Source organism: Caldithrix sp. (assembly GCF_056497305.1).
Map to the genome: position 1 here is coordinate 1 of NZ_JBSMDE010000215.1, position 85,843 is coordinate 85,843.

An 85,843-nucleotide genomic window follows, 5' to 3' on the forward strand; every position below is an offset into this window, starting at 1 on the left:
TGTTCTTAAGCCGGCCCAGGGCAACAATCAGCATGAACGTTCATCTTTCAAGGCCTGGACAAAGCGCTCGGTTAAAACCCAGGGACGCGTTATCGCCGTACCGACCACCACAGCAAATGCGCCTAAATCCAGACATTGCCTGGCCTGTTGTGGTTGCCAGATTCGGCCTTCGGCCAGTACAGGAAGGTGAAGCCCCACCTCTTTTACCAATTGTACAATAAGGTCAAAATCGGGCTGGTCAGGATGCATTCGGTCTCTGGTGTAAGCGGTGTAGCCACTCAAAGTGGTACTGATCAGGTCAAAGCCCATGCGGGCAGCCTGCACCCCTTCTTGTACGGTGGACACATCGGCTACAACCAGACACGACGACCGGTTCCGGATAAAGGCCAGCAATTCTGTGAGCGGCACCTGGCCCGGGCGTTTTCTGAAAGTGGCATCCAGGGCAATGATGGGCACGCCGGTTTTGATCAAAGCCTGCACTTCCTTTAACGTGGGCGTAATAAAAACTTCGCTACTGCGGTACGTTTTTTTGTAAATCCCAATCAGCGGCACTTTTAAATGTTTAAGTAAATAACGGAGGTTACGAGGACCATTGGCGCGAATGGCCACGGCTCCGCCGTAAAGGGCTGAGCGGGCCATGGCCAGAAGCAGTGTGGGCCTGGCAAAAGGTTCCGGCGGCTCTGACTGGCAGGAGACAATTAAACCGCCGGCCATTGACTGCAATAACTCATTTTTCTTTGGTTGGATCTTTGGCATTACAACACCACTTTCACGTCAACTTCCGCTCTGCTTTCAATTAAGCGTCGGATTTTTTCCTGTTGCAGATCGATGACATTTTCGGTAACCGCCTGCCCGTTTACAGTCAATTGTTGAACGCCCCGGCCTCTACCCGAGACGTTTTGCACGGAGATGCGGTAAGTTTTCCCCCGAAAATGGCGCTGCACCGTAAATTTGCTCCAGTCGGCCGGCACACAGGGATCGATCATCAATCCCTTGTAGGTTGGTCGTACGCCCAGAATATAGTCCAGTACTGTACGGAACATCCAGGTAGCCGAACCGGTTAGCCAGGAATGGCTGGCCTGTCCATAAGTTGGATGATCCGGGCTGGTCACATATTCGGCATAAACGTAAGGTTCCACCTCATAGCGATCCACATCGATGACCGGATTCCCGGGCAGAGATTTCTTGTAAATTTCAAAGGCTCGCCGTGCGTGGCCCAGTAAACATTCGGCCAGCATGGCCCAACTTACAGGATGGTTAAAAACCGCCCCATTTTCCTTTTTGCCAGGTACGCAGCGCGTGGCCAGCCCAATGTGAGGATCAATTTTTGTGTAAGGAGGATGCAATATTTTGGGCCCCTTGGGTGTTTCCAGAAATTGCTCCACGGCTTTCAGGCATTGTTCAGCCCGCTTCTCGTCAGCCACGCCACTGATGACGGCCCATGATTGGCTATTCAAAAAGATCTTCCCTTCTTCGTTGGAAGAAGAGCCAATGACTGCGCCCTGATCATTGGTTCCCCGAATGTACCATGCGCCATCCCAGGCATAGCGATTGATGCTCTCTTTGATTTTATCGTAGGCCTGTTGCAACCGCTCTTTTTGCTCTGCAAGATTCAGATGGACACACAATGCTACCGTTTCTTTCAAAATAAATGCCAGAAACATGGCCCCCCAAATACTCTCGCCCCGTCCTTCCCGGCCCAGATAATCGAGCGTATCATTCCAGTCGCCTGGCCCAAATTTGGGCAAATAACGCTCGGTTAACTGACTTAAGGAAAAGTCAATAGCCCGCAACAGATGTTGCAGAACAGCCCCCTGCCCCTGATCATAAAAGGGGATTGTCTCGTTCAAAAAATCGAAATCGCCGGTCTCTTTCAGATAGACCATGATGGCCCAGGGCAGCCACAATGGCGTATCGGAGTGGCCGGTTTTTTCACCGCTTCTGCTGAGCGGAAAGTACAGATGGAAAACACTCCCATCGGCAAATTGGTATTGACACATCTCTCTGATGCGTTCCTTCACCCAATCTGGCCGGGGAATAACCGGGCCCATGATATCCTGGCATGAATCACGGAATCCACGTCCGAAAAGCAACCCGCCATGGTAGTAGGAAGCGTCGCGTGAAAAGCGAAAGGTGACCGAAGTTTGATATTGATTCCAGACATTGACCATGGTATTCAAATCATCATCCGGGGTTTGCACCTGCACGTGGGAGAGATAATCCCGCCAGTAACCTTTCAGTGTTTCAAATTGAGAGGCGATGAATTGCAAATTGCGATAACGCTTGACGACCCGGGCGGCCGCCGGCCTGAAGTTTTTGCGCTCTACCACGCCCAACAGGACGGCAAATTCTGCGCTCTGGCCGCCTTGCAGCGCTAATTCCAGCTGCAGCGCAGCCACAGCGTCTCCAGATGTAATTTCACTATTGAAACAGGTTCCCTGCTCTACCGCCAGTGGATTGGCTTCACTCCTCCAGCGGCCGATGAACTGATTTTTACTACCATCCCAGCCCACAACCGGTAAAGTTGACGCAAAAAACACGTAGCGATCCCAGGCCTCATTCGTCTGTTTGACCGATGCCCCCTGATAGCGTACCCAGTAACGCTTGGAGGCCAGCAATATTTGTTGTTCACGATCAAAGATAACTTCATTGAAATGCTGATCATTGGGTTGATTAATCAGATCGACCAGGGCATGGCCCAGGCAGAGCTCAACAAAAGGGAATATTTTTAACCTTACAGGGGTCGATCTGGTATTAACCAGACGCACGCGCCATATTTCAAGATCATCATCCAGTGGTACAAAATAATCGATTTCGTGCTCCAGATCGCGGTAACGTGTTTTAAAGGAAGTGTAATAAAGACCATGCCGGCATTCATAATAATCAAGCGGCGTTTCTGTGGGTTGCCAGGTGGGCGACCAAAAGTGGCCATCAACTTCGTCTCTCAGGTATAGGTAACGTCCCGGACGATCCACTGGCAGGCTATTGTAACGCCAGCGCGTAATCCGGCTATCCTTTGGCGATTGGTAAAAGCTGTAGCCGCCAGCCGTATTGGAGATGAGCCCATTGTAGCGGCCATTGGAAAGATAGTTTACCCAGGGTTGCGGGGTATCCGGTCGCGTAATAATAAACTCCATTTTATCCGGCGAAAAGTGCCCGTACTTTTTCACTGCCTTTCCTTTCTAATTGCTCCGCTCTTTTGTCAGTTCTTTTACGCCCCAGTTTAAAACATTTTCTACCGCTAAGGCCTCTTTACCTCCCACATAAATTCGGGCCAGAGGTTCGGTTTGCGAAACGCGCATTAAAATCCAGCTTTCATCCGAAAGGTACAATTTTAATCCATCTTTCAGGCTAAAATCATCCACCTGAACTGCGCCAATCCTGGTCGGTGGATTGTCACGCAATCGCTGTAAATTTCTGTTTAAAAGATCGGTATCGTTACGGAAAACATCTTTACGCCGATAATAGAACGGGCCATATTCCCGGCGTAAATCGTTTACCAATTCAGAAATGGGCACCTGGTAACTGCCCAGCATTTCCAGAACCAGCAGGATGGTTAAAAGGCCGTCCCGTTCGGGCAAATGGAAGCCAAAGCCAAACCCGCCGCTCTCTTCGCCGCCTATCAAAACATCCTGCTGCAACATCTGTTCAGTCACATTTTTAAATCCGACTGGCACTTCGGTTACCTGCCGGCCCATTGGTCTGGCCAATCGGTCTATGGTATGGTGCATGGACGTTGTCCGAACAAAATGACCGGACCATTTTCTTTCCTGAACCAGATAACGCGCCAGTAAAGGCAGCAAATCATGTAGCTGAACAAAGTGGCCCTGTTCATCGAGTACCGCACAGCGATCGGCGTCGCCGTCTGTAGCCAGACCGATTCGCCCCATTCCTTCCTGTAATGCATCGTGTAATTCCAGCAGGTTTTCCGGCACAGGTTCCGGCCGCTTGCGATTAAATAAAGGATTTTCTGTGTGATGCAAATAGCTGGCCGGCAGATCGAGCCATTCAAAAAAATGCTGCAAAAAACCAATGCCTGCCCCGTGCATGGCATCGTACACCACCGCACCTGAAAATCTTTTTAACCGCTCCACAGAAAGGAGCTTTTTGATCTGTTGAAAATAGTCAGCCGTTAAATCGATTTTTTCCAGATTGCGTCCTATGGCCGATTCCTGTAAAACAGCGGGTTTCGGTTCAATTTCTTCCTGGATACGCTGTGTAAAATCATCCAGCACCGGCCCCCCATAATGCGCTTTGAATTTAATGCCATTGTAAAAATAGGGATTGTGGCTGGCCGTAACCATTACGCCGGCATTTAACTTCAACTGTTTTACAGAAAAGGAAAGAAGCGGCGTTGGTGTAAATTGATTGCTCAACAGAACCGGAATATTGTGACTGGCAACGACTCTGGCAAACTGTTCGGCAAAGCGTTCGGACAAAAAACGCGTGTCGTAAGAGACGACCACCCCACTTATCGGCCGGTCGTTCTCCAGGCAATAGCGACTAAAAGCGCTGGCCACCCGGGCCACATTCTCAAAGGTAAAATCATGCGCAATTTGCGCTCTCCAGCCATCGGTCCCAAAGCGAATCACAAAAAAACCTTTTGTTACACTTGCGTTGTTTTTTAAAGATTAAAAATATGCCGGTGCGAAAAATCACACCGGCATAAGAGAGCCAATGAATGTCGCAGGATGGCGCTATTTCATTAAGACCATCTTCTTGGTTGCTACAAACTTACCAGCCTTAACTCTGTAGAAATAGATTCCGGAGGCCAGTCCCGTGCCGTCAAATTCGAATTTGTGAATGCCAGCCGGCAAATCGCCATCAAACAGAGTACGCACTTTCTGTCCCAGAGTGTTAAAGACTTCTATTTCCACTTTTTCAGCTTTAGGCAGAGCTACATTGATCTTGGTAGTCGGGTTAAACGGGTTGGGATAGTTCTGGCTCAGTTCATAGTGGATGGGTAGCTTGTTGGCATTGTCTGCGATGGCCGTCAGCGTATCGGTTAATATCACATTGTCGATTTGCCAGTTGTCACCGCCGGCATCGGGATTGGAAGGATCGCCAAAATTTTTGACCATAAAAGCGATGTAAACATAATCGCCTTCAAAAGCACTCAGATCAATGGATTTCATCATCCAGGAATCATAAAATTCACTTTCCGGATAACTTTCAACCAGCACAAAGTCTTCCGGATTATTTTGCGATTTGGTCGAAACCAGCACATTGAGCTGAGAACCATAGTCATTATCTGCCGTGTTCCAGTCATCTTTGGCCATAAAGGTAAAATATTTTTTGTCCGTATTCAGACTGATGGCCGGAGTAACCAACCAGCAACGCGATTTGGTGTTGTAATTTGGCATGTAAACATCCTTTTCACCTTCGAAAGGATTGTAAGTGCTCACACGCCAGGCCGGAGTCGGATCGCCTGCTTCAACGCTATCGGCAAAGGTCAGCCAGCCTTCCGGAACCGCGTTCTCCGGAGTGGTTTCAAAGCCTTCATTCAGTTCAACAATCATCTTCACGTCACGAATAGCATCCGGCACCACCACATCAAAGCTGTAGGCCGAAATACCATTGTTGGTGACCAGTTCAATAAGCATATTGTCAACGCTGTTGTACACAGAAAGACCGGTGCCATTGGTATTGGCATGGGCCAGATACATTTCCGTGGGCGCTTCCAGCAGGTTAAAGTCAGAACACAAATTGTCGCCAGGTTCGCCTAACAATTCAACAACATAAGTACCGGTGTTAATGGCATCTGTAATGCTGATGAATCTCCGGACTTTATCGCCAGGTACTTTCACCTCAAAGTAGTTAATGCTGGTTCCGGTGGGCACTACATCCGTGTCAAAGGTGTAAAGCACGGTACCATCGCGTTTGATGTAGCGTGGCGGTGTTGTGCCATTGATGAACAGGTAGTTGCCATCCATGTCCACAGGAGCAATACCAAAACGACCTGCGCCAGGTTCTGGCAACGGAATGTCATCACCCCGTGTCCAGGTTTCGCCGTCGGTGGTCACAAAGGTATGGATCTTTTCATTATTAGAACCGGACCAGTAAACCGTTAAGTGGCTGCCTGTGCCCGAAACGGCTACTACATCGCCAACTCGCCCGCCAAGATCATCAAACGTTCCGTCAAAGATCATATGCGGTGTATCTTTTTCGTTCTTGTAGTAGTACAACCGCGCAACTTGACCACCCCAGGCCGCCAGGTTGCTAACAATGATCTGTCCGTCTTTTGTACAGGCAATGGTGTTGATGGGATAGGTGCCTCCTCCGATTCCACTGGTATTGAGTTGTCCGATAGTGTCACCGGTGGCTGCATCCAAAACATAAATAAAGGTACCTCCGACACGGCTGGCCACGTACAGATGATCATTCAACCGGTTGTAAGCCATGCCACGCACCATGTGTTCAGCAGCTCCCTCCTGATAAAACCAGGAAGCATTGGCAGAATCGGCATGAATTCTCCAGGCCAATGGGAACAGTTGATATCCGCTACCTTTGACCTCTACCATGTACACACCGATATTCAGATGGATTTTAACCATGTCCATGACTTCTTCTTCCATAGTCGGCTTGAAGATTACCGGAATTTCGATGGAATCGCCGGCGCCAACGGTTGTATCGCCATGTAGAGTAGAAACAAAATAGGAGCTGCCAAAGGTTAAGGAATCGAGTGTGAAATCGGAATCGCTGATATTTTTAAGCCACAAGGACAGGGTTTTTTGTCCATTGATGGCAACACTGCCAAAATCCAGCATATCTGTGGATAGGGCCACAACCAGGTCTTCAAAATCACTGCGCAAGCGTCCGCGTAATTCATAGCCGTCATCGGGTGGCGTATTTTTGGTGTATTGATCAACAATGCCCACCATATTCATTAAAGATTGCGGAGGCATCCAGCCGTCCAGGTCGGAATCGCGGTCGATAAACACTTTAACGGTGTCTGTCCCATCGGTAACGTACACAGACCCATTACTGCCTTCTTCCGGCCATTGACTGGCATCCACCAGCCATACACTATCGACGCGCACCAGTTGGCTTTCCAGCGCTTCACCTACGTCAGCCAATTTGATTTTTAGTGGTTCCACCGTATTCCCGCTACTCATGACCCAGATATTTTCCGGTTCGAGCTCGGTCAGACCGCGGTACTGGGTCAGGCTGCCTTTAACCACCACTTCATCGCCAATGTTTAGATTCCATTGCGTAGAACCCGAATACAGATTGATGCCTGCGCTGGTATCCTGAACAAAGTATTGGGATCCAGAACTACTGTAATTAATGGAATTAACAAGCCCCTGAATCTCAAATGTTTCGCCAAGACGATCCGGCACAAAATCGCCGTCGCTATCCACTTTAACCTCGGCAATTGGGGTATTGGGCAAACCTGGCGTTAATTGAGAAACCATCTTATGCATGCCCGTAAAATGGACGACATAGGCCACTTCATTGTCATAATCCACGGCCACGCCACGCGGTCGTTCAACGGTAATCCGTTGTTTGATGTCGCCATTCAAATCGGCAATAATTAACTCATTGGCGCTCGTGTTGGAAATCCACATACGATCCGCGGCATCGATTTCGCAAGCCGAGGGATTACTCAAGCCGCTCATGAAATCGGCCCCCTGTTCATAATGGCAGGAATCTGAACCGATGATCGAACCTTCCCACATGGCAATCTTATCGCTCGATTCGTCGGCTAAAAAGACTTTGCTGCCGTCTTTGGTAACACTGATACCCCGATTAATGTGCCAGCCGGTTACGCCAAAAGGCGAACCTTTCAGCTCATTGCCATTCAGATCAAATACTGAAAACATGGCTTCTACTTTGTGAGCAATAAAGACATGCCCGCTCTGATCGATATCCAGATCACCCGGTGCAAACGATAAGGCCCAGCCGTTTAAAGGCGTACCGTCAGCCTTAAAGCGTAAGACCTTCTTATTATCATAACTGATTACATAGATTATGCTGTCGTAATAGGCCACACCGCCAGGATGGGCGATCGTGACTTCCGCTCCGGTTTCATCGAGCCCTTTGGAGATGGGGCTAAAGTCAGCCATGGTACTGTCTGGATTAAAGACCACCACCTGCGCCGATCCGGGAGAACCATAATCGGTTACCCACAATTTCCCTTCGTGATCCAGAGCCGCAAACTGGCCAGATTCGTTTTTGGGTCCAAAATGAAAACGCACTTTCCAGTAATCGATGGGAGTAACCGGTGGAATGGTTAACGAAACGATGTCGTTTTCATCCCGTGGCAATATTTTGTAATTACCGTAACTATAGGTAACCACACCTGTTACGTCGTATTTTACGCCGGAATCCGGTGAGAATTTGTAAATGGCATCGTCAACGCGCGCCGGACCGCTACCGTCATCAATCTCCCATTCGCCATATCCTAAATCGGGATTTGTACAGGTCGCATTTTTCACCTGAATCAACACGCCTTCGTACATTTCCTGAGGCGCCTCTCCAGATGCCACGACCAGAGGATTCATGGTATTCCCGGAACTGACTACGGTAAAAGAATCTACATTTTTCAATTCGGTTAAATCATAGTATTCGGCTACTTCCGCCTGCAGTTGTACTTCGTCCCCAATTGCCGGCGAATGATTTTTATCGTACACATAAATCCCACTCCAGGCGGCCTGGGCATCCTGCAGGTAGTAACCGCTGCTGGTCGTGGCCGTAATAATACCGCTGGTTTTAACCACCTGTCCTACGTAAGGAGAAGGGCCGGGTTGTTCGTCGGCTGTGCGTTGAATGTCGGCAATGGTAACTTCAGGAATGTAAAGCAGACGGGTTACCATTTTCACCGCAGAAGTAAAATGAATCACATAAGCCAGATTGCTGTCAAAATCGAATGCTGCGCCGCGCGGACTATTCAAATCAGATACCGTTTCCAGAACATTGCCGTTCGCATCCGCAATGATTATTTCATTATTTCCGGTATTGGAAATCCACATGTTGCCATCCGGATCGATCTCACAGGCAGATGGATTGTTCAGGCCTGTCATAAAATCGGTTTGCTGTTCAAAATAACAGGAATCAGAACCAACAAAATTACCGTTCCAGTAAGCAATCACATCCGAACTTTCATCGGCCAGAAACACTTTTGTTCCGTCGTTTGTCACACTCAAACCGCGGTTAATGTGCCAACCGGCCGCGCCAAAAGGAGAACCTTTGAGTTCGTTTCCGTTAATATCGAATACCGAAAACATGGCTTCTACCTTGTGAGCAATAAAGACATGCCCGTTGGCGTCAATATCCAGATCCCCCGGGCTAAAGTTGAGTTTCCAGCCATTCAGCGCTGTCCCGTCACTCAAAAAGCGCATTACCAGCTTGTTAGTATAGCTGATAATATAAACCGTGTCGCCAAATACGGCCACACCACCGGGATTCTGGATATCTGTCACAACTCCGTTTTCATCCAATCCCTGGGTTATTGGGCTAAAATCTGCTTCGGTCGTATCGGCATTGAACACACGTACGCCGGCAGTGCCGGGAGTGCCGTAATCGGTCACCCACAGTTTGCCCTGACCATCGACAGCGGCAAATTGCCCGGATTCACCGCTGGGGCCAAAGGCGACATCAACCCTCCACTGTGCAAAAGAAAAACTAGTAAATACAAGGAGAGCTGAAATAAAGGTAAAAAAAGTCTTCATAAAGACCTCCTCCAATTTGGTTGGTATGTCTTTTTTAAAACTTTGAAGCGGGTTTAATTTACAACAGAAATTTATTTATCTCAACTAAAATTTAAAAAGGAATGTTCGAAGAGTTTTAATGGTTAACTAATTTAAAATATTGAAATTAAATAAATAATAATGAATGTTAGTAATTTAAGTGTACTAACTTAAATCAAAAAACACCTGCTTTTTTCGGTTAATACACAGTCGCAAACAGTATTCTACCCAAAAGAATGAAAAGCTATGAGTCCACTCTAAAAAGGTATTATTATAGAATTTTATTTAAATTTGCCTATTGTTTTTATTTAAATTACATCAAATATCTTCGTGTTAATCCGTGAAATTCGTGGTTTTTATACTGAACTCAAGCTATGATTGCACAAAATAGTTTTTTTGAATTATAAATCACGAATTACAAAATATTTAATGAAGGAACAAATTGAGCCAAAGCGGTGAGGGCTCATGCCGGGTGGCATTCTACTAACGCTTTTGCGAGATGAAAAATCCCTTACATTTTCCTCCTGCATCGTTTTTGCGTAAATGAAGATCAATGATTGAAAGCCGGTGCCGGACATATTTTTTTTAACCGGCCCCTGCTTATTCCTGTCTAATAGGGCTTTTAAACCATTAAACGATGGAACAAATTTTCGCACGCTAAAGCATTGGATATTTAGAAAGAAAACGTTTAATTTGTTGTTTTTGTGCCCACCACAGCAGTGGAGGTATAGCCATTGCCTTCTGGCGGCGAATCAACAACGATACTGATGTAAACCTGGGGGTCTTCCAGACTATCACCAGGAGCCCAGGTAAAACTAAACTCTGTGGTTCCCGGGCCGGAACTTTGCGTATCTTTCATTTCGATATTTACATCGCCGTACAAATTACCAGCCGTGGCCTCCACGCTGATCGAAGTTCCGCTAACCAGGGGAAATCCCCAGATATCATGGACTTTGTAGCTGAACTGTTTGGGTTCATTTAAATCGCTGTAAGTAAACGTCGTTGGTTCAACCTCGATGGGAGCCACAACGTCGGTTAGTAGAACTCTGGTACTGGTCTGAATAGTTTTTGTACCCAGGGTATCTGTATAGGTGTAGGCGGTTACGGTTGCAAACGGATTAACCAGGGGCTCAGGTGGGATCGGTGCCGAGCTGATCAAACGAACGGTAGCCAGGCCTAATTCATTGGTAACGGCCGATCCTTCAACAATGCAATAATCACTTTTAAAATAGACAACAGTGCCGGGCGCCACCGGGTTGCTGTACTTATCCCCCACATAAGCGGTAATTTGATCCACAATCCCAAAATGTACTCTACCTGCAATATTTGCTTTACCGGCAACAACACTAAAATGGTTCTCATCCGGTAAACCGCCATGGATGGCTACACGAATGGGCTGTGAACGGATGGTTTGTCCTTCCACCGAAGCCTCGGCCACAATTTGCACCGCGCCAGAAATGGTACCGCTGTTGAGCACGGTGTAAACATATCCATCGCGCGTGGTCATAGTATCCGGGTAGATATATTCACCTCCACCGGGCGCATTTAGGATATAGAATTTCACTTTCACCTTGTGCGCGGCATCCACCTTAATGCCATTGGCATCAGTCACCACAAAATTGAGCACGGCCGATTCTACCAGGCCAGCTCCTTTAATATAGATATGGTCTGTGCTTTGATTTAAAATCGTTATATGGCGGGCTGGGCCACTATTTCGTAGCGTATCGGTTGGATTAATCAAGGTATCGGACTGAATTTGCTCCAGAGTCACATCGGGTACCTGCAGGGTTTGTTTTAGTTTGGCCTTAATCGTAAATGTTTCCATGGCATATCCGACCTTGCTGAACTGGAGCTCCACTTCAAATGTTTCTTCTTCGCCCGGCGGCTCCAGTTCCAGAGTGTAAGCCCCGGCTTCATTTGTTTTGGCCTGAACAAAAAAATCTTTAGCCACCACCAGTACATCTTCTAATGGATGGGCTATTTTATTTTTATCCAGGTAATAAACATTGCCGTTTAAAGTGGCCACATTGTCCTGTGTTGAAGTTGTGCAGGCCATCAAACCCAATAAGCTAATCAAAAATAAAATAATGTATCGCACATGACCTCCTTTAACTTGCATAATCCACTTTGAGCATGTCTGGTGGAATTAAATTTCTTTGTCGTAATTCTTCAAGACTCTTTTGAAAGGTCTGCATACCAAACTCTGCTCCCATTTGAATAGCAGACTCAATTTGATGTGTTTTCCCCTCGCGAATTAAGTTGCGAATAGCAGGAGTGGCAATTAAAATTTCCAACAATGCAATCCGATCTGCTCTGTGTGCTTGTTTTACTAGTCTTTGTGAAATAATAGCAACCAGAGCGGCCGCCAGAATAACACGAATATGCTGCTGTTGTTCAGAGGGGAAAACATTGATCACACGATCCACAGTTTCTGCCGCAGAGTTTGTGTGCAGAGTAGAAAAAACCAGGTGCCCGGTTTCAGCCGCATGCAGCGCATTGGTGATCGTATCTAAATCGCGCATTTCGCCTACCAGGATGACATCCGGGTCTTCACGCAAGGCAGCTCGCAGCCCCTGGGCAAAACTTTGCGTGTGAACACCCACTTCCCGCTGATGGATCAAAGACAATTTAGGTTGATGAAAATATTCAATAGGATCTTCCAGAGTGATAATATGATCTTTTCGTATGCGATTAATTTCATCAATCATAGCTGCCAGGGTGGTCGATTTTCCGGAACCAGTTGGCCCGGTCACCAATACCAGGCCTTTCCGGTGCTTTACAACCTCTTTTAACACAGGGGGCAATAGCAATTCATCCAGCGTTCGGATGCGCTCCGGTATCACCCTAAAGGAGGCGCTGATTCCCTTGGCATGCTTGAATACATTAACACGAAATCGACTTACCCCTTCGATGGCTATGGAAAAATCAATTTCCTTATTGTTTTCAAAATCTTTCTTTTGCTCGGGTCTAAAATAGGGAAAGAGAAAATTTCTCAAGGCTTCCTTTTTGATGGGTGGAGCATCAATGCGTTTTAACTCGCCTACCAGTCGTACAATGGGTTGCATTCCGCTACTGAAATGAATATCCGATGCGTTCTGTTTAACCGCGAAACGTAATATTTTTTCGAAATCCAAAGACATGATACCCTCTATTTTGTTTCCAGTACTTTACTGGTAATAAAAATTAGCAAATCGCTTTTTTCTCTTTTTATGGTTGTATGTTTAAATAGGTAACCTAAAATAGGGATATTACCTAACAACCAGATGCCTTCCTTTTGCTCTGATTTTGTTTCTTTCACCAATCCGCCAATGGCCACGGTTTCTCCATCATTAATGACCACCGATGTTTCAACTTCTCTCACGGAAACGATAGGCTGTGGTGCTTGGGACGGTCCAACATAGCCAATAATTTCCTGCATCACAGGATGAAGTTTTAAATTGATTTTATTATTTTCACCAACAACCGGAATAACCTCAAGTCGCATACTGACATCTTTTTCTTTAAAAGAGTAGAGATCGCCAGCCACACTGCGCTGGATTTGGGGAATGGGTACTGTGGTTCCGATGCGGATAACCGCCTTTTGATTATTTAAAGTGGTTACTTTAGGATTAGAAATTAATTTAGAACGATTATCACCAGCCAATAAATCCAGGGTTGCCTGAAGCTTATCCAACGTGAGAACTCCTAGATGCACTTGAGGTGGGGTTTCCGGGAATTCGTACCAGCCGGAAAGGATAGTCTGTTCTCCAGATTGTCCCTGCTGCCCTTGTTGGGAAATAGGGGCCGTCGTTTCCGCGCCCATAACCGAAGCTTTGATGGAAGTGGGCCATTTAAAGCCTAACTGTTTATTGGTCCCCAATAATGTTTCAATCAGACGCACTTCAATTTGCACCTGTTTGACCGGACTATCCAATTCTTTAATAATCTGATCGATGATCGCCAGATTTTCTTCTAAATCTGACACAATCAGTACATTTGAGCGATCCGGTTCGTTATCAGATATCTTTTCGGCAATCAGAGTTTCAATTTTACCTTTGGCCGATAAAAATTTAGTCAGGGTCGATTTAATTTTAAGTCCATCCGTGTATTGCAAATGGTAAATCTTAGTCTGTAGTTCCCCATAAAAATCTTTTGCCAAGGGTTTAATGATCATTACATTGTTTTTAATGAAATAATGATAGCCGTTGGGTTTGAGCATAAATTCCAGGGCATCTTTTAGCGAAACATTGGTTAAACGGACATTGACGATCTCTTTTCCATCTCCGGTAAAGACATAATTAAAGTTGTTCTGTTTGGCAAAAAGTCTCAGGGCATCACTCAACCTGACTCCCAGAAAAGTGGGCGAAACCCTTTGCTCCAGCAACTGCTCAATATCTTTTGCAAAAACACTGGAAAAGAGAAAAAGTATGATCAACAATGCGCTTAACCGTTTTAACGAAACTATCTTCATCTAAAACTCCCCTCACATATTCGTCATTTTTAAGACTTTTCGTTTTTTGCCATTCCACAGTATTACACGTTTTTCCGATATTTCAATCACTTTATATCCTTCGATGACATCCCCGATTTTAAGAATTCGATCATTGATAAGAGCCACAGAGCCTTCCGGCCGAAAGCTGATGGCTTTCAATTTAAAAATCGGTTCTTTTTTTCGTTTTCTTGAACGTTTTTTTATTACTTTTTGGGGTTCAACAAAGAAAGGATCATCCCCCCAATGAGTGGTTAAATTCATTTGCAGGACATCAACCGTAGAATCTGAAGCCGCTTTTTGAGCGGCGCTATCCGCTTCGGCTACATTGCTCTGTTCTCCGGAATAAAAACCGATATATGTGTCTTTATGAGTCATGAAGTCAAAAATAGCATACGCCAGAACTATGCCCAATACGATAAACAAGATTTGCTGACTTTTTGTGAGTTTAACCTTTTTCATCTCACTCGTTCCATGTATAAAGTTTAGACTCAATGACGGCCTGAATGTCATAGCCATTTTTATCTAATTTTTCCAGAATGATAGACTCAGGAATTAAATAAAAAGGTAAATAGCTCCATTCTTCAATAAACTTGCCAATGGCAAGATAACGCCCTACTAACGTTATGCTCAATGGCAGAGGGATAATTTGTTCATTCTTTTGTTCAAAATAATCTCTAAAACCAGGCGAAAAATCCATCAACTTCAGATTATATTTTTTAGCTAAATCCTGCAAAGATTTTGTCACCTTACCGAGTTCGTGCTTACGAACAAATTTTGATCGTTCTGCCTCCAGGCGATCCTGTTCAATCTGATAACGTTTACGGATGTTAATTAGATTTATTTTAGCATTTTGGGCCATGTGGACTTTGTTGCCATATTCCACCACTGCGGTTTCAAGCCTGGCTAACGTATCTAATTGTGGAACATAAATAAAATAGTACCAGATAAAAATCAAAACCACACCGGCAAATATTTTCAGGAAAAACCTCTTTTTAGACATACATAAACCCCATCAAAAAGTTAGAGTAAGCGCAAAGCGAATTTTCTTTTGTTCAACATCTTTTTCTTTCTGGTCCAATCTGATATCTTTAAAGAGTTTTAAATTAGTTAAACTATTAATAAAATCAATCAGAGCCACATCGCCATTCACCATGTCGCCGGTAATTTCGCCCGAAATATTGACTACAAATTTGGGAACCGAGGCCGCGCTGTCTTCATTTACCAGGTTTCCTTCATTTCGCACTTTATTAAAAACCAGAGTATTCAAACGGATAGCTTTTGGCGTTAAATTGCTAAACAATCGCATAATTTCTAACACCGGCGGTTTTCTAGCAATTTTACCCTGTAAATTCTGATTTTCTTTTTGTACATCTCCAATTAATTTGAGCAATTTTTTGTAAGACTCTTCAAAAGGATTCAGGACCTGATATTCTTTTTGTAGTTTGCTTAATTCCATTTGTTTTTGCTTGATTAACGAATATTGAACAAAGGTCAGATAGCCGGAAGTTAAAAAAATTAAAACAAACAGGAAATTTATCCACTTATTGATTTTTGATAAATTAATTTTCTCCTGAAAACTCTTGGGTAGGAGATTGATCTCATCCTTCTCAGCCAGAGCAGAACCTAAAGCTGCTGTAAATTCCCCATAGCGCAAAAGCGCATCACCCGATTCGTCTGAAAGCTTGGGCACAAGAACAAATATGGGAAGGGATAATCTTGATTTTAAATAAGGTATTAAACTTTCCTTTAATATCCCATACCCTGTTAAGAGGACGCGGTCGATGTAATTTTGCCTTTTACTACCTTGAATAAAGGCAATGGAGCGCAAAATCTCTGAAAAAAAGGTATGTAACACTGGATCTTGCTTTACTTTCAAATCCTTCAGCTTTTCTATTAACCGTTTCCGTAAAATACTCTCCTGAGGCGTTGAGACATTTTTCTGCCCCATTAATTTTTCTTCAACTTCTGGAGTAATTTCTCCATCGGTCTTGATGGTTACCTCAAGGTTACGAGAGCCCAGGCCTAAATTTCTAAGATAGATTAACTGACCTGCTTTTAAATAGCATATTTGCGTAAAATCGTAAGAAATATTAATTAGTAAATCCGATTTGGGCTCTTCAACCATGTATTTGTAAGCCAGAACCAGACTCATTGGTCTTGGGAGTAAATAGGAAACCGGTAACTTTAAATGCTGAAAAATATAGACGTAACGATTGATTGTTTCAGCTGGAGCAAAAACAATTTGTAATCTCTGTTTTTTAACACCCTGCTCTTCAAATTCATCGACTACCGAATAACTCCAATGGAAATTTTTGTTTTCGTAATGTTTCAACTCCTCCTTGTACTTGTACAGAATAGCCTGCTCCAGCTCCTGTTTTTTTTTCATTACAGGAAAGACATCATTTTTAAAAAGTAAGTCCGTACTAAAAAAGGTTACGCGAACTTCGGTTCCGGGTTTATAAAATCTTCTTTTAATATTTTCCAGGGTTATCTGCAAAGCTCTGAACCGTTGAGTGATTTCTGGCGGGAATTTCTGAATGCCCCATTCTTCTACGTTAATGTCCTGGCCATATTTTTTTATTATAAGATATCTTATCTTGTCCATATCTATATCCAGGGAAAGAAGACGATGGGCATTTAATCGCTTGAATAAAGGGAGGGGATAGTAAAAAGGAGTCGAAAAACTTTTCACTTTTTGGGAATCCTGGGGAAAGGTGCCTATCTCATTTCTGGTCGTTACCTGATCAACAGAGCTCCCGGGAATCTTTGGCGCAGCAGTGTTCGGTTCTGCGTCTTTTTTGTTGTGTTTCATAGACCACTCCCCTACATATTCAGTAAATTTGTAACTGCCCAGCTTGGTAAATTAAAGGTCCGCCATTTACAGAATATTTTAAGAAGTTAACGATTTTAGGACGGTGATAATACACTCTAAACCTAAAAGGCCAGAATGGTTTTGTCGTCCCAATGACATCTCCATCGGTCATAATTCCGCCGTAAAGAGCACGCCATAAAAATTGCCATTCACATAGAAAGCGACTGTTCGGATTAAATTGGTACATAACTCCACTTGTTACACCAAATATTAACCAGCTCGATTTGATTCGAATATTGCCGCCAACAGCAAAGTTACCCACATTAATCCAATTAAAGGCTCCAAATGTTAAATTTCGCCCCACATAAGCCACGTCTTTCATAAAACTAAATATATGGCTAATGTATAAGTCTTTGGGATAATATTGATTTGGTTTAGCCCTCTGTATTAACTCCTCCTGGTCAAATAAAGGGAAATATTTTGCATGTTCTTTGTATCTATTGAATGGAACAACACGAACATACTTAATATCTCCGGTAGCATAAACGGCATATTGAGAAACGTCAATGTATTTAACGCTTTTTTCGAGTACCTTTGCATAATTAGCACTATAACCAATTGCTCTGATCTTAATTTTATTGGGATAGATAATTTTTAGTTTTATAACACAATGGGTCCCATTTCCTGTTTTTATATCCTCTTGATAATTATTCAAAGGGAATAGATAGGTGCTTTTTACGGCATGCTCATTAATTGCACGCATGGCATATTCAATGCCCGATTCCGCAGCGTATTGGGCTCGTTTTTGATTAATTTCCACGATTTGCATCCGAGCCTCAGCAGCCAGCAAAATAAGCAGGCTGGTGACAATTAACCCAACAAAAATCAGAAAAATGAGCAGCCCGATTAAAATGACGCCTTCCTGTTTTCTTTTAATATGGTTCAGTTTTATTTTCATAGTAGACCAAACCAATTTAATTTTGTTTAACCGTGTTTGTGTTTCTTCCCGTGATGCTCTTTACTCTTTTCATCTTCATCTTTTTCGTCATCATCATCTTTTTCTTTATCTTTTTCCTTATCTTTCTTTTCTTTATTTACTATGCTATCATTCCATCTATTGCGCAAAAAAAATGTATCTTCCACCTCTCTTTTTTTGCCATTCACCTCAAAAACCAAACGAACCTTTATGTAAGCTACATCTTTTTTATTTTTAGTGGATTGCGATTGGGCATCTAAAAATGTAAAAGGTGGCTCTTTCAATCCTGAGGCCAGTTGTTCCCATTTTTGTGAATTTTGCTTTCTGCGCAGGGTCCCATCGTTGTACATATATAAAATCTTATTCCCCTGGATATCTCGAAAAAAAATTTTCCGCCCACCTTTCGCAAATTTTGAAATGTTCAGAATATTGTCAGGATCGATCTGAGAAAAATCTTCGCGCATAATTCGTAATGCATTGCGTAATTCCCACCTTTTGGAAAGCTCGGCAGATAATGTTCTAAATGTACCTGCATTTAATAGGATGACCCCATAGGCAATAGAAGAAATAGTACCAATAATGATCAGTACAACAATCATTTCAATTAATGAAAATCCTTTTTCGTTATGAAGCGTCCTATTTGCAGACATTTTCAGAACTTTCATTTTCTTCTTCCCGAAGTGTACTGATTTAGTAAAAATAATCAATATTGAGAAAAGGATTATTTTTCTTCATAATACTTTGTTAAACGAACAGAAAGTTCAATCGGTTGTTTTAAATTTGGATGAGAAACAGTAACGATTATTTCCCAGCAATCAATTTGCCCTTTACCCCACTTGCTTAGTTTTTGAACTGTCACTTTCCTCACATAGCCGTCTTCCAGAGACTCAGTTTTGGCAAAATCATCAATCGATTTATACCAGTCCCAATTGAGCGATTTAAAGCCAATAATCTCCTCAATTTTGCTTTCGGCCAGATATTGCGCCTTTTGTGAATGAATAAACTGTGTTGCTTTAACGGTCGCCATCCCGGCCAGGCTAAATATAGCGGGAAATATCACCCCGATTAACACCAGGGCTACGATCAATTCAATTAATGTTAATCCGGACTCATTACGGTATATTTTCCTCGTCCAATACATGCTATTCATCCCACCATTAAAAAAAACCGGAGGACTATATGGAAAAGCCCTCCGGTATTTAATGATGTGAGCCTATTTAATCACAAGCGCACCGCTCGAGCTCACGGCCACACTAAAATTGCTGCCATCATGTTTTTTAGGCACATTGCCATCCGTAAAGAAAGAACCGGGATTGGCCTTGTAATCGGTAACCGCTTTTTTCAGAGTATAGGTTGGATCGGCCATAACTTTATTTGCAAAATACATCATAATGGCCGCCTCGATGGCTTTGGCATTGGCTTGATCGCGTGTAACATTGGCATTTTTGGTCAAATCCATATACCGCGGAACGGCAATGGCTGCCAGAACACCTAAAATTACAATGACGACAACCAATTCGATTAAGGTGAAACCTTTTTGATTTCTTAAGGCACGCATTTTTGTACCTCCTTTGTTAATGGGACATTTAGTTAATTGGTCCAATAATTTTTATCAGTTACATAATATTCATCATTTCCCACATGGGTAAGAATAGGGCTAGCGCTAATAATAAGACCATACCACCCAACACCACCGTTATAATGGGCTCGATAAGAGAACTCATGTTTTCCACCATCTCGCTTACTTCCTCCTCGTAAAAATTGGAAACGCTTAGCAGCATATCGTCTAATGAGCCCGATTTTTCCCCAATGGAAACCATGTCAATCAACAGTTCGGGAAAATGTCCGGCCTTACGCATCCCATCTGCCAGACTCTCTCCCTTGATAATACTATCGTATAGCCTTTCGATTACTTTAGCGTAAAACTTATTTCCTATCGATTGTTGGATGATTTCCAGAGTTTCGGTAATATTTACTCCGGTTCGATTCATGGTATAGAACAAACGCGCAAACCGCGCAATAATAACCTTCTGCAAAAAATCGCCCATTATGGGAATTTTTAATAATTTTTCATCCAGCCAATAACGGCCTTTTGGTTTACGAAAGAAATAAATGGCCAACCCCACGGAAATAACCAAAAATATGAATGTAAAAAGGCCATATCTGGTCAATAAATCATACACGCCTAATAATATTCTCGTGGGCAATGGTAAAGTATGCCCGGTCCCTTCAAACATAGGAATAAAATTGGGAATTACAGTGGTCACAAAGACAAAGAACGCTCCAATCAGGCCGATCACCACAAACATGGGATAGCGGAAGGCTTTTTTGACATCGGAACGCATCTTCAGGTCTTTTTCCATATATTGATACATGTATTGCAAAGCATCTTCCAGGGTCCCGCTAATCTCCCCAACACGAATGGAATTAATGTATATTCCAGAAAAGATTTTCGGAAATTGACTTAATGCATCTGAAAATTTACTTCCCTGTTCAATATCTCTTTTGATGGTATCAATTATTTGCTTAAAATTTTCATCTTTTGTCTGGTCCTTAACCGTTTGAAGGGCCAACAATATGGGGATCCCAGCCCGAAGCATGGTACTTAATTGTTTGGTAAACAACAACACTGCATCGTCTTTTACAGATAGCTTTATCTTTTTTTTGCCTTCTTTCGATTCTACTTTAGCGATGGAAACGGGCACCATGCTTAATTCGTTTAGCTGACGCACCACCTCTTCTTCATTAGAAGCCAGAATGGTGCTTTCGATTAATTTACCTTCTGCATTATAGGCCTTATATTTAAAGTTCGGCATTCTTTTTGTCCTCAATTGTTTAACTGATTAAGTGTATGTACCATTGAATAATATTCTGGCCGTAAAAAAGATAGATAAGAAATCCTAACGCAAAGAACGGGCCCATGGGAATCAAACGGGGAGAGTCTCCTTTTTTGAATACCCATAAAAGAACAATAAAGATAAAGGCCATAATAAATCCAAAATAGAGAGCAATCAAAATGTGTTGCCAGCCCAGATAAAATCCGGCCACAAAAGAGAGCTTTACATCCCCCATACCCAGCGCTTCTTTTTTAAATATTTTTTCTCCAACAATTGCAATGAGCCACATACTTGCTCCTCCAAATAATGCGCCGAAGGCCGCATCTGTAAAGGGGACAATCTCTCCTAAAAGATTTATAATTAGACCAATAAGGAACATGGGCAATAATAACCGATTTAAGAGGAGTCGGGTCCTCAAATCAATGATGCCTAACACAATCAGGAAATAAGAAAAAATCAGGTAGAAGAAAAACGAAAATGTTAGTCCATATATCTTAAATAAAGCTAAAGTAATGACAGCGGTAAACAATTCAACCAGCGGATATTGTAATGATATGTTATTTTTGCAATAACGGCATTGCCCTTTTAACATAATGAAAGAAATCAGGGGGATGTTATCATACCAGGCTATGGGCTGCCCACACCGCGGACATTTTGATCTACTCCAGAAGATGGATTCCTTTTTGGGGATCCTGACGATACAAACATTTAAAAAACTTCCGACAGCCATTCCTGCTAAAAATACAAGCAGATCGAAAGACCACATCTTTTTACACACTTACCATATTTTGTTTTTTTACACTCTGACCTACTCCCCGCCCCAGATGGCGTTGAATCCTGGCAATGAGCAGATTCATGTTTATTGGTTTGGTAATAAAATCATCGGCACCAAATTCAAATCCTTTTAATTCATTTTCTGTGCCGTTCAGACTGGTAATAATCAATACCGGAACATTTTCTGTTTTGGGATTACCTCGTAAATGCTGCAAAAATTCAAAGCCATTCATGTTGGGCATCATCAGGTCTAATAAAATAATGTCAGGCACCTTTTCTTCAATTTTATCCAGGGCAATAAAACCATCTTCGGCTTCACGCACTTTCCAGCCTTTTTGCCTCTCAAGCATGCGTTTTAATAGCATCCGTGTTACAGCGTAATCTTCGACCACGAGAATATCTACAGCGGTCGGAGGTGTTTCCTTTTCCATTTCTCCCAGGCGACGCGCCGGCATGGAGGTTCTTTTTGCTTTGGACGCCCCCTTTTCTATTTTTTGTTGATCTTCTTGTTTGGCGGTTCTGGATTCTTTCTTGATTTCTTTGGCTAACTTTTTTATCTCCTCTAAGGGATTCTCTATGGCTTTGTGCTTAGGCTTAGGTTTAGGAGACGCCGGCCTTTCGATTCTTTCTTCCGATGCGCTTTTTGTTTTAACGGCAGGTTCTTCTTCATCCAGCTTAAGGGCATCATCCACAACCGGAGACTCGGTGGCCGGTGCAGATGTTTTCTCAGGTTCCTTTTCAGATTCTTTCACAAATCCGTCATCCATCTTGAGCACATCTTCATCCGTTTCCTGGGGTAATGCCCTTTCCTTTTTGATTTTGGGTATGGGGGCTTTTTTTCTGATCGCACTCACATCAGGTTGAATCACGCGCAACAATTCCTGATAGTCGGTAATGCCTTCAGCAACCAGAGACAATCCATCTTCAAACAGATTTCGAAAGCCATTGGCACGAGCAATTCTTCGCAACTCGATTAAAGGCGCTTTGCGGTACAGGGCATCTTTTAATTCTTGATTGAGTAATAGAATTTCATAAACGCCAATTCTACCTTTATATCCTGTGTAATTACATTTTGAACAACCATTGGCCTGAAAAACCTGATAATCATCACAACCTAAATTTTTAAACCAATTAATGAGTTTAGGGTCTAATAGCTTAAGTTCGACCGTTTTTTTGCAATTTGTACATAATCGCCTTACAAGGCGTTGAGCAATAATAGCCTGCAGCGACTCAGCCACTTTAGTCTCATCGACTCCCATGTCAGCCAGACGAGTTATTGTGCCAAAAGTATCGTTAGTATGCAGTGTGCTTAACACCAGGTGTCCGGTTAAGGCGGCCTGGATGGCAATTTCTGCCGTCTCGCCATCGCGAATCTCGCCAACCAAAATCACATCTGGATCCTGACGCAAAAAGGAGCGTAAAGCCGAGGCAAAGGTGATGCCTGCTTTTTCATTTACCTGAACCTGATTTATCCCTTCAAAGACGTATTCAATAGGGTCTTCTACCGTTAAGATATTGGTCGCCGATGAACGTAATTTATTAATGGCCGCATAGAGGGTAGTACTCTTACCAGACCCTGTCGGTCCGGTGACCAGAATCATGCCCTGCCTTACCGAAAACACCTTTTCCAACTGTTGCAAATTGTGGCCGCGAATCCCTAACTGTTCAAAAGAGACCATCGCTTTTCGCCTATCCAGCAGACGAATAACCACTTTTTCTCCATAACTGGTAGGTAAAATAGAGACGCGTAAGTCGATATCGGCATCATCCACAAAAATTTTGGTCTTGCCATCCTGGGGTTTACGCGTTTCGGCTATGTTTAAATCGGAAATCACTTTAATACGGCTGACAATTTGGGCATGCAATGTTTTGGGGAGTTCCATAATGGTGTGCATCACCCCATCAATGCGCAACCTGACCACAACCTCTTTTTCGCCAGCTTCGATATGAATATCGCTGGCATCATTGGCAACCGCTTCGGCAAATATCTGATTAACTAACTTGACAACCCCTTTTTCCTCAACATCTTCTTCTCCGGCAACTCTAACTTTTAATTGTTTGCCCTCGCCTCCTACCAGATTATCAATAATCTCATCCGGTGAAAAATATTCCTTGATTTTGCGCTGAACTTGTTCTAAAAGAGCAAAGTATGTTTTTACATATTTGCCTGTAATAAATTCCAGCTCCTTTTCTGCTTCTAAATTGTAGGGATTGAAACAGGCAATATGCACTTCCTGTTTTGTCTGTCGAAATGGAAAAACTTGATGCTTTTGACAAACCTCTTTCGGAATATTTTCCAAAACCTTGGGATCGATCTTCACATTATCCAGATCGATCACCGGTATCTGTAAAGCTTCTTCGATAAATGTGATCAAATCTTCCTTGTGTAAATAATTGTTTTTTATTAAGACATCAAAAAAATATTTTTCTGAAGCAAAACGAGTGGCCAGTTCATCATACAGATCCTGATCAATAATTTGATAATACAATAATGCTTTTACCAACCAATCATCTTCAAAAACATGTTTATGCGACATTACCATTTTTCGTTTCCTGATTTAGGTTCAAATTTTATCAAATAATATTATCGTAAACATTTGCAGAATCATTAATTTAATGAATCAGAAATTTGCCAATATGCCAGTTTCACTCTTAACTGAAGTACCTGGATAAATTCTACATTTAAGAAGGTCAGGCGGAAGGAAAATCAGTGCAAAAATTACCAAGCACCAGGAAGGCCCTAATGTAACAAGGAATATTTTTCAAGTCGACCTGTCCTGCAAACGCAACTATTTTTAGCGGTCAGCGGAGCGGTACAGAATGCTTTCTTCAGAAGATGTAATGTAATTTCGTGCGAAAATTTTTGTATTGAAGATCCTACCCCCCCAGCCCCCTTCCCTTCTTTTAATAAAGGGAAGGGGGAGCAAATTGTGCAGCTTTGCTGAGTTTTCGCCTTATATGTCAATAAATTTTTTTTTCGAAATCTTTGTGCTCTCTGCGGTTAATTTTGGTTGAGGCTATGCTGCCTTAGATTTGGATTTAAACAAATGTCGGCGGGATAGCAATTTAAGGAATGTTTAAAACAAACACAGAGGAAATTGAGAAGTGTAAACCGTTGAAACGGTTTCCTATTTCGTCCTTACAGGACGATCCATGTTTTTTGTGTTTTTGTTTTACCCACCGATGACGCGGTGGGCTACAAACATTTCGTCCCTACGGGACTTTAACGTGGGATACTGAAACATGCAAGAATCTGTGTATTAAGGAAAATCGATTCCGTTCTTAGTCATTATTTTTATTGGCTCTATCGAGCCAACGCGACTCTGGAGAGTCGCGCTACAGGTTGCAAAAATTTTTGTGCTGTGTGAGGAAGTAAAACCGTTTAATTGTTGATTTATTGAATGGTTGAATGAACATCGGGCCGACATTCCTAATTCCTATTGGTAGTAAATAGGGCCATAATAAGAAATATGCAACATAGTTGGAAAGCTTTCCAACATAAGCCTTCCCCCTCTCCCAGACTTTTATTCTGGGAGAGGGGGATTGAGGGGGGGAGGGCAAACCTTCTCTGCCCGTCCCCGAAGATCGGGATTTCCGCTTCGCTCCAACCGGTTGCGCCTGCCAGACGGGTGCTATCTGTGGTTTTTAAAGGTTGCAGCTTTGCCGCCTCAGAAGATCATCATCTTCCATATTTTAGAATACTTCCTTCAAAACTTATAATCCCGCTTAGCGGGATGCGAAAATTCTTGTGCTGCATTCTTACTAAGCTTTCCCAAAAGTTAAAGTAGATGAACATTTAGAAATCAAATTTTACAAAGCAAAGATTTAAACTCCCCCTTCCCTTTTTTTAAAGGGAAGGGGGCCGGGGGGATGGGTTTTAAAACAAAAGCTCGCCATAAATGCTTCGCCCGTAAAAAGTCGCGGACTGAAGCACGATTTACATTGCTCTTTCGAATGGTCTGCCAATGTAAGGGATTCTCAGAATGACATGCCGGCACGGTTCCTCACCGCCTGGGCATAACTTGCCCTTTCACGAAATAATTCGTAATTCGTAATTTTTAATTTTTAATTTAAAAAATTCCCTGTGCTCTCTGTGGTTGTTTAAATCCCCAAGGAAGTTTTTTGGTTGCGGCTTTGCTGCCTTAGATCTTTTAAAGGAAGTATTCTAAAAATATGAATCTTTCCCTGGGGCAGTGTGTCAGGATATGTTCCTTTATCTGTAGATCGATGCCTTTTGAAAAACCGGTTTAAAAAAGACTTGAAATGAGCAGCTCTCTTTATTAGGTTTGGAAAGAATAAATATGGTGTAATGTAGAATGAAACAATCTGCCATGAATTCATCTAATAAAGAAAAAAATTGAAATGAACTGTTTCGATTACGAGAATAAAGCAAAATTACTGTAAATTGATCCGGAAAAAAATGAATCTATTTTATTTTAAACAATTTGAAAAAAACAAATTCAATGCTGATCGCTTTTTGCAGAGCGGCGCATCTAAACATAGAGCCAAAGAAGATGGGTTCCTGTCAGGTAAAAGCGTTTAATTGACGCTGCACATCCTTTGCCTTTGTGGTAAAGGAGTGTGCCTCAGGATGTTTACAGGGAAACTATGGTTTCCCTTTCTTTTTCTAAAGCCAGAAACTTAATGAAAGGAGTAACTTTGAGTTACGTTTACTTAACAAAAGAGGGTCTTGATAAATTAAAAAAGGAGTTGCACGAACTAAAATACAAAATTCGTCCGCAGATCTCGCAAAAAGTAGCCACGGCTCGCGAACATGGCGATTTAAAAGAGAATGCGGAATATCATGCCGCCCGCGAAGAATTGGCCATGGTCGAAAGCCGGGTAAAAGAATTAGAAAGTAAAATTTCCCGGGCCCAGGTGATCAGCGAAGATGAAGTGGGGACAGACACCGTTTCCATCCTGAACACGGTTAAGTTGCTGGACCTTAAGAAAAATCGGGAAATAACCTACACCCTGGTTTCCGCTGAAGAGGCCGATTTTAGAAAAAATAAAATTTCAGTTGTGTCACCGGTGGGCAAGGCCTTGCTGGGGAAAAAGGTCGGCGATGAAGTTGAAATTCAGGTGCCGGCCGGAACGTTAAAATATAAAATCCTTTCCATTAGTATTTAATTGGCCATGCAACCTTCGGGTTGATTTTACGTCTTAAAAAGGTAAAGATTAACCTGGAGGTTTTAATGCAAGAATCAATGAACACACAAGGAACCCCCCCAAAGAGGCTGTATCGTTCGCGGCTGAACCGAATGATTGGCGGAGTCTGCGGTGGATTAGCCGAATATGCCAAAGTCGATCCGGTTATTTTCCGAATTCTTTTTGTGGTCCTGGGTTTAATGGGCGGCCTGGGGATTGGCCTGTATTTAGTGGGGTTGATCATTATTCCGGAAAATCCGAATCAGCCGCGGTTAGTCAAAAAGCGAAGTGATAAAGACCATTCTATTTTTTGGGGATCACTGCTCATCATTATCGGCCTTGTTCTCCTGATGTACCAGATGAATTTTATCCCCCCCATACATATCTGGGCTTTGCCCTGGACTATGGTGTGGGCGTTGCTTTTGATCGGGCTTGGCGTGTTTTTGACCTTGAAAAGCAGTGAACAAAAACCGGGGCCAACGGCCCAGGCGGAGGAGTTTTATCAGGCCCCTGAGTCCGAAAAGGGCTCTTTTAATGAGGCGAAGACAAAAACGCTTTTCCGGTCCAGGAAAGATCGCATGATCGCCGGCGTTTGCGGAGGGCTGGCAGAATATTTTGACATGGATCCCACCATTGTACGACTGCTGTACGTGCTTCTGACTTTCTTTTCTAAGGGCCTGGGAATTTTGGCTTACATTATTTTGATTTTTGCCGTGCCAGAAGAAAAAGAAGATGAGGTGTAATATGAATCAACAGCGTTTTGTGGGACTGTTGCTCGTCCTGGCCGGAGGACTGCTGTTAGTCCACCAGATAGGATGGCTGGAGATCAGCGGGAAAAATTTTATTGGCGTTCTGTCCATTTTAATCGGATTTTCATTTTTACGAAAGGCTTTTCAACGCCCGGATCGTCGCGGTGTTCTGGGAGGAACATTTTTTACAGTGTTTGGCCTGTTTTTGCTCATTGGAGTCGTGCCGAACGCTCCGTTCCCCAGAGCCTTGCTGCTGGCCAGCATCTTCATTGCTCTGGCCGTTGCCAATCTGGTTAATTTTTGGGCCACACACTGGCGTCGAAACATGAATCTTTTCATGTTCTTCTTTTTTGGGGCCATTGGTACTTCCATATTGCTGGTTTACTATGATATCCTTGATGTCTGGCAATTTGAAGAAGTGGTTTCTACCTACTGGCCGGTGGTCCTTATTGTGCTGGGATTCATGATTCTGATCGACAGCCTTGTGCAAAAGAAGGAGCGACTGGAACAAGAGGAACCTAAAGATATCGTTCCTCATAACGATGAAGAAGCTTAAGTCTTCCTCCTGTGTAAGCTCAATTCGATTTTGACTATTGCGCTTTTTTTCATATTTTCCTCAAAATTAAACATGATTGAGGAAAAGATTTCATGCCAAAACTAAAGGGTACGGTTCAGTTGCCTGGTGATAAGTCGATCTCTCATCGGGCTGCTTTGTTTTCTGCCTTAAAAACAGGTACTACTTATTTTGAAAATTTCAATTTTAATCGGGATTGCCAGGCGACTCTGGCCTGTTTAGAGGCATTGGGCGTTGAAATTTCCAGTTACAACCAACAAAAGGTTAAAATTACAGGAAAAACTTTGCACCATTGGCGCAAACCCGCTCATGACCTCAATGCCCTCAACTCAGGTACTACCGCCCGCTTGCTCAGCGCTTTGCTGGCTAATCTTCCGCTTTCAACGCGATTGATTGGCGATGCTTCCTTATCCAGAAGGCCCATGAAACGCATTATCGAACCCTTGAAACAAATGGGCGCCAATATCCGCTCCAATGATGGTTTTTTACCTTTAACATTCATTCCAGTTCCGCAGCTACAGGGCATTGAGTACACCTTGCCTGTGGCCAGCGCGCAGGTTAAATCGGCCGTACTGCTGGCGGGCTTGTTTGCCGAAGGACGAACCAGAGTCATCGAAACCCTTCCCTCGCGTGACCACACAGAACGGTTGTTAAAGTTGCCCATCGAGACGGATGCGCAGGGCAGAAAGATCATTTCCAGTGAGAAGGGCTGGCCCATACCCGACCTTTCCATGCGCATTCCCGGGGATTTTTCTTCGGCTGCCTTTTTTATTACCGGCGCCTTGTTGTTGAAAGATTCTGAGCTGGTGATTCAAAATGTCTCCTTAAATCCCACACGGATTGGTTTTCTTGAAGTTCTAAAACGAATGGGCGCCAGGCTGGAAGTCGTTCAGAAGCAAGAGGAGCCGGAACCGGCCGGCGACATTGTGGCACGCCCGCAATCCTTGCACAATCTTGAAATCCCCCGCCAGCTAATCCCCAACATTATTGATGAAATCCCCATTTTAAGCATTTTAGCAGCCCGTTCCCAGGGCACTTTTATTTTGCATCATGCTGCTGAACTGCGCTTTAAAGAATCGGATCGTATTAAAGCCATTGTTCAGAATCTGCGGGCCATTGGCGTGGATGTTGAGGAATTTGAAGACGGCTTCCAGCTTATTGGACCGCAGCCCTTTAAAGGCGGAAAAATTACCACCTTTGGCGACCACCGCATTGCCATGTCGTTTACGATTGCCAGTCTGCTGAGCGAGAAGCCTATTGAAGTGGATGATCCGGATTGTGTGGCAGTATCATTTCCCTCTTTTTATGAAATTCTGAAAAATGTGGTAAAAGGGTAGGAAATCGTGCTAAAATTTGCTATCATTGGTTACCCTCTGGGACATTCGTTTTCGCCGCTGATTCACAATCGCGCTTTCCAGGATCTGCAGATCGCTGCCCGTTATGATAGAATTGAAATGGAGCCAAATGCGTTTGCGGAACAGATTAAAAGCGGGAAACTCAGTGAACTGGCTGGTTTCAATGTGACCATCCCCTTTAAAGAACGCATCATCCCATTCTTGACTCATCTGTCCGGCGAGAGCGAAATCATTGGCGCCGTTAATACCGTGAAAAAAACAGGCGACCAGTGGCATGGATTTAACACAGACTGGCAGGGCTTTTTGAAACCGCTTGAAAAAGGGCTCTCTGAATTTAAATCTGCATTGTTATTGGGAGCCGGCGGAGCGGCCCGCGGAGTATTTTACGCTTTGCTCCAACTGCCGAAATTGCAGCGCTTGGTTGTTGTCAACCGTACTCCAGCAAGAGCAAAAGCGCTGGTCGAGCACTTTCAAAAGTTAATTTTCACAAATGTTTCCATCCTGAATTTTGAAGATTTAGCCCAGAGCCCACAATCTTTTGATCTAATCGTTAATACAACCCCGGTTGGCATGAAAGGCAATGAACAGAGCACGATCATCGATCTGGAAAGCCTGGTCCATCCTGGCACCTTTGTTTACGATTTAGTGTACAATCCATTGAAAACGGGGTTGTTGCAAAGAGCGGAACAGATGGGGTTAAGGACTTTAAATGGCCTGCCCATGTTGATCTACCAGGCGGAGGCTGCTTTTAAAATATGGACCGGTCAGTACTTTCCTGAGAAAACCAGAAAGTACTTGTTTCGGGAATTACCGGCTATGATTAAGTGACAGGAGGGGAAGAGCCTTAACTCCCTGGCCTTATTACACGCAATGCGGGCGAGTGGGAATTCGGTCTATCTGTGTAAGTTTCGAGCTGAAGCTCGAGTTACGTTGCGCCTGAGAATTGTCTGTAGGTGTAAGGGATTCTTCCTCCCGCTGAAGCGGGATCAGAATGACATGCGGCACAAGCCTTCACTGCCTGAGGAAACTTGCCCCTTCGCAAATTAATTCGTAATTCGTAATTTTTAATTTTTAATTAAAATTAATTCTTACTGCCCTTTGCGGTTTTTTAAAGTTTGCGGCTATGCTGCCTTAGGAAACCTGTGCTGACATTTATTTGATGAAAAAGCAAGGATTAGCTACATTTCTGGCATGAATGGTTACGAATTTAAACAGAGCAGGCGTCTGGCCCTGAAGATTATTTCGGTTGCTATTGTGGGATTGGTTGCCACACTCATTTCCCGCTTCACTAAATTTTTGGAGCCCAGAAAGCGGAAGAAACAAATCTCCAGTACTGCTCTAAGGAAAGACGTAACGGTGGATGCGGATGTTTTTATTGTTAAGCAGGAAGAGGGGCGCTTGGAGGTTTTTTCCCGCACCTGTCCGCATTTAGGCTGTAAAATCAAATACGAACAACATGGGGAACGATTTGTCTGTCCCTGCCACGGCAGTCAGTTTACCCTGCAGGGGCGCTATGTAAGGGGGCCAGCTAAAAAAGATTTAACCCAATTGCCGTTTCAGATTAAAGAGAAACAGCTCATCATCAGCTTGTAGGAGATCATGAATTACGAACAACTTTTTCGTAGCCGCTACTGGCTGCCCAAATTGGGAGAGATTACCTTAAGCAGTTTGTTGATTGCCTTGATCAGTGGCATATTGCTCATACCTGGCTTCCAGTCTATGTCCCAACCTTTTAAAAGTGTCAGCAGCATTGTAAACAGTGGTGTGTTCGGTCATTTCCTGCACAGTTGTCATGCCTATGCCGGTGATTTATTTTTACTCACCCTCCTTTTGCACGCTGTGGAATACCTGCTTAAGCGCGCCTTTTTAACCTATCACAGGAAGAGCTGGTTGTGGCTGGTGCTGTTACTGGTTGTGGGATTGCTGGTCGTTTTCAGCGGATTCTTAAGTTTAGGTAATTTGGAAAGCCAGGATGCCAGCAATATTTTTCTTCACATCCTAAACGGGTTTGGAGAAGTGGGCCAGGCCATATGGCGCTTTTTGCTTTTGAGCGCGCAACAGCATTCGGTCAGTACTATTTTATTGCACCATGCCTCCACATTTTCGCTTTTAGCGCTTGTTCTCACTTACATCCATCTGCAACGTTTGAAGGCAGACAGCTACGCTTTTTACTACACATTAATCTTAATTGCCCTAATGGCGGTTCTGTTTCCTGCGGGGATTGGCAGTCATCCCCAGGCAGAATTAGCGGTCGTAAAAGGTCCGTGGTATTTTAGAGGATTGCAGGAGATGCTGGCCTGGCTGCCTGCATGGCTGGCAGGAGTGGTTTTCCCATTGAGTCTGTTAGGGCTGCTGGCCGCCCTGCCTGTGTGGCCCCACAAACAACGCTGGTTGCTGCTTGGATTGCTCGTTTTATTTTGTTTTTATTTAGTGGAAACCGTGATTGCTACGTTTTTTAGGGGAGCAGGATGGCAATTAAACGTCTGATCAAATTTAATCTGCCTTTGATCCTGGCCAGCACATTTTTGAGTTTGCTGATTATTGTCGCCATCCTGGACTGGTCCCGCCCATTTAACTCGCGGCCATTAGCCGATCAATGCCTAACCTGTCATGCTGATGTCCGGGATATGAGTGCAGCGCATCCCAATCAGGTGTTGGGCTGTGCCAGTTGTCATCTGGGAAATCCTCTTGTAGCCGATGAAAAAATAGCCCATCAGGGAATGGTTAAAAATCCTTCCAATTTACATTGGATCAACAAAACCTGCGGGCAGAGCGGTTGTCATCCGCAATGGGCCAAGCGCGTTAAACGTTCGATCATGACGACCAATGCCGGCCTGGCGGCAGCGACCCTTTTCCAGTGGCAGGAAAAAACAACGCCGGATGATTCGACCCTTGAAATTAGCGCCCTGCCCGACACCTCGCTGGCCACTTCGCACTTGAGAAAGATGTGTGCCGGTTGTCATGTCAATAAACCGACCGGAGATTTACCCGGCGAATTCGGACAACGCGGCGGGGGCTGCAATGATTGTCATCTGGTGCAAAACGATTCCACGCAGCATCCTGTTTTAAGTACGCAAATGGAGATTGCCGTCTGCGAAAAATGCCACAACCGGTCCGACAGAACGGCATTGACCTATCAGGGCAAGTTTGAATCGGAAGGTTACGGCACTCCCTTTCAACGGGGCGGCTTATCAGATCAGACCCTTTCCGGAAATCGCTATTATTACCATATTACCCCCGATGTCCATTTTGAGGCCGGAATGGTCTGCATCGATTGCCATCCGGCAGAAGATGTCATGGGCGATGGAAAACGCCATTCGCACCTTGAATATCAGGTTCACATCCGTTGTGAAACCTGCCATCAGGCCCAAATGGCCAGACCGCAGGCCGATCATGAAGTCTGGAAAATGATCCGGAGTAATCAGCATTTATTGGTCCCGTCCGATTCTTTGCTGGTCAGGGTAAACAGCAATGTCTTTTTAAGTAATGTAATCCAGAAAGAAAATAAAATCTGGTTGATTCGTAAACGCGATGGCAAAATGATTCCTGTACCTCAAAACGGCCAGAAGGATGACTGCAATTTATCCGGCCACAATCGTTTAACCTGTCAGGGCTGCCACTCTGCCTACACTCCCCAGTGTTACGGCTGCCACGATGTGTACGATCCGCGTCAGAAGCAATTGGACAAAGTTTCGCTTAAAGAGACTAAAGGCCGCTGGCAGGAAGGGCGTTCCTACCTGCGTTTTGAAGAGCCTACACTGGGCCTCGATCAAAGTGGGCGCATTATGCCTTTTGCTCCGGGTTGTCAGGTCTATTTAACCGTGCTTAATGAGAAAGGAGGGGTGGAAAAACAAGCGCAATATTTAACCATGGCGCCGTTTGATCCTCATTCTACACGCTTAAAGACTCCTTCTTGTGAACATTGCCATTTTTCAGGGAAACGATTGGGCCTGGGCCAGGGAAGCATGACGGTGCAACGAGGGCAGATTAAGATGGAGAATCTTTACGATGCCGCCCGGGCCGGCCTGGGAAAATATGCATTGGAACAAATGGTCCGATCCGATGGCCAGCCCGTACAAACCATGTCGCGCCTGAAAGCCAGGCCGTTTAATCTTGCGGAAATGAAAAAAATTGTGGGCGTCAGTTTTTGCCTCACCTGTCATGACCAGGCGCACGATGCGATCTTTAAAAACTTCGGAATCAGTTTGCAACGCTTTAAAAAGGATGAAACCCTGCCCTGTAAACGTTCTATTGGGGAGCGGGAATGAAGGTAGCTGGTATCTTTCTGATCATCGTGCTGGTTTTTCAACAGACATCGGCTGCTGAAAACACCTGCCAGAGTTGCCACCAGCAGGCGCAGAGCAATTGTAATTTAACCTGCCAGGATTGTCATCTGTCACCAAAGGCCCATTTCAGGCCAGCGGTAAAAGATCACCCAGCGATTATTAAAAACCCTTCCATAGAGGCGTGGTGGCAGGAAAAATGCCTGACCTGCCATGAGGTACAAATCCATTCGTTTAAGAACAGCCTGCATTACAGCTCTGCAGGCATCATCGATCAAACGCGCTTTTTGTTTGGTAAGAATAGGGCTTTACTGCAAACTGGCCCAGAGACCTGGAAAGAGCTAAGAGCGGTACGCTCCTTTACCAAACCAGATGCCAGGAGTGTGGTTGACCATTTGTTGGCTTCAAAATGTATGGCCTGCCATTTCGAGGCCGATCAGCGTCGTGACGTACCCGGTCGCAAGCATGCAGCCGGCTGTGCCGCCTGCCATGTTGCATTGGATCAACAAACTGGCAAAGCGCTGCACGGCCACCGCTTTCAGAAAAGCGTGGAAGACCAGGTGTGTTTAACCTGCCACAGCGGAAATCGTGTGGGAGCAGATTATTACGGCTACTTTGAACGCGATTACCACCGGCAATACGCCGAGCCCTTTGGCACTCAACCTCAATTTGGCACTTACCAACACCATTTGCGGAGCGATGTGCACCAGCAGGCCGGTTTACACTGCACCGACTGCCATCGGGAGCATGTACCGCACAAAAAAGCTTTACAATATGAAGGTCAAATGCCGCAGGTTCGCTGTCAGGATTGCCATGGGGGATTCGCCGGACAGGGGGCTTCAGAAAATGAAAAGCGTAAACCTACCGTTTCAGCAAATGTCAGGCGCCTGGCCAAGCCGTTTGACCGGCAGGTCATTGCGCATCGGGACTTTCATCGAAATGTGCGCTGTTCGGCCTGCCATGCCCAATGGTCTTTCCAGGACTACGGGCTGCATCTGTTTTTAGATCAGAGTAGGGATTATGAGTTGTGGGAAGATTACCTCTGGCAGGGAGATGGCGAACTGCTGCAATTTTTGCAACAGGCTTTACGTCTGCCGAAAATGCGCCGGCCCAAAGCCGTTTCCCTGAATAAGCTCTCGGGGCAAAAAATGGCCGGCCTGTGGTTTATGGCCTGGACCTTCCGACGCTGGGAGGTGCCTGTTTTAGGGCGCGATACCAGGGGGAAAGTAAGCATCATCCGGCCGCTCTACCAATACAGAATAACCTTGGTGGATTCTTTAAATCAAGTTTGGCTCGATTCCCAAATACCCCGACGGCAGGATGGGAAGATAGGCTGGAACTGGGATGCCTACGTGCCCCATACCATTGGTCAAAAGGGAAGGGATTGCCTGAGCTGTCATCTCAATCCCAAGGCAGTGGGGCAGGGCATTAAAAATAATTCGGAAGAAGAGAACGCCCAGCCCATTACCCAACCAACAGAATTGATTTTGCCCCATAGCTGCTTACTCAATGACCTTGAACAAAAGCGCTTATTACACAAAAGCCCGCTTTACAAAACCTGGCGTGCGCGACAGTTATGGCAAAATGGAATTTTTAAACTGTTAAATGAACAATAGCCTCCGGTAAGTTTTGCTAAAACAAGAGGGATTGATTCGACTTAACCACTCTAAAAAAAAATTTCTATTTACAATGCTTTTCTTAAAAGATCTATCCTGCCACAGCGGGATGCGAAAATTTTTATGCCGTTTGAGGAATTAAAACTGTTGGATGATTAAATGGTTTAATTATTGAATGGCCCGTCCTTCGGCCGGATAAACCTGTCCGGCTGGATAGCCGTCCAGACGGGCCTGTCCCCGAAGATCGGGATTTTCGCTTAGCTTCATGCGCCTGCGCCTTGTTCGTTCTCACTCCTGGTCCCTCCTCCCCGAAAATTGGGGCAAGGGGAAGATTGTGCCTGCCAGGGGAGGTCTCGAGCTGAAGCTCGAGTTACGTTGCGCCTGTGAATTCTCTGTAGGTGTAAGGAATTATTCCTCCCCCCGATAAATCGGGAGATTCAGAATGACATGCCGGCACGTGCTCTCACCGCCCGGGCAGCATTTGACTTAACACAAAATAATTCGTAATTCGTAATTTTTAATTTTTAATTAAAATTGCTCTTTGCTATTTTTTATAGGTTGTGGCTTTGTCACCTTAGATTCTGAAACATTACGCCTCTGCGCTCCTGTTGAATTTTTGGCGCCTACTTTGGTGAATGATCGATTTTAGCCATCCTGTTCTGTAAGCAAATCCTCAACAAAAAATTAAAAGGCGCCACGTGAAGTGGCGCCCCTTTGACTTAGAAGACCATGACCTCTTCTTTTTCTGTTTTGGCAAAAATGCCCATTGGATTGTTGCCCAGCAGGTAGGGGTCTTCTACGTACAACGCCAGACGGAAATCCTGTTTTAAATGAGGATTAACGATCTGCCGTGGCATGCCAATCGGCTGAACCATATTGGGCAGCTCCTGAATGTCCAGTTCAAATAAGCCTTTGTCTGTAGCCAGGATCGTCCGCGTGTGGTTAAAGCTAACGGATTTAATGTGTTTTACTTCATCGCTGACCGGATGTACGTTGCGCATATCGCCCCAGATATCGAACTGGTAGATCAAGTTGCCGATGGTAGCCAGGAAGGTCTCTTCGGAATTGGGTACCTTACTGAGTAAATCGATCCGGCCCAGTCTGTTAATGTCCTCCATCAGAGTAACTTCAATGGTGACATCGTCTTTTTCTAATAGGGTTGGCGTAAGGTGACCCTGGACCACTTTATTGTCCGGAGTCAAACCGATCGTCCGGTCGCCTAAAATAATCAGATTGTGGATTTTAATTTTCTCTTCTCTTAGGTGCACATTGTTTAAGATGTTGTACTTCTCGTTGTCCAGCGAAACAATGCAGTTCCAGTCTTCTTTGTTCGAAACCGTTTCCAGGTAGCGGCGGGCCCGAACGCCATTACGTAGCGTCGTGCTGATTCCTTTAAGCAAGCGGAACAGGTTTTTGTCTTTGCACATCTCGCGTACTCTCTTTTCGTCGCCACGCGTTCTCAAATGTAAAAGATTAGGGCCAATCCATTCAATAGAATGGAAATAAACGTCTGCATCTTTTTCCAGTCCTTCAATGACATTTATTTCTCCCAATACCGGAGCTGTAAACAGAGTCTGACAGATGAATTTCTTGTTCTTGTAGAAAAGAGCTACGCCTCGTGCCGTTTCGTCAATAATTTGCGGATCCAATTCTGTTGGAATGATGGTGGTTTGTAAGTAAACCTGCTGTTTGTTTTGAAGACTCTTCATGGATCTTCTCCCTGTTTTTAGTTACACTGAAATTTTTGTTTTAAATGAATTCTTAAAAACTAAATGATTAATGCTTCCAGCGTAAACGAAATTAAGGAGAAGAAATCCTTACGATTAAAAAAACAGACGGTTGGATTGAGTTTTGAGCGGCTCAGGAAGGCTTTTCGTATCTTTGGGCTCCCCCCTTTCTTGAGCATCGTACATCTCATGTTAATATCATTTATTTTTGATTCTTATTTTTTCCGGATGTTACAAAAAAGAATTGCGTAAGTGCGAATTTTTAATTTCCAAAATGTTAAACGATGAAAATTATTGGAATCTGTAGAATATTCTGCACCTTGTTGATTAATATTCTTCAGTCAATTTAATCCGCACGTGTGTAAGCATTTTTTGCATCAATGTAATGCCTTAAAAAACAAGAAAATAGCGATGACTTAAAATAGTTGGCACAAAATTCGCCAATAAGGAGACAACCAACGAGGAGAACATAATATGAGTGATAAGAAAATTTTGTGGATTACACTGGTCCTGCTGGCCGGTGTGGGTAGTATTGTGTTTTTCCCATTTCTTTTTGAGGGAAATTCTACCTGCTTGTTCCATTATTTAATCCATAAGGATCAAGGTGTGCATCCGGGAGCCGGAGGCGAGATTGTACGCTACTATGTAAGCCATTTCGGTTATTTCTGGTGGGGGAGCCTGTTTTTAGCTTCCCTGGCCATCTACCATTTAGTGAAAGCAAAAAAGAAAAAGATCAATTAAAAGAGGGGAACAACATGCGAGGAATATGGATTCTATTACTCATTTCAAGTTTAAGTTTTGCCCAGACAGAGCAGCTTCATTCATTAATAGAAAGAGCGTTACGGGTCAATCCGGCCATTCAGGCTAAAATAGAGCAGGTCAAAGCCAGTGAGCAGCTCATCGAACCCAGTGGAACTTTACCGGACCCGTCCCTTAGTTTTGGGGTAATGAATTTGCCTGTTAACAGTTTTGTCTTCGATCAGGAACCCATGACCGGTAAGCAACTGGCTTTCACTCAGGCCATCCCGTTCCCGGGTAAACTGGGATTGCAAAAAACCATTGCCCGGTTGCAGGCCGATAAATCCATTGAAATGCAGAAAGAAACCGAATTGCGAGTCATCCTTTCAGTAAAAAACATCTATTTTAAGATTTTTGATCTGGACCGGACCATCGAGGTAACGGAGAAAAATCAGACCATACTTAAAAATTTCATTGATATTGCCCAAACGCGCTATGCTGTTGGCAAAGGAATTCAACAGGATGTTTTGAAGGCTCAGGTAGAATATGCGCGTTTTTTTGATCAATTAATCTCCCTCAAAGAAAAAAGAGATCATCTCAACGCTCAACTTAATGCGCTGCTTAATCAAAAGGCCAGTATGCCCCTGGAGAAAACGGCCATCTGGTCATTTAAGCCAGTACCTTTGACTGAAGATTCTTTGGAACAGCAACTTCTGCAAAACAATCCCATTTTGTTAGCCTGGCAAAAGAGTCTGGCCCAGTCAGATGTAAAGATTCGCCTGGCCAAAAAGAATTACCTGCCTGATTTTAAGGTGACGGTGAGTTACACGCAAAGAGATGTTCTTCAGTCGGGAATGGGGGGAATCGACTATTTTTCGGCTCTGGTTGGAGTCAAAGTTCCGCTTTATTTCTGGAAAAAACAGAGGAAAGAACTGTCCGCTCGTCGTTACCAGAAGGAGCAAACGGTAAGCCAGCTTCTGGACGTAAAAAATCAATTGCTTTCTGCTCTGCAGGATGCCTATCAGCGGCAGGAAAAAAAAGCGGAATTAATCCGGCTGTATCAGAATACCATCATCCCACAGGCCAGTCAGGCTTTTAATTCAGCCATGGCCAGTTACCAGAACGATCAGGTTGATTTCTTAACCTTATTAAATAACCTGATGGTCCTGTTTAATTACGAAAGACAATATTACCGGTTGCTGAGCGAATATTATCAGCAATGGGCGCAAATCGAATACTTAACCGCAAATCAAATCATAAAATAGAAGGAGTGAACAATGAAGTCACGCATTCTGATTACGCTATTTGGACTTTTACTCATTTTTTCAATCGCAACAGTAGTTATTAGCAGTTGCAGCGCTGAAAAAGAGAAAACCGATCAAACACAGAAGGTGCAATTGTACACCTGCCCCATGCATCCAGAAGTGATTACCGAAGAGCCCGGGCAGTGTCCTAAATGCGGCATGGACCTGGTACCGGTTAAAAACAGTGCTACGCAGGAAATGCATGAAGAAGAAGATCATTCAGGACATGCACACAATCAAGACCAGCAAAGTGAAGGTCAGGAAACCCAGCTGTGGACCTGTGGCATGCATCCGGAAGTCATTTTAGAAGAACCGGGTCAATGTCCCAAATGCGGGATGAATCTGGTCCCCTTAAAAACAGAGACTTCAAAAAAGACCGGTCAAAAAGGGGAAAAGCCCAAAAAAGGCAAAATTTTGTACTGGCGGGCGCCCATGGACCCAACGGAAATTTACGACCATCCCGGTAAATCTAAAATGGGCATGGACCTCATACCTGTTTATGAAGGGGAAGCAGAACTGGGCGCCGGTGGAACGATTACCATTGATCCGGCAACAGTGCAAAATATGGGAGTTCGCACCCAACCCGTGGTTCGAAAAGATTTCTATCATGTGGTGCGCACCGTTGGCTACATCGGTTACGATGAGACCAGAGAGTTTACCATCAACAATAAAATTTCCGGTTGGGTTGAAAAACTGTACGTCGATTACACCGGCAAACTGGTCAAAAAAGGCCAGCCCTTGCTGGAAATTTACTCACCGGAATTAGTCACTACGCAAGAAGAGTATGTGCAGGCTCTGAAAAACCTGCAGGCCGTGAAACAATCTGAAATAAAAGAGATTCGGCAGAGCGCAGAAGAACTGTTAAAATCTTCAGTCAAACGGTTGCAGTACTGGGACATATCACAACAGGTTATTGATCGCTTGAATCAAACGGGCCAGGTATCCAGGACGGTTACTTTGTACACGCCTTTTAACGGCTTTGTCATCCACAAAAACGTGGTTGAGGGTTCACACATTAAGGCCGGACAGGATCTGTTCCGCATTGCTGATATTTCTGTGGTGTGGATTGAGGCCAGTGTTTACGACAGCGATCTGCCCTGGATTAAGACCGGCGCCACGGCCCGCATTGAACTCAGTTATCTGCCGGGTAAAACTTTTGAAGGAAAGATCACCTACATTTATCCCTACCTGGACAAAAAGGCCAGGGATGTGAAAGTACGTATGGAATTCCCTAATCCTTCTTATGAATTGAAACCCGGGATGTACGCCAATGTAGTAGTACATACCGACCCTATCAAAGATGCGCTGGTTATACCAACAGAGGCAGTGATCCGCTCCGGAAAACGCAATGTGGTTTTTGTGGCCAGAGGCGCCGGACGATTTGAGCCGCGACAGGTTAAAATTGGTGAAGAGAATGAAGAAGGTCAGGTACGCATCATCTCCGGTTTATTGGAAGGGGAAGAAGTGGTTACTTCTGCGCAGTTTATGCTGGACAGTGAAAGCCGTCTACAGGAAGCCATTCAGAAAATGCTGGCGGAGAAGAGGAAACAAAAGTGAAGATTAAAGATCAAAGATTAAAGATTAAAGAAGGTTAAAGGATAAAAGGTAGGTGTGAGAGTGAAAGTACTTAAAAAGAATGGACAGGAGCGCAAAGCGCACTGGGAACCAATCAATCCATTCACTCTTGCCTTTTTTACGCATAAACAAACACAGCAGAGGAGACTCCCGTGTTAGAAAAAATTATTGAAGCTTCGGTGAATAATCGGTTTCTAATTATTATTTTTACCGCATTCATCGTTTTTGCCGGGCTCTACACCATGTTTAATACCCCGGTAGATGCTATACCAGATTTGAGCGATGTACAGGTGATTGTTTTTACCGAGTATCCTGGGCAGGCGCCTCAGGTTGTAGAGGATCAGGTTACCTATCCCCTGACCAGCGCCATGCTTGCGGTGCCCTATGCCAAGGTAGTGCGCGGCTATTCCTTTTTTGGATTGTCGTTTGTGTACATCATTTTTGAGGATGGAACCGATTTGTACTGGGCGCGCTCGCGCGTATTGGAATATTTGAATTATGTCTCAAATCGGCTGCCTGAGGGCGTAACCCCGCAGTTGGGGCCCGATGCCACTGGCGTGGGCTGGGTGTATGAATACGTGCTGGATGGAGGCGACAAATACGATTTACAGCAGTTACGTTCCATTCAGGATTGGTACTTGCGCTACGAACTAACCAGCGTACCCGGCGTGGCTGAAGTGGCCAGTATTGGCGGCTATGTGAAGCAGTACCAGGTAGAAGTGGATCCCAATAAATTACTGGCCTACAATATCCCGTTAAACAAAGTAAAGATGGCCATCAAGCGCAGCAATAATGATGTGGGCGGTCGGCTTGTTGAAATGGGCGAAACCGAGTTCATGGTGCGCGGTTTGGGCTACATTAAATCCAAGGAAGATGTGGAGAATATTCCGGTTGGAGTGAATCAGAATGGAACGCCGATTTTGATCAAGAACATTGCCAATGTGACTATTGGACCGGAATTACGTCGCGGGTTGGCTGAATGGAATGGCCAGGGGGAAACCGTTGGTGGAATCATTGTTATGCGCTATGGCGAAAATGCGCTAAAAACAATCAAACTGGTGAAACAGAAACTAAAAGAGCTGGAAAAGGGATTGCCTGAAGGCGTCAAAATTAAAACAGCCTACGATCGAGCTTCATTGATTGAACGAGCCATTGATAATTTAAAAGACAAACTGCTGGAAGAGAGCATCGTGGTTGCTCTGGTAAGCATCATCTTTTTGTTGCACTTTCGAAGTGCGCTGGTGGCCATTCTTACGCTGCCCCTGGGTATTTTGATGGCTTTTATTGTCATGTACTATCAAGGGTTAAACGCAAATATTATGTCGTTAGGAGGTATTGCCATTGCCATTGGCGCTATGGTCGATGCGGCCATTGTCATGATTGAAAATGCTCATAAACATCTGGAGCGGGATGCAGGGAAGAAGAGCCACTGGCAAATCATAATCGATTCCTCTAAAGAGGTTGGACCGGCCCTCTTCTATTCATTGCTGATTATTACCCTTTCATTTTTACCGGTCTTTACCATGCAAGCTCAAGAGGGACGTTTATTTAAACCCCTGGCTTTCACCAAAACCTATGCTATGGCTGCTGCAGCCATATTATCCATAACCGTCGTGCCGGTATTTATGGGCTTTTTTATTCGAGGGCGAATTATGCCCGAAGAGAAAAATCCCATAAACCGTTTCCTGATAAGGATCTATCGTCCGGTTATTCATTTTGTTTTACGTTTTCGCTGGGCAACAATCATTGTGGCTGCTTTGATCCTATTGATTTCCATTCTTCCGGTGGAGAAAATCGGTTCTGAATTTATGCCCCCATTAAACGAAGGTGATTTATTGTACATGCCGACTACCGATCCGGGCATCAGTATTACCAAGGCTAAAGAGCTATTGCAACAAACGGACAAAATCATTAAAAGCTTTCCGGAAGTGCATCACGTTTTTGGTAAAATCGGCCGAGCCGAAACGGCTACCGATCCGGCGCCGCTTTCCATGATCGAGACAACCATTATGCTGAATCCCAGAGATCAGTGGCGACCGGGAATGACCATTGATAAGTTGGTACGCGAGCTGGACGCGGCTATTCAATTTCCGGGGCTAACCAATGCCTGGACCATGCCCATCAAAACCAGAATTGACATGCTTTCTACTGGTATTAAAACGCCGGTTGGCATTAAAGTGATGGGCCCAGACCTCCAGACTCTTTCAGATGTCGCTCAGGAAATTGCCACTGTATTAAAAGACGTCAAAGGCACTTTGAGTGTTTTCCCCGATAAAACGGTGGGGGGAAATTATTTCGATTTTAAGATTAAAAGAGCGGAAGCGGCCCGTTATGGCTTAACCGTTGGAGACGTTCAGGATGTTATTAAATCGGCGATAGGCGGAATGAATGTCACGCATACGGTGGAGGGGCTGGAGCGCTATCCGGTAAATGTGCGTTACAGTCGGGAACTGCGTGACAACCTGAGCAGCCTTAAGCGCGTCCTGGTGCCCACGCCAACCGGCGCTCAGGTTCCTCTCGAATATCTGACTGATATTGAAATTAAAAAGGGACCTCCTGTCATCAAGAGTGAAAATGCCCGTCGAACAGCCTGGCTTTATGTTGACATACGGGATATTGATGTGGGCACCTATGTTAAGAATGCCCAGAAAGTGGTCAACGAAAAAGTTAAGTTTCCCGAAGGCTACAGTATTGTCTGGTCCGGTCAATATGAATACATGCAGCGGGCTCAGCAACGTCTGCGGGTGGTGGTGCCGATTACCCTGGTCATCATTTTCCTGCTGCTCTACTTTAATTTTAAAAACATTCAGGAGAGTTTAATTGTGATGCTCTCGTTGCCCTTTTCTCTGGTCGGGGGAATCTGGTTATTGTATTTACTAAATTACAATTTTAGCGTGGCTGTAGGAGTGGGATTTATTGCTCTGGCAGGCGTTGCAGCAGAAACCGGTGTCGTCATGCTAATCTATCTGGATCATGCTTACAATGATATGAAATTCACGGGCAAAATGCGATCGATGAAGGATTTGTATGCCGCGATTATTGAAGGCGCGGTTGAACGTGTGCGTCCCAAAATGATGACTGTTACAGCTATTATGGCTGGTCTGCTGCCGATCATGTGGGGGCATGGAACAGGATCACAAGTCATGAAACGCATTGCTGCGCCTATGGTTGGGGGAATGGTTTCATCAACCGCTTTGACTCTGATTGTTATCCCAGCTATCTACTATCTGTGGAAGAGTAAAGAAGTTAAAAAACTGGCAGAGCAGTTTGAAAAAGATGAAGTCGATGAAGACAAAAAATAACAATATATTCATTTCCCTGAAAAAATTAGGAGTGTTAACATGAAAGAAGTAAAAGCCTTTATTCGCAGTACCAAGGCAGAAGCTGTGGTAGAAGCCCTTTCAGAATTGGGAGTGGCGGACATTACGCTGATCGATGTAATGGGAATTGGCAACCATCTCATCGATCCCGAACAGTCGCGCTATTCCATACAACTGGTAAAAAAGTTTTCTGAAGTGGCAAAAATTGAGACGGTGTGTAAAGCCGAAGATGTAGATAAAATTGTGGAAACCATCCGTCAGGCTGCTTACACCGGTATGCCTGGCGATGGTTTGATCTACGTCATGTCCGTGGAACAGGCCGTTAAAATCCGCACTGGAAAAGTAAATAAGGAGGCCCTCTGATCAAGGACGGTAGCCTGGCCCGACATTCCCGGTACGAGGGCTGGATGAGGAAAGCTCGAATAAAAATTGGTTATTTGGAGGTAAACGTCATGAGTTATTATATGAGTAAAACAGTCAAAGCAAATTTTGATGAAGTGTTAGATCGTGTTATCGCCTTATTGAAGGATGAAGGATTTGGTGTGTTGACCGACATCGATGTTAAAGCCACACTGAAGAAAAAGTTGGATGTGGATTTTAAGAATTACCGCATCCTTGGGGCCTGCAATCCGCCATTTGCCCATCAAGCTTTACTGGCTGAAGAGAAAATTGGAACTATGTTGCCCTGTAATGTTGTTGTGCAGGAAGTAGAACCGGGTCTGGTGGAGGTCGCCGCCATAGACCCGCTTGCTTCGATGCAGGCCGTGCAGAATAAGAAAGTAGCTGAGATTGCTCAAACAATCAAAGAGAAATTAAAGAAGGTCGTTAGCGCATTGTAAAGTAAAACAAAAAGGGAAGGCATGTTTATGGTTTTTGGGAAGTTGAGTATCTGGTTGGCGATGCTCGCAGCGCTTCTATCGGCCTATGCGTATTTCAGGGCTGACCTGCGGAATGGAGCTGAACTAAGAAAATGGCAGCATCTGGCGCGCATGGCTTTTTATCTGCAAGTAGCGCTGGTCAGCATTACGTCGCTCTATTTTTTCTTTTTAATCTTTACTCATCATTTTGAGGTCAGCTATATCTACCGTTACTCTTCACGGAGTCTTGGACCAGGGCTTTTGATATCTTCATTCTGGGCCGGGCAGGAAGGGTCTTTTCTGCTGTGGGCCTGGATGTTAGTCATTATGGTCCTTTTTGTAAGAAGGCGTCTTGGGAAGTTGGAAAATGCGACCATGCTTTATTTGAACTTGATCTCCATTGGATTTTTGATCATTCTGATTAAAGCCAGTCCGTTTGCGCTTTTGCCGCAAACCCCTGCAGATGGAGCCGGTTTAAATCCTCTGTTGCAAAATTTCTGGATGGTCATTCATCCTCCTGTACTCTTTTTAGGATATGCGGCAGCGGCTATTCCTTTTGCCCTATCTCTGGCGGCCTTGCAAGGCAACGATTACCGTAACTGGGTCAAGCTGGCTCTACCCTGGACTTTACTGACTTCGATTACCTTAGGCGCGGGCATTATTATTGGTGGCTTCTGGGCTTACGAAGTGCTGGGATGGGGCGGCTACTGGGGATGGGACCCGGTGGAAAATTCTTCATTGATCGCCTGGCTGGTGATTATTGCCCTGTTTCATGGCCAACTGATTACCAAAAAACATGGAGCCTTGCAAAAAACGAATTTGACTCTGGCCATTCTTTCATTCTTTTTGGTGCTCTACGCCACCTTTCTAACCCGCTCGGGAATTCTGGCCGATTTTTCGGTCCATTCCTTTGAAGATCTGGGACTGAGCGCTTATCTTATTCTGTTTATGGGCGGCGTGTTATTGCTGGGGTTTGGTCTGTTGTTCCAGCGAGCCAACACAATCCCCTATCAGGCATTACCTCCAAAGGGATTGAACAAAGAGACCGCCTTGTTGCTGGCCATGGTTCTGTTTCTGATCTCTGCCATCTTTACCTGGCTTGGCACGTCTTCGCCCCTGATTACAGCCCTGATGGGCCAGGCATCGCAAGTAGACGCTGATTTTTACAACAAAGTCAATTTACCCCTGGGCATTTTAATGGCGCTCATTTTAGGCATGGCTCCATTTGTCCATTGGGGCAGTACTAAAACGCCACAGTTTGTAAATAGATTGATCTTTGTCACTCTGGCTGGTCTGGCGATGCTGGCCATTTTGTTCTTAGCCAATATGAACCGTTGGCAATTTGTACTTTTTATGATTTTTGCAACCATGGCTCTGGTTGCCAACCTGCACATGTTGTTTACTCGGCTGCGCCATTCCGCTAAAAAAGAGGGTCTGGCAGCGCCTCTGTCTCATCTGGGGGTTGTCCTGGTTTTTATGGGCATCATACTTTCTGCTCAATATTCGGAGACCAGTAGAGTGGTCCTAACACAGAACGAACCCAGGCAAGTTTTTAATGCGCTCTTTAACTATACCGGTGATTTTCAGCAGGCTGATGGCAAAAACGGGGTGGTGATTCAGGTAAAAAATGAAAATGGGATCTATGAACTTCGACCGCGCATTTACATGAACAATTACATGAACAATATGATGCATGAACCAGCCATTCAACGGGGAGTAGTCAGTGATCTCTATCTTTCTCCTCTGCAGGTTTCAGAAGGAAATCAACATCAGGGCCACGAAGAACTCACCCTCGGAAAAGGAGAAACAAAAACCTGGCACAATTATGATCTGCAGTTTACAGGTTTTGAGATGTCCAGCCATGATGAAAGTCAGGCTATCCAGGTGTTTGCCAATATCATTCTTCAAAAAGGCGAGGAGAAAATTAAGCTTAAACCCGGCATTGTCGTTCGTGGCAAAAAAAGAGAGACGATCCCCTCTGTTCTGGAAGATCAGCATTTAGGGAAAACGGAGATTTTGTTGAATGGCATTAATGCCGATACCAGAACCATTGATTTAATGTTTCACAATGAAAAGAAAATGAGCGGGCAAACGCAAAGGGCACAGGTCTTAATGGAAATTAGCATCAAACGCTTTATGTCCGTTCTCTGGTTTGGCACAATATTATTAACGGCCGGAACCATTTTAGGTGGAATCAGACGATTTAAAGAAGGGAAGAGAGTATGAGTACACATAAAAAGTGCGCTCATTGTGGCGCACAAAATGATCCAATGGCAAAATATTGTCAGAATTGCGGGGCACAACTGCCTAAAGATAAAAGCCAGATCTGCCTGGCTTGCAAGACAAAAAATGAACCCACAGCCCGTTTCTGTAAACAGTGCGGGCAATCTTTACGACGGGTTAAGGCACGCCAGGGCCGGCGAACCCCCAAAAAGAATAACGTTCCCCTATTAGTCCTCGCTGGAATTCTGGGCTTCTTCATTCTGCTCATTTTTGTCAGAAGCCTGCAAACTCCGGCTGGACCAAATCAAATGGCACAACCTGCAGTAAGCGGTGATATTGCCGTGGAAGCCTCTGTCTCTCAGATCGCCAGTCTGTTCTGGTGTGCCTGTGGCAACTGCAACGATTCACTGGAAAAGTGTGCCTGTCCCACAGCACAGGAAGAGCGCAATTTCATCCGACGCCAGGTACAAAACCAATCGGATCAGCAAAAAATTATTCAGGAGGTTAAGAAAAAATATGGATTATTAAAAGCTGATTTCAAAGAGTTTAATTCAGCAAGTTAAATAAAGCTTAAGTGACATAATATGGAAAACTTAGTCGCTGCCCTGATCTTAGGGCTGGTTTTCATTATGGTAGCCAGAAGTCTGTTCAAGATGTTTAAAGGACTGGTCACAGCCAAGAAAAAGAACGCAGTGTCCGGTCCTCCTGGTTGTTCACACTGTTCCAAATCGTAACTCAGGATTAACAACAACGTAACTCTAACTTTAGCTTGAGCTGAGTGAGGTGGCCAATTAAAGCTAACTAAAACGCAACGTAATTCAAGCGTTAGCTTGAGCTCACTCGAGCTAAAGCAAAAAAAAGCAACAGGCCAACCATTACAGCCAGCCTGTTGCCTGTCCATTCGTTTACCCCTATTCTGGTTGGTAGGGCATCATGCCGTTGGGAATGAAATCGGTATCGACTCCTGGTTTTACAAAATGGCTGAATTCGGGATGTGGTCCGCCATCCAGATAAAAATGGCGGACGGCGATATGTTTCAACCATAAAACTTTTGAAGGGTGCAGTTTGCCATCAGAAACACGAACCATCTCGTGGTAATGTACAAAGCCCATTTTGGCTCTTTGTTTGGCAAGGGCCATGCTCCACTCCTCGAGTTCGGCTTTAACCATGTAAAGCAACGCCCCATCCGGTGCGCTGGAACTCCACCATTGCGCTTTACCAAAAGGTCCGCTGTTTATGTGTTTGGCGATTAAGGAGTTTTCTCCAGTCTGCTTCCAGTAATGGCCTGGAATATCCGTCGCCCCATTTGGGCCATCAGGAGCCCCGGCCAGATAATAATCGTCACCATCAATATTGACGATAATACCATGCGTAAAGCCCTGTAGTGTGTGCGCATTTTCTGCCTTTTGCGTACTAAGCGGCTGGGAATTGCTAAGCGATCCGCTGACATCGCTTCCCGTACCGAGATCGTTTTGCTGACATGAAAACAAAACAATGGCAAAGGCAGTGGCCAAAACCAGCGCCTTTAAAATAAATGTCCGTGACATAGTGTCCTCCTTTATAGAATTGTACGATTCCAAGGTACGGATTACTATTCACAAACCGGACACAAAACCATAATTTAGAGATTACGAAGCGGTAACAATTTAATAACGCCCTGATGATAAATGTAGATTATTCTACAAAACATTGTTGAATAGTCCACATATTCTTTGATGGAGTTCAAAAGGCATGAAAATATGAGGAGCTTGCCAGGGCCATTTCCATTTTAAAAAATGCTGACCATTTAATGAAAAATATGTTAGTTCTGACAGTTGCCGCGTACCGATAGTGACAGGCTTAAGGCTCTAATTCCTTGTAAATACACTCATTAGCCGAATTACAATATGCTTCTTTTTCCACCGTAACGGGGTAATTAAAAATAAAATCCGCACCTGGAACTTAATTTCTCAAGAAATTTCCAGTTTAACCGTGTCCCCAAATTGATCTGGCACAAAACGTGCAATAGTTAAATTGGCTTTGGTGAGCCAAAACCCGTTCCGGGCTGCAGCGCTCACCAAAAACCGGCATTGTGACTGGAGTCAGTGCAATGCCGTTGGCTGAACAAAATAAGCCTGTGGCTTCCGCCCCTTTGCTAATGGGGGAGCCACAGCAGTAAAACGCTTCAAGAAAGGAGCATACCATGATGGGATTTGGCTGGCTTTTTAGCCTCATTTTAATAGGACTGGGCATCTGGTTCGTTGTGCAGATTTCGCAAAAGCAGGACAATGCCCCGAACCAGAGTGATGAAGATCCGCTCACCATTCTAAAAAAACGCTATGCACGCGGCGAAATCAGCAAGAGCGAATTTGAGCGGATGAAAGATGAATTATTAAAATAAAGGGAGGGGAAATGAAAACGCACAATGAAAGTATGAACTCAGCTTCCAGATTGAAAGAACATGAAAACCATGCCCACTCGGGCCACGTTCATGCAGGCGCTCATCTGGAACACAGCGGGCATGAAGAACATGTCCACCATCATCATGGGAAGCATGAGCACAAGGGCCATGACCATCATGATCACCACCAGCACATGGTAGCAGATTTTCGCAAGCGCTTCTGGATTAGCCTTGTTTTCACCGTTCCGGTTCTTTTTCTGTCGCCGATGATTCAGAAATTCCTGGGAATTTCATTAAGATTTACTGGCGATCTGGTGCTTAGTTTTCTGTTGGCCTCGGCCATTTACTTTTACGGTGGCTGGCCCTTTTTAAAGGGATTGGTGCAGGAATTACGCAAAAAAACGCCGGGCATGATGACCTTAATTTCTCTGGCCATCACTGTCGCCTATTTTTACAGCGCTCTGGTGGTCTTTGGTCTGGCTGGGAAGATTTTCTTCTGGGAACTGGCTACGTTAATCGATATTATGCTGCTCGGTCACTGGATTGAGATGAAATCAGTTATGGGGGCCTCGAGAGCTCTGGAAGAATTGGCCAAACTGATGCCTTCTGAAGCGCACAGGTTGGAGGGCGAAGAGCAGGTAGTTGATGTGCCTTTAAATGAGCTGAAAAAAGGCGATCGGGTGCTGGTAAAACCCGGCGAAAAAATTCCGGCTGACGGCATTGTAATCAGCGGAGAGAGTTCGGTAAATGAATCCATGTTAACCGGCGAATCTAAACCCGTTTTCAAGGGCAAGTCGCAAAAGGTCATCGGCGGTTCAATCAATGGAGAAGGTTCACTGGTCGTTGAAGTACAGCGTACTGGTAAGGATTCGTTCTTGTCGCAGGTGATCGATCTGGTCAAAGAAGCGCAGGAGAGTAAATCCAAAACACAGGATCTGGCCAACCGCGCTGCTTTCTGGTTGACATTGATTGCCATTTTTGCCGGGGGCTTAACTTTCTTCATCTGGATGGCCATCCTGCATCAAGACCTGGCTTTTGCTCTTGAGCGAACGGTAACGGTCATGGTGATTACCTGTCCGCACGCCCTGGGATTAGCCGTGCCCCTGGTGGTTGCCGTTTCTACGGCCATTTCTGCTTCGCGCGGGCTGTTGATTCGTAATCGGGCTGCCTTTGAACAAGCGCGCAATCTGCAGGCTATCATTTTTGATAAAACGGGCACCTTAACCAAAGGCGAGTTTGGCGTAACCGATGTGGTTCTGTTGAATGGAACCATTCAAATGGATGAACTGGTCAATTTAGCTGGTAGCGTGGAAAGCCATTCGGAACATCCCATTGCTAAAGCCATCAGTCACAAAGCTGCCCATACGATTCCCGTGCAGGATTTTAAAGCCCTTCCGGGAAAAGGAGCGTACGGCGTGGTTGATGGGCGAAAAGTAATGGTGGTTAGTCCTGGGTACCTTAAAGAGAAAAATTTGAGCGTAAACAACGATACCCTTGAAGAAATATTTGAGCAAGGCAAAACTGTGGTTTTTGTGCTGATCGATGAGCAGCTGGCAGGCGCCATTGCGCTGGCCGACCAGATCAGACCGGAATCTTATGAAGCCATTCGTTCCTTAAAGAAGATGGGCATTAAAACCATGATGTTAACCGGAGACAATAAACAGACGGCCCGCTGGGTCAGTCAGGAGTTGGGACTCGATCAATATTTTGCGGAAGTGTTGCCCGATCAGAAAGCTTTAAAAGTTAAAGCCGTTCAGCAGCAGGGACTGATTGTTGCGATGACTGGTGATGGGGTCAATGACGCACCAGCGCTGGCTACCGCGGATGTGGGTATTGCCATTGGCGCCGGCACGGATGTGGCCGTTGAAACAGCCGATGTGGTTCTGGTGAATAGCAATCCCCTGGATGTGGTGGCCATCATCAGTCTGGCCAGAGCAACCTATAAAAAGATGATACAGAACCTGGCCTGGGCAACCGGTTACAATGCCTTTGCCATTCCTCTGGCTGCAGGTGTATTGTATGGGGCGGGAATTATTCTCAGCCCGGCCATGGGCGCCGTGTTGATGTCTTTAAGCACCATTGTGGTGGCCATCAATGCGCGCTTATTGAAAATCAAAAAGTAAAAAACGCCTCCATAAATAACCCTACCATACCCCATTCAATCGAAAAAGGGGCTGTTCTCGAAGGAACAGCCCCTTTTGTTGTTCAGGCCGCTTTCAACTCTTTGAAACTGATTAATCGCTTCTGTTCTTCATCCCACAAATTGAGCTTGACGCTTTTCAAACTCTTTTTGATGGTTAAAGGCTGCACCTCTTTAAACAGTTCAATCTCTTTCTGGCAGGCCGGCAGATTGTAAAAAGGAATTCCGGATCGTAAATGGTGAATATGATGGTAGCCGATGTTACCGGAAAACCAGTGTAAAAGAGCTGGCAGTTGATAAAACGAACTCCCTTTAATCGAAGCCTGTACCACATCCCATTCATCGCTATGACTCCAGTAGGTGTCTTCAAATTGATGTTGCACGTAAAAGAGCCAGATGCCGGCCAGCCCGCCCAAAAATAAGGTCGGAATTTGAATGAGTAAATAGGTTGGCCAGCCAATGGACCAGATGATGGGCGTCAACAGTGCGGCAATGCTCAGGTTGGTCAACCAGACGCTTCGTTTTGCTTTTGGCTTGGATGAGGTAGAGGGGAGACGGTTGGAAATCAGAAACATGAAAAAGGGCCCCAGTCCAAACATGACCAGAGGATGGCGGTACAACCGATAGCCTAATTTTTTTAACCAGGACGCATTGCGGTACTCTTTTACGGTCATGGTCCAGACATCACCAGTGCCTCTGCGATCCAGATCGCCTGAGGAAGCGTGATGGATGTTGTGGGCCTGGCGCCATTCTTCAAAAGGCGTAAAAGTAAGCAGCCCGGTAAAACGTCCGATCCATTTGTTCAGCGTTTTGCTTTTAAAAAATGAGCCGTGACAGGCATCATGAAAGATGATAAAGGTACGCACCATCATCAGCCCGTTGAACAGGGCCAGTGGTAATACGTAGAAATAGGAAACATTATGTTTTAACAGGTAAACAGAAATTACCCAAATCCCCAGATAGGCGCCAACCGTTATGATTAACTGCCAGAGCGATTTGGGGAAGGAGGGTCTGGCAAAAGGCGCCAATTGCTTGTTCAGCTGCTTGAGATTGACATTTGTGGTCAAAGTTTTTCTCCTTTAAATTTAAACTCACCTAAGATAACGAAAACAGTAAGAAAGAATTCTAAAATATTGTAAAAGAAATGTAAAAATCGCCGGGCGCATTGAATATTCCCTTCTGCATTATTGTGCGAAAATTTTTGTACAGAAGAAAGAAGTGAAAAGTTGATTGGTTAAGTGGTTGTTTGGAATTTAGTGTTTTGCAAAATACACATGCTGGTCATTTCGACCGATGCCTGGAGCGAAAGCGACGTGCAGGGTGGAAATCCAGCGCATTTTCCATGTAGTCAGTCAGCGTGGCGGGGGGCTATTCTCCTTTTTCTTTTTTCCGGCAGAAGATGAAGTTGGTTTAACCTATTTAATTTACTAAACTTAACAAAATTATTCTAACTTGAATCAGATTTAAAAATCCGTTATATTGAAAAAAATCAAATAATGGGAACAATGCCCAGAGTTAAAGCAGTTATCGAATACGAAGGCGCTCAATATTTTGGCTGGCAGCTGCAGAGAGGGCAGCGCACCATCCAGGGCGAAATTGAACAGGCTCTGAACATTATCTTTAAAAGGAGAATTCCGGTTACCGGTTCAGGAAGAACAGACAGCGGGGTTCATGCCCGCAATCAGGTGGCGCATTTTGATATTCCGGATTTTGATTTACAGGTTTTACAGCGTTCTTTGAACGGCTTACTGGCCGATGATATTGTGATTAAAAGGCTCGAAGCGTGTCGTGCGGAGTTCCACGCCCGCTTTGACGCTAAAAAACGGCTGTACAGATATTACATTGCAACTCAGCCAACGGCCTTGCATCGCCGCTTTGCCTGGACCATTCTGTCTCCCCTGAACTGGACCCTGCTTCAGCTGGGCGCCGAGAAGATTAAACCAGTACAGGATTTCAGAGCGTTTTGTAAAATTAAAAGCGAAGTAAAACACCATCGTTGTCAAATCATGGAGAGTCGCTGGTTGCGCAAAGATGATCTGCTGGTGTACGAGATTGCAGCAGATCGTTTTCTGCACGGCATGGTGCGGGCCATTGTTGGCAGTCTGGTGACCCTGGGGCGTGGCAAACTGACATTGAAAGAGTTTGAACAAATCATCGCTTCCGGAGATCGGCGGCTGGTTCCCCAAAGCGCACCGGCCAGAGGTCTGGTTCTGGAAAAAGTAGAATATTAAAGCCCGCTTTGCGCGTACGGTTTGGCGTAGGAGATAAAAAATCAAAAAAGGAAAAACTAAAAATAGAGGAACCAAAGATGAAATTTTTTATTGATTCAGCGAATGTGGAAGAGATTCGTGAGGCGGCCAGTCTGGGTATTGTAGACGGCGTTACCACCAATCCCACTCTTCTGGCCCGGGAACAGGGCAATCCGCAAGAGATCTTTAAACAAATTTGCCAAATCGTTGACGGCCCGGTCAATGCCGAAGTCGTTTCCTTAGACTGGCAGGGCATTGTGCAGGAGGGGCGCCAACTGGCTAAAATCAGCGACAACATTGTGATTAAAATTCCGATGACCAAAGACGGTTTGAAGGCGGTTAAAGTATTTGCCGCCGAAGGAATTAAAACCAATGTAACACTGATCTTTTCACCCATTCAGGCTTTGATGGCGGCCCGTGCCGGCGCCACGTACGTTTGCCCCTTTGTGGGGCGCCTGGATGACATTGCCACCAACGGCATGGATTTAATCGCCCAGATCAGACAGATTTTTGAGAACTATTTGCTCGAAACGGAAATTATTGTGGCCAGCATCCGTCATCCCATGCACGTGGTGGAATCGGCTTTGATTGGCGCAGACATTGCCACCATTCCCTTTAGCGTTATTGAAAAGATGATCAAACATCCCTTAACGGACATCGGTATTGAACGCTTTTTGGCCGACTGGGAAAAGATTGAGAAAAAGTAGTAAGCCAGAAACATCTTTTAAAAGGAGATTGAACAATGAAGTTTTTTATCGATACAGCCAACATAGATCAGATTAAAGAAGCCGCCAGTTTAGGTGTACTGGATGGCGTGACCACCAATCCTACCCTGGTTTCCAGAGAACAGGGCGAACCCCGTCAGATTTACCGGGCTATTTGTGAAATTGTTGACGGTCCGGTCAGCGCCGAAGCCGTCTCCCTGGATGCCGACGGAATGGTTAAAGAAGGGCAGGAACTGGCTGCCATTCATGAGAATATTGTGGTTAAAATTCCAATGACCAAAGAGGGCCTCAAGGCCGTTAAACGTTTGAGCGAGCAGGGCATCAAAACCAATGTTACCCTGGTCTTCAATCCCATTCAGGCCCTGCTGGCTGCCCGGGCCGGTGCCACCTTTGTCAGTCCCTTTGTGGGACGCCTGGATGATATCGCCACGCCGGGCATGGAGTTGATCGGACAGATTAAACAGATTTTTGACAACTATCTCATCGAAACGGAGATCATTGTGGCCAGCATCCGCCATCCCATGCACGTGGTTGAAGCAGCCATGTACGGCGCGGACATTGCTACCATCCCCTTTGCCGTGATTGAGAAAATGATCAAACATCCGTTAACGGATATTGGCATAGAGCGTTTTTTAGCCGATTGGCAGAAAGTTCAGGCCAGTGCAAAATAACGAACTAATCTAAAACGAGTTGAAGTGCAACGTAAATCCATTTAAATAAAAGCGAGTTAACATGCGAACATCAATTAAGGTCCTTTTTTGGGTGGCGCTCGGTATTTTAGCCGGTGTCCTGCTGCGGGAGTACCTGCCCCTGCACACAGCAGAGCAAAAAGAGAATATCGACACTTCTTTTGTAACTCGGGCTCAGGCACAAAATGCAAATTCCGAATCTGAGTCGGTTTCCAGTCATCGCCAGAATGCGATTACGCGCGCTGTGCAAAGAGTAACGCCAGCCGTGGTTTCGGTCAACGTTACCAAGATTAATCGCTATGTGCAGCGTAATCCTTTTTTAGACGATCCCTTCTTCCGCCAGTTCTTCCCGGAACTATTCAACGACCGGATCATCGAACAACCGGTGGAATCCATTGGTTCGGGGTTTTTTATCTCTGAAGATGGCTATGTGGTGACCAATGAGCATGTGATTGGTGACGCTACAGAAATTGTGGTGGCCATGGCCGACGGCTCCGAGCTGCCAGCAAAATTAATTGACCGCGATCGAGTTTCTGATATTGCGCTCTTAAAAGTAAAGGGCCATTTTCCCTGTATTAAATTTGGCGATTCCGATCAGGTGCTCATTGGCGAGTGGGCCATTGCCCTGGGCAATCCCTTTGGTCTGTTTGTCAAAAATCAGCCTACGGTAACCGTGGGCGTTGTCAGCGCCGTTAACCGAGATTTTTCGCCTCTGGAAGGCCGCATTTACGAAGATATGATCCAGACCGATGCCGCCATTAATCCGGGCAATAGCGGTGGCCCTTTGTGCAATGCCGATGGCGAGGTGATCGGCATGAATACTTTCATCTTAACCGGCGATCCGCAATCGCACGGTTCTGTTGGCGTTGGTTTTGCCATTCCCAGCAATCGCATCCGGCAGGTGGTTGAAAAACTGAAACGCCGTCAGGGCAAGGATACCAATGTCTGGATTGGCATGTACGTTTCCAACCTCAATGCTTACATCGCGCGATCGTTGGGCTATCCTTCGACCAAGGGCGTTTATGTTCGGCGCATCGATCATAATAGTCCGGCTGAAAAAGCGGGCGTGCAATTGGGCGATATTATTGTGGAAATTAATGGCGAACAGGTGAATGACTATTCCGATGCCCAGGCCATCATTTTGTCGCTGGACTTACGGGTTGGTGATCGAATGCGCTTAAAGGTCTGGCGCCAGGGGAAATGGCTGGAGCTTGATCTGGTGCTGGAAAAATATCCGGAATAGGGGTAAAAGTAAACAGCCGCCGGGCTGAAGGTTGTTGCACGCATTAAAACGCAGGGTAAGAGAAAAAATTGCATTACGTTAAACAGCGAATTAAAATGTGCCTGGCGAGGCCCTGCAGCATTTAAACGGTTCACAAGCCGGCAATATGTTTGTTGAAAAAACTTTTTGAGAAGGAAACCAATTCAATGATTGCCAGAGAAGGAATACCGGTCATTTTATGGACTGGCCTAATCTTTTTACTTTTTTTGATTTTGTCGCTCATCTTCCGCAATGTCTTTTTGTGGGCGGCGAGCGCTTTGCTCTTTGTGGTGTTCATCTTCCACTTCTTCTTTTTTCGCGACCCTGAACGATCGTTTAATGGGCCGGAAACAGCCATTGTGGCTCCGGCCGATGGGACGGTTATCCTGATCGAAGATGTCTTTGAACCCAGTTACATTCAGGGCCCGGCCAAAAAGATCAGCATCTTCATGTCCATTTTTAACTGTCATGTGAACCGCATTCCGGCCACCGGAACGGTGGAGTTTTTGCAACATAAAGACGGAAAGTTTCTGAATGCGATGAATCATCGCACAGGCGATGAAAATGAACAGCAAATGATTGGCATTCAGACTCGATGGGGAAAAATCTTTTTTAAACAGATTGCCGGTCTGATTGCCAGGCGCATTGTTTGCAAGCTGGAAGCGGGTCAAAAAGTACAGCGTTCTCAACGCTTTGGAATGATTCGCTATGGCTCACGACTGGACGTATTTTTGCCAGCCAACGCAAAGGTAACCGTGCAGTTAAATCAAAAAACGGTTGCCGGAGAAACCATAATCGGAGAATTCAATCCATGATTAAAATTCCACGTACCATTGTTCCCAGCTTTTTTACCATTGGCAATATGTTCATCGGCTTCATGGCTGTTATTTATGCCGTACGCAATGAAAACGTCGTCCTGTCTTCCTGGTTAATTTTGCTTTGTGCTTTCTTAGACACCATGGACGGTCGTGTAGCCCGTTTTACCGGAGCCAGCAGCCGTTTTGGGGTAGAGTACGATTCTCTGGCTGACGTGGTGTCCTTTGGTATGGCCCCCTCGGTTCTCATCTATCTGTTCTTTTTCCACAATTGGGGTAACGTTGGTTTGTTTATCAGTTTTTTCCCTCTGCTGTTCGCCAGCATTCGCCTGGCGCGCTTTAACGTGGAATTGGAGGGGTTTGAAAAAACCGCTTTTACCGGTTTACCTTCACCGGCGGCGGCCATTACCCTGGCCTCGTACCTGATCTTTGTGAATACCTATTTCCCTGGACAGCATTTTCCTCGCTTTCTTTTTATCTTGACCGTGTCGGTATCGGTGCTAATGGTGAGCACCATTCGTTATGAAGTGATGCCCAAATTGACCATCAGAGGAACTTTCGGACAAAAAGTGGTGTTTGGATTAATGGTTGTCGTTGTGCTGAGTTTACTGATTGAACCCAATACGCTTTTATTGCCCTATTCTTTGCTGTATGTACTGAGCGGTCTGTTACGTTTCCTGTTTCGGTTGAGTCAGGGCAAACGGTTGGGAGGCAAAAGGGCCTGATGGCGGTTGCTGGCCGATTGGCCTCAGGTTGTGCTTCAATCTGGCCAAAAGTTAAATTTTGAAAATTTTATTCATTGATGTAATTTATTACGATCAAAAACAAAAAAAAGAGGTGAAACAATGTTTGGTATTGGCACATCAGAACTTTTAATCATTCTGTTTATTATTTTGTTGGTTTTTGGCTCAAAAAAATTACCTGAACTGGCCCAGGGCCTTGGCCGTGGAATTCGTGAATTTAAAAAGGCTACCAATGAGATTCAGGATGAACTGGATTTAAATAAGCCGCTGGAATCACCTACTTCAGAAAAGACAAAAGTAAGGGATGAAGAAAAAACCGACGATGAGTCCGAGACCACCAGAGAAAAAGAGTAGAATGTCCATAGCTCAAATTGTACAACAGGTCAAACAAAACCAGCTCAGCCCGCTGCAGCGTGTTGAACACGCTCTGGCCATCATTGAACAAAACAAACACCTGAATGCTTTTACCCAGGTTTTTGCCCATCAGGCCCGCCAGCAGGCTATCGAGTTGGAAAAACAACTGGCTGCCGGAAAGGATCCAGGGCCGTTAACCGGCGTTATTCTGGCCATTAAAGACAACATCAATATTGCCGGCGAACGCACCACCTGCGCCAGTAAAATCCTGGAAAATTTTGTCTCACCATTTGACGCCACCGTTATCGAACGTCTCCGTGCGGCTGGAGCCATCTTTATTGGCAAAACCAATATGGACGAATTTGCCATGGGGTCATCCAGCGAAAGCTCCTATTTTGGCGCGGTTAAAAATCCCTTTAATCCGCAATATGTTGCCGGCGGTTCGAGCGGCGGTTCGGCTGTGGCCGTGGCCCTTGGCGCCTGCGATGCCGCTTTGGGCAGCGAAACCGGAGGGAGCATCCGGCAACCGGCTTCGTTCACGGGCCTGGTGGGGATTAAACCGACCTATGGTCGCGTCTCGCGTTTTGGCCTGGTGGCGTACGCCTCTTCTCTGGATCAGATTGGAGTATTTGCCCGTAGTTCAGAAGATGTTGCCCGCGTGCTTCAGATTATTGCCGGACACGATGTGCGCGATTCCACCTCTGCAAAAACGGAAGTGCCGGATTACACGCAGTGGTTGAACAGACCGCCCGAAAATTTTAAAATAGGGCTGCCCAGGCAGTATTTTGCCGAAGGGGTGGATGAAGAGATTCGTAACGGCGTGTTAGGCTTGGCCAACACCTTAAGCCAGAGTGGCATGCAGGTCGAAGAGTTTGATCTCCCGCTTACGCGCTATGCCATTGCTACCTATTACATTATTGCCACGGCCGAAGCGTCTTCCAACCTGGCCCGTTACGATGGCGTACGATATGGCTACCGGGCGCCCAATGCCCAGGACATACAAGAGATGTACGCTTTAACGCGCAGCGAGGGTTTTGGCCAGGAAGTAAAACGCCGCATTTTGCTGGGCACCTATGTGCTCTCTGCCGGTTATTACGATGCCTATTACAAAAAAGCCATGCAGGTGCGTCGTCTGATTAAAGAGGAACTCAATAGCGCTTTTGAACAATTTGATTTGATTATTACACCCACCACACCAACCACCGCCTTTAAATTAGGCGAAAAAATCGATGATCCGTTAACCATGTATTTAATGGATATTTACACAGTAACGGCCAATCTGGCTGGAATTTGCGCGATCAGTTTGCCGGCCGGAAATCACTCTAACGGAATGCCTTTCGGGATGCAGGTGATGGCCCCAGCTTTCAAAGAAGAGCGCCTCTTTCAAATCGGAAATTTAATCGAATCAGAGATTCTTTAAGTTTACATGGAAAAAAGGTACGAAACAAACATGGAATTTGAAGCAGTCATTGGACTGGAAGTTCACACCCAGTTACGAACCGAAACCAAAATTTTTTGTGGATGTAGCGCTCAATTCGGCGCAGAGCCCAATTCTCAAACCTGCCCGGTTTGCCTTGGTATGCCCGGCGTGCTGCCGGTGTTAAATAAAAAAGTGGTGGAATTCGCCGTTTTATTGGGGCTGGCCACCAACTGCCGCATTCGCCGTTACAATCGCTTTGCCAGAAAAAACTACTTCTATCCCGATTTGCCAAAAGGCTACCAGATTTCCCAGTTTGAAGAACCCATCTGTGAAAATGGCTATTTAGAAATTGAAACCGAGCAGGGCAAAAAACGTGTGGGACTGATTCGCATTCACATGGAAGAAGATGCCGGTAAATCGGTTCATGAAGAATCTTATGTCCAATCGGACGAGACGCTGATTGATCTTAATCGGTGCGGAGTTCCGCTGTTAGAAATTGTCAGCGCTCCGGAAATCCGATCTCCTCAGGAGGCCCATGCCTACCTGACCACCTTACGGCAACTGGTTCGCTATCTGGGCATCAGCGACGGAAACATGGAGGAAGGCAGCTTTCGTTGCGATGCTAATATCAGCGTCCGGCCACTGGGACAGAAAGAATTTGGTACGCGCACGGAACTGAAAAACATGAACTCCTTTGCGCACGTGCAAAAAGCGCTGGAATTTGAGATCGAACGCCAGACTGAACTGCTCAGGGCCGGTAAGCAGGTGGAACAACAAACCCTACTCTGGGATGCCGATAAAAACATGGCTCTGCCCATGCGCGGTAAGGAAGAATCCCACGATTACCGCTATTTTCCGGAACCCGACCTGGTGCCGATCCGTATTGACATGCCCTGGTTCCATTCCATCCAGGCCGCTTTGCCTGAACTGCCGCAGCAAAAGTTTGCGCGCTTTGTCCGGGATTACCAGTTGCCCGATTACGACGCCCGCTTGCTGACCGAAAGCCGCGAGATGGCCGATTATTTCGAGCAAGTTGCTGCCCTGTTTGATGATTTTAAAATGATTAGTAACTGGATGCTTGGCGAAATTGCCCGCGTTTTAAATGAACAAAAGATTACCATTAGCCAGCTATCACTGAAGCCAGAAGTGTTAGCCGATCTCTTAAAGGCCATTAAAAATAACGTGATCAGTACCAGCGCCGCCAAAAAGGTTTTTGACTATTTGCTAAAGCACCAGAGTAGCGTTCAGCAGGCCATTGAAACCCTGGGCCTCAGGCAGATTTCTGATGAAGGCCAGATTGAACAATTGGTCGATCAGGTTATTGCCCAACATCCGGCGGAAGTGGAAAGTTTTAAAGCCGGTAAAACCAAAATCATCGGTTTTTTGGTGGGCCAGGTCATGCGTCTCTCAAAAGGCAAGGCCAATCCTCAACTGGTGAATCAGTTGTTGCAGAAAAAATTGAATGGATAAGAACAATGCCGGCAAAAGATGGTGAACATCCTTATGGCCATCCTGGACAATTGCTTTTTTTGTTCATTTTCATGGGCGCCCTGCTTCTGGACAAATTCTATTTTAAAATGACCTGGCTGCCTTTGCGCTGGCTGCGCCTGACCGCGGCTGTTGTCCTGTTGCTGCTTTCATTGGTTTTAATGTACGCCGGGCACAAAGCCCTGTTTCATAACAAGCCTGCCAGCAGCCTGATTACAAACGGTGTTTTTAAATTTGTTCGCCATCCACTCTATTTGTCCATCCTGTTGTTCTACTTTTCCTTTACCCTGTTCTTTAATTCCAGGTTGGGATTGATTCTTTTGTTGCCTGGTTTCGCGTTGTACAATTTCCTGGCCGCTTACGAAGAGCAATTTCTGAGCAAAAAATTTCCGGATGCTTATGCGGCCTACAAAAAACGAACCGGGCGCTGGTGGCCTAAATTAATATAGGGAGCCTTTCATGAAGGCCAATCGAATCCGGACTGCCGTTTTTCTGGCTGCGCTTCTTTTTTCGTCTGCTCTGGCGCAGGATTCCAGCAAAACAGACATTCTGGGTATCAGGCCCCATTGGCTCCAGCTGGCTCCTTTGCGCCTGTCGGGCGATTCTCTGCATTTGCAGTTCAAACGTCCAGATCACGTTTTAAAAGTTCCCGGTCAATTTTACGATTTAAAGCATGTCATGCCTGAAAATAAAATGCTGTGGGATTATCGGGAAAGTTCGTATTACACGCCCCTGTGGGTGCGAAACAAGATGGCGCGCATTATGAATCGTCCCGGGCCAGGAGAAGTGTTGCCGCTTTTCCCGCTGGCTCTGATCGCCGCCCGATTGGCCTTGCAACAAATGGAGATTAACAAAAAGATTGCCATCAAGCCACAGGATTATTTAATTGACCGCAAATATTGGCCTATTCTCAAGGCATTATGGGAAAGGTCTCCGCAAAGCGCTGAACAGCTCTATGCCATCAAGGAGATTAGCCGCAGTCGTACCTTAAATGTTTTAAAACAGGATTTGCAATTTCTGGTGAACCAGAAACTACTGAAGCGACGGATGATTCCTGGACAAGATACCCTCTATTTTGTAGCACAGAGCAGGGGGCAGGCGCTATTGCTTCTAAAAAATGCGCTGCAGAATGATCAGTTTACGATGCCCCAAAAGATGAAGTTTCTGGAATTGAAAAATTATCTGACCGGAGAAGGAGATTGAAACGTTTCATGGAAGCCAGGTTAATGGTTCATGGCGGCGCCTGGGATATTCCTGAGCAAATGCACCAGGAACACCTGGAGGGCATTGAACAGGCCCTGCGCATTGGGCAACACATTCTAAAGACGGAGGATAATGCGCTAAAGACGGTTCTAAAAGTCATCAAATTTTTGGAAGACGTTCCTGTTTTTGATGCCGGCAGAGGTTCCTTTTTGAATGCCGCCGGCCAGGTAGAGATGGATGCCGGACTGATGGTTGGCCAGGATCGGTCAAGTGGCGCGGTGGCCGCCATTCAAAATATCGCTCATCCCATTGAGGCCGCGGAACTGGTTCGCAGGAAAACACAGCACATTTTGTTGGTGGGCCAGGGCGCCACTGCCTTTGCGCATCAACAGGGGTTGGCTCCGGTTAAAACCGTTGAACTGCTGGTAGGCCGCGAAAAAGAGCGCTATTTAAAGATGAAAAAGAAGAGACGGGTGCGCATTAAAACGTTTTTTGAAAAAGGGGGCCGTTCCGACACGGTGGGCGTGGTGGCCATCAATTCTAAGGGGCAGATCGTGGCCGGCACCTCTACCGGCGGAACGCCGTTCAAACTACCTGGCCGCGTGGGCGATTCGCCCATTGTTGGAGCAGGATTTTACGCAGACGACCGCTGGGGCGGCGCATCGGCTACCGGCTGGGGTGAGGGCATCTTAACCATCGGCCTGTCTGCTTTGGCCGTTCGCCTTTTAGAGCAGGGACTGAACTCCAAACAAGCCGCTGAACAGGCGATTGCCAGTTTAAAAGAACAGACGGATGGTGAAGGCGGCCTTATTTTAATTGATAAACAGGGTGAGATAGGCTATGCTTACAATACACCCTACATGGCCGTAGGAGCAGCCAGCAGCGAGCGTATCTTTTTTGTCCGCGTGTAATACCTTCTTTAGTTTTAGCCCTTGACTTAAATTCGGAATTACGATAATATCTGGTGTTGTGCTGTTAAATTAAACAAAGTCAGGCAAAGGCAATCAGAACCATGAAACTCAAACGCCAGATTAAAGACTACTGGCAAATCAGTCGTCCTTTAAATGTTTTTATTGCCATGTTGACCATCTGGGTGGCGGCCTTTATTTCACCGCAATTTCATGCCACTTACAGGTTATGGCTGGCCATGATGGTCGCTGGATTAATGACTGCCGGGGCCAATATCATCAACGATGTTTTCGACGTAGAAATCGATCGCATCAATAAGCCTCAACGTCCTTTGCCTTCCGGACGCATGACGGTCAGGGAGGCCTGGGTTTATTTTGCAATCAGCGACCTTCTGGCCCTGGTCTTTGCCGCTTTCTGCGGTCTGAACATGTTCTTAATGGCTGCTTTCATCGGTCTTTTACTGGTGATTTACAGCATGTACTTTAAACGCACCGTTCTGTGGGGCAATTTATCCGTCAGCCTGGCCGGGGCTGCGGCTTTTGTGTACGGGGCCATGTCTGTCGGATCGTGGCAAGCCGGATTGATTCCAGCTCTTTTTGCCTTTTTGTTTCATTTAGGACGGGAAATCATTAAAGATATGCAGGACCTGGAGGGCGACGTTCAAAATCAAAGCATCACCTTCCCGGCCCGCTTTGGACTGAAACCAGCCATTGTTCTGATTAATTTTATTTTTCTATTGTTGATTGTGCTTACGTTTTTACCTTATATTCTAAAAGTTTACGATGCTACCTATTTATGGGTCGTTTGCCTGGGCGTAAATACGGTTCTGATTTTTGTCAGCGCCTTTCTCTGGATCAAAAACGATTCAATAACTCTGGGTAAATTGAGCCATCTTTTGAAGCTGGACATGTTTGTTGGATTATTAGCCATCTATTTGGGAAGTTAAGATGTTGTTTTCATTGTTGGAGTGTCTGGATCGTCTGGATATTATTTTAGCCTCGGCTTCGCCCAGACGATTTGAACTGTTAAAACAAATTGGCCTGAATTTTAAAGTAATCCCTCCAGAATTTTCGGAAGAACAGACGCATGGGATGGGGCTGGAGACTCTGGTCAAGCACAATGCTAAAAACAAGGGCCAGGAAATTGCCAGGCGCCATCCGGAGGCTCTGGTGATCAGCGCCGATACCATTGTGGCCCTGGATAGCCAGGTTCTCGGTAAACCGCAAGACGAAGAGGATGCTTTCAGGATGTTGCAGTTACTGAGTGGAAAAACGCATCAGGTGTACACCGGGGTGGGGCTCTTCCTGCAAAGGTACGAAGGATTAAAGTTAGACGCCGTTTGTACGAATGTAACTTTTCGTAGTTTAAGCGAAGATGAGATTCTGGCCTATATCAATACCGGCGAACCGTTTGACAAGGCCGGGGCTTACGGAATACAGGGCCAGGGCGCTTTGCTGGTAGAAAAAATTGAGGGTTGTTACTACAATGTGGTCGGTTTTCCGCTGGCCAGATTCTATTTAATGTTAAATGAATTTCTGAATCACTATGTACTGTAGTAAGAATTGGTGAACATGAGGCAGAAAAAAAGAATTCTAATGATCGACGATGATAAACACATGCATCGTATTTTGCAATTGTACCTGCGCGACAAAGAGGTGGAAGTGGTTGGCGTCATCAGTGGCCGCATGGCCCTGCACAAAATCGAGGAAGAACCCTTTGACCTGATTCTGACCGATATTCAAATGCCAGGAATGGACGGTAAGAAGCTCATCCAGAAAATACGAGAAAAATTCCCCAATATGCCTATCCTGATCATCTCGGCTTATGAAGAAGAAAAATTCCAGGATGAAATCAATGCCTCAACAAATATTCAGATGGTCTCAAAACCGTTTGATCAAAGTACCATTCTACAAAAGATCGATCTCCTCCTTCAATTAAACCATTAAAAACGGATCATATTAAAATTGAAAAATAGTGGATTAATTTGGTAATTTCTGCAAGTTGAATTTAATGTTGCGTATGTGTTGATGAATTTAATCCTGGCCATTTTGGGCTTGCTGCTTTCATTCTTGTTTGCCGGAGCCGAGGCTGCTTTTACGGTGTTTAACAAGTTACGCCTGGAAATCTGGAAAAAACAAAGAATCAGTTTGATTAAACCCCTGGTCTATTTTCAGGGCCATCCGGAAGATTTCTTTTCTACCATTCTGTTCGGTAACAACATCGCTAACATATTGACTACCACCTTTGCAACCGTGTTATTGATTCAATATCTGGACGAAGGGAGCTCCTGGTTGTTAATTACTGCCCTGGTTCTTATCTTCGGTGAAATCATTCCTAAAAGTCTGTTCCGCAGTCTGGTGAATCAGCTGATCCGACCGATTATCTTTCTCATCTTTTTGTTTTTTCTTTTGTTTAGACCGGTCATCAGTTTTTTGAATTTTTTAGTCGATTTATTTCTCAATGTGTTTCAAATTAAACATGAAACCACACGCGATTTTTATTCTAAAGACGAGTTGCAGTTGTTGATTAAAGAGGGCTATGGTGGGGGACCGGAAAAAAAACCGGAATTGAATTACATCGACAATATTCTGCATTTTCAAAATATTAAAGTAAAAGAAGCCATGACCCCGCGAACCGAGATGGTGGTTGCGCCTGTCAATCTTTCTGTGGAAGAATTGAAAGATCTGTTCATTAAACATAATGTCATGCATATTCCCATCTATGAAGGAAATTTAGACAACGTAGTGGGTATTGTTTTTCTCTGGGAATTGTTTAACGGAGCGAAAGACGTGAACGATATTTTATCGCCTCTGGAAATCGTTCCAGAAAATTTGAGCTGCGCGCGTTTGATGCAGGAATTTAAAGCCCGCAACACATCGGTTGCCCTGGTGGTTGACGAACATGGGGGAACGGCTGGTCTGGTAACCATGGATGATCTGATTGACACGATGTTTGGCGATTTCCCGGAAGCCACTGAGGAATTGCCGAAAATCAAGAGATTGAATGATCACACCTGGCTGATGGATGGGAATTTTCCCCTGGACGAGCTAAATGAGATCACGAATCTTGAATTTCCTTTAGGCGATTACGAGACAGTTGCCGGCCTGGTGCTTGACAGATTAGGGCACATTCCTCAAAAAGATGAGCAAGCTGTTTTTGATGATTTCAGAGTGGTGGTCGTGGAAGCCAGTCAGCGCCGTATTAAACAGGTTAAGTTGATCAAGAACCTGTAATAAAAAAGCCGCCGGCCAGGGCGACTTAATCTGTTCAGGCTTTCTGCTCTGTTTTCTTTTTTCTTCTGCGTGGACGTGTTTTGCCGTAAGAGCCTCTGAAAATTTTACCACGCCGTGTTCTGCGATCGCCTTTTCCCATTTGACCTCCATTTGTTTAACCGTTCTCAGATTGAATTTAATTATTTTTGGAAAAACAGGCAAGTGCCGAGCAATGTTAATAAAGAAATTGCGCGCTTTGCATCTGGTAATTCATTAAGATTACCCGCTTGCAGTAGCGAAACATCCACAAAGTGTCCGGAACCGTCATAAAGAAGGCCAAAATAGAGAGGGAACAATTTTAGGCGGAAGGCGCTTAAAAACCGAGCTCTTAATACAGACAAAAAGAAGCCTGAACCTGGTCAATAGGTCTATTTCTAGTGACCTGAAAAAATTGATTTTAAATGTATCTCCTTCTATATTATTTATGTAGATAACTGCACATTAATTCGGAGAAAAGTATGGAAAACGCGGATTTAAAAAAGTATTCTTTTGCCACTCTTTGTGTTCATGGCTCCGGCGGAGCCGATCCTGCCACAGGTGCCATTAGCGTGCCTATCTACCAGAGTTCGACGTTTAAATTTAAGAGCGCCAAACATGGTGCACAGTTATTTTCCGGTGAAAAAGAGGGCTATGTTTACACGCGTCTTGGTAATCCGACTCAAGCGGCTTTTGAAAGAGAAATGGCTTTTTTGGAAGGGGGCGAAGCCGCTCTGGCCTTTGCTTCTGGCATGGGCGCCATTTCCTCTGTGATCTTTGCCTTCTGTCAGGCCGGTGACAATTTTGTTTCCACCAACACCCTGTACGGGGGCACACACAATCTTTTTAAAGAAACGTTGCCCCGCTTTCAGATCGAAGCCAGAGAAGTGGATTCCACCAACCTGGAAAATATCATTAACGCCATTGATGACAAAACCAGACTTTTGTACATAGAAACGCCGGCCAATCCAACTTTGACTATTACTGATCTTAAAGCCTGTGCCAAAATTGCCCAGGATTACCATATCCCTCTGGTGGTGGACAATACATTTTCTACTCCCTATTTTCAACGCCCACTGGAATTGGGGGCCGATGTGGTCATCCATTCGGCTACAAAATACATTGGAGGCCATGGAGATACGGTCGCTGGTGTGGTGGTCGGTAAAAAGGATTTTATTGACGAATTACGCGCCAAATATTTGCGTGACCTGGGAGCCGTGATCAGTCCATTAAATGCCTGGCTGCTGGTCCGCGGTTTGAAAACACTGGCCGTTAGAATGGAGAAGCACCAGCAAAATGCAACCAAGGTGGCTAAGTTTTTGCAGTTTCATCCCAAAATTAAACGGGTCTGGTATCCCGGGCTAACCACCCATCCTCAGCATGAACTGGCTAAAAAACAGATGTCGGGTTTCGGAGGCATGGTGAGTTTTGAGATTAAAGGAGGCCGACGGGCCGGAGAGCAGTTGATGAATGCTGTTAAGCTGATTACCCTGGCTGTAAGTCTTGGCGATGTGGATTCGCTCATCGAACACCCTGCTTCCATGACCCATTCCACCTATTCGGAAGAAGAATTAGCCCAATGCGGGATCACAGAAAGTTTGGTGCGCCTGTCTGTGGGCATCGAAGACGCGCGCGATTTGATCCAGGATCTGTCTCAGGCGCTGCGTAAAGTTAAAGTTTAAATTTTAAATCGACCTCTGGCATTCCGGTCGGCTGACCACCGACCTTTGGCCTTCGTCCCGGAAGATCAGATGCCAGAGGTCGTTTTTCCCCATATTGAATTAAGAAGATGGAACATGGGGAAATAGAACATAAGGTTTGAAGGAAGATGGCGCTCCGATAAATGCCTTGCCGATCTTGTCCAGCGATTGAAGTACCGATTTAAAAGTAATTATTGCAGTGTTCGGCAAAATGTAAAATTTACTGTCATTTTGAGGTATCGGCCAGGCTTAGGGCGAGAAAAATAAGAGTTGGAAGGTTTTGTTGAGAGGCCCGTACGTAAATGATGCAGAGGTCATATTAAACAGAGAGGAGAATATATGCGTGTGCTAGTAACCGGTGGGGCTGGTTTTATTGGCTCTCATTTGAGTGAAACATTGCTTAATAAGGGACACGATGTACTTTGTCTGGATAATTTTTTTACCGGCACAAAAGAGAATATCTGGCATTTGATGGACAATAAACACTTTGAATTGATTCGTCATGATATTACCCAGCCTATTTTGCTGGAAGTGGACCGAATCTATCACTTTGCCTGTCCAGCTTCTCCCATTCATTATCAATACAATCCCGTGAAAACCATTAAAACGAATGTGATGGGCACCATCAATATGCTGGGCCTGGCCAAGCGCGTGCGGGCGCGCGTGATGCTGGCCAGTACCTCTGAAGTCTACGGCGATCCCAGGGTACATCCGCAAAAAGAAGACTATTGGGGAAACGTCAATCCCATCGGGTTGCGCAGTTGCTACGACGAAGGGAAGCGCGTGGCCGAAACACTGATGATGGATTACCACAGGCAAAACAATGTGGATATTAAGATCGTGCGCATTTTCAATACCTATGGCCCCAGGATGGCGCTCAATGATGGTCGGGTGGTCAGTAATTTTATTGTACAGGCCCTGACCAATCAGGATATTACGGTTTTTGGACGCGGCAATCAGACGCGCGCTTTTCAATACATCGATGATCTGATCGAAGGTATTGAAAAAATGATGAATGTTGAAAATTTTACCGGCCCGGTCAATTTAGGTAATCCCGATGAATTCACCATTCTGGAGCTGGCTGAGAAGGTTATTCAACTTACAAATTCCCGATCGAAAATTGTGTTTAAACCTTTGCCCGCCGATGATCCGGTTCAAAGAAAACCTTTTATTGGACTGGCCAGAGAGAAACTGAACTGGGAGCCCAAAATCAAATTAGAAGAGGGGCTGAAAAAAACCATTGCCTATTTTGATGAAGTTCTCTCTCGGCAAACAGGTACAAAAACTATTGGCGCTGGAGAATAAATGCACAGGCAGCAAAGCACAACAATAAACTCATCATAAAAGAAGCCAAAAAACACTTTGTTTTAATTAAAAATTACGAATCCCGAATTTTTTTACAACGGAAAGTGGTTTCTAAAAAAATGAGGGCACGTGCCGACATGTCATTCTGATCCCGCTTTAGCGGGAGAGAATTTGCCTCCACTGGAACACATGTAAGCGCACGTAACTCGAGCTTCAGCTCGAGGCGTTTGAAAGGGCGAAGCATTTTGGGCAAAGTTTTGTTCAAAAGCAGTTTTAACTCGTACACAGAGTAGGTGTGCTAATTGGAACCATTTTCAGGAAAATGCTTCGCCCTTACACCTGGCAAAGATTTTCCGCTCTGCACGTCGGCTTGGCTCCGCGCATCGCTCGCAATGATGTGTAGGTGCATTTTGCAAAAGGCTAAATCCCATCCAACCAATCAACTTTTCGCTTCTTTGTTCTGTACAAAAATGCAGAGCTATTTGTATTCCCACACCGTTCCCTGTGGGGTGTCTTTTAATTCAATATTGATCTGCTGCAGACGATTTCTAATTTCGTCAGCCAGGGCAAAATTCTTTTCCTTGCGCAAAGCATTTCGGACGTCAATCAGAATCCGCACAATGGCTTCCGCATCGCCTTTACCTTTACCTTCAAACTCGGAATAATCTTTGGGCAATAATCCCAATACCTTACCGGCCGTGTCTTCAATCACCTGCACGGCATGTTTGTGGGTTTCTTCTCGCACATTCTGACCGGCATCCAGCCAGGCGTTTATGGCCTTTAAAAATTCAAACAGCTCGGCCAGCGCTTTAGGGGTATTAAAGTCGTCATTCATGGCCTGAATGAATTTCTGGCGATAGGTTTCAATCGTCTTCTCAAAGGCTTTGTCCTTACCTTTAGCGCTGATTTTGGCTTTGAGTAAACGGGCAAAGGTTTGATGAAAACGCCCCAATCCTTTTTGGGCCGATTCCAGCGCCTGATCGCTGAAATCCAGTGGGGAACGATAATGGCTGCTCAGTACAAAATAGCGGATGGCCAGGGGAGCATACTTTTTAACTGCCTCTTTGATGGTAATGAAATTGCCCAGGGATTTACCCATTTTCTGTCCGTTAACGGTAACCATGTTGTTGTGCAGCCAGTAGCGCACAAAGGGCTTATCATAAGCCGCCTCACTCTGGGCTATTTCACATTCATGATGGGGAAAAACGTTTTCCAACCCACCGCCGTGGATGTCAAAGGGCTGGCCCAGGTACTTGGTGGACATTACCGAACATTCGGCATGCCAGCCGGGGTAGCCCCGGCCCCAGGGACTGTTCCATTGCATGATGTGCCCCGGTTCGGCGCGTTTCCACACGGCAAAATCCGCCGGGTGTTTTTTTTCGGGATTTTTTTCGATGCGTACGGCAGCCATCAGTTCATCCAGCTTGCGTCCGGAAAGTTTGCCATAATCTTTGAATTTTTGCACATCAAAGTAGATGGTGCCATTTACTTCGTAGGCGTAACCCTTTTTTAGCAGAGTTTGGGCCAGTTCGATCTGTTCCGGAATGTGGCCGCTGGCCCGAGGCGAAATGTCCGGTCTTTCCACGTTCAAGAGGTCCATGTCTTCAAAATAGCTGCGCGTGTAACGTTCGGCAATTTCCATGGGCTCCAATTGTTCAATTCGTGCCTGGCGCACAATTTTGTCCTCCCCTTCATCGGCATCGGAAACCAGATGTCCCACATCGGTGATGTTTTGCACGTAACGCACACGGTAGCCCAAAAAGCGAAAATAGCGCACAATAACGTCAAAACTGATGTAGCTCTTGGCGTGACCTAAATGGGCATGGCCATACACCGTTGGCCCGCACACATAGATGCCCACAAATCCGGGTGTAATAGGTTCAAATTTCTCTTTTTTGCGTGTGAGTGTATTGTAAACGTGTAATTCTTGCATACCGTGCTACCTTTCAAATGGATGGCAATTTAGGCTTCTTGATCGCTTCTTCCACGATCATTTCTACCAGAGCGTTGTAATTTATGCCGGCATGAGCGCAGGCTTTGGGCAATAGACTGGTATCGGTCAGGCCCGGCAGAGTATTGACTTCCAGAATAAAAGGCTCGTTTTGCCTGGAGAGACGCAAATCTACCCGCGAGTAGCCCTGACAGCCCAGCACAGTATGGGCCTTTAAAGAGATTTTCTGCACCAGCCGCGTGGTCTCTTCATTCAGCTCAGCTGGAACCTCGTAGGTGCTCATGCCCTTGGTGTATTTGCATTCGTAATCATAAATTCCGTGTTTTGGTTTAATTTCCACCACAGGAAAGGTCCGGTTGCCAATGATGCCCACCGTAATTTCCCGACCGTCAATGAATTCTTCCACAATGACTTTTGGGCTGAGCTGGAAGGCATGGTCGATGGCTTCTTCTAATTCCTGATGATCATGAACAATTTTCAAACCAATGGTCGAACCTTGATTGTTGGGCTTAACCACCTGTGGGAATTTTATTTTTTTTAATTTTTTGCGTGAGGCATCCGGCCGTTCTAAAATGATGGCCCGCGGGGTGGGCAGATTGGCATTTCTAAAATAGGTTTTACTGATATCTTTTTCCATAGCCAGCATGGAAGCCACTCTTCCTGAACCGGTGTAGGCAATTTCAGCGGCGTCCAACATGCCCTGCACTACGCCGTTTTCCCCTTTACCGCCATGCAGGGCATTAAACACCAGATCCGGTTTGAGTCGTTTGACAATCAACAGATTTTTCAGATACATGCTCCCGCGGTGCAGGGGCAGGGTGTCGATTTCAGGATATTGGATGCCAATCCAGTGCCGGTCGGTTCGGTTTAACTCGGTTTGCTCTTCTTTGGTGGCTATGGGATCGATTTTGATGACCTGATGCCCATTCTCCTCAAGAGCTTTGGCAACCTTGTCGCCGGTGGCCAGAGAAACATCCCGTTCTGTAGAGTCACCGCCCATTAACACAATAATTTTCATAATTCCAGAGCCTGTTTAATGAATTGTTCTACTTTTTGTTTACCAATCACAGAAAGAACGATGGTCAGATCCGGCCCATGGGTTTCGCCGGTGATGGCGGCCCGAATGGGCATCCATAGATTCTTTCCTTTTTGTCCGGTGCTTTGCTGCACCTTTTTGATTATTGCGCTAAACGATTCAACGGAAAGTTCGTCAATTTCGCTTAATGCTGCAAGCAAATTTTTCAGAATCTCTTTGCTTTCGGCTTTCTTAAGCCATTCCAGAGCCTCAGCATCCCATTGCAATTGATCTTTGAAGAAAACGGCGGTTTTGTCCGGTAATTGATCGAAACGGTTTAAGCCCGGACGGATGGCCTTTAGCATTAAACGATTTTTTTCCGCATCTCCCAGATCAAGATTAAACTTTTTTAACCATTCCAGACCTATTTTGAAATATTCCTGTTCATCCATGTGGCGAATGTAATGGCCGTTCATCCATTCCAGTTTCTTAAGATCAAAAACAGCGCCGGCTTTATTGACCCGCTCCAGAGAGAAGAATTCAATCAATTCCTCCAGGGTAAAAATTTCCTGATCATCGCCTTTGTTCCAGCCCAGCAAGGCGACAAAATTGATTAAAGCCTGGGGCAGGAACCCTTTGGCCCGGTAATCTTCTACCGCAACATCGCCCTGCCGTTTACTCAGTTTGGTGCGATCCGGGTTGAGCAGCAACGGAAGATGGGCGAATTGGGGAAGCGCCCAGTCAAAAGCCTGGTACAAAAGAATGTGTTTGGGGGTGCTGGGCAGCCACTCTTCGCCGCGAATCACATGGCTTATTTTCATTAAATGGTCGTCTACCACATTGGCCAGATGATAGGTGGGGTAACCATCGCTTTTAATCAAAATCTGATCATCGATCACTGCGTTTTCAAAGCTCACTTTTCCACGAATCAGGTCATCCACAATGGTCATGCCCTCTTTTGGCACTTTTAAGCGGATGACGTGTGTTTCGTTTTTCATGCGTTCCAGGGCTTCTTGACGTGGAATGTCCCGGCAATGGCCATCGTACATGATGGGAAGATTCTTCTTGGCCTGTTCTTCGCGCATGGCTGTTAAGCGTTCCTCGCTGCAAAAGCAGGGATAGGCAGCATCTTTTTCCAGCAGTTGACGGACGTGTTCATTGTAGATATCCAGGCGCTGCGATTGGAAATAGGGACCGTACGGACCTTCTTTTATCGGCCCTTCATCGTAATCCAGGCCCGCCCAGCGCAATGTTTCTAGCAAATTTTCCACCGCTCCGGGCACGTAACGCGAGCGATCCGTGTCTTCAATTCTTAAAACAAACTGGCCCTGATGGTGGCGAGCAAACAGATAGTTGTAGAGCGCGGTTCGTAAACTACCCACATGCACATAGCCGGTGGGGCTTGGCGCAAATCGTACGCGAATATCAGTCATCTATTTTCCCTTCGGTTGATTGTACGTTTTTCCTTTTCAGAACAACTCTGTAAAGGACGAAAAAAATAATCACGAAAAGGCTAAGGATCAAAACAATTTTGTTGTACTGTTTTAACCAGTAGGTAATTTTTGTCCAATTGGCTCCCAACAGATAGCCGCCATAAATCAACAATCCGTTCCAGACCGCTGCGCTTAAGAGTGAAAGAAGCAGAACGTAAAGCCAGCGTAAACCAAAAAATCCGGCAAATAACGAAATGACGCTGCGCGTCCCGCTTAAAAATCGGTTGGCAGCAATGACCCAATATCCGTATTCCGCAAACCATTTTTTTACCTTTTCGGTTTTGTCCACGCTGAAATACTTTTGAATCATTCGCGCTTTTAGCACACGCGTGCCCAGAGTCAGGCCGATCAGGAACATGGTAAAAAAGCCCACCACGCTGCCCAGAGTGGTGGAAACGTAAACGCCCCAGAAATTTAGTTTACCGGTGGACACCATATAAGCGCCAATGACCGTAACGGTATCGCCGGGAATAGGAGGAAAGACATTTTCCACAAAGGCGCTGATAAAGAGCACGGTGTAAGCCAGCCAGGGATTTAATTGATTAAAAAAATCGCTCAAAGATTCTAACATACTAACTTTCTGAACTTTTTTGGATCATGGCAATGACCTGAATGCGATTGACAGGGGGCAGGCCATTGGTCCAGTACTGTTTTATGGAAAAGTTTTGTGGGCTAATAAATAACAGATCGGCGATCTGATTGGCAAAATCTTTTAAGAGACCTGGTTTCAATTCCAGGTTGCCTTCCACGGCGCAATCGAGATTGACGATTGAAAAACCATGGTAGTAGAGTTTCAATTCGATTTGTTTGATTTTATCCACCGGTGAAAGGAGACTGAATTCCGGACGCAACTCATTTAGCCCGGCAGCACCCAATAAAGCATCGACCACGGCGCTACACAGAGCAGCAAACGTGGTCGATGACAAATTTCCGCTTTGATTAATATAGGCCAGGCCAATACCTGTTTTCAAGACAATCGTACGCTCCTTAAAATATTAACATGGCATCGCCATAGCTGTAAAAGCGGTATTTCTCTTTAATGGCCTCTTCATAAGCTTTCATTACAAAATCTTTACCGGCGAAAGCAGCGACCAGTAAAACCAGGGTTGAAGCCGGCAGGTGAAAATTGGTAATGACCGCATCTACAATTTTAAATTGGTAAGGGGGATAAATAAACTTATCGGTCCAGCCGGAACTGGCTTTGACCAGATTGTCGGCATTGGCCACGGTTTCTAATGTGCGTACCGTGGTTGTGCCAACGGCTACAACCTTCCCACCATTCAGTTTGACTTCATTAATATCCTGGGCCGCTTCTTCCGGCACTTCGTAATATTCCGAATCCATGTTGTGACGTGTTACATCCTCTACCTTAATCGGTCGGAAAGTGCCAAGCCCTACATGCAGTACGATGGGCACGATTTTAACGCCTTTGGCGCGGATTTTTTCCAGCAGTTCTTCTGTGAAATGCAGCCCCGCCGTTGGGGCGGCTACAGCGCCGATCTTTTTAGCATAAACCGTCTGGTAGTATTCTTTGTCGATCTCTTCAGCTTCCCTTTTAATGTAAGGGGGCAGGGGAGAGGTGCCTACGCGTCCCAGCACTTCAAAGAAATCGCTGCCGTTGTAATCAAAACGAACTACGCGCCCGCCCGAAGTGGTGTTGTCGATTACATCACATCCAAAATCATTAGTGATCTGGATGCGGTTGCCAACGCGTACCTTGCGCGCCGGTTTGACCAGTACTTCCCACATGGTGTCTTCCAATTGACGGAGCAGCAGCAGTTCTACCTGGGCGTCGGTTTTATCCTTAAGCCCGATTACACGCGCCGGAAAGACCTTGGTCTCATTGATCACCAGCGCATCGCCTTCCTGCAAATAATCCGTGATTTCCTTAAAAATACGGTGTTCCCATGTTTGTTTTTTGCGATTCAGCACCATTAGACGGGATTCATCCCGTTTTTTCAAAGGGTACTGCGCAATGAGCTCCTGAGGAACCTCGTATTTAATCTCCGATAACTTCATCGTTCAACCACTCCTTTCCTGCTTAAAAAAGCGAGGTTTGTTGATCCTTTTTATTGTTTTTTATTTTAAAATGTTCGTAAGCCAGATGCGTAACCACGCGTCCTCGTGGCGTGCGGTTTAAAAATCCCTGCTGGATTAAGAAGGGTTCGTAAACTTCCTCGATGGTGTCGCTTTCTTCTCCCACGGCTACGGCAATGGTGTTTAGCCCAACCGGGCCTCCATTGTATTTTTCAATAATGGTTAGCAGGATGCGTTTATCCATTTCATCTAATCCCAGTTCATCCACTTCAAGACGTTCCAGAGCCATCTGGGCTACCTGGCGGGTGATTTTGTTATCCGCCATAACCTGGGCAAAATCGCGCGTTCTGCGCAGCAGTCGATTGGCAATGCGTGGTGTGCCGCGGGAGCGCCGCGCAATTTCCATGGCGCCTTCATCATCGATTTCAACATTTAATATCCTGGCCGATCGTTTGATGATTAAATAGAGATCATCAGCGGAGTAATAGTCCAGGCGAAGCACAACACCGAATCGTGCGCGCATGGGCGATGTGAGCAATCCGGCGCGTGTGGTGGCGCCAATCAGCGTAAATGGCGCCAGATTTAATTGAACGGAGCGGGCATTGGGACCCTTATCAATCAAGATGGTGATGTTAAAATCTTCCATGGCTGAGTAAAGGTACTCTTCGACCACATTATTTACGCGGTGGATTTCATCAATAAAAAGTACGTCTTTTTCTTTGAGATTGGTCAGCAACCCGGCCAGGTCGCCGGCGCGTTCCAGTACTGGCCCGGAGGTGGTTTTAATGTCCACATTCAACTCTTTACTGACAATCATGGCCAGGGTCGTTTTGCCCAGCCCTGGCGGGCCGTAAAGCAGTACATGATCCAGGGCTTCGCCACGCTGCCTGGCGGCTTCAATAAATACAGCCAGGTTATCCTTGACCTTTTGTTGGCCGATAAATTCGACCAGGCTTTGTGGTCGAAGGCTGTTTTCGATCTCTAAATCCTCTTCTAACAAACCTGGACGTACGAATTTACTCATGAGTGCTAAATTACCTGCAATGCGCGTTTAATGATTTCTTCTGCCCTGTCGCTGAAATGCGCTTTTTGTGCTCTGGCAACCGCCCGTGCAGCCTGAGAACGTGAATATCCCAAAGAGACCAGGGCTAAAATAGCTTCCTTTTCGACTTCTGCTTTGGGCTCGCTCAGCACCAAACCTCCTTCTTCGACCTCCGTGGCTTCAGGCAGGTCAATTTTATCTTTTAACTCTACAATCAGCCGTTGTGCGGTCTTTTTCCCGATGCCGGAGATGGACGAAAGTACCTTTACATCCTGGGTCGAAATGGCTTTTTTGATTTGTTCTACTGTCAGGCCAGAGAGGACTGTTAAGGCCAGTTTAGGCCCCACCCCCGAAATACTGAGCAGGCCAAGGAATAGGTCCCGTTCCTGATCGTCTGCAAAACCAAATAATTGAACGGCATTCTCACGAACATGAAGATAGGTTTTGAGTGTTGTCTGAGAACCCGGAGCGGGGAGTTTTTGAGCTGTGTTCAAACTCACTTTAATGTTGTAACCAAATCCGTTGGTTTCCAGCACGATTTCCGTCGATTTATTACTGATTAATGTTCCGTTGATGTATTCAATCATTCTTCTGTTTTTTTATGTTAATTGCATTCGATGCCAGTGACACAGGGCGGCTGCCAGAGCGTCCGAGGCATCGATGGGTTCAATTTCCTGCTGGACATTGAGTAGTTGTTTGACCATAAACAAAACCTGATTTTTGCTGGCTGCGCCATTGCCCACAATCGACATCTTTATTTCGCGAGGTGCGTATTCAAAGACCGGGATGCCTCTGGATTCAGCAGCCACCATAACCGCCCCTCTGACATGGCCCATGGTGATGGCGGTTTTGACATTTTTTGCGTAAAAAACGCTCTCCATGGCCATTACATCCGGTTTGAACTCGTTTAAAAGCGAATTGATTTCAGAGTAAACGGTAAACACTCTTTTGGATAAACTGTGCGACGCTGTTGTTCGCACATGGCCATATTTCAACAACTCCGGATTTGCGTTTGCCGTTACTTCAATCAAACCAAAGCCCGTGATTTGTAAGCCCGGGTCGATGCCTAAAATTTTAATTTGCATTATTCGTTAGAAACCAGCCGCTCCATCTCGGCGTCTTCCATTTCAAAATTGGCGTAAACATTCTGCACATCATCATGATCATCAAGCGCTTCCAATAGTTTGAGCATCTGTTCTGCGGTTTTGCCTTCTATTTTAATGGTGTTCTGCGGAATCATGGTCAGTTCGGCACTTTCCATGGCGATGCTCTTTTCCTCAAAAGCATTACGCACTTTGTGGAAGTCTTCAAAGCTGGTGTAAATTTCGTAAAACCCATCGGCCACCTGCATGTCTTCCGCGCCGCATTCCAGAGCAATTTCCAGCATATCTTCTTCCGGGTACTTATCGATGGGTACTCGAATTAAACCTTTGCGTTCGAAAATCCAGGCCACACTCCCGTTTTCACCAAGGTTGCCGCCATATTTACCGAACAAATGGCGCATTTCGGCAACCGTACGATTCTTGTTATCGGTTACGGCTTCAATAAAAATAGCCACACCACCAGGTCCGTATCCTTCGTAGGTTACATCTTCGTAAACCACACCCGGCAATTCACCGGTACCTTTTTTAATGGCATTTTCGATGTTTTTAGCCGGCATGTTGGCTGCCTTAGCCTGAGCAATGGCCACGCGCAATCGGGGGTTGGCTTCCGGGTCCCCACCCCCTAAACGGGCGGCTACAGTGAGTTCTTTGATGAGTTTGGTAAAGATACGTCCGCGTTGGGCATCGACCTTAGCTTTTTTATGTTTAATAGAGTGCCATTTAGAATGACCTGACATAGTACCTCCTTTGTTCAAAGATGTTAAATTTAATAAATTTGGAAGGGCTTTTCAAAAGAATTTAAGTTTTTGAATTTTGGAAAGTTAGATAAATATCTGTCTTCTGTTTCATTTACCTGAATCTTTTCAGCTCTTTCCAAGCCCGCTGATGTGTAAATTCATGCTCTTTTAGGGCGGACTTTCTCCTAAAAAAATTTTTTTAAAAAAAAATTTAAAAAACAGAGTTAACCAACGACACAAGCAATAGAGGTCATAAAAAACGGAAAAAAATTTCCGGGACGAAGGTCAAATTAAAACCAAGGAGGTTCAACTATGGGAGCAGATTTAGCACGCATTGCTGCTAACATTCCAGCCATGCAAAACATCAACATCCTGGCCAAGGTCAGCGATAACATCGCGAACCACCAGTTGCGTTTAGCCACCGGCAAACGCATCAATTCACCGGCTGAGGATCCGGCTGGATACATGTTAGCTCGCGGCCTGGAAGCGCGCAAACGCGGTTTACAGGTAGCTCTCGACAACGTGTCTAATGCCCAGAATATTCTCGATGTGGCCGAGGGGGCATATTCCAACATCATGGACATTCTTCAAACTTTGAAGGAAAAAGCCACGCAAGCAGCTGACGGAAGTTTAAACAGCACGCAACGGGATGCCATTGACGGGCAGGCCACTGCACTGATCAACGAAATCGACGATATTGTTGACAATGTCACCTTTAACGACTCCAAGCTGATCGATGGAAATTACAGTGTCGCCTTCCAGACTGGTGAAACGGGTTCGGAACAATTGAGCGTCTCTTTGAGCGCAGCCGACAGTGCATCGCTGGGCATCAATGCCATTGATTTAAGCACGGCCAACGGAGCAAGCACTGCCATCGGAACAATTTCTACCGCCATCGACAATTTGTCCAGCTACATGAAAACTCTGGGCGAGTACAAGGTGCGTTTGCAATCCAAAGAGTCGAATCTGAGCAATGCGATTACCAACACAGAGTCGGTGCGCAGCACCATTGAGGATGCCGATTTTGCCAAAGAACAGATGGAAGTGATGAAACTGCAGATTCTGCAACAGACATCGCTTTCTTCTTTAACTCAGGCCAATGCCGCCCCTCAATTAGTACTGTCTTTATTCCGTTAATTGAGGAGTGAGTGATACTTAGCCGGTAGGTGGGGAGTGCTGCTCTCCACCTTTAACCATTTGAAAGAGGAGAAGGGAAAATGGTCAATTACAGAGCGCATGCCAAACGAACAACTCAAAATCCATACCTGGTGCAAAAGATAATGTCAGCCAGCAAAGAAGAATTGATCAAGTACATTTACGATTCTGCCATCACGGCCTGTGCGCAAAAGGACAGCGTAAAAGCCAGAAATGCCGTCAATGCTTTGGTGCAATCGTTGAATTTCGATTACAAAGAAACAGCTAATACATTTTTAAATGTTTACCGATACTTAATGCATCTGATTAACCATAAGCGCTTTGATGAGGCGCGTGTAGTGTTTTCAGATTTAAAAAACGCGTGGGTCAAAGCGTTTAATTTAATGTAAATTAACCGATGCGGAGGCAATCATGGACCTGTATTCCATTGGCAATTCAACGAACTCGATCCAATATTTAGTGGATCAATACATGGCCCTGGAATCGAGGCCCCGTGATGAATTGATTCAGCAAAAGAATGATTTGTATAAAAAGAAATCGGTTTTCAGCGAGCTGGACTCCAAACTCTCCACTCTTAAAACCAAACTCGAATATCTGAACGACATTGTTTTACTGCCTTTTCAGGCTAAAAAAGCCGCTTCGAGTGATACCGATAAAATTAGCGTACGGGTTGAGAATTCGGCGTCCAAGGGCAATCATACCTTAACGGTTCAGCAATTGGCCAAAGCCGATACGCGCGTTTCCAATCAATTCACAGATAGCGGCACGGATTTCAATTCCTTTACGACTGATCAAACCTTTACCATTGAAGTGGCACATCCTACGGACAGCGATGCCAGCAATCGTGTGGCTATTTCGGTCACTGTAACGGCCGATCAGCTGGCCGGCACAAACGACGAAGCGATTGCCAATATTGCCCAGGCCATTAATGATGCCATGGCAGAAGCGGTGGCCAATGAAACCATCACAACCGAAGAAGTGGTTCACGCTGATGTGGTCAGTGAACAGGACGGACTTTCGCGCCTGGTGCTGAAAAGCGAACAGACCGGTTACACCTATCGTATGACCTTTGGCAGCAGTTCCTTGTTGGATACCCTGGGTGTTAACAACAATGCCCTGTCGTCCGGTACCAGCGGCGGCTACATTTACAATGTTGGAACTTCGAAGACCGACAGCGAACTGAGTTCCATATTCGAGTTGGACGGCTTAACCCTTTATCGAGATTCCAATAATGTAGATGATGCCTATTCGGGCATTACTTTTAAATTGCTGGATGAATTTACCCAGCCTGTGACCGTTTCGGTTAGTTCGGACATAGAAGCTGTAAAAAAGGACGTCCAGGATTTTATCGACAAATACAATGAGGTCATCGATTTTTTAAAGAAAAATGCGCGCATGAATCCCGATACTTACGAGAAGGGACCGCTTAGTCAGGATTCAATCTATTCCGGGATGATTGCCGAGCTCAGAAGCATGGTTTCGGAACCGGTGGACAGCGTCGCTAATTCTAATTACAAACTCTTGTACAGCATCGGTATTGAAGCAGACCGTGATGGAAAATTGTCGATTAAGGATGCCGAAAAATTCAACAATGCAGTGGAGGCCAATCCTTCTTTTGTGTCGGATCTGTTTACAACCTCGGACGGGGTGGCCACCAGGTTGGTAGATTACATCGATCGATTTGTTAAAACCGGCGGAACCATCGATGATAGTAAAAAACAGATCGATAATCGTATCCAGAGTTTACAGGACCGTATTGATTACATGAACGAGATTCTGGACAAAAAAGAAAAACACTATTTTGATGAGTTTACCAAGATGCAACAGACGATTTACATGTTGCAAAACCAGCAAATGTTTTTTAGTACCTTTACCAATTTTGGGGGACAATAAAAGTTTTGGAGGAAGCCATGGAAGACTTAAAGATCAATACCAGTACACAGGTAAATAAATTGGCTGCCCTCGACCAATCGAAAGTGATAAATCTGGCGGATGAAGAGCGGGATCAGACATCTGGTAAAAAAGAGACCAGGAGTACCCGTGCAAATCATAAATTACATAATGAATCCAGTATTGCCGTAAATCAGCTGGTCGAGATGGCCAATCGTTTTGTACAGCGATTTAGTACCAAAATCGCTTTCTACTACGATCCGCAAAATAATACGTCCAAAATATTAGTTACAGAAAAAGAGACGGGAAAAGTCATTAGGCAAATTCCACCTGAACAAATGGGCGATTTAATTCAGAAAATGGAGGAGATTGCCGGAATTATTTACAATGGGAGGGCTTGATGTTTCAGCAAGAGACAAAAATACCCACAGAAATGAATGAAATTTTAGCACAGGAACTTGACTCTTTCAAATCCGTTTTGCAATTTTCAGAAAAGATTGTAGATCAGGTGGATTCGCTGCCCATTACGGTGTTGCAAAAAATGATTGGTTTGCGACAGCAGTGGATTGACCAGATTCAGCGCCTGGAAGCCGCACGTTCAGAATTATCCGATCAAAATGTCGATGAGCACGGCAGGGAAATGATTCAGAATATTTCGCAATTGGCGCATAAGCTGGTTAAAATTGATGATCAGATCTATGATGCTCTGCGGAAACGGAAGAACAAATATGTCAAAGAACATGCCGATTTGATTTCGGCAAGGCGAAACAATAAAATGACCGATGGATATTCTCGGGTAATGGACATTATTCAGGAGTAAATCAATGTTAGACAAATTAGGCAATTTAGAAGCGCTGAATAATTCCTCAGAGGGCACCGGCAAAATCAACAAGAAAGCGAGGGCCCAGGATGCGGGTAAGAGTAAAACGGATCAGAGCAGCCCGGGCAAAGTGGGGGATAAAAGCTCGAAACCTGATGAGGTGAAAATATCGGAAACGGCCAGGGAAATGATGAAGCTACGGGCCGAAGCAGAGCGCTATTTAAAAATGGTGGAAGAAAAAGAAACGCTTTCTAAGGATGATATCGCTGAAATCCAGAACAAATTAAAGACAAACCACTATTTTAAGGAAGAAGTCATCGACAAAATTATTGAGAAACTAATCCAGCTGCCCAATTTCAAAAACCTCTGATTAACAATCAAAACGAACGCACCGCTTAAATCCACTGCCTAAAATTTTTTTTAAAATCTTTAAAAATTTATTTAAAAAAAGTAAAAAGCCCACGACCTACGATAGTGAGGAACACATTTAAGGACAGAGGAGGTCGGATATGAGCCTCATAAATGATATTTTAGGTTTGTCTGGAGCGAACAGGGCCAATCATTCCGACGGGGTGAAAAAGAACAATACTAAATCGATTAAAGAGGACACTACCTCCCCGGTTGTGAAAACAGAAATTTCGTCTGAAGCCCGGCATTTGTTGGAGTTGAAAAGCCAGGCCAGCCAATACGTAGATCAGGTAAAGGAAGCAGAAACCATAACCCCGGAGGAAATTGAGCAGATTAAAGAGCGCATTAGTTCTCAGTACTACTTCGATTCACAGGTGGTGGATCATATTGTAGAACGCATGCTTAGATCTGTCAAGATTAGCAAAGTTAAATAACGGCCAATCTTCAAATTCAGGATTTTAATATGGAATTGTCTGTTCGGAAGAGAATTGAGAACAACGCTGATGATGCATTTAATTCAATCATAGATATATTGGAAACCGTTCCAGACAGCGCCTTACTCATCGATCTGGATTCTATGAATGTGCTGCATGCCAATCAGTCGTTTTTTAATGTTAGCGGGTATGATGAAAAAGAGGTCATTAACAAATCATTTTTGAATATCCTGATAGTTCCCAACTTATCAGAATTCCTCGAGTCTTTTAATCACATAGCCCGGGGCGAACAACAGCGCTTTGAACTGGTTCTCAAGGGCAAGGGAAGTAGAATCGTTCCGGTTTCCTTAAGTTGCCAGAAAATTTCTGGTCTGGATGGCGACATCGCCGTTTGTTATTTGAAAAATATCACCAAACTACGTCGCCTGGAGGTGGAACGAAACATGCTCTCCCACGCCCTGAGGCAGGTTAATGAAGGCCTGGGATTGTTCGATCTTGAGGGCAATATTATTTTTGTCAATGAATCCTTTTTAGATACTTTTGGCTACGAACGTGAAGAGGTCATAGGAAGAAATATAGAGTCTCTTTTTTCTTCTTACATTGGGTATGAATTTCAGTTGAATATTTTACCGGCTTCCCTTAAAGGGGGATGGAATGGAGAGCTGCAGGCGGAGCGAAAAGATGGCAAAGAGATTACCGTTTTTCTTTCCACCTCTACAGTGAAAGATGATCAAGGTCAACCGGTTGTGGTAGTGGCGGTTCTCAGTGATATTACCTTAAGGAAGCAGTTAGAAGCTCAGCTGCGCCAATCGCAAAAGATGGAGGCCATTGGACAACTGGCCGGCGGCGTGGCTCATGATTTCAATAATTTACTCACGGTAATTGAAGGCTATATTGACCTGTTGAGAAATAAATTGCAGGGCGAGACCGCGGTTGAAGGCTACATTAAACAGATGAAAAAAGCTACAGAGCGTGCCGTGTCACTGACGCGTCAATTGTTGACTTTTAGCCGCAGACAGGTTGTGCAACCCAAAATTATCGATGTAAATAAAACCATCCAGGAATTGTCAAAAATGTTGAACCGGTTAATCGGGGAACATATTGAGTTGATTACCAACCTCGATCAAAAGATATGGCCCATCAAAGTTGATCCCAGCCAATTTGAGCAGGTTATTCTCAATCTCATTGTCAACGCCCGCGATGCCATGCCAAAGGGCGGAGAATTGACCATTGAAACCCAACTCATCAATTTGGATAAAAACTACAATCGTTTTTATCCGGATGTTCAACCAGGTGATTACGTATTAATCAACGTGAGTGATACAGGAATTGGCATGTCTGAAGAAGTGCAACAGAGAATTTTTGAGCCATTCTTTACCACAAAAGAAAAAGGTAAGGGCACAGGGCTGGGCCTGGCTACGGTGTACGGGATCATTAAGCAAAATAATGGCCATATTGCAGTTCAGAGCGAAGTAGGTAAAGGAACGACCTTTAAGGTCTATTTTCCGGCTTTAAAGGCCAAATCGTATGCTCAGGAAGAGGCCGGAGAAAAAACACAGCTAAAAGGTCAGGGCCAACAGATTCTGGTGGTTGAAGATGAATATCTGGTACGGGAGCTTATTTGTGATACACTGAGAAATTTGGGCTACCGGGTTCTGGAGGCCTCCAATGGCGAACAGGCCCTGAGCGTATTTGCAGAAAATGCCAATCAGATTGACCTGGTTCTCACCGATCTGGTAATGCCGGTTATGAATGGCAGAAAATTGGCCGAAACCATAAAAAAAGAAAAACCGGATATCCGCCTGCTTTACATGACCGGTTATGACGATAATGCCATTAGTAAACAGGGCATGATTACCGAGGATATTGATTATATTACCAAGCCCTTTTCACCGGCGAAACTGGCTAAAAAATTAGAGGCAGTCTTTAGCAGTTAAGTGACCGGTGAAAGGAGGCAAAAGAGCAGAGCCGCAACCTTTAAAAAACCGCAAAGGGCAGTAAGAATTAATTTTAATTAAAAATTAAAAATTACGAATTACGAATTAATTTGCGAAGGGGCAACTTATGCCCAGGCGGTGAGGAACCGTGCCGGCATGTCATT

The 85,843-nt window shown here is 45.1% G+C and carries 77 protein-coding genes and 1 pseudogene; 47 read left to right on the plus strand and 31 right to left on the minus strand.

Annotated features, from left to right (window positions below; translation table 11 throughout):
• Positions 1–27: 27 nt before the first annotated feature.
• The 17 genes from ACWB0I_RS17545 to ACWB0I_RS17625 form a co-directional block, all read right to left on the minus strand.
• Complete coding sequence (locus ACWB0I_RS17545; protein WP_479389387.1) at positions 28–756, minus strand: N-acetylmannosamine-6-phosphate 2-epimerase; 729 nt, start codon at positions 754–756, stop codon at positions 28–30.
• Complete coding sequence (locus ACWB0I_RS17550) at positions 756–3,170, minus strand: glycoside hydrolase family 94 protein (RefSeq protein ID WP_479389388.1); 2,415 nt, start codon at positions 3,168–3,170, stop codon at positions 756–758. Before ACWB0I_RS17550 ends, ACWB0I_RS17545 begins: the two co-directional genes overlap by 1 nt.
• Positions 3,171–3,182: 12 nt before the next feature.
• On the minus strand, positions 3,183–4,592 hold the full coding sequence (locus ACWB0I_RS17555) for a phosphohexomutase domain-containing protein (protein ID WP_479389389.1): 1,410 nt from the start codon (positions 4,590–4,592) through the stop codon (positions 3,183–3,185).
• Between the two features lie 105 nt (positions 4,593–4,697).
• Positions 4,698–9,671 carry a choice-of-anchor J domain-containing protein gene (locus ACWB0I_RS17560; protein WP_479389390.1) on the minus strand — a complete coding sequence of 1,658 codons (4,974 nt, stop codon included), beginning with the start codon at positions 9,669–9,671 and terminating at the stop codon, positions 4,698–4,700.
• Between the two features lie 706 nt (positions 9,672–10,377).
• On the minus strand, positions 10,378–11,787 hold the full coding sequence (locus ACWB0I_RS17565) for a hypothetical protein (protein WP_479389391.1): 1,410 nt from the start codon (positions 11,785–11,787) through the stop codon (positions 10,378–10,380).
• Positions 11,788–11,797: 10 nt separating this feature from the next.
• Positions 11,798–12,823, minus strand: coding sequence for a type IV pilus twitching motility protein PilT (locus ACWB0I_RS17570; RefSeq protein WP_479389461.1), 1,026 nt, complete (start codon positions 12,821–12,823; stop codon positions 11,798–11,800).
• Between the two features lie 14 nt (positions 12,824–12,837).
• Positions 12,838–14,139, minus strand: a complete 1,302-nt coding sequence (locus ACWB0I_RS17575; RefSeq protein ID WP_479389392.1) for a secretin N-terminal domain-containing protein — start codon at positions 14,137–14,139, stop codon at positions 12,838–12,840.
• Positions 14,140–14,151: 12 nt separating this feature from the next.
• Positions 14,152–14,619, minus strand: coding sequence for a hypothetical protein (locus ACWB0I_RS17580; protein WP_479389393.1), 468 nt, complete (start codon positions 14,617–14,619; stop codon positions 14,152–14,154).
• Position 14,620: 1 nt separating this feature from the next.
• Positions 14,621–15,160 carry a type 4a pilus biogenesis protein PilO gene (gene pilO, locus ACWB0I_RS17585; protein ID WP_479389394.1) on the minus strand — a complete coding sequence of 180 codons (540 nt, stop codon included), beginning with the start codon at positions 15,158–15,160 and terminating at the stop codon, positions 14,621–14,623.
• Positions 15,161–15,172: 12 nt separating this feature from the next.
• Positions 15,173–16,972 carry a hypothetical protein gene (locus tag ACWB0I_RS17590; protein WP_479389395.1) on the minus strand — a complete coding sequence of 600 codons (1,800 nt, stop codon included), beginning with the start codon at positions 16,970–16,972 and terminating at the stop codon, positions 15,173–15,175.
• A gap of 19 nt (positions 16,973–16,991) precedes the next feature.
• A complete protein-coding gene (locus tag ACWB0I_RS17595; protein ID WP_479389396.1) occupies positions 16,992–17,930 on the minus strand; it encodes a hypothetical protein in 939 nt (312 codons plus the stop codon).
• A 26-nt stretch (positions 17,931–17,956) separates the two neighbouring features.
• Positions 17,957–18,613, minus strand: coding sequence for a prepilin-type N-terminal cleavage/methylation domain-containing protein (locus ACWB0I_RS17600; RefSeq protein WP_479389397.1), 657 nt, complete (start codon positions 18,611–18,613; stop codon positions 17,957–17,959).
• A 56-nt stretch (positions 18,614–18,669) separates the two neighbouring features.
• Entirely contained in the window at positions 18,670–19,098 is a 429-nt protein-coding gene (locus ACWB0I_RS17605) for a type IV pilus modification PilV family protein (RefSeq protein WP_479389398.1), read from the minus strand.
• 63 nt (positions 19,099–19,161) lie between these two features.
• Positions 19,162–19,506: a type II secretion system protein gene (locus tag ACWB0I_RS17610; RefSeq protein ID WP_479389399.1), complete on the minus strand. Its 345-nt coding sequence runs from the start codon at positions 19,504–19,506 to the stop codon at positions 19,162–19,164.
• Positions 19,507–19,564: 58 nt separating this feature from the next.
• Entirely contained in the window at positions 19,565–20,764 is a 1,200-nt protein-coding gene (locus ACWB0I_RS17615; protein WP_479389400.1) for a type II secretion system F family protein, read from the minus strand.
• A gap of 19 nt (positions 20,765–20,783) precedes the next feature.
• Positions 20,784–21,551 carry a prepilin peptidase gene (locus ACWB0I_RS17620; RefSeq protein ID WP_479389401.1) on the minus strand — a complete coding sequence of 256 codons (768 nt, stop codon included), beginning with the start codon at positions 21,549–21,551 and terminating at the stop codon, positions 20,784–20,786.
• Positions 21,552–21,555: 4 nt separating this feature from the next.
• The gene (locus ACWB0I_RS17625) at positions 21,556–24,096 is read right to left on the minus strand and encodes an ATPase, T2SS/T4P/T4SS family (protein ID WP_479389402.1); all 2,541 of its coding nucleotides are present in this window, start codon (positions 24,094–24,096) and stop codon (positions 21,556–21,558) included.
• A 2,122-nt stretch (positions 24,097–26,218) separates the two neighbouring features.
• Between ACWB0I_RS17625 and greA the strand changes: the two genes are divergently transcribed.
• From greA to ACWB0I_RS17670, 9 genes are all read left to right on the plus strand, one after another.
• A complete protein-coding gene (gene greA / locus ACWB0I_RS17630; protein ID WP_479389403.1) occupies positions 26,219–26,689 on the plus strand; it encodes a transcription elongation factor GreA in 471 nt (156 codons plus the stop codon).
• A 65-nt stretch (positions 26,690–26,754) separates the two neighbouring features.
• Positions 26,755–27,450 carry a PspC domain-containing protein gene (locus ACWB0I_RS17635; RefSeq protein ID WP_479389404.1) on the plus strand — a complete coding sequence of 232 codons (696 nt, stop codon included), beginning with the start codon at positions 26,755–26,757 and terminating at the stop codon, positions 27,448–27,450.
• 1 nt (position 27,451) lies between these two features.
• A complete protein-coding gene (locus ACWB0I_RS17640; RefSeq protein WP_479389405.1) occupies positions 27,452–28,012 on the plus strand; it encodes a hypothetical protein in 561 nt (186 codons plus the stop codon).
• 92 nt (positions 28,013–28,104) lie between these two features.
• Entirely contained in the window at positions 28,105–29,367 is a 1,263-nt protein-coding gene (aroA, locus tag ACWB0I_RS17645; RefSeq protein ID WP_479389406.1) for a 3-phosphoshikimate 1-carboxyvinyltransferase, read from the plus strand.
• A 6-nt stretch (positions 29,368–29,373) separates the two neighbouring features.
• Positions 29,374–30,213, plus strand: coding sequence for a shikimate dehydrogenase (gene aroE / locus ACWB0I_RS17650; protein ID WP_479389407.1), 840 nt, complete (start codon positions 29,374–29,376; stop codon positions 30,211–30,213).
• Between the two features lie 363 nt (positions 30,214–30,576).
• Positions 30,577–30,978 carry a QcrA and Rieske domain-containing protein gene (locus ACWB0I_RS17655; protein WP_479389408.1) on the plus strand — a complete coding sequence of 134 codons (402 nt, stop codon included), beginning with the start codon at positions 30,577–30,579 and terminating at the stop codon, positions 30,976–30,978.
• A 6-nt stretch (positions 30,979–30,984) separates the two neighbouring features.
• Positions 30,985–31,872, plus strand: coding sequence for a hypothetical protein (locus tag ACWB0I_RS17660; protein ID WP_479389409.1), 888 nt, complete (start codon positions 30,985–30,987; stop codon positions 31,870–31,872).
• Positions 31,854–33,653: a hypothetical protein gene (locus ACWB0I_RS17665; protein ID WP_479389410.1), complete on the plus strand. Its 1,800-nt coding sequence runs from the start codon at positions 31,854–31,856 to the stop codon at positions 33,651–33,653. The genes ACWB0I_RS17660 and ACWB0I_RS17665 overlap by 19 nt, the downstream gene beginning before the upstream one ends.
• Positions 33,650–35,284 carry a cytochrome c3 family protein gene (locus ACWB0I_RS17670; protein WP_479389411.1) on the plus strand — a complete coding sequence of 545 codons (1,635 nt, stop codon included), beginning with the start codon at positions 33,650–33,652 and terminating at the stop codon, positions 35,282–35,284. The genes ACWB0I_RS17665 and ACWB0I_RS17670 overlap by 4 nt, the downstream gene beginning before the upstream one ends.
• A 719-nt stretch (positions 35,285–36,003) precedes the next feature.
• On the opposite strand, the gene ACWB0I_RS17675 is transcribed toward ACWB0I_RS17670, so the two are convergent.
• On the minus strand, positions 36,004–36,993 hold the full coding sequence (locus ACWB0I_RS17675) for a hypothetical protein (protein WP_479389412.1): 990 nt from the start codon (positions 36,991–36,993) through the stop codon (positions 36,004–36,006).
• A gap of 492 nt (positions 36,994–37,485) precedes the next feature.
• Here ACWB0I_RS17675 and ACWB0I_RS17680 point away from each other — a divergent pair, with 492 nt between their 5' ends.
• From ACWB0I_RS17680 to ACWB0I_RS17725, 10 genes and pseudogenes are all read left to right on the plus strand, one after another.
• Positions 37,486–37,752 (plus strand): hypothetical protein, encoded by a 267-nt coding sequence (locus tag ACWB0I_RS17680; RefSeq protein WP_479389413.1) that lies wholly within the window; start codon positions 37,486–37,488, stop codon positions 37,750–37,752.
• Positions 37,753–37,766: 14 nt separating this feature from the next.
• Positions 37,767–39,014, plus strand: coding sequence for a TolC family protein (locus ACWB0I_RS17685; RefSeq protein ID WP_479389414.1), 1,248 nt, complete (start codon positions 37,767–37,769; stop codon positions 39,012–39,014).
• 12 nt (positions 39,015–39,026) lie between these two features.
• The gene (locus ACWB0I_RS17690; RefSeq protein WP_479389415.1) at positions 39,027–40,610 is read left to right on the plus strand and encodes an efflux RND transporter periplasmic adaptor subunit; all 1,584 of its coding nucleotides are present in this window, start codon (positions 39,027–39,029) and stop codon (positions 40,608–40,610) included.
• Between the two features lie 170 nt (positions 40,611–40,780).
• Positions 40,781–43,930: an efflux RND transporter permease subunit gene (locus ACWB0I_RS17695; RefSeq protein ID WP_479389416.1), complete on the plus strand. Its 3,150-nt coding sequence runs from the start codon at positions 40,781–40,783 to the stop codon at positions 43,928–43,930.
• Between the two features lie 39 nt (positions 43,931–43,969).
• The gene (locus ACWB0I_RS17700) at positions 43,970–44,311 is read left to right on the plus strand and encodes a P-II family nitrogen regulator (RefSeq protein ID WP_479389417.1); all 342 of its coding nucleotides are present in this window, start codon (positions 43,970–43,972) and stop codon (positions 44,309–44,311) included.
• A gap of 89 nt (positions 44,312–44,400) precedes the next feature.
• The gene (locus ACWB0I_RS17705; RefSeq protein ID WP_479389418.1) at positions 44,401–44,787 is read left to right on the plus strand and encodes a DUF302 domain-containing protein; all 387 of its coding nucleotides are present in this window, start codon (positions 44,401–44,403) and stop codon (positions 44,785–44,787) included.
• 21 nt (positions 44,788–44,808) lie between these two features.
• Positions 44,809–47,031: a heme lyase CcmF/NrfE family subunit gene (locus ACWB0I_RS17710; protein ID WP_479389419.1), complete on the plus strand. Its 2,223-nt coding sequence runs from the start codon at positions 44,809–44,811 to the stop codon at positions 47,029–47,031.
• Positions 47,028–47,177, plus strand: a pseudogene (locus ACWB0I_RS17715) (DUF7577 domain-containing protein); the annotation flags it as partial. The gene ACWB0I_RS17710 and the pseudogene ACWB0I_RS17715, both read left to right, overlap by 4 nt.
• Before the next feature lie 159 nt (positions 47,178–47,336).
• Complete coding sequence (locus ACWB0I_RS17720) at positions 47,337–47,591, plus strand: cytochrome c-type biogenesis protein (protein WP_479389463.1); 255 nt, start codon at positions 47,337–47,339, stop codon at positions 47,589–47,591.
• A gap of 21 nt (positions 47,592–47,612) precedes the next feature.
• A complete protein-coding gene (locus ACWB0I_RS17725; RefSeq protein WP_479389420.1) occupies positions 47,613–47,762 on the plus strand; it encodes a hypothetical protein in 150 nt (49 codons plus the stop codon).
• A gap of 177 nt (positions 47,763–47,939) precedes the next feature.
• On the opposite strand, the gene ACWB0I_RS17730 is transcribed toward ACWB0I_RS17725, so the two are convergent.
• Positions 47,940–48,575: a hypothetical protein gene (locus ACWB0I_RS17730; RefSeq protein ID WP_479389421.1), complete on the minus strand. Its 636-nt coding sequence runs from the start codon at positions 48,573–48,575 to the stop codon at positions 47,940–47,942.
• A gap of 635 nt (positions 48,576–49,210) precedes the next feature.
• On the opposite strand from ACWB0I_RS17730, the gene ACWB0I_RS17735 reads away from it, so the two are divergent.
• Entirely contained in the window at positions 49,211–49,408 is a 198-nt protein-coding gene (locus ACWB0I_RS17735; protein WP_479389422.1) for an SHOCT domain-containing protein, read from the plus strand.
• Between the two features lie 11 nt (positions 49,409–49,419).
• On the plus strand, positions 49,420–51,531 hold the full coding sequence (locus tag ACWB0I_RS17740) for a heavy metal translocating P-type ATPase (RefSeq protein WP_479389423.1): 2,112 nt from the start codon (positions 49,420–49,422) through the stop codon (positions 51,529–51,531).
• Between the two features lie 82 nt (positions 51,532–51,613).
• Here ACWB0I_RS17740 and ACWB0I_RS17745 read toward each other — a convergent pair whose 3' ends face one another.
• Positions 51,614–52,615, minus strand: a complete 1,002-nt coding sequence (locus ACWB0I_RS17745; protein WP_479389424.1) for a fatty acid desaturase — start codon at positions 52,613–52,615, stop codon at positions 51,614–51,616.
• 438 nt (positions 52,616–53,053) lie between these two features.
• On the opposite strand from ACWB0I_RS17745, the gene truA reads away from it, so the two are divergent.
• The 16 genes from truA (at position 53,054) to ACWB0I_RS17825 (ending at position 66,637) form a co-directional block, all read left to right on the plus strand.
• On the plus strand, positions 53,054–53,779 hold the full coding sequence (gene truA / locus ACWB0I_RS17750) for a tRNA pseudouridine(38-40) synthase TruA (protein ID WP_479389425.1): 726 nt from the start codon (positions 53,054–53,056) through the stop codon (positions 53,777–53,779).
• Positions 53,780–53,856: 77 nt separating this feature from the next.
• Positions 53,857–54,504, plus strand: coding sequence for a fructose-6-phosphate aldolase (gene fsa, locus ACWB0I_RS17755; RefSeq protein ID WP_479389426.1), 648 nt, complete (start codon positions 53,857–53,859; stop codon positions 54,502–54,504).
• A 35-nt stretch (positions 54,505–54,539) separates the two neighbouring features.
• On the plus strand, positions 54,540–55,193 hold the full coding sequence (gene fsa, locus ACWB0I_RS17760; RefSeq protein ID WP_479389427.1) for a fructose-6-phosphate aldolase: 654 nt from the start codon (positions 54,540–54,542) through the stop codon (positions 55,191–55,193).
• A gap of 61 nt (positions 55,194–55,254) precedes the next feature.
• Positions 55,255–56,454, plus strand: a complete 1,200-nt coding sequence (locus ACWB0I_RS17765; RefSeq protein WP_479389428.1) for a S1C family serine protease — start codon at positions 55,255–55,257, stop codon at positions 56,452–56,454.
• Between the two features lie 185 nt (positions 56,455–56,639).
• Complete coding sequence (locus ACWB0I_RS17770) at positions 56,640–57,287, plus strand: phosphatidylserine decarboxylase family protein (RefSeq protein WP_479389429.1); 648 nt, start codon at positions 56,640–56,642, stop codon at positions 57,285–57,287.
• Positions 57,284–58,012: a CDP-diacylglycerol--serine O-phosphatidyltransferase gene (gene pssA / locus ACWB0I_RS17775; protein WP_479389430.1), complete on the plus strand. Its 729-nt coding sequence runs from the start codon at positions 57,284–57,286 to the stop codon at positions 58,010–58,012. The genes ACWB0I_RS17770 and pssA overlap by 4 nt, the downstream gene beginning before the upstream one ends.
• Before the next feature lie 120 nt (positions 58,013–58,132).
• Positions 58,133–58,384, plus strand: a complete 252-nt coding sequence (locus tag ACWB0I_RS17780; protein ID WP_479389431.1) for a Sec-independent protein translocase subunit TatA/TatB — start codon at positions 58,133–58,135, stop codon at positions 58,382–58,384.
• 1 nt (position 58,385) lies between these two features.
• The gene (gene gatA, locus ACWB0I_RS17785) at positions 58,386–59,804 is read left to right on the plus strand and encodes an Asp-tRNA(Asn)/Glu-tRNA(Gln) amidotransferase subunit GatA (protein ID WP_479389432.1); all 1,419 of its coding nucleotides are present in this window, start codon (positions 58,386–58,388) and stop codon (positions 59,802–59,804) included.
• 30 nt (positions 59,805–59,834) lie between these two features.
• Positions 59,835–61,274: an Asp-tRNA(Asn)/Glu-tRNA(Gln) amidotransferase subunit GatB gene (gene gatB / locus ACWB0I_RS17790; protein WP_479389433.1), complete on the plus strand. Its 1,440-nt coding sequence runs from the start codon at positions 59,835–59,837 to the stop codon at positions 61,272–61,274.
• 5 nt (positions 61,275–61,279) lie between these two features.
• Positions 61,280–61,741, plus strand: coding sequence for a methyltransferase family protein (locus tag ACWB0I_RS17795; protein WP_479389434.1), 462 nt, complete (start codon positions 61,280–61,282; stop codon positions 61,739–61,741).
• Positions 61,742–61,751: 10 nt separating this feature from the next.
• Entirely contained in the window at positions 61,752–62,495 is a 744-nt protein-coding gene (locus ACWB0I_RS17800; RefSeq protein WP_479389435.1) for a hypothetical protein, read from the plus strand.
• The gene (locus ACWB0I_RS17805) at positions 62,492–63,406 is read left to right on the plus strand and encodes an isoaspartyl peptidase/L-asparaginase (protein ID WP_479389436.1); all 915 of its coding nucleotides are present in this window, start codon (positions 62,492–62,494) and stop codon (positions 63,404–63,406) included. The genes ACWB0I_RS17800 and ACWB0I_RS17805 overlap by 4 nt, the downstream gene beginning before the upstream one ends.
• A 101-nt stretch (positions 63,407–63,507) precedes the next feature.
• Positions 63,508–64,350, plus strand: coding sequence for a geranylgeranylglycerol-phosphate geranylgeranyltransferase (locus tag ACWB0I_RS17810; RefSeq protein ID WP_479389437.1), 843 nt, complete (start codon positions 63,508–63,510; stop codon positions 64,348–64,350).
• Position 64,351: 1 nt separating this feature from the next.
• Positions 64,352–64,960: a Maf family protein gene (locus tag ACWB0I_RS17815; protein WP_479389438.1), complete on the plus strand. Its 609-nt coding sequence runs from the start codon at positions 64,352–64,354 to the stop codon at positions 64,958–64,960.
• Between the two features lie 15 nt (positions 64,961–64,975).
• Positions 64,976–65,350 carry a response regulator gene (locus ACWB0I_RS17820; protein WP_479389439.1) on the plus strand — a complete coding sequence of 125 codons (375 nt, stop codon included), beginning with the start codon at positions 64,976–64,978 and terminating at the stop codon, positions 65,348–65,350.
• Positions 65,351–65,431: 81 nt separating this feature from the next.
• The gene (locus ACWB0I_RS17825; RefSeq protein WP_479389462.1) at positions 65,432–66,637 is read left to right on the plus strand and encodes a hemolysin family protein; all 1,206 of its coding nucleotides are present in this window, start codon (positions 65,432–65,434) and stop codon (positions 66,635–66,637) included.
• Between the two features lie 34 nt (positions 66,638–66,671).
• Here the strand turns inward: ACWB0I_RS17825 and ACWB0I_RS17830 are convergent, their stop codons facing one another.
• Positions 66,672–66,776 carry a 30S ribosomal protein THX gene (locus tag ACWB0I_RS17830; protein WP_479389440.1) on the minus strand — a complete coding sequence of 35 codons (105 nt, stop codon included), beginning with the start codon at positions 66,774–66,776 and terminating at the stop codon, positions 66,672–66,674.
• Positions 66,777–67,134: 358 nt separating this feature from the next.
• On the opposite strand from ACWB0I_RS17830, the gene ACWB0I_RS17835 reads away from it, so the two are divergent.
• Both ACWB0I_RS17835 and ACWB0I_RS17840 read left to right on the plus strand, forming a co-directional pair.
• Complete coding sequence (locus ACWB0I_RS17835; protein ID WP_479389441.1) at positions 67,135–68,334, plus strand: trans-sulfuration enzyme family protein; 1,200 nt, start codon at positions 67,135–67,137, stop codon at positions 68,332–68,334.
• A 357-nt stretch (positions 68,335–68,691) separates the two neighbouring features.
• The gene (locus ACWB0I_RS17840) at positions 68,692–69,657 is read left to right on the plus strand and encodes a UDP-glucuronic acid decarboxylase family protein (RefSeq protein ID WP_479389442.1); all 966 of its coding nucleotides are present in this window, start codon (positions 68,692–68,694) and stop codon (positions 69,655–69,657) included.
• A gap of 478 nt (positions 69,658–70,135) precedes the next feature.
• Here the strand turns inward: ACWB0I_RS17840 and cysS are convergent, their stop codons facing one another.
• The 10 genes from cysS to ACWB0I_RS17890 are packed head-to-tail and all read right to left on the minus strand — an operon-like array spanning position 70,136 to position 79,035.
• Positions 70,136–71,590, minus strand: coding sequence for a cysteine--tRNA ligase (gene cysS, locus ACWB0I_RS17845; protein ID WP_479389443.1), 1,455 nt, complete (start codon positions 71,588–71,590; stop codon positions 70,136–70,138).
• Positions 71,591–71,603: 13 nt separating this feature from the next.
• A complete protein-coding gene (locus ACWB0I_RS17850) occupies positions 71,604–72,626 on the minus strand; it encodes a D-alanine--D-alanine ligase (RefSeq protein WP_479389444.1) in 1,023 nt (340 codons plus the stop codon).
• Positions 72,623–74,056 carry a glutamate--tRNA ligase gene (gene gltX, locus ACWB0I_RS17855; protein WP_479389445.1) on the minus strand — a complete coding sequence of 478 codons (1,434 nt, stop codon included), beginning with the start codon at positions 74,054–74,056 and terminating at the stop codon, positions 72,623–72,625. Before gltX ends, ACWB0I_RS17850 begins: the two co-directional genes overlap by 4 nt.
• Positions 74,049–74,687: a DedA family protein gene (locus ACWB0I_RS17860; RefSeq protein ID WP_479389446.1), complete on the minus strand. Its 639-nt coding sequence runs from the start codon at positions 74,685–74,687 to the stop codon at positions 74,049–74,051. Before ACWB0I_RS17860 ends, gltX begins: the two co-directional genes overlap by 8 nt.
• 1 nt (position 74,688) lies before the next feature.
• The gene (locus tag ACWB0I_RS17865; protein WP_479389447.1) at positions 74,689–75,087 is read right to left on the minus strand and encodes a hypothetical protein; all 399 of its coding nucleotides are present in this window, start codon (positions 75,085–75,087) and stop codon (positions 74,689–74,691) included.
• 16 nt (positions 75,088–75,103) lie between these two features.
• Complete coding sequence (queA, locus tag ACWB0I_RS17870; protein WP_479389448.1) at positions 75,104–76,135, minus strand: tRNA preQ1(34) S-adenosylmethionine ribosyltransferase-isomerase QueA; 1,032 nt, start codon at positions 76,133–76,135, stop codon at positions 75,104–75,106.
• Between the two features lie 22 nt (positions 76,136–76,157).
• The gene (gene ruvB, locus ACWB0I_RS17875) at positions 76,158–77,177 is read right to left on the minus strand and encodes a Holliday junction branch migration DNA helicase RuvB (RefSeq protein WP_479389449.1); all 1,020 of its coding nucleotides are present in this window, start codon (positions 77,175–77,177) and stop codon (positions 76,158–76,160) included.
• Between the two features lie 5 nt (positions 77,178–77,182).
• Positions 77,183–77,782: a Holliday junction branch migration protein RuvA gene (gene ruvA / locus ACWB0I_RS17880; protein ID WP_479389450.1), complete on the minus strand. Its 600-nt coding sequence runs from the start codon at positions 77,780–77,782 to the stop codon at positions 77,183–77,185.
• A gap of 12 nt (positions 77,783–77,794) precedes the next feature.
• Positions 77,795–78,280, minus strand: coding sequence for a crossover junction endodeoxyribonuclease RuvC (gene ruvC / locus ACWB0I_RS17885; protein WP_479389451.1), 486 nt, complete (start codon positions 78,278–78,280; stop codon positions 77,795–77,797).
• The gene (locus ACWB0I_RS17890) at positions 78,280–79,035 is read right to left on the minus strand and encodes a YebC/PmpR family DNA-binding transcriptional regulator (protein WP_479389452.1); all 756 of its coding nucleotides are present in this window, start codon (positions 79,033–79,035) and stop codon (positions 78,280–78,282) included. Before ACWB0I_RS17890 ends, ruvC begins: the two co-directional genes overlap by 1 nt.
• Positions 79,036–79,347: 312 nt before the next feature.
• On the opposite strand from ACWB0I_RS17890, the gene ACWB0I_RS17895 reads away from it, so the two are divergent.
• The 8 genes from ACWB0I_RS17895 (at position 79,348) to ACWB0I_RS17930 (ending at position 85,679) form a co-directional block, all read left to right on the plus strand.
• On the plus strand, positions 79,348–80,172 hold the full coding sequence (locus ACWB0I_RS17895; RefSeq protein ID WP_479389453.1) for a flagellin: 825 nt from the start codon (positions 79,348–79,350) through the stop codon (positions 80,170–80,172).
• Positions 80,173–80,252: 80 nt separating this feature from the next.
• Entirely contained in the window at positions 80,253–80,579 is a 327-nt protein-coding gene (fliS, locus tag ACWB0I_RS17900) for a flagellar export chaperone FliS (RefSeq protein WP_479389454.1), read from the plus strand.
• A gap of 22 nt (positions 80,580–80,601) precedes the next feature.
• Positions 80,602–82,083, plus strand: a complete 1,482-nt coding sequence (fliD, locus tag ACWB0I_RS17905; RefSeq protein ID WP_479389455.1) for a flagellar filament capping protein FliD — start codon at positions 80,602–80,604, stop codon at positions 82,081–82,083.
• Positions 82,084–82,100: 17 nt separating this feature from the next.
• Positions 82,101–82,481: a flagellar protein FlaG gene (locus ACWB0I_RS17910; protein ID WP_479389456.1), complete on the plus strand. Its 381-nt coding sequence runs from the start codon at positions 82,101–82,103 to the stop codon at positions 82,479–82,481.
• Positions 82,481–82,900, plus strand: coding sequence for a hypothetical protein (locus tag ACWB0I_RS17915; RefSeq protein WP_479389457.1), 420 nt, complete (start codon positions 82,481–82,483; stop codon positions 82,898–82,900). Before ACWB0I_RS17910 ends, ACWB0I_RS17915 begins: the two co-directional genes overlap by 1 nt.
• Positions 82,901–82,904: 4 nt before the next feature.
• A complete protein-coding gene (locus ACWB0I_RS17920) occupies positions 82,905–83,270 on the plus strand; it encodes a hypothetical protein (RefSeq protein ID WP_479389458.1) in 366 nt (121 codons plus the stop codon).
• Between the two features lie 139 nt (positions 83,271–83,409).
• Positions 83,410–83,742 (plus strand): hypothetical protein, encoded by a 333-nt coding sequence (locus ACWB0I_RS17925; RefSeq protein ID WP_479389459.1) that lies wholly within the window; start codon positions 83,410–83,412, stop codon positions 83,740–83,742.
• A 29-nt stretch (positions 83,743–83,771) separates the two neighbouring features.
• Complete coding sequence (locus ACWB0I_RS17930) at positions 83,772–85,679, plus strand: hybrid sensor histidine kinase/response regulator (RefSeq protein WP_479389460.1); 1,908 nt, start codon at positions 83,772–83,774, stop codon at positions 85,677–85,679.
• Positions 85,680–85,843: the final 164 nt, after the last annotated feature.

Coding starts and splice junctions, on each gene's coding strand:
- ACWB0I_RS17680 (WP_479389413.1), top strand. CDS start 37,486: ATGAGTGATAAGAAAATTTTGTGGATTACACTGGTCCTGCTGGCCGGT.
- fliS (WP_479389454.1), top strand. CDS start 80,253: ATGGTCAATTACAGAGCGCATGCCAAACGAACAACTCAAAATCCATAC.
- ACWB0I_RS17765 (WP_479389428.1), top strand. CDS start 55,255: ATGCGAACATCAATTAAGGTCCTTTTTTGGGTGGCGCTCGGTATTTTA.
- ACWB0I_RS17610 (WP_479389399.1), bottom strand. CDS start 19,506: ATGCGTGCCTTAAGAAATCAAAAAGGTTTCACCTTAATCGAATTGGTT.
- ACWB0I_RS17815 (WP_479389438.1), top strand. CDS start 64,352: ATGTTGTTTTCATTGTTGGAGTGTCTGGATCGTCTGGATATTATTTTA.
- ACWB0I_RS17890 (WP_479389452.1), bottom strand. CDS start 79,035: ATGTCAGGTCATTCTAAATGGCACTCTATTAAACATAAAAAAGCTAAG.
- ACWB0I_RS17730 (WP_479389421.1), bottom strand. CDS start 48,575: ATGTCACGGACATTTATTTTAAAGGCGCTGGTTTTGGCCACTGCCTTT.
- ACWB0I_RS17595 (WP_479389396.1), bottom strand. CDS start 17,930: ATGAAAATAAAACTGAACCATATTAAAAGAAAACAGGAAGGCGTCATT.
- ruvC (WP_479389451.1), bottom strand. CDS start 78,280: ATGCAAATTAAAATTTTAGGCATCGACCCGGGCTTACAAATCACGGGC.
- truA (WP_479389425.1), top strand. CDS start 53,054: ATGCCCAGAGTTAAAGCAGTTATCGAATACGAAGGCGCTCAATATTTT.
- ACWB0I_RS17860 (WP_479389446.1), bottom strand. CDS start 74,687: ATGTTAGAATCTTTGAGCGATTTTTTTAATCAATTAAATCCCTGGCTG.
- ACWB0I_RS17735 (WP_479389422.1), top strand. CDS start 49,211: ATGATGGGATTTGGCTGGCTTTTTAGCCTCATTTTAATAGGACTGGGC.
- ACWB0I_RS17590 (WP_479389395.1), bottom strand. CDS start 16,972: ATGAAACACAACAAAAAAGACGCAGAACCGAACACTGCTGCGCCAAAG.
- ACWB0I_RS17920 (WP_479389458.1), top strand. CDS start 82,905: ATGTTAGACAAATTAGGCAATTTAGAAGCGCTGAATAATTCCTCAGAG.
- ACWB0I_RS17840 (WP_479389442.1), top strand. CDS start 68,692: ATGCGTGTGCTAGTAACCGGTGGGGCTGGTTTTATTGGCTCTCATTTG.
- ACWB0I_RS17820 (WP_479389439.1), top strand. CDS start 64,976: ATGAGGCAGAAAAAAAGAATTCTAATGATCGACGATGATAAACACATG.
- ACWB0I_RS17615 (WP_479389400.1), bottom strand. CDS start 20,764: ATGCCGAACTTTAAATATAAGGCCTATAATGCAGAAGGTAAATTAATC.
- ACWB0I_RS17700 (WP_479389417.1), top strand. CDS start 43,970: ATGAAAGAAGTAAAAGCCTTTATTCGCAGTACCAAGGCAGAAGCTGTG.
- ACWB0I_RS17800 (WP_479389435.1), top strand. CDS start 61,752: ATGAAGGCCAATCGAATCCGGACTGCCGTTTTTCTGGCTGCGCTTCTT.
- ACWB0I_RS17720 (WP_479389463.1), top strand. CDS start 47,337: ATGGCACAACCTGCAGTAAGCGGTGATATTGCCGTGGAAGCCTCTGTC.
- ACWB0I_RS17740 (WP_479389423.1), top strand. CDS start 49,420: ATGAAAACGCACAATGAAAGTATGAACTCAGCTTCCAGATTGAAAGAA.
- ACWB0I_RS17925 (WP_479389459.1), top strand. CDS start 83,410: ATGAGCCTCATAAATGATATTTTAGGTTTGTCTGGAGCGAACAGGGCC.
- ACWB0I_RS17665 (WP_479389410.1), top strand. CDS start 31,854: ATGGCAATTAAACGTCTGATCAAATTTAATCTGCCTTTGATCCTGGCC.
- ACWB0I_RS17655 (WP_479389408.1), top strand. CDS start 30,577: ATGAATGGTTACGAATTTAAACAGAGCAGGCGTCTGGCCCTGAAGATT.
- pilO (WP_479389394.1), bottom strand. CDS start 15,160: ATGTCTAAAAAGAGGTTTTTCCTGAAAATATTTGCCGGTGTGGTTTTG.
- ACWB0I_RS17810 (WP_479389437.1), top strand. CDS start 63,508: ATGAAACTCAAACGCCAGATTAAAGACTACTGGCAAATCAGTCGTCCT.
- ACWB0I_RS17670 (WP_479389411.1), top strand. CDS start 33,650: ATGAAGGTAGCTGGTATCTTTCTGATCATCGTGCTGGTTTTTCAACAG.
- gltX (WP_479389445.1), bottom strand. CDS start 74,056: ATGACTGATATTCGCGTACGATTTGCGCCAAGCCCCACCGGCTATGTG.
- ruvB (WP_479389449.1), bottom strand. CDS start 77,177: ATGAGTAAATTCGTACGTCCAGGTTTGTTAGAAGAGGATTTAGAGATC.
- ACWB0I_RS17560 (WP_479389390.1), bottom strand. CDS start 9,671: ATGAAGACTTTTTTTACCTTTATTTCAGCTCTCCTTGTATTTACTAGT.
- cysS (WP_479389443.1), bottom strand. CDS start 71,590: ATGCAAGAATTACACGTTTACAATACACTCACACGCAAAAAAGAGAAA.
- ACWB0I_RS17770 (WP_479389429.1), top strand. CDS start 56,640: ATGATTGCCAGAGAAGGAATACCGGTCATTTTATGGACTGGCCTAATC.
- ACWB0I_RS17780 (WP_479389431.1), top strand. CDS start 58,133: ATGTTTGGTATTGGCACATCAGAACTTTTAATCATTCTGTTTATTATT.
- ACWB0I_RS17600 (WP_479389397.1), bottom strand. CDS start 18,613: ATGAAAGTTCTGAAAATGTCTGCAAATAGGACGCTTCATAACGAAAAA.
- ACWB0I_RS17915 (WP_479389457.1), top strand. CDS start 82,481: ATGTTTCAGCAAGAGACAAAAATACCCACAGAAATGAATGAAATTTTA.
- ACWB0I_RS17605 (WP_479389398.1), bottom strand. CDS start 19,098: ATGAATAGCATGTATTGGACGAGGAAAATATACCGTAATGAGTCCGGA.
- ACWB0I_RS17640 (WP_479389405.1), top strand. CDS start 27,452: ATGAATCAACAGCGTTTTGTGGGACTGTTGCTCGTCCTGGCCGGAGGA.
- ACWB0I_RS17625 (WP_479389402.1), bottom strand. CDS start 24,096: ATGTCGCATAAACATGTTTTTGAAGATGATTGGTTGGTAAAAGCATTA.
- ACWB0I_RS17725 (WP_479389420.1), top strand. CDS start 47,613: ATGGAAAACTTAGTCGCTGCCCTGATCTTAGGGCTGGTTTTCATTATG.
- ACWB0I_RS17685 (WP_479389414.1), top strand. CDS start 37,767: ATGCGAGGAATATGGATTCTATTACTCATTTCAAGTTTAAGTTTTGCC.
- ACWB0I_RS17660 (WP_479389409.1), top strand. CDS start 30,985: ATGAATTACGAACAACTTTTTCGTAGCCGCTACTGGCTGCCCAAATTG.
- ACWB0I_RS17635 (WP_479389404.1), top strand. CDS start 26,755: ATGCAAGAATCAATGAACACACAAGGAACCCCCCCAAAGAGGCTGTAT.
- aroA (WP_479389406.1), top strand. CDS start 28,105: ATGCCAAAACTAAAGGGTACGGTTCAGTTGCCTGGTGATAAGTCGATC.
- fsa (WP_479389426.1), top strand. CDS start 53,857: ATGAAATTTTTTATTGATTCAGCGAATGTGGAAGAGATTCGTGAGGCG.
- gatB (WP_479389433.1), top strand. CDS start 59,835: ATGGAATTTGAAGCAGTCATTGGACTGGAAGTTCACACCCAGTTACGA.
- queA (WP_479389448.1), bottom strand. CDS start 76,135: ATGAAGTTATCGGAGATTAAATACGAGGTTCCTCAGGAGCTCATTGCG.
- fliD (WP_479389455.1), top strand. CDS start 80,602: ATGGACCTGTATTCCATTGGCAATTCAACGAACTCGATCCAATATTTA.
- ACWB0I_RS17620 (WP_479389401.1), bottom strand. CDS start 21,551: ATGTGGTCTTTCGATCTGCTTGTATTTTTAGCAGGAATGGCTGTCGGA.
- ACWB0I_RS17705 (WP_479389418.1), top strand. CDS start 44,401: ATGAGTTATTATATGAGTAAAACAGTCAAAGCAAATTTTGATGAAGTG.
- ACWB0I_RS17690 (WP_479389415.1), top strand. CDS start 39,027: ATGAAGTCACGCATTCTGATTACGCTATTTGGACTTTTACTCATTTTT.
- ACWB0I_RS17545 (WP_479389387.1), bottom strand. CDS start 756: ATGCCAAAGATCCAACCAAAGAAAAATGAGTTATTGCAGTCAATGGCC.
- gatA (WP_479389432.1), top strand. CDS start 58,386: ATGTCCATAGCTCAAATTGTACAACAGGTCAAACAAAACCAGCTCAGC.
- pssA (WP_479389430.1), top strand. CDS start 57,284: ATGATTAAAATTCCACGTACCATTGTTCCCAGCTTTTTTACCATTGGC.
- ACWB0I_RS17710 (WP_479389419.1), top strand. CDS start 44,809: ATGTTTATGGTTTTTGGGAAGTTGAGTATCTGGTTGGCGATGCTCGCA.
- ACWB0I_RS17580 (WP_479389393.1), bottom strand. CDS start 14,619: ATGAAAAAGGTTAAACTCACAAAAAGTCAGCAAATCTTGTTTATCGTA.
- ACWB0I_RS17675 (WP_479389412.1), bottom strand. CDS start 36,993: ATGAAGAGTCTTCAAAACAAACAGCAGGTTTACTTACAAACCACCATC.
- ACWB0I_RS17830 (WP_479389440.1), bottom strand. CDS start 66,776: ATGGGAAAAGGCGATCGCAGAACACGGCGTGGTAAAATTTTCAGAGGC.
- fsa (WP_479389427.1), top strand. CDS start 54,540: ATGAAGTTTTTTATCGATACAGCCAACATAGATCAGATTAAAGAAGCC.
- ACWB0I_RS17895 (WP_479389453.1), top strand. CDS start 79,348: ATGGGAGCAGATTTAGCACGCATTGCTGCTAACATTCCAGCCATGCAA.
- ruvA (WP_479389450.1), bottom strand. CDS start 77,782: ATGATTGAATACATCAACGGAACATTAATCAGTAATAAATCGACGGAA.
- ACWB0I_RS17575 (WP_479389392.1), bottom strand. CDS start 14,139: ATGAAGATAGTTTCGTTAAAACGGTTAAGCGCATTGTTGATCATACTT.
- ACWB0I_RS17795 (WP_479389434.1), top strand. CDS start 61,280: ATGCCGGCAAAAGATGGTGAACATCCTTATGGCCATCCTGGACAATTG.
- ACWB0I_RS17850 (WP_479389444.1), bottom strand. CDS start 72,626: ATGAAAATTATTGTGTTAATGGGCGGTGACTCTACAGAACGGGATGTT.
- ACWB0I_RS17835 (WP_479389441.1), top strand. CDS start 67,135: ATGGAAAACGCGGATTTAAAAAAGTATTCTTTTGCCACTCTTTGTGTT.
- ACWB0I_RS17910 (WP_479389456.1), top strand. CDS start 82,101: ATGGAAGACTTAAAGATCAATACCAGTACACAGGTAAATAAATTGGCT.
- ACWB0I_RS17825 (WP_479389462.1), top strand. CDS start 65,432: ATGAATTTAATCCTGGCCATTTTGGGCTTGCTGCTTTCATTCTTGTTT.
- ACWB0I_RS17930 (WP_479389460.1), top strand. CDS start 83,772: ATGGAATTGTCTGTTCGGAAGAGAATTGAGAACAACGCTGATGATGCA.